At 58.8% G+C, this 115,343-nt stretch carries 77 protein-coding genes, 8 pseudogenes and 1 riboswitch (1 of these 86 only partly in view); of the genes and pseudogenes, 47 read left to right on the forward strand and 38 right to left on the reverse strand.

The window, feature by feature from the left end; all coding sequences use genetic code 11:
• Positions 1-1,522: pseudogene (locus Q2M23_RS11355) on the reverse strand (hypothetical protein); the annotation flags it as partial.
• An 823-nt stretch (positions 1,523-2,345) separates the two neighbouring features.
• On the opposite strand from Q2M23_RS11355, the pseudogene Q2M23_RS43985 reads away from it, so the two are divergent.
• From Q2M23_RS43985 to Q2M23_RS11405, 11 genes and pseudogenes are all read left to right on the forward strand, one after another.
• Positions 2,346-2,489: pseudogene (locus Q2M23_RS43985) on the forward strand (IS5/IS1182 family transposase); the annotation flags it as partial.
• A gap of 3 nt (positions 2,490-2,492) precedes the next feature.
• Positions 2,493-3,600, forward strand: a pseudogene (locus tag Q2M23_RS11360) (IS110 family transposase).
• Positions 3,601-3,795: 195 nt separating this feature from the next.
• Positions 3,796-4,284 (forward strand): annotated as a pseudogene (locus tag Q2M23_RS11365) (IS5/IS1182 family transposase); the annotation flags it as partial.
• A gap of 828 nt (positions 4,285-5,112) precedes the next feature.
• A complete protein-coding gene (amoC, locus tag Q2M23_RS11370) occupies positions 5,113-5,889 on the forward strand; it encodes a bacterial ammonia monooxygenase, subunit AmoC (RefSeq protein WP_316395596.1) in 777 nt (258 codons plus the stop codon).
• Between the two features lie 129 nt (positions 5,890-6,018).
• Positions 6,019-6,867 carry a methane monooxygenase/ammonia monooxygenase subunit A gene (locus Q2M23_RS11375; protein ID WP_316395597.1) on the forward strand — a complete coding sequence of 283 codons (849 nt, stop codon included), beginning with the start codon at positions 6,019-6,021 and terminating at the stop codon, positions 6,865-6,867.
• A 25-nt stretch (positions 6,868-6,892) separates the two neighbouring features.
• Entirely contained in the window at positions 6,893-8,140 is a 1,248-nt protein-coding gene (amoB, locus tag Q2M23_RS11380) for a bacterial ammonia monooxygenase, subunit AmoB (protein WP_316395598.1), read from the forward strand.
• Between the two features lie 146 nt (positions 8,141-8,286).
• Positions 8,287-8,802, forward strand: a complete 516-nt coding sequence (locus Q2M23_RS11385; RefSeq protein WP_316395599.1) for a hypothetical protein — start codon at positions 8,287-8,289, stop codon at positions 8,800-8,802.
• The gene (locus tag Q2M23_RS11390) at positions 8,799-9,158 is read left to right on the forward strand and encodes a copper resistance protein CopC (RefSeq protein ID WP_316395600.1); all 360 of its coding nucleotides are present in this window, start codon (positions 8,799-8,801) and stop codon (positions 9,156-9,158) included. Before Q2M23_RS11385 ends, Q2M23_RS11390 begins: the two co-directional genes overlap by 4 nt.
• On the forward strand, positions 9,158-11,092 hold the full coding sequence (locus Q2M23_RS11395) for a CopD family protein (protein ID WP_316395601.1): 1,935 nt from the start codon (positions 9,158-9,160) through the stop codon (positions 11,090-11,092). Before Q2M23_RS11390 ends, Q2M23_RS11395 begins: the two co-directional genes overlap by 1 nt.
• Positions 11,082-11,252, forward strand: a complete 171-nt coding sequence (locus Q2M23_RS11400) for a hypothetical protein (RefSeq protein WP_316395602.1) — start codon at positions 11,082-11,084, stop codon at positions 11,250-11,252. The genes Q2M23_RS11395 and Q2M23_RS11400 overlap by 11 nt, the downstream gene beginning before the upstream one ends.
• Before the next feature lie 297 nt (positions 11,253-11,549).
• A complete protein-coding gene (locus tag Q2M23_RS11405; RefSeq protein ID WP_316395603.1) occupies positions 11,550-12,062 on the forward strand; it encodes a copper chaperone PCu(A)C in 513 nt (170 codons plus the stop codon).
• 137 nt (positions 12,063-12,199) lie between these two features.
• Here Q2M23_RS11405 and Q2M23_RS11410 read toward each other — a convergent pair.
• A pseudogene (locus tag Q2M23_RS11410) lies at positions 12,200-12,427 on the reverse strand (IS256 family transposase); the annotation flags it as partial.
• A 262-nt stretch (positions 12,428-12,689) separates the two neighbouring features.
• Between Q2M23_RS11410 and Q2M23_RS11415 the strand changes: the two are divergent.
• Positions 12,690-13,907, forward strand: a pseudogene (locus Q2M23_RS11415) (IS110 family transposase).
• 307 nt (positions 13,908-14,214) lie between these two features.
• Here the strand turns inward: Q2M23_RS11415 and Q2M23_RS11420 are convergent.
• Positions 14,215-15,271, reverse strand: a pseudogene (locus Q2M23_RS11420) (IS256 family transposase); the annotation flags it as partial.
• Between the two features lie 63 nt (positions 15,272-15,334).
• On the reverse strand, positions 15,335-15,571 hold the full coding sequence (locus Q2M23_RS11425; protein ID WP_316395604.1) for a hypothetical protein: 237 nt from the start codon (positions 15,569-15,571) through the stop codon (positions 15,335-15,337).
• A 580-nt stretch (positions 15,572-16,151) separates the two neighbouring features.
• On the opposite strand from Q2M23_RS11425, the gene Q2M23_RS11430 reads away from it, so the two are divergent.
• Both Q2M23_RS11430 and Q2M23_RS11435 read left to right on the forward strand, forming a co-directional pair.
• The gene (locus Q2M23_RS11430) at positions 16,152-16,994 is read left to right on the forward strand and encodes an electron transfer flavoprotein subunit beta/FixA family protein (protein ID WP_316395605.1); all 843 of its coding nucleotides are present in this window, start codon (positions 16,152-16,154) and stop codon (positions 16,992-16,994) included.
• 665 nt (positions 16,995-17,659) lie between these two features.
• On the forward strand, positions 17,660-19,351 hold the full coding sequence (locus Q2M23_RS11435; protein ID WP_316395607.1) for a hypothetical protein: 1,692 nt from the start codon (positions 17,660-17,662) through the stop codon (positions 19,349-19,351).
• A 290-nt stretch (positions 19,352-19,641) separates the two neighbouring features.
• On the opposite strand, the gene Q2M23_RS11440 is transcribed toward Q2M23_RS11435, so the two are convergent.
• Together Q2M23_RS11440 and Q2M23_RS11445 are read right to left on the reverse strand one after the other, a co-directional pair.
• Positions 19,642-20,958, reverse strand: a complete 1,317-nt coding sequence (locus Q2M23_RS11440; RefSeq protein WP_316395609.1) for a DUF3422 domain-containing protein — start codon at positions 20,956-20,958, stop codon at positions 19,642-19,644.
• Between the two features lie 697 nt (positions 20,959-21,655).
• Positions 21,656-22,999 (reverse strand): MFS transporter, encoded by a 1,344-nt coding sequence (locus Q2M23_RS11445; protein ID WP_316395683.1) that lies wholly within the window; start codon positions 22,997-22,999, stop codon positions 21,656-21,658.
• 1,010 nt (positions 23,000-24,009) lie between these two features.
• On the opposite strand from Q2M23_RS11445, the gene Q2M23_RS11450 reads away from it, so the two are divergent.
• From Q2M23_RS11450 to eutB, 4 genes and pseudogenes are all read left to right on the forward strand, one after another.
• Entirely contained in the window at positions 24,010-25,089 is a 1,080-nt protein-coding gene (locus tag Q2M23_RS11450; RefSeq protein ID WP_316395610.1) for a GFA family protein, read from the forward strand.
• A 6-nt stretch (positions 25,090-25,095) separates the two neighbouring features.
• Complete coding sequence (locus Q2M23_RS11455; RefSeq protein ID WP_316395611.1) at positions 25,096-25,773, forward strand: 2OG-Fe(II) oxygenase; 678 nt, start codon at positions 25,096-25,098, stop codon at positions 25,771-25,773.
• 1,110 nt (positions 25,774-26,883) lie between these two features.
• Entirely contained in the window at positions 26,884-27,672 is a 789-nt protein-coding gene (hisN, locus tag Q2M23_RS11460) for a histidinol-phosphatase (protein ID WP_069278731.1), read from the forward strand.
• A gap of 9 nt (positions 27,673-27,681) precedes the next feature.
• Positions 27,682-28,000, forward strand: a pseudogene (gene eutB, locus Q2M23_RS11465) (ethanolamine ammonia-lyase subunit EutB); the annotation flags it as partial.
• Positions 28,001-28,166: 166 nt separating this feature from the next.
• On the opposite strand, the gene Q2M23_RS11470 reads toward eutB, so the two are convergent.
• The 7 genes from Q2M23_RS11470 to Q2M23_RS11500 form a co-directional block, all read right to left on the reverse strand.
• Positions 28,167-29,465: a hypothetical protein gene (locus Q2M23_RS11470; RefSeq protein ID WP_316395612.1), complete on the reverse strand. Its 1,299-nt coding sequence runs from the start codon at positions 29,463-29,465 to the stop codon at positions 28,167-28,169.
• A gap of 298 nt (positions 29,466-29,763) precedes the next feature.
• Positions 29,764-30,027 (reverse strand): hypothetical protein, encoded by a 264-nt coding sequence (locus Q2M23_RS11475; protein ID WP_316395613.1) that lies wholly within the window; start codon positions 30,025-30,027, stop codon positions 29,764-29,766.
• A 69-nt stretch (positions 30,028-30,096) separates the two neighbouring features.
• A complete protein-coding gene (locus Q2M23_RS11480; protein WP_316395614.1) occupies positions 30,097-30,303 on the reverse strand; it encodes a hypothetical protein in 207 nt (68 codons plus the stop codon).
• A 647-nt stretch (positions 30,304-30,950) separates the two neighbouring features.
• The gene (locus Q2M23_RS11485; RefSeq protein ID WP_316395615.1) at positions 30,951-32,075 is read right to left on the reverse strand and encodes a M20 family metallopeptidase; all 1,125 of its coding nucleotides are present in this window, start codon (positions 32,073-32,075) and stop codon (positions 30,951-30,953) included.
• Positions 32,076-32,707: 632 nt separating this feature from the next.
• Complete coding sequence (locus Q2M23_RS11490; RefSeq protein ID WP_057016764.1) at positions 32,708-32,893, reverse strand: hypothetical protein; 186 nt, start codon at positions 32,891-32,893, stop codon at positions 32,708-32,710.
• A gap of 254 nt (positions 32,894-33,147) precedes the next feature.
• On the reverse strand, positions 33,148-34,158 hold the full coding sequence (gene trpD, locus Q2M23_RS11495) for an anthranilate phosphoribosyltransferase (protein ID WP_316395616.1): 1,011 nt from the start codon (positions 34,156-34,158) through the stop codon (positions 33,148-33,150).
• Positions 34,159-34,661: 503 nt separating this feature from the next.
• On the reverse strand, positions 34,662-34,961 hold the full coding sequence (locus Q2M23_RS11500; RefSeq protein WP_316395617.1) for a hypothetical protein: 300 nt from the start codon (positions 34,959-34,961) through the stop codon (positions 34,662-34,664).
• A 2,582-nt stretch (positions 34,962-37,543) separates the two neighbouring features.
• On the opposite strand from Q2M23_RS11500, the gene Q2M23_RS11505 reads away from it, so the two are divergent.
• From Q2M23_RS11505 to Q2M23_RS11560, 12 genes are all read left to right on the forward strand, one after another.
• Positions 37,544-37,714: a hypothetical protein gene (locus Q2M23_RS11505; RefSeq protein WP_176937243.1), complete on the forward strand. Its 171-nt coding sequence runs from the start codon at positions 37,544-37,546 to the stop codon at positions 37,712-37,714.
• 1,019 nt (positions 37,715-38,733) lie between these two features.
• On the forward strand, positions 38,734-39,423 hold the full coding sequence (locus Q2M23_RS11510; protein ID WP_316395684.1) for a YopT-type cysteine protease domain-containing protein: 690 nt from the start codon (positions 38,734-38,736) through the stop codon (positions 39,421-39,423).
• A gap of 345 nt (positions 39,424-39,768) precedes the next feature.
• Complete coding sequence (locus Q2M23_RS11515; RefSeq protein WP_316395618.1) at positions 39,769-40,434, forward strand: hypothetical protein; 666 nt, start codon at positions 39,769-39,771, stop codon at positions 40,432-40,434.
• Positions 40,435-40,831: 397 nt separating this feature from the next.
• On the forward strand, positions 40,832-48,367 hold the full coding sequence (locus Q2M23_RS11520) for a shikimate kinase (RefSeq protein WP_316395620.1): 7,536 nt from the start codon (positions 40,832-40,834) through the stop codon (positions 48,365-48,367).
• 93 nt (positions 48,368-48,460) lie between these two features.
• Positions 48,461-48,742 (forward strand): hypothetical protein, encoded by a 282-nt coding sequence (locus Q2M23_RS11525; protein ID WP_092090053.1) that lies wholly within the window; start codon positions 48,461-48,463, stop codon positions 48,740-48,742.
• 1,630 nt (positions 48,743-50,372) lie between these two features.
• On the forward strand, positions 50,373-52,034 hold the full coding sequence (locus Q2M23_RS11530) for a class I tRNA ligase family protein (protein WP_316395621.1): 1,662 nt from the start codon (positions 50,373-50,375) through the stop codon (positions 52,032-52,034).
• Positions 52,031-53,245: an MFS transporter gene (locus Q2M23_RS11535; RefSeq protein ID WP_316395622.1), complete on the forward strand. Its 1,215-nt coding sequence runs from the start codon at positions 52,031-52,033 to the stop codon at positions 53,243-53,245. Before Q2M23_RS11530 ends, Q2M23_RS11535 begins: the two co-directional genes overlap by 4 nt.
• 25 nt (positions 53,246-53,270) lie before the next feature.
• Entirely contained in the window at positions 53,271-54,581 is a 1,311-nt protein-coding gene (locus Q2M23_RS11540; protein ID WP_316395623.1) for a lysine N(6)-hydroxylase/L-ornithine N(5)-oxygenase family protein, read from the forward strand.
• A gap of 56 nt (positions 54,582-54,637) precedes the next feature.
• Positions 54,638-54,970, forward strand: coding sequence for a cupin domain-containing protein (locus Q2M23_RS11545; protein WP_092090057.1), 333 nt, complete (start codon positions 54,638-54,640; stop codon positions 54,968-54,970).
• The gene (locus tag Q2M23_RS11550) at positions 54,967-56,037 is read left to right on the forward strand and encodes an FAD-dependent oxidoreductase (RefSeq protein WP_316395624.1); all 1,071 of its coding nucleotides are present in this window, start codon (positions 54,967-54,969) and stop codon (positions 56,035-56,037) included. Before Q2M23_RS11545 ends, Q2M23_RS11550 begins: the two co-directional genes overlap by 4 nt.
• Positions 56,038-56,066: 29 nt before the next feature.
• On the forward strand, positions 56,067-57,239 hold the full coding sequence (gene alr, locus Q2M23_RS11555; protein WP_316395625.1) for an alanine racemase: 1,173 nt from the start codon (positions 56,067-56,069) through the stop codon (positions 57,237-57,239).
• A complete protein-coding gene (locus Q2M23_RS11560) occupies positions 57,236-57,979 on the forward strand; it encodes a hypothetical protein (RefSeq protein WP_316395626.1) in 744 nt (247 codons plus the stop codon). The genes alr and Q2M23_RS11560 overlap by 4 nt, the downstream gene beginning before the upstream one ends.
• Positions 57,980-59,827: 1,848 nt before the next feature.
• Here the strand turns inward: Q2M23_RS11560 and groL are convergent.
• Together groL and groES are read right to left on the reverse strand one after the other, a co-directional pair.
• A complete protein-coding gene (gene groL, locus Q2M23_RS11565) occupies positions 59,828-61,468 on the reverse strand; it encodes a chaperonin GroEL (protein ID WP_316395627.1) in 1,641 nt (546 codons plus the stop codon).
• An 82-nt stretch (positions 61,469-61,550) separates the two neighbouring features.
• Complete coding sequence (groES, locus tag Q2M23_RS11570) at positions 61,551-61,865, reverse strand: co-chaperone GroES (protein ID WP_092090272.1); 315 nt, start codon at positions 61,863-61,865, stop codon at positions 61,551-61,553.
• A gap of 570 nt (positions 61,866-62,435) precedes the next feature.
• Between groES and Q2M23_RS11575 the strand changes: the two genes are divergently transcribed.
• Entirely contained in the window at positions 62,436-63,101 is a 666-nt protein-coding gene (locus Q2M23_RS11575) for an FkbM family methyltransferase (protein ID WP_316395628.1), read from the forward strand.
• Positions 63,102-63,601: 500 nt separating this feature from the next.
• On the opposite strand, the gene Q2M23_RS11580 is transcribed toward Q2M23_RS11575, so the two are convergent.
• From Q2M23_RS11580 to Q2M23_RS11630, 11 genes are all read right to left on the reverse strand, one after another.
• Positions 63,602-63,763: a hypothetical protein gene (locus tag Q2M23_RS11580; protein WP_316395629.1), complete on the reverse strand. Its 162-nt coding sequence runs from the start codon at positions 63,761-63,763 to the stop codon at positions 63,602-63,604.
• 395 nt (positions 63,764-64,158) lie between these two features.
• Positions 64,159-65,520: a condensation domain-containing protein gene (locus Q2M23_RS11585; protein WP_316395630.1), complete on the reverse strand. Its 1,362-nt coding sequence runs from the start codon at positions 65,518-65,520 to the stop codon at positions 64,159-64,161.
• Between the two features lie 17 nt (positions 65,521-65,537).
• Positions 65,538-66,785, reverse strand: coding sequence for an MFS transporter (locus Q2M23_RS11590; protein WP_316395631.1), 1,248 nt, complete (start codon positions 66,783-66,785; stop codon positions 65,538-65,540).
• Positions 66,782-67,723 (reverse strand): sulfotransferase, encoded by a 942-nt coding sequence (locus Q2M23_RS11595; protein ID WP_316395632.1) that lies wholly within the window; start codon positions 67,721-67,723, stop codon positions 66,782-66,784. The genes Q2M23_RS11590 and Q2M23_RS11595 overlap by 4 nt, the downstream gene beginning before the upstream one ends.
• 29 nt (positions 67,724-67,752) lie before the next feature.
• Positions 67,753-69,063: an aminotransferase class III-fold pyridoxal phosphate-dependent enzyme gene (locus tag Q2M23_RS11600; protein WP_057018733.1), complete on the reverse strand. Its 1,311-nt coding sequence runs from the start codon at positions 69,061-69,063 to the stop codon at positions 67,753-67,755.
• 28 nt (positions 69,064-69,091) lie between these two features.
• Complete coding sequence (locus Q2M23_RS11605; protein WP_316395633.1) at positions 69,092-69,913, reverse strand: GMC family oxidoreductase; 822 nt, start codon at positions 69,911-69,913, stop codon at positions 69,092-69,094.
• A complete protein-coding gene (locus Q2M23_RS11610) occupies positions 69,862-70,605 on the reverse strand; it encodes an FAD-dependent oxidoreductase (RefSeq protein ID WP_316395634.1) in 744 nt (247 codons plus the stop codon). Before Q2M23_RS11610 ends, Q2M23_RS11605 begins: the two co-directional genes overlap by 52 nt.
• Before the next feature lie 2,412 nt (positions 70,606-73,017).
• Entirely contained in the window at positions 73,018-73,254 is a 237-nt protein-coding gene (locus Q2M23_RS11615; RefSeq protein ID WP_092090277.1) for a hypothetical protein, read from the reverse strand.
• Between the two features lie 56 nt (positions 73,255-73,310).
• A complete protein-coding gene (locus tag Q2M23_RS11620) occupies positions 73,311-74,429 on the reverse strand; it encodes a branched-chain amino acid ABC transporter substrate-binding protein (RefSeq protein WP_057018735.1) in 1,119 nt (372 codons plus the stop codon).
• Positions 74,430-75,639: 1,210 nt separating this feature from the next.
• Complete coding sequence (locus Q2M23_RS11625; protein ID WP_316395635.1) at positions 75,640-77,355, reverse strand: MFS transporter; 1,716 nt, start codon at positions 77,353-77,355, stop codon at positions 75,640-75,642.
• Positions 77,356-79,309: 1,954 nt separating this feature from the next.
• On the reverse strand, positions 79,310-79,594 hold the full coding sequence (locus Q2M23_RS11630; protein WP_316395636.1) for a hypothetical protein: 285 nt from the start codon (positions 79,592-79,594) through the stop codon (positions 79,310-79,312).
• 1,001 nt (positions 79,595-80,595) lie between these two features.
• Between Q2M23_RS11630 and Q2M23_RS11635 the strand changes: the two genes are divergently transcribed.
• On the forward strand, positions 80,596-81,750 hold the full coding sequence (locus Q2M23_RS11635) for an 8-amino-7-oxononanoate synthase (protein ID WP_316395637.1): 1,155 nt from the start codon (positions 80,596-80,598) through the stop codon (positions 81,748-81,750).
• An 835-nt stretch (positions 81,751-82,585) separates the two neighbouring features.
• Here Q2M23_RS11635 and Q2M23_RS11640 read toward each other — a convergent pair.
• The 4 genes from Q2M23_RS11640 to Q2M23_RS11655 all read right to left on the reverse strand — a co-directional run bounded on the left by Q2M23_RS11640 (position 82,586) and on the right by Q2M23_RS11655 (position 85,651).
• Positions 82,586-83,335 carry a carbonic anhydrase gene (locus Q2M23_RS11640; protein ID WP_316395638.1) on the reverse strand — a complete coding sequence of 250 codons (750 nt, stop codon included), beginning with the start codon at positions 83,333-83,335 and terminating at the stop codon, positions 82,586-82,588.
• A gap of 10 nt (positions 83,336-83,345) precedes the next feature.
• On the reverse strand, positions 83,346-84,071 hold the full coding sequence (locus Q2M23_RS11645) for a thermonuclease family protein (RefSeq protein ID WP_057018743.1): 726 nt from the start codon (positions 84,069-84,071) through the stop codon (positions 83,346-83,348).
• Between the two features lie 937 nt (positions 84,072-85,008).
• Positions 85,009-85,278 carry a type II toxin-antitoxin system VapC family toxin gene (locus tag Q2M23_RS11650; protein WP_316395639.1) on the reverse strand — a complete coding sequence of 90 codons (270 nt, stop codon included), beginning with the start codon at positions 85,276-85,278 and terminating at the stop codon, positions 85,009-85,011.
• A 133-nt stretch (positions 85,279-85,411) separates the two neighbouring features.
• Positions 85,412-85,651 (reverse strand): type II toxin-antitoxin system VapB family antitoxin, encoded by a 240-nt coding sequence (locus Q2M23_RS11655; protein WP_316395640.1) that lies wholly within the window; start codon positions 85,649-85,651, stop codon positions 85,412-85,414.
• Positions 85,652-86,013: 362 nt separating this feature from the next.
• Here Q2M23_RS11655 and Q2M23_RS11660 point away from each other — a divergent pair, with 362 nt between their 5' ends.
• The 5 genes from Q2M23_RS11660 (at position 86,014) to Q2M23_RS11680 (ending at position 93,616) form a co-directional block, all read left to right on the forward strand.
• Complete coding sequence (locus Q2M23_RS11660; protein WP_069276046.1) at positions 86,014-87,540, forward strand: Wadjet anti-phage system protein JetA family protein; 1,527 nt, start codon at positions 86,014-86,016, stop codon at positions 87,538-87,540.
• Positions 87,533-88,171 carry a DUF4194 domain-containing protein gene (locus tag Q2M23_RS11665; RefSeq protein ID WP_316395641.1) on the forward strand — a complete coding sequence of 213 codons (639 nt, stop codon included), beginning with the start codon at positions 87,533-87,535 and terminating at the stop codon, positions 88,169-88,171. The genes Q2M23_RS11660 and Q2M23_RS11665 overlap by 8 nt, the downstream gene beginning before the upstream one ends.
• Positions 88,168-91,605: an SbcC/MukB-like Walker B domain-containing protein gene (locus Q2M23_RS11670; protein WP_316395642.1), complete on the forward strand. Its 3,438-nt coding sequence runs from the start codon at positions 88,168-88,170 to the stop codon at positions 91,603-91,605. The genes Q2M23_RS11665 and Q2M23_RS11670 overlap by 4 nt, the downstream gene beginning before the upstream one ends.
• 2 nt (positions 91,606-91,607) lie before the next feature.
• Positions 91,608-92,786, forward strand: coding sequence for a Wadjet anti-phage system protein JetD domain-containing protein (locus Q2M23_RS11675; protein ID WP_069276044.1), 1,179 nt, complete (start codon positions 91,608-91,610; stop codon positions 92,784-92,786).
• Between the two features lie 482 nt (positions 92,787-93,268).
• Positions 93,269-93,616, forward strand: a complete 348-nt coding sequence (locus tag Q2M23_RS11680) for a hypothetical protein (protein WP_316395643.1) — start codon at positions 93,269-93,271, stop codon at positions 93,614-93,616.
• Between the two features lie 529 nt (positions 93,617-94,145).
• Here the strand turns inward: Q2M23_RS11680 and Q2M23_RS11685 are convergent.
• Both Q2M23_RS11685 and Q2M23_RS11690 read right to left on the reverse strand, forming a co-directional pair.
• Complete coding sequence (locus Q2M23_RS11685; RefSeq protein ID WP_316395644.1) at positions 94,146-94,985, reverse strand: nodulate formation efficiency C protein; 840 nt, start codon at positions 94,983-94,985, stop codon at positions 94,146-94,148.
• A 342-nt stretch (positions 94,986-95,327) separates the two neighbouring features.
• Positions 95,328-95,960: a hypothetical protein gene (locus Q2M23_RS11690; RefSeq protein ID WP_316395645.1), complete on the reverse strand. Its 633-nt coding sequence runs from the start codon at positions 95,958-95,960 to the stop codon at positions 95,328-95,330.
• A gap of 374 nt (positions 95,961-96,334) precedes the next feature.
• A riboswitch (cobalamin riboswitch) is annotated at positions 96,335-96,535 on the forward strand.
• A gap of 101 nt (positions 96,536-96,636) precedes the next feature.
• Between Q2M23_RS11690 and metE the strand changes: the two genes are divergently transcribed.
• The gene (gene metE, locus Q2M23_RS11695) at positions 96,637-98,982 is read left to right on the forward strand and encodes a 5-methyltetrahydropteroyltriglutamate--homocysteine S-methyltransferase (RefSeq protein WP_316395646.1); all 2,346 of its coding nucleotides are present in this window, start codon (positions 96,637-96,639) and stop codon (positions 98,980-98,982) included.
• A gap of 701 nt (positions 98,983-99,683) precedes the next feature.
• Here the strand turns inward: metE and hemN are convergent.
• The 6 genes from hemN to Q2M23_RS11725 form a co-directional block, all read right to left on the reverse strand.
• Positions 99,684-101,036 carry an oxygen-independent coproporphyrinogen III oxidase gene (gene hemN / locus Q2M23_RS11700; RefSeq protein WP_316395647.1) on the reverse strand — a complete coding sequence of 451 codons (1,353 nt, stop codon included), beginning with the start codon at positions 101,034-101,036 and terminating at the stop codon, positions 99,684-99,686.
• Positions 101,037-101,616: 580 nt separating this feature from the next.
• A complete protein-coding gene (locus tag Q2M23_RS11705) occupies positions 101,617-102,243 on the reverse strand; it encodes a hemerythrin domain-containing protein (protein ID WP_316395648.1) in 627 nt (208 codons plus the stop codon).
• Positions 102,244-102,388: 145 nt separating this feature from the next.
• The gene (locus Q2M23_RS11710; RefSeq protein WP_316395649.1) at positions 102,389-103,072 is read right to left on the reverse strand and encodes a helix-turn-helix domain-containing protein; all 684 of its coding nucleotides are present in this window, start codon (positions 103,070-103,072) and stop codon (positions 102,389-102,391) included.
• A gap of 438 nt (positions 103,073-103,510) precedes the next feature.
• On the reverse strand, positions 103,511-104,344 hold the full coding sequence (locus tag Q2M23_RS11715; RefSeq protein WP_316395650.1) for a universal stress protein: 834 nt from the start codon (positions 104,342-104,344) through the stop codon (positions 103,511-103,513).
• A gap of 652 nt (positions 104,345-104,996) precedes the next feature.
• A complete protein-coding gene (gene fixJ, locus Q2M23_RS11720) occupies positions 104,997-105,602 on the reverse strand; it encodes a response regulator FixJ (protein WP_316395651.1) in 606 nt (201 codons plus the stop codon).
• A complete protein-coding gene (locus Q2M23_RS11725) occupies positions 105,599-107,029 on the reverse strand; it encodes a PAS domain S-box protein (RefSeq protein ID WP_316395652.1) in 1,431 nt (476 codons plus the stop codon). The genes fixJ and Q2M23_RS11725 overlap by 4 nt, the downstream gene beginning before the upstream one ends.
• 1,497 nt (positions 107,030-108,526) lie before the next feature.
• Here Q2M23_RS11725 and Q2M23_RS11730 point away from each other — a divergent pair.
• The 9 genes from Q2M23_RS11730 to Q2M23_RS11770 form a co-directional block, all read left to right on the forward strand.
• Positions 108,527-108,754: a hypothetical protein gene (locus Q2M23_RS11730; RefSeq protein ID WP_082653909.1), complete on the forward strand. Its 228-nt coding sequence runs from the start codon at positions 108,527-108,529 to the stop codon at positions 108,752-108,754.
• Between the two features lie 413 nt (positions 108,755-109,167).
• Positions 109,168-109,500, forward strand: coding sequence for a hypothetical protein (locus tag Q2M23_RS11735; protein ID WP_316395653.1), 333 nt, complete (start codon positions 109,168-109,170; stop codon positions 109,498-109,500).
• Positions 109,501-109,604: 104 nt separating this feature from the next.
• Complete coding sequence (ccoN, locus tag Q2M23_RS11740; protein WP_410469717.1) at positions 109,605-111,221, forward strand: cytochrome-c oxidase, cbb3-type subunit I; 1,617 nt, start codon at positions 109,605-109,607, stop codon at positions 111,219-111,221.
• An 8-nt stretch (positions 111,222-111,229) separates the two neighbouring features.
• Positions 111,230-111,964, forward strand: coding sequence for a cytochrome-c oxidase, cbb3-type subunit II (gene ccoO, locus Q2M23_RS11745; RefSeq protein WP_316395655.1), 735 nt, complete (start codon positions 111,230-111,232; stop codon positions 111,962-111,964).
• 11 nt (positions 111,965-111,975) lie between these two features.
• On the forward strand, positions 111,976-112,140 hold the full coding sequence (locus Q2M23_RS11750) for a cbb3-type cytochrome c oxidase subunit 3 (RefSeq protein WP_057018760.1): 165 nt from the start codon (positions 111,976-111,978) through the stop codon (positions 112,138-112,140).
• Between the two features lie 6 nt (positions 112,141-112,146).
• A complete protein-coding gene (gene ccoP / locus Q2M23_RS11755) occupies positions 112,147-113,025 on the forward strand; it encodes a cytochrome-c oxidase, cbb3-type subunit III (protein WP_316395656.1) in 879 nt (292 codons plus the stop codon).
• A 76-nt stretch (positions 113,026-113,101) separates the two neighbouring features.
• The gene (gene ccoG / locus Q2M23_RS11760) at positions 113,102-114,571 is read left to right on the forward strand and encodes a cytochrome c oxidase accessory protein CcoG (protein ID WP_410469713.1); all 1,470 of its coding nucleotides are present in this window, start codon (positions 113,102-113,104) and stop codon (positions 114,569-114,571) included.
• A 22-nt stretch (positions 114,572-114,593) separates the two neighbouring features.
• Entirely contained in the window at positions 114,594-115,094 is a 501-nt protein-coding gene (locus tag Q2M23_RS11765; protein WP_316395658.1) for a FixH family protein, read from the forward strand.
• Between the two features lie 13 nt (positions 115,095-115,107).
• Positions 115,108-115,343, forward strand: partial view of a heavy metal translocating P-type ATPase gene (locus tag Q2M23_RS11770; RefSeq protein ID WP_316395659.1) — the 5' end (the start) only. 1,951 nt of this gene lie beyond the right edge of the window; 236 of the gene's 2,187 nt are visible here — the first part of the coding sequence; it begins with the start codon at positions 115,108-115,110; its stop codon lies beyond the right edge, outside the window.

Below are 115,343 nucleotides of genomic sequence, written 5' to 3' on the forward strand. Positions count from 1 at the left end.
TGTACGGCAGATCAACGAAAGACTGAAGACCGCGGAAGGTGTCTGCCGACTGAGCTGGCGCGTCCGATGGTCCGGTGAAGAGCGGCGGTCTGGCGGCAGCCCCGCCCACCGGCGCTGACTGAGCATCGTCGCGCATCTGCTGCGGCGTGTACGGCAGATCAACGAAAGACTGAAGACCGCGGAAGGTGTCTGCCGACTGAGCTGGCGCGTCCGATGGTCCGGTGAAGAGCGGCGGTCTGGCGGCAGCCCCGCCCACCGGCGCTGACTGAGCATCGTCTCTCACTTCCTGCGAGGTGTACGGCAGGTCAACGAAAGAGTCGAGACCTCGGTAGATCGCCGACGACCCATCTGGTACCGCTTCCGGCGTCGGCCACTCAAAATCGTACGGCAGGTGCGGCGACCACGTTGAGCTCGACTCGTCACGCCGCGGCTTTCCACCCGCCTGCTCAGGGGAGACGCCCAGCGCAGCGTTCGCTTCGAGGAGCCATAGGTAGCTCCGAAGACGATCGAAGCCCATGTCATCGTTTCGACTGGCTTTTTTAAAGTCCGTGTGATCGTCGTTCAACGACTTTTGCTGCTCACTGGTGCCGGTGAGCCGGCTCACTATGCTCCCTCGCCCATTCCTTTGGAGCCAAGCACCGAATCTTCGTTGGTTGCCGGCCAGATTTTGAACAACTTTTCTCCGGCTAGTATCCTCGGGTTTGAGCAGGCTCAGCTCTGCCTCTTCCAGGCTATCAATGATGCGGGCGTCATCGGGATAAAGATGCAATGTGGGCGACGGGACAGCATGACCGCGGGGTTTCCGAGACGCACCCGCTCCGGAAACGTGCTCGGCATCGCCGACCTTGCTTAACGCGAACAATAGATGCTCGTCCTTCGGGAACAACTGCTGAGCAAATTCAATGCGCGCAGCGTGGTCTAGCCCGGATATCGAGTAGCCCGCAAGTTTAAGCGCGTTAGAAAATCTGCGAAGACTACGATCATGACGAGCAGCGCTGCCCGACGTCATGCCGCTGGCATTAAGCCGCTCTGAGAGGGGCGCGTCTTCCACTGAGGGGATCGTGCGCGGCCGCCCGCCAGAAGCTACATAGCTCGGATCATGATACGAACGAAGGATATTCAACCCCTTCTTCATGTCTTCGTCCTTTGGGAAGTAAGTCTTGACGTGACGAACCAAGGACTCGTGGTCCCCCAGAACAATCGTTTGGCGATGAGCGCCAAGATGATTTCCAAGTCGGCGAAGCGCCTGAGTATAGCGCTTAATCGTCTTCAGGTTTGGCTTTTTCTGATCCGCATATTGGGCAATCGCCTTGTCGATAATGTCCCGATGTTCTGCAGAGAGATGGGGATGGTGGTTGCGGCCGCCACCAGAGACAGGACCCGGATCGGGTGGGCGCGCCTCGGCCAAGTGCTGCTCAAAGCCCGCTTGCCCGGCATGGCCGCCCTGGTGCTCTTCCAAGACGGCGTGCTGCACCTGGGACCAAGCTGTTACATTGGATGGATCGGAATTGTACGGGTCCACGCTAGCCTCACGTCCAAGAAATCAATTGAGCTGATCCTATCTGGATAGGCTTTCCAGAAGCTGACGAGGCCGCCGCTTGTGGAACAAGGCATCGCCACATCCGCAAAATGAAACTGCCCCCGCGGCTCTCAATCGTCGCAGGCTTCATGGGTTTCAAGACCTACTTTCATCGCGGCCAATGAAGCTTCCGGCGACATGGGAGCCGAGGACTCGTCATTGCTCTGGTTGCAAAGCGGCATACGGCGGCGCCGCAGGTGCACGCATGGGTGCCAAGCCACAGTTGATCCGGATCGTTCTCGCAAATCCGCGACGAGCCTTCCGCGATTCGCTCCTCCTTCATTCGCTCTCTCATCGGCTATTCACGGAGAGGGTAATCCTCGTGACGACGAAGGGCGCATTGCCTCCCTAAAAATGTTACCGGACAACTTCCCTGCCGTGCCGTATCTCGAAGCCGGTTATCCTCGCATGAATTAGATTTAGACGTTCATTGGCAAGCGGATAAAAATTGCACAGCGCATCGATCGGGGCGAGATAAGGAAAGTGCAGGGATTGAGCGAAGACAAGAAAGCGAAAGAGGATTGGCACGCGGCTGAGCGATTGTTGGAGCGCGCGCGGCCCTCCGAGGTCCTGAATCCCATGAATTAGTCGCCCGTGAACAAGCCTGTAAGCGATTGAGCGGGAGTCTGTTTTTGGGATTTGACGGCGTTTGAGATTGCAGGGATTTGAGGCTTGATGGCCGCAAACCTTGCAAATTCGCTTTGTGGATTCCTCCTCGCTGTGAACCGTGCTTCTGTGGTGCACCGGAGGGACGATGCGGACGACGCTGGAGGAGGCGTTCGCCCTCCCGCTTGGCCGGGCCACGCAGATCCGCTCGCAGCAGCAGCGCCAGCGCGGCTTCAAGCTTTATTCTTTCCATGCCCCGGAGGTGGAGTGCATCGGCAAGGGCAACGCCGCCGCACCTTACGAGTTAATGGCATGGACCAGGCCCGCTCACAGGGGCAACGTAGAGCCCCGCCAAGAGAGGAGCGCGAGCCATGTCCCCCATACGAACATTGTCACGATCGGTATCGACCTGGGCAAGAACACATTCCATGTGGTGGGATTTGATGCCACGGGCGCAATTATCCTACGCAAGAAGCAATCGAGAAATCAGCTTGAGCAGTCGCTGGCGAATGTTCCGGCCTGCCTGATCGGAATGGAGGCTGTGCAGGAGCGCACCACCTGGGGCGCAAGCTGGAGAAAATAGGCCATCAAGTACGGCTCTTGCCGGCACAGTATGTGAAGCCATATCTCAAAGGCCACAAGAATGACTTCCGTGATGCCGAAGCCATTGCCGAGGCCGTTCAGCGCCCGACCATGCGCTTTGTCCCGTTGAAATCGGCCGAACAACTGGATTTGCAGGCGCTGCACAGAGTTCGCAGTCGATTGGTGACGCAAAGAACCGCGGTCATCAATCAAATCCGAGGCGTTTTGCTTGAGCGAGGGCTGCCGGTCCGGCAAGGAGCGGCAGCGCTCCGATTGGCACTTCCTCAGATTCTCTCAGCGCCAAAGGATAACTTATCACCTCGAGTGATCCAGCTCATTCAAGACTTGGCCGAGGACTGGCGCTATCTCGACCGACGGGTCGCGTCAATGACGAAAGAAATCGACGAACTCGCTGATCGAGATCCACACTGTCGCCGCTTAATGAGGGCGCCCGGCGTCGGGCCGATCATCTCAAGCGCGATGGTCGCCGCCATCGGAACCGGTGATGCCTTCCATAAGGGCCGGGACTTTGCCGCATGGCTTGGTCTGGTACCGAAGCAAATCTCGACCGGTGATCGAACCATCCTCGGGCGCATATCGAGGCGCGCTAATCGGTACCTGCGGACGCTGTTCATTCAAGGTGCCAGAGCCGTACTTCTGCAGCGTCAGAGTTGGCCGCGGCATGGCTTCGGAGCCTGGTTGGAGGCAGCGTCCAAGCGGCTCCACTCTAATGTCTTGGTTGTTGCCCTGGCGCAAAACTCGCGCGCATGGCCTGGAGCATGCTCACAAAGGGCCGTAACTACGACGCCAGCCTCTTGGGCCGCAGCGCATGAGAAACAGGGCCGGAAAGGAAGATCCAAGGTCCGATCGCAAGGCACAATAACCCGCCGAGGTTTATTGAGGACAGAAGTGGGCGGATATCCATGATGGCTCGGGGCAACAGCCCCAAAGTGAAGCCGGATAGATTGGCGCAAACCGCTTCATCCCTTTGTCGATTCCTCTTGCAACGCGGGCGTGGTCCATAGATCGGCGTGAAGGTCTCCATCGTTACCAACAATCGCCGCGCCCCCGGTGGCCTGTTCGTGCTGCATGCCAGGTCGCTGCCCGACAACCCTTACGACGGTCACACGTTGCGGGACGTTATGGACCGCACCGAGACACTCACCGGCTGTGCGATCGAGCGGGCCTATGTCGACAAGGGCTACCGCGGCCACGACGCGCAAAATCCCCGTCGCGTCTTCATCTCCGGCCAGAAGCGCGGTGTCTTCGGCGCCATCAAGCGTGAGCTGCGCCGCCGCTCGGCCATTGAGCCCATCATCGGACACCTCAAAGCCGAAGGACACCTCGGCCGGTGCTACCCCGAGGGCCGCGCCGGCGATGCCGCCAACGTCGTCCCCTCCGCCGTCGGACACAACCTCCGTCGCATCCTCGCCTGGTTCAGAGAACTTTTGCGCCTATCGTTGGTCTCGCTCTGGCGCACGCTCAACTGTCCAGCTCAGCTCAATCCGGCTTCTTAACGGTCGACTTTGTAAACGTCGCAGGGTTCGAGCTTAAGTTCTTCGAACGTTCGCTGCTCCTCAAAGGTCAGCGCGACGTCCAACACCAACCGCTACCATCTAAGCGGATGGAACATACTCTGGTGTGCTCTGGAACTACCTGACTTGGTAGCTGCCCAAGCCACGTAGCCGGTGTTAAGTAGGCTTGAGCGAGGGGGCCGATCGAACTCCGTGGATGCTGTGCAGAGCCTCCAGTTCGGTCCGAGGTCGTCCGCTTGTCCTTCACGCTCTCTAAGGCGGTCGGGGCAGCTTGGCAGATGGAATGGATATGCAACAGCGGAGCCCGCTCCCGAATGGTGATCTATCGGCCGGCCATTTTCGGAACACCGCTTACGAGCTCAATAAGAGCAGTTCCTATTTCGATGCAGCTCACGCTGCCGGCCTCATGGTCGAGGGACGTTCCACGACAGGCCGGCCTTTGTCTTGGGCGCCAGTCCACTGTTCGACTTCGAAGGCAACTCCGAATCGTTAAGGCGAGCATCCTCGGCGCGTCCGCACGGTAGGATGAATATTCCTGGAGCGCACTGATGCCGACTGGGATATGCACTCATTGTCGGCCAGCGTATCCAGAAAAATGCTTCAACGTCGGTGCATTGGTGCGACGGCTTGGCAACTTCGTCCACCAAGATGGTGGTGCCGCCCGAACGCGCGGCTTCATCAGGCGCGGGCCCGGATCGCCGCACGGCATCGAAGTGCTGGTCTCTCCTGAGCAGCTACCCGTCTTGGAATCCAAAACCAATCAAACAAAACCTCCGTATCGAGGTACTGGGACAAAATTGAGGGGAAATAATGTCTGACGCTGCGTTAGATCGCACACCGAATGTCACGGGCACCAAGACCCTTAGCATAAACTACGGATTGTTCGCGTTCGCGATCGTTGCGCTGACGATCCTCTACATCTGCGCGCGGCTGTATCAGCAGGCTTTCGGTTTCTCCATGGGGCTCGATGCGAGTTCACCAGAATTTGGCGAATACTGGATGACGCTCTTCAAGATCGAATTACCGGTCTTGTATGGCGCGGGCGCGCTGTGCTGGACCTATCTCTTCCTGACGCGTGACAAGAACATTGAGGCCATCACGCCAGAGGTCGAGTTGCGCAGTTACTTTTATCTGACCATGTGGCTCGTCCTGTACAGCTTCTGCATATTCTGGACAGGCAGCTTCTTCGCCGATGGAGATGGAGTCTGGCATCAGACGACCCTCAGAGACACGCCGTTTACTCCCAGTCACATAATTCTGTTCTATGCGACCATTCCAATCTATCTTTTCTTTGGCGTAGGCAGCTTTGTTTACGCAATGACCCGCATTCCGGCCTTCTGCAGGGGGATCTCGCTCATGCATGTCTTCGCCGTAGTGGGGCCTTTTCTCATTTTGCCGAATCTCGGTTTCAACGAATGGGGGCATGCTTACTGGCTCACTGAGGAGATCTTCTCGCATCCGCTGCATTGGGGTTTCGTAGTTCTTGGATGGTGCGCACTCGCGCTGGCGGGCGTCCTGATGCAGATCGTCGGACGATTTAGAGAACTCGTTCCAATTGTATTCAAGCAGGATGCAGCGAGCGCGTGACGGACCCACGTTCGCTACACGCCGGAAAAAACGCGGTGCGGGAAGCCGTGCGACAATAGTACAAGCCAACAGCCATTCCCGGACAGCGATCGCAGTCCGGGAACAGCAGGTAAACCCTGGGAGAGAGGAGTGACCTCAATTACCGACATCGATGCAGTGGCGATTCCGAAAAGGAAAGCTGGCCCCAAGGGTGAGACGGTCATTTGTGTCTCCGGTCTAACTCCCAAGGCAGCAAGATACTCCCGCATATTCGACTTCTTGGTCGTGGCGGCGGTGGTGCCCCTCTTTGCGGGAGCATTCCATCTGCACGTGATGCTCACGGTCGGTGATTGGGATATGTATGTCGACTGGAAAGACCGGCAATATTGGCCCCTGGTCACGCCCATCTCCATGATCATGTTTCCTGCTGCTCTGCAGGCGATCTTCTGGGTCAACTTCCGTTTGCCCATCGGCGCGACGCTGGGCGCGACAGTGTTGCTGATCACCACGTGGCTCGGACGTTACGCGAATTGGTGGATATGGACAGGCTTCCCGTTCACGGAAGGCGTGCCGTCACAGGTGATCGCGGGCGCATTGTTGATGGATATGGCGTTAATCGTCCTTCGCAATAGCCTGTTCACATCCATCTTCGCGGGCTTTGCGTTTGGATTCGTATTCTGGCCATCGAATTATTCCGCTTTGGCTCCGTTCTATCTCCCAGTCGAGCACCAAGGAATGGTCGCATCGTTGGCCGACATGATCGGTTACACATTTCCGCGTTCGAACATGCCTGAGTATCTGCGTATCATCGAGCGCGGTACGCTCCGGACTTTCGGTAGCTCGGTTAGTTGGGTGTCGGCGGCGTTCGCGGGCTTCATCTGCATATTCATGCACCAACTTTGGTGGCAGCTTGGGCGTTTTGCGTCCCAGACGACGTTCCTCAAGAACGGCGATGTCGTCAAATCCTTCATGGGTATGAAAAGCAGGCCAGCGTCCTAAGGGAATAGGCACAGGGAACACGGGTATGTTTGCGAAACTTATAAAACTCGCTGCCGGTTGGGTTGTCGTTTTCACTACCGGAGTGTCTAGCGCAGCCGCTCATGGCGAACGTGCTCAGGAGCCATACTTGAGGACCAGGACGGTACAATTCTACGATGTCCACTTTTCCAAAACTAACGTGAAGGTGAACGAGCGGTTCGAGCTAACGGGAAAATTCAGGCTGATGGAGGACTGGCCGGACGCAGTTACTCCACCGGATATTGTTTTCGTATCGAGCGTATCGCCGGGGCCAACAATTGCCAGGGTGGAAACATACCTCAACGGTGAGCCAGCGAGGCAGTCTTTCGCTAAGCTGGAACTTGGCCACGACTACGATTTTCGAATGGTTCTTGAGGGGCGTACACCGGGCAGCAGTCACATCCATCCCTCGATCTCGATCAAGGGATCTGGCCCTCTGGTGGGACCAGGGCAGTGGATAAACATCTCGGGTGATGCGCATTCGTTCGCGTTTCCGATCAAGACTATGACTGGTCTGCAGATCGACGACTTGCAGACGTTCGGGCTGACGAACGCGATCGGATGGCATGTGGCCTGGCTGGCCGTGGCTGCGGCTTGGTTGTTGTTCTGGTTGGTTCGTCCACTGCTTTTGCCTCGATGGCTTGTTCTGCAGAAGGGCAGGGAGGATTTGTTGGTTTCGTTGAGGGACACGGGGGTCGGGATTATAGTGGCGGCGATCGTTCTCGTCATGGTCTTCGGCGGCTATGTCCGGGCCAATCAGGAATATCCGTATAATGTACCGCTCCAGAGCGGGTTGAATAAGGTCGCGCCGCGCCCGGCAAGCCCTGCTAACGCAGAGGTCAAGGTCATATCGGCCACCTATGACGTGCCGGGCCGTTCGATGAGGTTAGCGACCAGGATAACGAACAAAGGGTCAGAACCTCTTTCAATCGGCGAGCTTACGACCGCAAACATCCGCTTCCTCAATCAGGGGCTCCCAGCGGCAGTAGCCAATGTAGATCCGACCTACCCAAGCGATCTCGTCGCACGCACAGGGCTTCAGCTCAGTAGTGATACGCCGATAAATCCCGGTGAGACGAGAGAGGTGCTCGTCGAGGCAACGGACGCCGTGTGGGAATTGGAGCGCCTTGTCAGCTTCCTCACCGACGTCGACTCCAAGTTCGGCGGGTTGTTGCTCCTCTACACTCCGAATGGGAAACGCGTCATAGCGGAGATGGGCGGACCAATCGTGCCCGTATTCACCGAACTCAAGTAAACTTGGGTGCGCGAATGTCGCGACGAGGTCAGTGGCGGACGACCGCGAGCGGAAGAGGGGCGTTCCCGGCCGTCCTTGTGATGGCACTCGGCGCTTTCGTTGTTCTTGCCGCCGTCCACGAAGGTCATGCGCACGGAGCGGTGTCCATGGAAGCTGACCAATGCAAGCTGAAAGTGGACAGCTACTTCATGCATTTTACTGGCTATCAGCCGCAGAGCTCGAGAGCCGAATTTTGTGAGGACATACCGGAGGTCGGGCGAACGATCATTGTTCTCGATTTCGTCGACGAGTCCCTTCGAGACATCCCGGTAAGCGTGAACCTGGCTAGAGATGACGGCATACAAAGGATGGAAATGACGAACACGCCATCCAGTATCCTCTACATTCCACCAAGGAAGTATCCGAACGGAACGATCAAGATCGACGTCAATTTCGAGAAAGCCGGCAGATACGTCGGCATGGTGGCGATCGAGGATCGCGGGCAAAGCGTGGCGAACTTTCCATTCGACGTGGGGCGAGGCTGGAGTCTGATACGTCTTCTGGCGTGGTGCCTGGTCATCGTGTCAGGTGCCGTGGGAGCGTTTCTGTGGGCACGGCGACGATACTCGATCGGGCGGGAGCTATCCTCGCGAACCACAGGTAAAGGAGAGTTGTTTCGATGAAAAGGTTCGTTCTCGTCATGATGGCCGCGCTGATCGGAATGCCAAGCGCGGTACTCGCTCATGCGCATCTCATTCGATCGACGCCGCAAGACGGCAGCGAAATTTCGGCTTCGATCGACGCGATGGTCCTGTACTTCACTGAAGCGCTCGAACAGCGGCTCATCAATGTCGCCCTGTCTCGCGATGATAAAGCCGTATCAGGGCTTTCGCAGCCCGTGCTAAGCGGCAATCGTCGAACCGTGAATGTTTCGTTGCCTCATCTATCTGCCGGGCTCCATACCGTCAGTTGGAGCGTCGTCTCGATTGATGGGCATCGCACGGAAGGCAAGTTTAAATTTCTCTACCGAGGACCTTGATGGAAACGGTCCTCTCACTTGCGCGAGGGACTTCTTTCGCCTCCACGGCAGCTTTCGGCGGATTCTGCTGGGGTTTGGAACTGTGGCGCGAGGGTCTTGAAAGCGGCACTCGGTCGCGCTTCACGACGATGGCTTCCATCGCTGCGTCCATAGGACTCGTCCCCGGCCTCTTGTATTTGACGGTTCGGATCGGCGCCGTCCTTGGCAAGCCGGTCTTGGCTGTCAGCTTCAGCGACGTGCTCTTCATCATTGTGGACACGCGGTTCGGGAGAGCTCAGGTCGCGGCGCTCGGGTTTGTGCTAGTCGGAGTTGCGAGCTTGCGACTTCTTCACAAGCCAGGTCTTGCCGCGAGTTTCAGCGGACTATCGCTGCTGGTGGGATTGTTCTCGAGCCACTCGGCGGCCGGCGGCACTATAGCAGACCTCGCGATCAATATGATCCATGTTGCCGCGGCGGCGCTCTGGTTCGGAGGACTGTCAACCCTCGTTGTCGCGATGGCTCGCCAGGCAGCGGAGAGGCCCGAAAGCAAATCTAGGCTCCTGAGCGGCTTTTCGACGGTCGCGCTGCCGCTCATGTTGCTCCTGGTCGCAACCGGAGTAGCTCTAGCAATCGAAAACGTGGGGACTTGGCCGGGTTTGATGGCGACCGAATATGGCTGGCTCCTGACGGGAAAGTTCGCCTGCATCGGCCCGGTCCTGATCTGCGCGGCGTTCATCAGACAAAGGCTATTGCCGTTGCTAAAGGCCGAAGGGGCAACTCAGCCACTCGCGATGGTCTTGAAGATCGAGCTAGCCTTCGCATTTCTTGTCACGCTACTTGCGGGCTGCCTGTCCCAGGCCATTCCATCGAGACACGTCGAGATAGTCTGGCCGCTTTCGTTCCGTCTGGATCCAGCCGTCGCTTGGGGGAGGGTACCGGGAAGTAACGTTCTGGCCATTGGCGGCTGCATTGCTCTGTTGATTGGGAGTATTGCCGCATTTGAGCTCGGTCGTATGGGAAGATGGCGGCGGGCGACGATCGCGGCTGTTGCTGGACTTGGCGTCGCAGGGGCTGTCGCGCTGCCCGGGTTATCAGTGCCCGCGTATCCTTCGACCTACTCAAAGGTTCCGGTACCGTATGACGCCGAAGCGATTGCCCGGGGACAGGACGTATTCGCTGCTAACTGCGTAGCTTGCCACGGCCTGAGGGGTAGAGGAGACGGCCCGTTGGCAAAAGATTTGAAGCCGCCGCCCGCCGATCTCACTGCTCCGCACACGAGAGACCATACGATGGGAGACATGTACTGGTGGGTGAGCCATGGCTTCCCATCCTCGGCGATGCCGAGCTTTGCCAAAAGTCTGTCGGACTTGGACAGGTGGCGAGTGGTCGAGTACGTAATGGCTCTATCGCTTGGCTATGAAGCAAGAGTTCTTGGTCCCGAAATATCGGCGGGGCAGCCGTGGCTTCACGCGATCGACTTTCCGACGTGCCGCGGCGTTGGCCCGAGAGAGAAGTTGAAAGATAGCAGCGATGGGCGCTCAAAACTTGTGCCGATCTTCCGAGATGGCATCCGAACGCAGCGCCTAGATCAGTTGACGCAACACGCGCGCGCCATCGAGCAAGCAGGCGGAATGATCGTCGCGGTGATGCCGTCTCACTCCGAGGAGTTCCCATCTCCAAGTGAGTCAGGAAATCCCTGCATCGTGTTCGACATGGACCATCGCATTGCCGCTGCGTGGAATCTCTATCGGCGCACAATGGCGAACCCCGACTTCGATGACAACGAGTCGCCTCCAGCGATAATCGAGTTTCTTGTCGACCGATTCGGATTCGTGCGCGCACGCTGGCGTTCGGATGAGACGGAGGGATTGGCATCGCCTTCGCAACTGGTCGACGCAATTACGCAGCTCCAAGCCGAACCGGAGATCAACAAGAGAGGCGTTCATGACCATTAGCGTCCGGGCCGCTCTTGCCCTCATTGCTGTCTGGCTCCCGCTGATCGCACTCGCGATCAATGCTCTGGCCGAGCGCAGTGCCCCCCGCGAGTTTCAATCGATCATTTGTCGCGGCGACAGGTCTGGTGCCAGCAAGATCGCAGGCCGGGACGAGCCATGATCATAGTAGCGAGCAGATTCTGCGTCGACAAGCAGGCGGTAGCTCTTTTGGGGCACTCGGATGGGGGATCAGTGTCAGAAGAAGAGCATCTCACCTCGCCGTCCCGTATCAGCCCCCGAGTGATCGTCGCTAGCGCTGCCGGCATTCAGCCGAATGATCCTGATCCAGCCCGGTTGAGCCCACCTCCAAAAGCGGCAATTGCGGGAAACGTTCGCTGACCACCTTTCCCGCGAACATAAAGTGGTAAGCGCTAGAACGCGGATTACAGAGGAGGCCATGATGCCTTGGAAACCCACGATGTTGATGGCGAGTGCAAGGGCATTGCTTTCGCCGATTGCCGGCGTTGCCGTCCTGGCTTTTTTTAACAGTACCGCCGTCAGCCATGAGTTGGAGGTCGGAACACTACTGATCCAGCATCCCTGGGTGGCTGCAAAGGATACGACCAATACCGCGACGACGGCTTATGTGATCGAAATTCAGAACAGGGGCACAGGGCCAGATCGGTTGCTCGGGGCGTCGCTTTCGGGCGAGAAGGGGATCTTGCAGGAAGCCGATGCAGGCGTACGGCCAGCCAAGTTCGCCACCCATGAGCATGGCTTCCAAATAGAACCTGGTGGTTTCGTCCGTCTTCAACCCGGTAGCGCGCGGATCCTGTTTGAAGGACTTCACGGCGCACTAAAGGAAGGAGAGATGGTCAAAGGGACGTTGGAATTCGAAAAGGCCGGCACCATAGAAATCGAATTCACGATCGAGCCGGCGGGCTTGGCTGAAGAGGATGATACGCCAATCCATCATCACACTCACCACTAAGGTGCCAGGAGGAGGCCGAAGCATGGACGCCGTCTGAGGCAGGGTGGGAGATCGAGCCATGAGCGCGAGAGGCATTTGGGAACGCCTCAGATCTGGAACATTCAGGAGCTATGCCTGAATCTGGGTGACGGAGCCGATCAGGCGGCGTGGCTTTGCTGGGTCGGAATGACCTCGACGCCGTCGGCGAATCTGACACCGGCGATGATCTTCGGCAACTGATTTGTTCCTTTCAATCGGCGCCAGGTTTTGGACGCAGCATCGATGAGCTTGAACACCATCAGCTTCGCGGTCTGCGACGACAGCGATCCTTTGGTCCGAACCGTCCGGTGCCGCACCGTCGCGAACACGCTTTCGATCGGATTGGTAACCGGTATGAGATGTCTCGGTGCCAACGTTCCGCTGCGGTGTTCGACATCGTGGCGTATGGTGCGACCATCGGGACAGAGGCACCGGGAGCACGAAGTGCGGGCAGGCCGATGCACACGATGAGCCGAGAGCTCGAGTTAGTAGCTGGCCGCCTCTGCGACTCGCCCGGTTGCGCCGCGAGCGCGAATCCGTAGTTGTCGTGTCGCCCGCAGCTCCCGTGGTTGTCCGGCAGAGGAGGTGCGAATGCGACGGGTAATTGGCATTAATGTCCACCGAACCTTCGGGGAGGTGGTATTTTGGGAGAACGGCAGGCTCCGACATGCGGGCCGCATTGATATGACGCGGACTGCGCTGGAGGGATTTGGCAAGACCCTGCTGGCCGGTGATGAGGTGGTGCTCGAAGCGACCGGCAACAGCATGGCGGTGTCGCGAGTGCTGGCGCCATTCGTGGCGCGGGTGATTATCGCCAATCCGTTGCAGGTGAAGGCGATCGCCCAGGCTCACGTCAAGACCGACAAGATCGATGCCGGCACGCTCGCCAGTTTGCAGGCGGCGGGATACCTGCCGCAGATCTGGACGCCTGACCCGGAGACCGAGCGCAAGCGTAGGCTGGTGGCGCGGCGCTAGCAGGTCGTGCGGCACCGTACGCGGCTCAAGAACGAGGTGCATTCGATCCTGCACGCGCACTTGATCCCGAAGTGCCCGCATGCCGATCTTTTCAACGCCCGCGGCCGGGCATGGTTGGCCGCTCAACAGTTGCCGGATGATGAGCGCGCGGCCATCGATCGGCACGTCCGTGAGCTTGACCGGCTGGCGGAAGACCTGGCCCTGCTCGACCGCGAGATCGCGCGGGACGCAATCGAGGATTCCGCGGTGAACAGATTGATGACGATCACCGGCGTGAATCTGGCGGTCGCCGCCGGAATCGTGGCGGCGATCGGCGACATCAGCCGGTTCAACAGCCCGCAGAAGCTGGTGAGCTATTTCGGGCTGAACCCGCGGGTGCGGCAGTCCGGGCTGGGAGCCGCCCACCACGGCCGTATCAGCAAGATCGGCCGCAGTCATGCGCGCGCCATGCTGGTCGAGGCGGCCTGGGCAGCGGCCAAGGCGCCCGGTCCACTGCATGCCTTTTTCGTGTGCATCCGCGCCCGACGCGGCCATCAGATCGCCGCGGTGGCCGTGGCTCGGAAGCTCACTGTGCTCTGCTGGCATTTGCTGACAAAGGGCGAGGATTACCTGTGGGCGCGCCCGGCGCTGGTCGCCAATAAGACCCGCGCGATGCAACTTCAAGCCGGACATCCACAACAGAAAGGGAGCCGCCGTGGACCAGCCTGTGCCTACAACATCAAGGCGCTGCGCGACCGCGAGATGTTGATTGCCGCCCAGGCGGAGCAAAGCTACGAACGATTCGTGTCGCAATGGAAGCCGCGGCACCCAAAAACCGGCGCGCGGGCGCCTCAGTTCGGCAGGACAAAATAGGCAGTCCGGTGACGCTTGCAGCCGACGCGTCACGCTTCGCCACGAGGTCGCCCGCGCCCAACAACCATAATCGCGGCTGACGGCAAGTTCTAGGCAGGAATGCAGTCCCGTTCCACTGCCAGTGTGCCGCCGTGCTCGGGCCGGTCAAGGCCAAGCCTTGCGGTGGCCGCAGATGCGGCCAGCCTTGACCGCCCCTGCGCGCGGCGGCTGCGAGATCGGTGGCCGGGACGGAAGAATGGCCCGCAGCGCAGCCGAACAAAAGAATGGACTTACAGCGATCTCCGCAGTCGTCGTCTCGGCCATGAAGAAATCGCTTGTCCATCTCATCCGTGGTTCGCAAGTGGATCCAGTGCTCCGCAGGGAAGTCATAGAACGCCAGCAGATCGTCGCGATCCTTGGCCAGGCAATCAACTGCGCGCGCATATTTTGCACCGTATTTCTCGGCGAAGGCTTCGAGTGCAAGCTCCGCGGCAGCTCGGCTCGGCGCCATTGAGATGTCCTGCAAAGCCTTCTTCATGCCGCTCTGCACGGAGCTCGGAACCTTGTTGAGCACGTTGACGGTCTTGTGCTGCCAGCAGCGCTGCCGCCGCGTGCCGGGGAAGACTTCGTCCAGCGCCTTCCAGAAGCCGAGTGCGCCGTCGCCGACCGCCAGTTCTGGCGCGACCTGCAGTCCGCGCCGGCGAATGTCGATCAGAAGCTCGCGCCAGCTCTGGGCGCTCTCGCGCACGCCGACCTGGAAGCCGATCAGCTCCTTCTTGCCCTCGGGCGTCGCGCCGATCAAAACCAGCATGCATTCGCTGTGGTCCTCCATCCGGGCCTACAGGAGGACGCCGTCGGCCCAGACGTAGACATAGCGCCGCGCCGACAGATCGCGGTTCTGCCAGCGCTCGTACTCGCCCTGCCATTGCGCCTTCAGGCCTGAGATCACCGATGGCGACAGGTTCGGCGCATCCTTGCCGAGCAGCGCCGAGAGCGCTTCCTGGAAATCGCCGGATGCCGCGCAAATAGAGGATCGGCAGCAGGGCATCCAGGCTCTTCGTCCGCCGCGCCCACAGCGGCAGGATCGCCGAGGTGAAGCGGATCCGATCAGCTCCAGCCGCACCGCGGTCTCTGACCTTGGGCCGGGCGACCTCGATCGCGCCGATCCCCGTGGCAATCTTAGGCGCAGGGCCAAAGCCGTGCCGCACTACCCTGGCACGGCCATCCGGCAGCTTCAGCTCCGCCGTCGTCTCCAGAAATGCCTGCAGCTCGATCTCGACGGCCCGGGCGAGCAGCTCACGGGCTCCGTTCCGCAGAAGTTCTGTAAGTGGATCGTCAACCGCAGACGGCTGACGAAAGGGCAGGATGTTGGTAGTCTCGTTCATGGTGTATCGCTCTCCTTGAGAGGTTCTGGCAGGCTCGACACCCGCCTCGATACGCCGCCTCTCTCAACCCGTCATCACCCACTTTCTCGCATAGCTCGTCCCAATATCGATGTCGGTCGCTGCGGGTGAGAGTGCAAGAATCTCAGAAATCCGTCCGCCACTCAAACCTAGAACGAGACAAAAAAGCCTAACCTCAATCAGCGCCAGCATCGCTGGCTTAGTAAAGCGAAGACGGTCGGCAGCATTGAGGTACTTGCGGCTGCCGGTGGATCCGAAGAGGGGCATCGCAGAAATGCTCACGCATAATGACCTCGCCTGAAACAATATGGCCGATAGTGTTTCAGCACGAGTAGTCCCCTAAAATCTGCGAACAAACCTGCAATCGCCAGAAAACTCGCGTTAAAATCTGCGGTTTCAACTAGCAAATTTCAGGAGTCTTTTGGAGGCTCTCCTCAGACCAGCCAGTCGATGACTGCAAATGCTGGTCGACATATTGAGCGCCACCAGCCCCGACCTCTTTGCAGTCATGTTTGGCTCCAGGATCCATCTTGAGCGCGGCAGTATCAGAACGATGTGGGAATCGAGCCGGCCGAGCTCCAGGACGGGGGGAGCAGTTACTTGCGTCGCAATTCTGCCGGCGCCTGACGGGCGGAGGTGATCTCGCAAGCCGATCTTGGCATCACTCACCCGGCATTCGCAGCGGGATGGCGTTGTCGCAGCTCCGACGCGCGTCGGTATTCTTTCATCTGGAGGAGCGAGCTGGAGGGGCTACATTGCAGCATGTAAATATACGTAACTCCTGGAGAAATCCAAAAAACAAGCGCGATGGTACAACATTTGCTGTTTCGTTCGCTGCTGTCGAACTTTTTGGAGCAACTCCATGCACATTGTCGTCTGCATCAAACAAGTCCCGGATTCTGCGCAGATCCGCGTGCACCCCGTGACCAATACGATCATGCGCCAGGGCGTGCCTACCATCATCAACCCCTATGACCTGTTCGCGCTCGAGGCCGCGCTGGAGTTGCGCGATCGTTTCGGTGGGGAGATAACCGTGCTGACAATGGGGCCGCCATCGGCCGAAGACTCTTTGCGAAAAGCGCTGACCTTTGGCGCGGATCGTGCCGTTCTGCTGACCGATCGCTGCTTTGCGGGCTCCGACACCCTAGCCACAACGTATGCACTGGCAACAGCGATTCGAAAGATTGGTAAGGAATACGGGCCGCCGAACCTCATCTTTACCGGTAAACAGACCATCGACGGCGATACCGCGCAGGTCGGCCCCGGCATTGCAAAGCGACTGGGCGTGCTGCAGCTAACCTACGTCGCCAAGGTCAGATCCTTGGATATCGCAGCGCGTACGATTGAAGCGGAACGGCGCTCCGAAGGTGGTGTTCAGGTGCTGCATACCAGGCTGCCCTGTCTCGTCACCATGCTGGAGGCTACCAACCAGATTCGGCGCGGCGCAATGGCGGATGCGCTGCGGGCTGCGCGTGCGCCGATTGTGAAATGGAGCGCGCATGATGCCGGCGTCGAGGACGTCTCCAAATGCGGTCTCAAGGGCTCGCCGACCGTCGTGAAGCGAGTGTTCGCGCCCTCTGCGCGCGCCGAGAAAGCGGCGCTGGTGGAGGCCGCCGAGCAACCCGCGCAGGCATTGATTGATGCAATCTTCAAGCATCAACCGAAACTCGAGGCCGATCTTGCCGCATTAGTCCGCGATGCCTGATCTTGAGAGTCCTGGCGAGAAAAATCCCGAACGCGTCAACGCCTGGCACCACTCGTCACTCCGACGTGCAAGGTGGCATGCAGAGCTTGGCGCTGATGATTCAGGCGAGATTGGCGCAATCCTCGCACCGGCGCCCTCATTGCGAGGTATGGCTCCGAGGTGACGAAACCGGGCGGGTCCCACGCTGGTCGTCATCTGGTCCGCCACGCTCGGCGGCTTATGCTGCTCGCGGTGGCTGTCGAGACGAGCGGCTGCAATTTACTGCCGATCCAAAAACGAAAGCGGACCCTGCCGGGCCACCTGCTGTCTTAACTGAGAATGACGCAACCTGCCCGGTGCTGCCCGCTCTGCCAGAAGGTGCCCGCTGAGCTCGCGTTCGGTATCCGCCGCGACCTCGTCACGGCAATTTTGGATCATCCGCTTGGCATTCGCCATCGCGGCCGCCTCCGTCAATCGGGTCTTGCCGAGCTGTCCAGGCGAGTTGCGTCACTTTGAGGCGGGCCTCACGCCGGTCATCAAGCGGATCGCGCGAAAACCAGACGCACATAAAGGAATGTGTTTTTAAGCTCCTCGTCAGAGGCTTCGGGCCCGTCAGCTTTTCATCAGCAGTCACGGGTAGCAGGTAATCTCCGTTTCTTGAGTTTCCTAAAACAAATGAGGCCGCCATGGACCCGAGCAACTGCGACCCATTCTCTTCGGATCCGCGAAGTTCCCATCTGTTGGGGAGACAGCAGGCAGCTCAGGGGGCGCAACCGAACGAAGCTGCGCAAACCGATTTTGAACAGCGACTGGGTGAGGCGGCCGAAGCCGCCGTCCCTGGAGATACCCAACGGCCCACCTATCCTCAGCTATCGAAGGAAGACGAGAGCCTAATAGAGGCGGTTGAAACAGATGCTGTGCGCAGGAATCTGCAGGAGCAAACGGCTCGAAACTATGCCTTTTCCCTACGAAAACTTGGGAATGATCTTGTCTCCCGAGGCAAGACCATTTCCGGTCTCGATCAGACTTCCCTGGTTGACCACGCTTGGTTGTACTTTCCCGCCGACGAGCAAATGCGCCATGCCTTGGGGGCGCTTCACAAATACCGCGAGCCTGGGGTGGCCGATGGAGATCGACATTATGTTCCCCCTGCGGAAGACAGGAGTCTGATCGACGGCGCAGTTCAGGCAGCTGCGGCACGCCGGGGATGGGCACCGCTCACCGCGGAGAAGTATGATCGTGTTCTTCGCAGGCTGGCGAAATCGCTCGAGTCGCAGGGGCAAACGATGGCCGCGCTCGATCACAACGCGCTGCTAGCCCACGCCAAAGGGATGTTCCGTAATGACAATGAGATGGACGCCGCATTGCTGGTGCTTCGCGAGCATCGTGAGCCTGGTATCTTGGCTGCACGCCGACCTCGTGAAGATCATGCTCCCGCCGTCGAAGACAAATGCCTCATTGTGGCTGCGGCTCGTACCAGCGCGCGCCCCAAGAAGGCCATCGACGTCTACGTCAAAAATCTTCTCAGGTTTGCTGGAGCGCTCAACGCAGATAGCCAACGAATGACCAATTTGGAATATCCGGAGCTGGTCAAACTTGCAAAAGAGCGGTTTCCCGGAAACGGTAGCATTGTCAGCGGGCTGGGCATGGTTCGTGATTACCGCAACGCGGAGCGCGCTTCCGGTAGGGCCGCCCCTTGGCATGCGGAGGACGATCTGGCCGTCGCGTCACTAGACTTAAGTTTCGACCCGGAGGAGCTTTCGCGGCTACTGGAAGATCAACCGGTCCCCTCGCTGCCACTCCACAACTCAGCCGGGCTTCGGGATGCCTCGGATGATCCGGATCAGTTACGGGCTGAAAGCTTGAACACGGCAACGCTTCGGGAGATGCTCGTTTCATCTGTCGGATCCCCATCGCACAGTGTGAATCAGCCAGGTCCAGCCGTTCCGCCGCCGGTGCAAATTGTCGATCCGGTGGAGATTTGGCCGAGTATCGGTCAAGCCGGCTTCTCGCCAGTGGAAAGTTTCGACACGGCGAAGCTTTTGGAGATATTTGCTTCACCCAGACATTCGCCAACCGACAGCGTTAATCAACCAGATCCTTCGCCGCTGTGGGGCGTGGGCGGCTCGAGCTCCGGCGCACCATATGACGCGGTGCGCTCGGTGCCCGGGGTCCCCGATGCAGAGCTGGATCTCCCAACGGGCTGGCAGCACGACGACCAATGGGCGCCGCCAGACCTCAAAGAAGGAATGCGTTTGCATGACGTGCTGCCGAGCGCTTCACAGCCGGAGACGAATTTGACAATTTCGGGTGTGAACTACACGGCCATGCTGGGACCACCTGGCCTGGAGAACGAGATTTTTCTTCGCCGAACCTGAGCGGTCTCGCCTGCCGATCCGGAAATGTCGCCTACAGCCAGTCTTAGCGATGCAATTTAGCGGCACCCCGTCGGTCCATCACTGCCCTGGGAGAGGGGATAATCTGTCATGCTACCGGTCGTATCGCGGGCGGACTGATAGCTTGCGGAAGACGGCAGCAGCATCTTCGATCCTACCGCAGCAATTGGCAAAAGTCGGATTTGCGCACTGTTGACGGTACGAGGGAGCGCGTCCGGCGGCCAGGGGATTAACGTCGCTAAGGTTCTCCCGTTAATAGCTGAAAGGGGTGCCTACTCACGCATGGCGGACGGCTCGTCGCGGTGCTTGAGATGTCTCTTGCGAGTATTGTAGCTGACCAGCCAGATCACACCGACGGCGATCGGCACGCACCCTGCGGTTAGATAAGAGGGCTCTACATGAAGTCCGACATCATGCGCTCCCTTGGCAAGGTAGCCAAACAGGCTGACCACATAATATCCTATCGCCGCGACTGATAAACCCTCTACCGTGCACTGCAGCCGAAGCTGCTGCCCAGCGCGTTCATTGATAGCATGCAGCAGGTCCCGATTCTGGCGTTCGATTTCGACGTCAACGCGGGTTCGCAACAGATCAGCGGCACGCGCCAGCTTGACCGACAGGGTTGCCTCGCGATCCGCAGTCGTCTCGCAAGTTCGCATCGCAGGTGCCACCCGGCGCGCGAGGAACGACGACCAGGTCGGATAGTCCGCGATCTCGCTGCCTTCGATGATAGATAAACGGGATTGGACCAATTCGTAATAAGCTCGGCTAGCGCCGAACCGAAACAGGCTTCCGGTCGCACCTCGCTCAAACGAGGCGGCCAACGAGGTCAGTTCGGCAAGTAGATGGTTGTTGAGTTTCAATCCCTCCGCGCCCTGCATTTCTTCGAGTACCTCGCCAAGACGTCTATCGATGCGATCGACGAATGGACCGAGCTCAAGAGCTGTCGATAGACCGAGCAGCGCCAGCGGACGATATGTCTCGACTTCAAGCAGCCGCTGCACCAACGCGCCGAGATTGTGCGGCGTCAAGCCGAGGTCGCAGACAAGAATCCTGGTGAAACCATTTTGGTCAACGCGAAAATCAGAAGCCATGACACTTTCTCCGCCCTTTATGCGGGCCATAGCCAGGCTGCTCTTGTCGAAAAGTTGTTCGGCCCGTGTCAATGGGCAGGCGTCTTGCTCTACGTCCAACTTGATTGCGACCAGCAATTGTCCTTCCTGCCGCAACGCTCGCATCAGGGAGTGAACCGCGCCCGGGGCGCCCTCCGCTTGGCGATCAGCCGGACTGTTGACTATCCACGTGAAGGTGGCGAACTCGGCATGCTGTTCCCAACGAAGCGTCACAGGTCCGATATCAATCTGGTGATGTTTCGCTGAGGCCTGCGGTGAGGGAAGGTCGCGATCCCGACAAAATGCGACGAAGCCGCGGCGATCGCTTGCCGCCGCATCGCCCTTCGCAAGAAACGCGTAGTGGATCACCTTGAATGGTGGAATAAGCTGCATAAACGGACGCGCATGCACTTCGCTGAGCACGGCGTCGCGCTGCGGATGCAGCTTGAAAGTGTGAGGATCCAGTCGATCGAGCACGTGTAAGTACCTCATTTCAGAAACTGCATTTGCGCAGGCCCGCGATGTGGCGTGGTGGGTCAGCTCGAAGTCGCACCGATTCGCGCAAGCGGCGCCAAATGTCGTTGGTTGCCAGCAGACCCCGCACAAGTATCGCTTGGTATCGATGTGTTGCCGCACGCGTCGTGGAGCGTAGACTTGCCTCCAGGAATAGCGCCGGCGGCACGACCGACGTTCGCACGGTTCTTATTCTTCCGTTCGCGTGACTTCGCCAATCGCTATCGTCGGCTCCCACCGTCGATGAATGGATCAATAGCGCAATCATGACTCTCATCCTGGCGCCGCTCATCTCGTCTCGCAATTGGACGCGATGCAGGATCTGGGCCAGCACGAAACGAGCGAAAAGCTGTGCTTTTGGCAGCGATACGACCCGTTGAAAACTGTCAGAGAAAGATGTCGGACATGAAACGCGGCGACATTCAGCCGTGCCGTCCTCACGTAGGAGGTTTGCGAGAATTCGCCTCCGCGCTTTGGCCGGGAAATGCTGATAGGACGATCGGCCGCTGCCGACTGACGGCTGCGAATCCCTCTTCAGCGGTCAAGCATTCCGCGGCAATAACACTACACGCGCCGTAAGGTGACTGCCAGGCGTCGTGGCAGAGCCCGGCATGAGTTTGTCATAAACGAAGACCGGCAGTCAGCGACTGAGAGCAACACGCTAGCGCGATGCGGCCTGCACGCCTAAAGCGCTGTCGGGCGGTTCGGGGCGCAAAGGCTGCACGGCTCTCGATGGCTTGGAAGTTCCTCGATAGATCGTGAGTGCAGCGATCACGCTGAGTGCGGCTGCAAACATCAGCCAGAATCCGGGCGAAGCCTTGTCATGAGTTCGTTCAATGAGCCAAGTCGAGGCAAGTGGAGTGAAAGTACCAAACAGGGCGGCCGCGAGTGCGAAGGCCAGGGAGAAGCAGGTTGTGCGCACATGCGCAGGTACGATCTCAACCAGAGCGCCCAGCATAGTTCCGCTGTAGGTGCCAAAGTAGAAAGAGAACATCATCGCCACTGCCAACATTTTGCCGAAAGTGGGAGCGCTCACCAGCCAATTCAAAGCCGGATAGGCCGTCATCAAGGCAAGGCTAGCAATGGCGAGCAGAACTGGCTTACGGCCAATACGGTCGGAGAGGGCGCCGCCAATTGGATTCCAGATGAAGTTGGTCACGGCGACCAGGAGTGTCACCAAGAGCGCATCCTGGGTGGACAGCTTCAAGACGGTCTTGCCGAACGTGGGCGTGTAGACGGTAACGAAATAGAAGGTCGCCGTGCTCAGCATGGCCATCATCATCCCGAGGACGACGGTGCGCCAATTCGCAAGCGCAGAGGCAATGACCTCGCCTGCTGCGGGATGCTTTTTCATCGCCAGAAACTCAGGAGTTTCCTCCAGCGTTCGACGAAGGAAGAAGATGAGCGGGATGATAAGACAGCCGAGAAAGAAAGGAATTCGCCAACCCCAGGAGGCCACGGCCTCCACCGGCATCGATTCGTTCAGCAGGTAACCCGCGATCGCCGCGACAAAGATCGCGACCTGCTGGCTGGACGACTGGAACGAAGTGTAGAAACCACGATTGCCTGGGGTTGCGATCTCTGCCAGATAGACTGAAACACCGCCGACCTCGACGCCGGCGGAAAAGCCCTGGAGCAGCCGTCCGGCTAGAACGATAATGGGAGCGGCAATCCCGATTGTCGCATGGCTCGGACAGAAGGCGATAATCACGGTGCCGACTGCCATGATCGACAAGGTAATGATCAGGCCTTGGCGACGGCCAATCCTGTCAATATAGGCGCCCAGCATAATCGCGCCCACCGGACGCATTAAGGCGCCCAGCCAGAACACGCCAAACGTGTTAAGCAACGAGGCGGTTTCGCTCTCTGCGGGAAAAAAAGCGTTCCCAATGGCGGTGGCATAAAAGCCAAATAGGAAAAAGTCGAACTGCTCGAGGAAATTGCCGCTGGTCGCACGGAGGATCGCGTTAAGACGCGATTTGACAGAGGCGTGCTGAACGAACATTTGTGACACCGCGAGTTTCCTTCCCAGTCGAAGGCCGGTCGCGGCAAACCCTACGCCGGCCCAATTGCTATCAGGCCGTGACTTTGTCGTTCAAGACATTAGCGACCGACCGGAAGGCGCCTTATCTTTCGGGCATATTTTCGGCGGTCGCCACATCGGTGCATATTTTTTTAGGCTGGGTTGGCGGGAGCACGAGTGCTCCTGCGCATCAATGGCCGCAAGCTAACCTGACTTGAGATGAAGTTCAGCAAACAGCCGTGACGCCCGGCGGTTCATTTGGTCGGGTAGGAGACGGTCCTCAAGCAGTCTTTCTCGGTCTATTAGCCATGCCCCGTGGATTGGAAGCGTATCCGTTTTCGTTGTCCGTTTTCTGACCGCCGTGCAGGGTCCTGTCAGCTTCAAGACATTTGCAACGAGGAGTCTCGCGAGGGTTCTCTCAACGTGCTCCGGAACTTATGGAGCAGTGTCGGATTGGCACAGCAATTGCTGCAAGCGTGCAAGAACACAGGATGGCGAAGGAATGCACGCAGAACGAGCCGAAGCCGGCGGCAATCTCTTTGGTTTTGAGGACCACGCGCCAGGCGGCCGCCGTATTTCACCACGACTCTGCGAGCGATGAGTGGCGCGCGGGTTACTCCAGCATCGGATTGCTTGTGGATCGGAAGTCAGCGCGGCGCCGCTTCGACTGGGCGGCGCTTTTCTTCGATACACTCATGAACGGGCCAAGCCCATCAGGCAAACGCCGATACTGCGAAGATTGCGGGGGCGCCACGATTTGATGCGGCCAAAAACGTCGAACCAGCGAACTATTTGATCTCGCTGCCGCTAACCCTTGGCCCTCGCTCGAATGATCGTTCTCTCCTCATAACAGGGTCCAAATGAGGTCTTCTCAAGCATCTCAATTCAAACAAGATCAGCCCTCGCAGATATTTTGTGAGCACTTGACTGAGCAAGCACGACTTCGGTTTGGCCCGCATCCGTTCACTGCGGAGATGTCCGAAGGACAGGTTGTGAGCCTGCTGCCTGAATACCTGGCGATGTCACAGGCGTTCCCGTACCTGCAGGCGGGCTCGCAAAAGAACCTCATATTCGACGTAATGCATCGCAATCGGGACGTTACCAGGGATATTGAGCTGACCAGCGTGGTCGCAAACTTCATCTGTTGGGATGAGACCGGCGGTTATGGCCGACTTCTCCAGGGCGGTAAGGCGGCGTTACCTGAAATTCTGGCTACCGAAAGCTTCCACTCGAACCTGCTTAGAAAAGATGCGTCGCGATTACTCGGCCGAGCAATACAGCCTAACTATAGCGCCACGACGAAGCGCTACCTGCATTGCCTCTATGATGGGTTGTCATCGAAAGATCCCCTAATCCGTTGCGCCCACATGGTCGCTTTTGAGCTACATGCTGCGGAAATGATCCAGGCACTGTGGTCCACTTTGACCAGGATCTTTGATGTGCAGGCCGGCGATCTCGAATACTTCCGGAGCCATGTCGGCGGTGACGATCCCGCAGAGAAATATCACGGAGAGATGACAAGCCGGCTCGTCCGCGAGCTCGTCCCGGTCGACCGTCGTGTTCGCTTCATGGGCGAGTTCGATCAAGCCTATCGGCTCAACGTGCAGTGGTGCCGCGACCTACTTCGAATTCCCCCATCTGAGGGAGATGGCCGAGCGGAGATCGAGCATCACGGCCGTTGTCATTGTGGTTCCGTCAAGTTCCGCGTCCGGGCGCCGCGAGAGGTCTCGGTAGTTCGATGCAATTGTTCAATCTGTAGAATGTCTGGATTTCTGCACTTGCTCGTGGCTGGTGACAAGCTCAGCGTAGAGCGCGGCGAAGAATCCCTCACTACCTACCAGTTCAACAAGAATATCGCCCGGCACACGTTTTGTCGGTTTTGCGGCGTAAAGCCATTCTATAGGCCGCGATCGAACCCTTCTGGATTCAGTGTCAATGTTCGATGTTTAGATAGAAAATCCATCGAAATCACAAGAATAGACGACTTCGGTGGCGAGCAATGGGAGCAAGCGCTCAGCTCAATGCATGAAGGCAGCTTGGAATACCGTCTTGAAGATCACACCTTGGAGTGACCACGAATGCCGCGCGCAGCGAATGAAAAGCCCCGCCTGCTTTCAGAGGAACATCTGACGAAATATCGCATAGAGCTGTTGGTGAAGGGCACGGTGGTGATCGGTCCGCAGACTTTGTTCACCCAAGATGACCTGGCAAGGATCGATCAGCTGCAGACTGAGATTCCGGAGGAAGAAGTGCGGGAAGGCGATGCCGGCGACTCGCACAATGTCTTCGTAAAACGCGTGCGGGTAGACCCGCCGGGTCGCCCTCCCAGCAACGCGAATGGTGCAGCCCCGGGGCAGATTATCGAACTCCTCGAAAGAAAAGACCGCAGCTTCGCACTGAAAAAAATATTGGGAGCATCATCAGATTTTGTCATTCGCCGATGCCAAATGCATCGGATGCCTCCTGGTTCTTTTGTTGGCATCCATTTGGATGCTGCGAGCGACCCCGATTTCGAGTACTCCGTGATTGTGCAACTCGCGAAGAACTTCGAAGGGGGGGAGTTCGTGGTATATCCAAGCGCCTACGAACAGCAGGTATTCCGACCGCCATTTGGAGCCGTGCTGGTCACAACGTGTAAGCTCCGCCACGAGGTGAAACCTGTGCATACTGGTGAGCGCCGATCCCTGGTCTACTTCTGTTCAAAACGCGATGGCGTAAACCGAAGGACCATCGAAAGCACTTCTGGTGGTCTATGAGCCGGATTGGCCGAATGGCTTGACGACGGGCGAACCGCCGAGAGGATCGGTTGCGGACCGAGACCATATTTGCGGTGCGCCTCATGCTGACAACGCCTGACACCCTTCGTCGATAATGGCAACGTCAAACCCCGAATTGACGTGGCTTGGCCTAGCAATCACGGGGCGCCGAGTGTGGAAGGAAAGCACCTTCTCGGCACAGTCGGACATACAGCCGTACGAACAGGACGGCACGACTTGGTCTGCACCGTCGGCGGGACGGCGTGGCGTTCGGGACCGGAAACCGCTCGCGGCGGCTGCTTCAGGAGACACAGGGGGGCGCTTCGGTAACATTGTCATCTGAGGCAATATGGCGGGCAGTTTTCCATGGCACGCGACAGCCGCTACTGAGGACGTGTGTTCGACGTACCCATCCGATGCGGATAACTCCGGACGTGATTGCAACAGCCTCATTGCGGAGGCTGAAATCGCAAAAAGCCAACCGAGGTTGGCGAAGTCGCCCTTATTGTTGACGGCCAGCCCTTCAGTCTTGAACTCGCAGCCGCTGCCGTAACCTAACGGCGGCAAGGTTCACTAAGTCACGACGATTGGTGGAGGGGCTTGGACAGAGACTGGCTGCGCGGCTGGAAAACCCTCACAAGTTGGACGCTTGCGGCGCATCTCGTTTTAAGTTGATTGTGGTGGATCACGCCCGCGAAAGGTCCGGAATCCGCGGAATTGATCGCGGCCGTCAGCTTTTGGTCAGGGGGCCTGGGTTAGTCAGGCGCGAAGAGTGCCTGGGGAATCCCGCGGGGTCCCATCACCGATCATGCTCGGTCAGGTGATGTTTCTTGGAGGATGATCACGTGTGCGGGTGAGATAGCCGCCGAGCATGGCGATCTGCAAAGGCACACGCCGCATCGATGCGGTTGAGGTTTTCAATTCCTGCAGGCGTAAGAGCAGTCCCATCGTCCACGAGGCGCTCGGACATCAAGTGGAGCACAGGTACGATGTTGCAGACCGGATCTCGAAGCTGGATTTCGATTTCTGCAAAAAAAGCATTTGGAAACACAGGCGGACGCACTCTCTCATCCGCGATCCGCGATGGCCGTCGTTCATGAAGGCGCTGTAATGGCCCAATATGCCGTCACGGCAGACGATGCCGATTTCTATCTGTCATTCGCCGCCGAGCTCGCCGATTCGGTCAGGCCCATCGTGCTGTCCTATTTCCGCACGCCGTTGGATGTCGCCGCCAAGTCCGATGCGAGCCCGGTGACGATCGCCGATCGAGCGGTCGAGTTGCGTCTCAGGGAAAGGATCGAGGCGCGCTTTCCGGAGCATGGCATCATCGGCGAGGAGATCGGAGCCAAGCCTGGCGGCGCGTTCACCTGGATCGTCGACCCGATCGACGGCACCAGGAGCTTTATCAGCGGCTTTCCCTTGTTCGGCACGCTGATCGCGTTGACCCATCAGCAGCAGCCGTTCTGCGGCCTGATCGACGTTCCCTTTACCGGCGAGCGGTGGGTGGCGAAGCCCGGTGTGGCGCGGTTCGGCGATGGATTGGCGCGGACCAGCGCATGCGAGAGCGTCGCCGACGCGCGCTTCTACACTACATCGCCTGACATGTTCCGCAACGGCGAGATGGGGCCATTCGAGCGGCTGTCGCGAGCTGCGCGGATGCGCCGTTTCGGCGGCGATTGCTACATCTATGGCCTGCTTGCGTCGGGACACTGTGACATCGTTCTCGAAACAGGGCTTCAGCCATATGACTACATGGCGCTGGTGCCGATCGTGCAGGGCGCCGGCGGCTGCATCACCGATTGGGAGGGATGCCCGCTCTCGATTCGTTCGGAAGGGCGCGTCCTGGCGACCGCAACGCCGCGGCTTCATGCCGAAGCGCTCGCCTTGATCCAGGGATAACCAACGATCATGCCCTACAGGACAACCATCGGAGGGACAGTCGTTGGCGTTGCCGACCTCAGGGATCTGATGGCCAAGGTGACGCCCGAGCGGTCGGACGATCAGCTCGCCGGCATCGGCGCTGACGTTTCGGTCGAGCGGCTTGCGGCCAAATGGCGCTCACCGATCTGCCGCTCAAGGCCTTCCTGGCCGAGGAACTGATTCCGGCCGATACTGACGGCGCGTTCTCGAAGACCATGCGGCTGCAGGATCTGATGTTGGTCGCGTCGATGCGGAAGTGGTCACAACATTCCGCTCGACGATCGCGCTTGAGGGACGGCTTTCGACGTGCACGCGACGATGCCGTATTCGCGGAAATTATCCGCGATGGCATCTCTCTAGACTGCAAACTCCGTGCGCCATGAACGAAATTGTGCATCGATTGCCACCAGTCTTAGCGAGTGGCTACACGAGCGAGTTCGCAATCGACGCAAGAGGGTACGTTGAGATCTCGTTCAATTCATTGTCAATAGTCGGTGCTGTAGCTCGCGTGATGCGGCCCGATCGCGCGCAATTGCGAGGCATTCGACCGTGCCTGCATCCTCATCAGCAGCAAGCGGGATCACACCATCCTTGCGCTTGCGGTCGAACAGAAAGCGTTCCTTGACGAAACGGTCTTGTGCCGCTTGAAGAGAGCGTGATCGAACATTTCTGACGGATGAAATAACGTAGAATCCAGAGTAGTCGAAACCCAGCAGCCGAACGGCAATGTTGTGTAACACCGAGCCTCCACCCCACCGCCCGTTCGCCTCATTAAATAGCAGCCGCCCATCGCTCGTGAAAATGGCATCGATGTTGATCATTCCGCGGTATCCTAGGCCTCGCGCGAGCTCCGCAAATCGGTAGGCGTGCGTCTGGGCGGCCAGCCATTGTTCGTTTCTCAAATCGCTTGGCAGCTCAAGTCCCGTCCAAATGAGAGACCTTTCGGATTGGTCGCTGCTTCGACGCAGACGAATGCTTCCACTGTTGATGAAGGCGATCGAACCGTCCTCCTCGATTTCGTATTCGAGATAGAAGGGAGACCGAGCCAAGTGGTACGATTCCACGACCAGTGTCTTGCACGATGCTGTGGTCATCTCAGACCAAAGTGCTTCTGGATTAAACGACGGCCAAGAAATCTGCCTGGTATCTCGTGCCCCAGGTAATGGACCGCTGTCGTGACCGGTCAGGATAACATTTCCGACCCCGCCGGCTCCATTGTCCAACTTGACGATTACGTTGCCGGTCTCAGACCTCAGCGAGGTAATCGCCCGCAATAGATCGTCTGAGTTCGTGGCTACGCACCCGCTTGGCAACGGAAGTCCGACACTTGTAGCCAATTGACGGAAGTGGCTCTTGCGGTTCAATAGATCAGGCCCCCGCTGCAGAGCGAAGTCGCTCCCGCTCTGTGGAATACGCAGCAGTGCCGCCAAGCGCGCGACGCCTTCACTAGGATAGCAGGGATATATTCTCCAGGACGATTTCTTCCGAAGGTGGCCGTTGATTCTCTCAACAACAATATTTGACAGCAGCGTGCAATCATCAAGAACGCTGGCTGTACCGCCGCATTCAGGCACAAGAAGCGAAAGGCTCGAGGCATCGAAATCGAGCGTCGCGCCAATGAAGGACAACAAGTCCGGCCGGATGGCGACCGGTGAGATTATAAGGTCGCCCTCCTGTGCAAACCATGCTGAGCGTGAAGCCGAGTTGGCGGTAAAGGAGATTTGAGCTGCTGTCAGACCGTCCCCCGACATTTGTGACGTACCGGCATTCATGATTAGGATCCGAGGCAACGCCGATCTCCCGAGCATTTGATACGATCAGTAGACACCGCGATACGAAGAACGATGAACTCGATACGGCGCGTTGCGCAGAGGCGGTGAGCGTAAGGCGGCTTTGCGCCGCATTCCGTTGAACCAATGTGCCGCGATCCTAATGATTGTCTGCTTAAATGTTTCAATTGAACCGAAGCTCGGCATTGCGTCGAGCAGGTCTCGATCGCGTCATTCCGGGCTGACTGACCCTGGCTATTAGCGCGCGGCCTCTGCAGAACAGCGGGGGTCTTAATGGCTGTCATGGGTTACGAGCAATCGATACTGGTTTAGGTATGTCGCGCACTTGATCAGTCACCCCGTGCCGATCGACGGCAGTCGCGTGCATCTGTCCGTAATGATAGGCGCACCACGATGACTGCTTCTTGCCTGGTCTTTGATAGACTGGCTCGCCGCACATGTATGCCGATCTCGGATCGTCATCTTTGAAGCCGACAATGGCCCGGCATTGGCCTTCAATATGGTCAACTAGCAGGACCTGCTTGGCGCCGTCAGGCTCTTTCAACTTGCTGCTCCAGAATACCAGGCAATCTCTTCCGAAGTCGCAGCGGTCAGACCGAACGACGCTTGCAGCTCAAATCTCTTGAAAATCCTTGCCGCCGCATGGGCTGTCGTGCGTGCGGACGCCGTGCCAGCGCGGGAAGCTGGCGTGGATGGAGCGAAAAGCTGCTTCTTGACTGCTTTTGGTACTGTGGCCGGCCGTCAGTTTTGAGGTTTGGGAGGCAACGGTCCCCTGCAAAAAGTCGGCAGCGAGGTTTAGGTTGATCGCCTCTGATTTCACGAGTCCTCAGATTGGGCAGCCTAAGACAGCCCGTTAGTACCGCTTCTGGAATGCCGGGCCATCTGCGACTGCCTGCGAGACGTCGCAACACGATCAGGCCTCGCTGCACAGCTGTCTCAGCCGCTTGGCTCTTTGAGACGGGGATCATGATCAACCACTGTGACTTGGTTCTCATCAAGCCAGACATTCGCAATCCTTCACAATCCCGACGGCAGAAGAGACCTCGTGCCAGTTTCGAGATCGTACAACTTAACGTTACGTCTGATTCAAGCCCTTTTGCTTGCCAGTATTAGTCCGCCAATACTCTGAGGTTGGTGCGGAATGCTACGGCCTCGAGCGTATTCTGCACCGCGATCTGCGTCAGAAAGTCGCCGCATATGTTCGCAGCCGATGAGTGCCCTTGCAGGATCCATGCTTTCGCGATCCAAGGCTCCCGTCAGCGCCGCAACGGATTTCGGTCTGACCGTTGCACTATCATTGGATGATTCAGTCGCATCCGTCCCGCGCCGGCGAGACGATGCCGATTTCCGGCGGAAGTGTATGATAACGTGCGCCTGATAGTAGGGCAGCTTATTCTCCCGCGCCGTTCGAGCGAACCGCGCGAATGGGTCTTTGTCCGTAGGCGTCGCAATTCCCGCCGGTCGAGATCATTGAAGCGTCTGATAGAGGCGATAGAGGAGCCGGGCACGCGGCTCAATCGACGAGATGTAAAGCTGCTCGTAATGCGTGTGGGCACCCTTGCCGTCGACACCCAGGCCATCCAGGGTCGCAGTATGGGCCGCGGTGAAATTGCCGTCCGAGCCGCCGCCGCTAAAGACGTCGTGCAGCTTGAAGCCGAGCTCGGTGGCGATTTCCTTGGCGTGCTGATAAAGCGCCGCGCCGGCGCTGCTCTTCTCATAGGGCGGGCGGTTCAACTCGCCCGTGATCTTCACCGTGACGCCCTTGGTGCGCGACTTAATGCCGAGGATCGTCGGTACCAACTTGTGGGCGTCAGCTAGGGTTGGCACCCGCATGTCGACTTCCGCATAAGCGTCCTCGGGGATTACGTTCGGCCTGGCGCCGCCGCGGACCACACCGACGTTGACTGTGATCCCGCGCTGAAGATCGTTCATCGTCTCAAGAGCCTGGATCACATTGCCGAGTTCGCGGATTGCGCTGCAGCCATCTTCGGGACGCGCGCCGGCGTGGGCCGGCGTGCCTCTGATAAAGACGTCGAAGCGGGCGATGCCCTTGCGGCCCGTGACGATCTTGCCGCCGTCGCGCGCGGGCTCGGTCACGAGCACATATTTGGCCTTGCGGCCTTCTGCCTCGATTAACGCCCGCGAAGTCGGGCTGCCGATCTCTTCGTCGGATACGTAGATGTGGGTGATGCCCAGCGGCGGGCGAACATCATCGGCGCAAATCTGCCGAAATGCATGGTAAGCGAGATATGCGCCGCCCTTCATGTCGTAAATACCGGGTCCAAATGCCTTATCGCCCTCGACCTTGAACGGCAGGCGCTTTATGAATCCCATCGGGTGAACGGTGTCGAGATGACTCAGCACCAGGATGCCTGGCACGCCCTGGCCCCAGGACGAGCGCGCGATCAAATGATCGCCTCGATCGTCACGTCCCGCAACGCGCTCAACGGAAGCCGACAAGTCGCGATAGCCCTCCGCCACGAGATCAGCAAGTTTGTTGACCTGATCTGGCCGCTCCGTCGGAGATTCGATCTCGACCCAGCGGCGGATGCCGTCGAGTATCATCGCTGCTTCGAACGGGTTGCTGGACATTATCTGATGCCTTCCAATGCGACGTACATCACTTGTTCCACTCAATTGCGCCAGGATCCAGCGTGAACGCCCGTCAGGGCGCAGCCGTATGAAGTTGGATGTCCCTCTGGGCTTGATCTTGCCGCAGCTGATGATGCTACGCGGCTCCCCATAACGGAGCTACCAGAGCTGGTAGGTGTTGAAGCAATAGTTGATCTTGAGGGATTGTCGTGGGCTGGCGCTTTTGGGGCGAATAGTGGCTGTTGCTATTTTCGATACTTGCGAAAATTGCATTTCCATAGCGTCAATCCGCGTGCTTGCGGGCGCGTTCGACATTGATGCACGATGTCGGAATTGTGCGTCCGAAGCGAACACACATGGAGATCCGCTACTGCTCAACAGCGTCAGCCACCAGGGTGATGCGCAGGACGGTATCGCGCGGGGCGTAGCCATAGCAGGCGGAAATGAGAGCTGCCGCCACCTGTCTTGGAGGGGCGACCAACGAGAAAACGCGCCGATCTGTCCGGCAAAGAGCCTGCCCATCGCTCATGAATCGGCGAGGCGATTGCGGCCGGATGTTCCCGCGAGCCCATGCGGATGATCCGGTTGTCGGCGCCGTGCTGATGCTCTTCGCCTCTGGTCGCAGCCTGATGCTAATGTGTTTTTAAGAGGACACGCTTCTTTGCATCAAGAAGATGCTCGTCGAGCGTAGCGTGTAGCGCGCCCCGCAGCTCCGACGGAATTGAACTATCTGTGTCGATCAGTTCCCGAAATTTTCGAATGATGTGTTCGATCAGTGCTATGGAGCCGAGCGCTTCCATGTCCTGCGGGGCCGTCATCGATTATCTCCTTTGAGGCGCAGCGCGCACTTTGATGCGGCCCGAACGCAACGACGTGTTGCAGCTGGCTCCCTCGCCAAAGCGGAAGGGTACCTCTCACGCCATGATACTTGACGGGAATTGCGATAATTAGGCGGGTAGGCGCCGCATGCTCTTCGAACCGCGCGGAAGGGACGCACGTTAGCGGTTGCGATCTCTGACGTTTGTGCATGTCGTCCTTGGTCGGAGGATTGGAACATCGACAGACTCAGCGGTCACGCGTTGGAAACCGCAATCAGGTGCTTAAGTCGAGCGGCTGCTGCGCCGCGATCAAGCGATTCTCGCCCAATCGCTACGCCTTCCTGCAGCGTCGAAGCCCGGCCGGCCACGATCAATGCAGCCGCAGCCGTAAAAAGTGAGGCGTCGCGAATTCGACCTGGTGCGCCATCGAGTATGCTTTGCAGCGCGAGGTTGTCGGGATCGCCGCTATCTGGTGCCTTGCTAAGGCCGCGAGGGAATCCGACCTCCTCCGGCCTCACTTCGAAGGTGCGGACTGTACCCGCCTCAAGCGCGGAAACAAAGGTCGGCTCGGCGAGGGTTATGTCATCGAGTCCACCGGAACCATGAACCACCCACACCGACTCGACGCCAAGATTTTTCAACACGTACGCCAGAGGCTGTACCCATTCACGAGAGCAGACCCCAACAACCTGACGCTTAAGCCTGGCCGGATTCGACAGAGGGCCAATGAGGTTGAAGATAGTGTGGGTGCCAAGCGCGGTTCGGATCTGGGCTACGCGCTGCATTGCCGGATAGCGGGCCGATGCAAACGTGAAGCCGATGCCGGCATCGCGCACGCAACGCATAACGGCGTCAGGCTCAAGATCGATCTTCACGCCGATGCGCGCGAGGACGTCTGCAGTATTGCCCGAACCTAGAGACGCAGCGCAGTTGGTATGCTTTGCGACAGCAACGCCCGCTCCCGCGACGATGAAGGAGGCGCAGGTCCACACGTTGACCGCACACAAAGAGGTGTCGTTCGTGCTGGCGATATAAATGGGGTCGCATCCTGCCTCGACGGACGGCATTCTCTTCCGCATTGCGGAGGCCGCGCCGGTGATTTCTTCGACTGTTTCGCCGCGGACCCTCAAGCCCATCAGTAAGCCGCCGATCTGCGAGGGGCTTGCGCGACCCGACATCACACCGTCGAATGCGAACGCGGACTCCTCTCGACTCAGAGTGGCGCCGCTAGCAACTTTGCCAATAATCGATTTGAGCGCTTCCATCGAACTTTACACGATTCCTGTCCAGACCTCAGGCGCTCGCGCTCGACCGGGACTTTCGTTGAGGAGGCATGTCATCGGTGGTGGCGGCTTTGCGGCAGCGGCACGTTCGCGAGGAACAGACGCCTCATTGAATGAAACGAGCAGTGAAGCTGTGGGTCACTCGGCGACGCTACAACCTGACGCTACGTGAGGGTCAAGTTCTCGATTCGGCGTCGTATCAACGCGAAATCGTCGGCCGACGAACTCAATACGCGTCCAAGAATGCGGCCGTCTAAACACGAACCGAGGATCAAACGCGTACCTCGACTTAGCATAGGTTTCTATCGTTTGAGCTATAGCAACGCGGAGAGCGATTGCTCGGGCGAAACGCCGCTGCCCCCGTCAACCGCGAGCGCAAGTGCCACTCACGATCGGCCGCGCTCATTTGCTCTCAGATTGCTGGGGTGGCCTGGAGCTCCCGTTCGACCGGTGTGCTAACGGAACTGCCGCTCAGTTATCAATCCTCACTTCGAATCGCTGCTTTTGGTGCCGCTGTCGCGACCTGACACCACATATCGACACTGCCGGCTGAGGCTCGCTTGCTTTGATCTGAGGCATGAAATGATGGCGACGCGATCCGGTATGTGGTTGCTGCAATGGCGGAACACGTCCTCCATGCAAGCCTCTTTCTCCTTTTCAGTCGGCGCTTGATCGCGCGCATGCACGGGATCGGGAATTGCGGCTGTCAATATGGCAGCAAGAGCGATCGCGCCGTAGGTAGCGTTGAGGAGCGAGGCCAAAGCGATCCGTTGGCTTTCAGTCATGATATCCTTTCAAGTCGGTGAGGCTGCGATTGTCGTCCTTGCATCAGGCGAAGGAGACCTTTTAACCGGGGAGAACGCGCCGGGTGAGCAATCATCGCTGTCAGGAAGCGGCTAGATTGTCGAAGACGGTCCCAATTGTCGAGGATCGTACAATCTGACGCAGCGTGCGGTTCAAGCCTCTTAGTGGGCGCCAGCTAAAGATGTTCTGGATGATCTACACCGACGCTACGAGAGAGCGTCTCGGCTGGAAGATGGCAGGTCGTATCACTGAACGAGGGATTTGCGTGAGGCCGGGACGGCGTGAGTGTCAGCGCATAACCAGAGATGCTGCTGTCGATTGTGCCGTGGCCGTGCGCCTCGGTCTTACGTAATTGTACGGAGTTCTAGCGTCGCATTTCCTTGATCTGCGGATTGCATGCTCACCACCATGAATCCGAAAAGCAAACTCTACGAACCCGATCACTGGCGGGGCCGAGCTGAAGCAACGCGAAAGAAAGCGGAGGCACTCGCTTACGGAAGACCCAGAGATAGGCTTCTTAAGATCGCGATGGAATACGACAAGCTCGCTCGGCGGGCCCAAGACTGGCAAGCGCGCCGAACCGCCGACGATAGTTGGCCCGACTAAGAGTTGTGAGGACTCACTTCGCTTCGACGACCGGTCCCGCCGATCGGCTCGCAATTCATTATGAGGGCGATGATGCTCAGCGCCGGGCAATGCCGGTTGCTGGCTTGTATGCAGTGTGCGCAGATCTGCACAGCGTGGGTCGGGATCTCGGGGGGAGACGAGGTGGCTGTGTGGGATCTGCTAATCGCGACACAGTGGACACCGATCGCCCGATTCCTGTTGCCATTCGTGTGCGTGGTTTCGCAGAGCACTTGTCCGCCCGCAGTTGTGGATCTGGTCGGTAATAGCCGACGTCACTCCAGGCAGGATACTGATGGACTCGTGGCAGGATGTTGATGGGCTCATCGGTTTCGCCGATCCCGATATGTCATCCTCTTGCGTCTGCTATTACGTTTGCGTCGGAAGGGCCCGACGGGGTGCGAGGTAGTTGCGCTAAGTGTCGCCCTGGAGCTTGCCTAAAAACGGAGTTCAACTGTCAAACTGACGGCGCGTCTGTTCCATCCCCCGCACGATTGGATCAGTGCGGGCCCAAAAAGGCTTCGAGAAGCGCATGTGCGCCACCTTGTTCATCGTGACTGTCGCCAGTGCATCGCGTCCGTTCGCTCAAAGGAACGCTGTGGTGATCCAGTAGATACCGGCCCAGAGCAGCGCATTTAAGAGCAGCCCGACCAGCGGCCACAGGTTCCACCGCCTTTGCGCTTGCAAAGAGCCGAAATCAGCGACGTATTGCCTCATCATGGGTTGCTTTGGTGTGCGCCAATGCATCATTCACCACACGACGCGCTGGCACGCGAAGAATCGCGTTTCTTTAGAAGTCTCGTGTCATTCATGAGTTCGCGGTGTTCTTTCAAGGATCGAGAATCGAGAAGCTGTTTGCCGCGTGACAGGCATCCGGCTTGGTGATTTGGATCGCGCTTCGTCAGCTCAGGCGGGGCGTTACGAATCAAGACCTACGTCGCGTTGTGAATTGGCCCTGGATACAACGCGTCTTGTTGATTTCGTGTCTCGTCACCAGAGCAATCAGTATGCCATGACCGGAGAGGTGTTGCGCCCTCCTTTGAGACAGAAAAAATGACGTCCGTCGGCTCCGGTGCAAGGGATTAGCTGCCTGTAGTAGAGTTTGCGACATCGATGCCTGAAATCAAACATTAGCCGGTAGAGTGAATGCGCCACCAGCGCTATACTGGCGACAGTGCGTTAGGAGTTGCATCTCTTGATAGTCTGAAGGAGCGGCGATGGTCGACGTTGAGAGTCGATGAGATGGACTAGTCATCTTCCCTGACCGCTACCTTACGAAGAAGCGCTCGAAATAACTCGATGGTATTAGCCCCAACATTTCCGGTGGCCGGCCGTCCTTACTCTAATGCGAGCTCGGCCGATTTAGCGCTCATACGGCTCGAGCATCGTCACATAGATGACGCATTGGCACTGTTTCAAACCCGGCGAGAAGCGGATGCTGCTATCTATCGGGTACAACATGGCAGTACGGACCGAGGCGCCGCCCTCGAATTGTCACGCGCTGGCCACGTGGTTTGCGAGCCGTAATGAGATGAACAAGCAAGCATCAGAGGCGATCATAAAGAGCTGCCAGGATGACAATCGATTCATCGGCCACGAGTTGATGGGCCGCTATCGGCCCGCTTCATATGTTCGAGCAGATCGTCCGATGATCCGAGCGGGAAGGCCAATGAGCGATTGTTTTGAGGTGTCAGAGGCCCAAAGGCAGATGTGCCGTTGCTAAGGCCGGCTCTGTTCGGCGGTGGGCGCGAGAGGCTCGACTTCGTGACGGAGTTGTTCGGCGGGCTCGCCCATCGGGTTACGATGAGCTTGGAAATCCATCTGTAGGCTGTGTCGCATGGAGCGGAGCGTGCAGGGCCCGTATTCAGCGTCCGTGAGAGCATTCATCTGGTTCTCAAAAGATATGAGCATCCGAAAACCGATAGTAGGGGAGCAAGTAATGATGAACATCTGCGGCTTTCTCAGCAGATGGTTCGCTGAAGAGTGGTTCTGGAATGCTGCGCTGAGGACTGAGCTGGCGCCAGTTCATCAGCTTCCGGACAATGTCATCTATGTGGACTTCAAGGCGATCCGGGAAGCAAAGGAGGGGGCGTGCGAGCGCAGATTATAGAGAAGCTGGAGGCCGGCCGGGTAAAATACGGCCGGTTCGCCAGTGTGCCTGGATCGGGCCCTCATGGCCTGTTTCTTGTGCAGGGGCCTTGCGGGTGTGAGCTCAAAATCAGTGGATTAGTTCGTCCTAGCTGGGAGCACGTCGCTGTCTCGACGCCGCGGCGTTGTCCAAACTGGGAGGAGATGTGCTTCGTAAAGGACCTATTTTGGAACGAAGAAGAATGCGTGATGCAATTGCATCCGCCGCATTCGCAATATGTCAATAACAGTCGGTATTGTCTGCATCTGTGGAAACCAATCCATCGGGACATCCCGATGCCGCCAGCAAGCTTTGTGGGTATCGTCGGGTTAGAGCCATCCGAAGCGGCAATATTGTTCTCACGAATGAGCGCAACGGCATGACGAGGACAACGATTTCCTGAAGAAAAGATCCGAGCCGGTGCCGCAGGGTTGGTTCTGCACCGCCGGAAGGCAGGGGGCCGCGGACATGTCGGGGCTTTCCGCCAGTCGCAAGTGCGGAAGTCTTGCCTCTGATATCCGCACACCAGGCGGGAGGTGCTCTATAAAGTGGACGCAAGAGATGTTTCATGTGCTGGAGCAGCCCGTGCCATTGCGGGCGGGATGATGATTGTTTTCAGCGGGGGCAACCACTCCGGCCAGAACTGCGTGCTTGTCGGCCGCTGCCCTGCGTCTGAAATCGGAAACGGCGGTTGAAGCGTGGGCTCGCGAATAGTCGGGCTCGAGTGCGACGCTCTTCCAAAGCTTATCAGTTCGTCAGCTCGTCGACAGCTTGCAGCAATATCATTCGTAGGCAGGGCGTGAGCTCCCCGCACTCGCTTTAGACTAAACGTACGCTGAAGAGACAGGCGAACCATCATGTATAATCGAGTTGGTGGCCAATCGATACGCTCTGATCAGGCCGACGAATCAAATCAGTCCGCTGACACTGGCAGCTTTGCGCAAGCGCTTACCGAGTGCGTGCAACGAGAGAGCTTGCCGCCTGAGGAGTTGTCTGACCGAATGGGACTCTGCTGCAGCAGGCCTCATACCTCAGACGCAAACGTTTACAGCCCGGGCTCCTCGAGCCCCAGCACGTCCTCTCTGTCCTCAGATTCCAATCTGTCCTCTCCGGGGGGGCCGATTCGTCCCCTGTTTCAATACAGGACGGCTGAATTGCCCGGGGCCAATGTCAACGGCATCTGCGTCGGTTTGGCAGCGGAGTGGCTCCGCAATCAGCACAGCAGCCCTGCATCCCGAATGGGCGCGCTGCGCCCGGGCGCTGAAAACCATGCCTCGGCGGCGGTGCGGCAGCGGCGGTATGAAGATATCAAGACTGAGTTGCGAAACGACAGGGCGGGAGGTTCTCACAACCTTCAGGCAAAAAGTACAATGCTGCGCGAGGCGGGTTTGGAGCCAGCTGACGAACAGACGCGATATAGGTTTGGCTCATCTTCGCGTATTGCCCAGATAGTGAACGAAGTCACCGCCGACCCGTCGATTTATTTACTCGGCTTACGGTTCGCCGCAGGTGGCGCACACACTATGGCAACGTCCACGTCGAATGGAATGACGACGCTCTTTGATCCCAATTATGGTGAGTTTACCGTTCGGTCGGACCAAATGGGTGAGCTGTTCAAAAGCCTCGCCGACCGCTACAGCAACCTGAACGGACATGATATATCGACGGTCGTCACACAAAGGATGACCTGAGCATCGGGCTTTCAATCGGCCGTTCCGACCGTGCCCGTGTCCTTCCCGGTTTTCGCGGAACCGAGCCGAATCGAGAGCGGCCGCGCCCCGTTGAAGTGGGGGGCGCACTGATAGCTGCGTCCTCCTTTAGCATGCGACAATTTGCTGTAATGGAGCTCATGGCGGCCCCGAAGATGAAGGCACGTTGATATAGCGGCCGCCCGACATCGATAGGTAGCCCATCCAGCCGTTTGCTTCGCCGCGAGATATCGGACGTCGGATACTACTAATGTTCCTGGTTGCTATGCTGACACTCCGGCACGTTTGGGAGGAACTGTCAGGCACCACGGCCTCTGGTGTGAAAGCGTGTTCGGCTTCGAGAAATCACAAACGGCCTGGACTTCGTTTCGGGAAGCGCGCATCTGCGGCATCACCTTTGCCGTGATCCACAATTGCAGCGTGCGTTTGGCTTGCCCCCTCGTCGGCTTTTCGAAAGCCAAGCCTCTTAGCATAGGCTCTCGTCTCTCGATTGATGCGGCCTATGACTGGACTGGTGGCAGTAAAAGCCGGGCGGATCTGCAAGAGATTATGTTCTCAAAACAGAAGGAGAGCTGTATGGATTTTAACCAGATCGACGGCGGTGGATCCCCAGGGTCTCCAGCAGCGTTCACCTGGACACAAGAGGATCAGGATCTATTCAGTCGGATCATCAATGAGCCCGGGCCATCCTCGTCCGCCGTGCCCGAGGAGACGGCGTACGATGTTTCATTCGCCGTTCCCGAGAAGTTTGCCCACGGCTCTCAATCCGCTCCCGGCCGAATGGTCGAGAGACTGGGCCGCTTGGGTCTCCTGCCTGACACCGACGATGCCGGCCAGGGTGACAGTTCGAGGCCGAGGCACAAAATCGTGGCCGCCAAAACCGATGTCACCAAGCCGACTATCAGCGGCGAGTCCGCTGTGAATGGCGCCCGGAACCTAGGCCGGACGATCCTGACCGACCGAATCCACCGATTGACGCCGTCGAAGCCCTGACACGCTCGTCTGCTGAAACAACCTATGGCGCGGACACGGTTGATGCCCGTTCGTCGAAGACCACCAGCCGGTTATGGCCAGCCTAATGGCGTCGCGCATGCGCAAGTCAAACCGCCTATGACCACTCTCATCCGGCTTAACCAATCCAATGAAACTACTCCGATGAATCCCGAGTCGGCTGTACGCTAATCAGATTTCCGTCAGGTCCAGGGCATATCTTCCGCGCTAGAGCGCACAATCGTACAAAACTGACTCGCACGTCAGGTTAGTGGCGAGTGACGTCCTGTCAACGCGGCCAAGGGGCTCCGCTCTGAAGCAAAAGTCGTTGAGGCCGACGCCGCAGGCCTCTATGCCACCGTCGGAATCGGCGCATTCTAGCTCGCATGGGAGATTGATTTTGACGAGAGCCGACTGGAGAGCGAAGGAAGCCGGCGGATCAGAGGTGGACTGGTCCAGCCCTGAAGCAGATCTTGGCGGCGGAAACGATCGCTCGAAGTTCAGTTCTGTCTTGCAGGGCTTGCGCTCTGAAAATCAGGACCTGACTGCGGGCTCGGCCCGAACGCCGACTTCGGCCAGCGATGCCCGACGCCGCACGTCAACCGATCCTTCCGTGAATACGCATGTCGACGAGCCAGCTTTGCGGTATTTGGCGCATCGCGGCGCGCCAAATTGGGAAGAAAGTGCGTCGCGTTCCGGTGCCGAGAGCCGTCGTGCCGAACAGCCCAGGAGTTCACGAGGTGCCTCTTCCTCGCACGGGCAATCTATATCGGACCTGGAGGCAGCGCCAAAGCGGCGGCGCCTGGATTATGTCGCCCCGCAGGGCAGGCAAGCCGCGATTTCAGAACAGCAATGTAACGCCGCTCTGGACGCCATTTATTTCGCTCGCGACATTGCCCAATTCTCACGTGCAGTGGTGGAAAACGACAAGCGGCTGCAGCGGGTCGACAAGAAGATCCATGCGGCCTTTATGCAAAAGGCTGCCGCCCAGTTCAGAAGCCAATTTGTTACCCACTTCGAGGACGATATCCGCCGCAGGGAATCCTTCGGCCACGCCACGGCATGCAACGCTGTGACTCGCGAGGCTGGCGGTCAGGAAGGCCTTGAAGCTTGCAAGGCGGTGGCATCTCGGGTGTCGCAGCTTTCCAATACGTTAATGCGCGAACTCAAGCCCGCTGCTCTTGCGCTGTTCGCGACATCATTCGGTCGGCAACAGCAGTCGAAGACATGCCGCAATGGAGTCATCAGAATCGCCGAGTTTTGTCGCGATGAACCCAAGGTACTTGCCGGGGCGAATAGCCAAAATCTCTCGCTGTTGGTGAACGGTTTCAGCAAGTGGACGCAGGAGGCGGGAACTCGTGAGGGCACGGAAGCTATCGCTCGCGTGGTCCGTCGTGCCGGCCGCAACAGCGAGCTCTCTGATTTTGAGCAGAAACATTTGGCGATGCTTGTGAACGGGTTCAGCAAATGGCCGGACGCGCCAGACTGTCGCGACGGCACGTTTGCGATCGCGTCTGAGGTTCTTCGCCGCCGTGAGTTCACTTTGTCCGGCTTTGAGCCGCAGACACTGGCGAATCTGGTAAGCGGCTTTAGCAAGTGGCCGGACGAGGCGGACCCGCGCGAGGCCACATTGGCGATCGCGAGTGAGGTGCTCCGCCGCGACCGCCGTGCTCGGCTCTCGGAATTCAATCACCAGAATCTGGCTAACCTGGTGAACGGCTTCAGCAAATGGCCGGACGCGCGGGACTGTCGTGACGCTACGCTTGCAATCGCGGGAGAGGTCCTTCGCCGCGACGAGCTCTTCCATTTTAAACCGCAGGAACTGGCAAATCTGGTGAACGGTTTCATCAAGTGGTCGGACGCGCGGGACTCGTTCGATGCGACGTTTGCGATCGCGGGCGAGGTCCTGCGCCGCGGCGCCCGGCATTTTGAGAGCCAGCACTTGGCGATGCTTGTGAACGGCTTCAGCAAATGGCCGGACGCGCGTGACTGTCGTGACGCTACGCTTGCGATCGCGGGTGAGGTCCTTCGCCGCGACCGTTATGCCTCGCTCTCTAAACTCACTCACCAGCAAGTGGCCAACCTGGTGAACGGCTTTAGCAAGTGGCCGGACGAGGCGGATACGCGCGACGCCACGTTTGCGATCGCGGGCGAGGTCCTTCGCCGCGACCGCCATGTCCGGCTCTCTGAATTCACCTACCAGGAACTGGCTAACCTGGTGAACGGGCTCAGCAAGTGGGCGGATGCGCCGGACTGTCGCGGCGCAACGGTTGCGATCGCGGGTGAGGTCCTTCGCCGCAGCGCCCGGCTCTCTCAGTTTATTCCGCAGGAGCTGGGGAACCTGGTGAATGGCTTCGGCAAGTGGCCGGACGCGCCGGAATGTCGCGAGGCGACGTTTGCGATCGCGGGTGAGCTGCTTCGCCGTGCCGAACTCGCCCATTTTTCCCACCAGCACCTCGCTAATCTGGTAAACGGTTTCAGCAAGTGGCCGGACGCGCGGGACTGCCGCGAGGCCACGTCTGCGATCGCACATGAGGTCCTTCGCCGCGGCACCCAGCTCTCTCATTTTACTCCGCAGGAGCTGGCGAACCTGGTGAACGGCTTCAGCAAGTGGCCTGACGCGCCGGACTGTGGCGACGCTACGGTTGCGATCGCGGGTGAGGTCGTTCACCGCGGCGCGCGCGGTGAGTTCGCACTCTCTGGTTTCAATCGTCGGGACTTTGCGCACCTGGTGAACGGCTTCAGCAAATGGCCGAATGCGCCGGCCTGCCGCGGCGCCACGTTTGCGATCGCGGGTGAGATCCTTCGTCGCGGTGCCCGGCATTTTAGCGACCAGCACTTGGCGATGCTTGTGAACGGCTTCAGCAAATGGCCGGACGCGCCGGACTGTCCCGAGGCCACGTTTGCGATCGCGCGTGAGGTCCTTCGCGCCGAACTCTTCGATTTTGCCCCGCAGGCACTGGCAAACCTAGTGAACGGGTTCAGCAAGTGGCCGGACGCGCCGGACTGTCGCGGCGCGACCTGTGCGATCGCGCATGAGGTCCTTCGCCGCGCCGAACTCTCTGATTTTACCCCCCAGGGATTGACGAACCTGGTGAACGGCTTCAGCAAGTGGCCGGAGGCGCCGGACTGTCGCAAGGCTGCGTTTGCCATTGCGGGTGAGGTCCTCCGCCGCGGCGCGCGCGATGAGTTTGCACTCTCTGATTTCAATCGTCAGGACTTTGCGAACCTGGTGAACGGCTTCAGCAAATGGCCGGAGAGTGAGGATTGTCTCAAAGCAACAATGGCAATCGCCCAGGAAACCCGTCAGCATCAGCTCTCCAATTTCCCTCCGCAGGCAGTGGCGAACCTTCTGAACGGCTTCAGCAAGTGGCCTGAGGAGCCGATATGCTGTCAGTCCACCATGGACATCGCGCGCGAATTGGGAGCTGGAGCGCAGCGATTTAGTGTGTTCACCACGCCTCAGCTGGCGATGCTCGCCAACGCTCTGTCCCGAACGATCATGAGGGCGGAGGAGAGTGGGGAGATTACGGATGCTGCTCTGCCGAAGGATCGGTTGCACAAGCTCGCCCACTACCTGCACTATGATAATGATCGCCTGTTGAAGGCTGAGGTTCTGAGCATCACGAACATTTTCAAGGCGCCGGGTAAGGCTGGCCTATTCGATGATCTCGGTTTGCTCGCGCCGACAGGCTTGAGTCGGCTCTCTGAATTGCGTTCAGCTCCTGGTTTTTCCGCCGAGAACAACCTTGAAACTATGGGTAATCTGAGTGCTGCTCTGCTGCCGCTCGCGCGCAGCCTAGAGAAGCCACTGCGCTGGCACCGCAGGCAGGCCCTCAACGTGCTCAACGACCTTCAGCCCGTGCTCGAGCAAAAGATCAAGGCGCATCTGAACGCGGGCGATGCGGAGCGGAGCCGTGGGCCCCTTGCGAGCCGGAGCCCCGCTTTATCGATCTATCAGACGCTCAAGGCCCGTGCGGCGCTGGAGCGATTGTTCAGGTCACCCTATGTCGAGGGCAACGGGGCAAATTTACGGGCCAGGCAGAAAGAGCTGCAGCGCGGCACGAGAGAGATCCTGGCAAGCGCTCGCGACCTGATTCAAGGTGATCTGTCCAGCATGAGCTGGAATCTGATTGCGCAGATCGAGGCTGACAGTCCAGTGGACGCGCTGGACTTGTTCATGGAGCAGGATGCGGCGGCGATCCAGGCGCAACATCCTCCGTCGGCGTTCGACGTGCATCAGGTATTGCGAGCCATGGACCACGCCCCGAGGTCTCCGCAGGGTGAGGCGGGACTGATGCAGCTGCCGGTCGTGGACATGCATGGGGGGCCGTTGGCCATGGAGCCGGAGACGCGGTACTCGATTTTCCATCGCCTGACTTCGGGGGTCCTGCCCGTCGTCGCGGTACAACTGCCGGCACCCCCGAGCGCATTCATGCTAGCGCGTACGGTAAATGTAAACGGTATCCCATACCGGATGGACCTGTTCGGCGGCAGCAGGTTAAAGCCGCCACGATTGACTGTGTCTCAAGTTGCGACCCGCACTCGAGACGAGCAAGCAAAGCCTTCGGGGGGGAAGCTGCTGGCGATTCCCTATGCCGAAACCGCGCCGGGTACAGCATTCGAGCAGCTGTCGCGCGCGTGGGCCCCTTTCAAAGAGGCCTATTATTATAATCAGCGCAGAGGCTTTGCGGCGCCTCCGGCGATCAAAGGTCTGTCACCCCACGACTCCGCGCTGGAAGGCGCCTTCAAACTGGCGCTGCTGCCGGACCGCCCTGCCAACGTGGGGCATCCCTTCCAGCTGAGGGGGCCGGACGGACCCATTGCATTGCGACCGCACGACGGCTGCGGCTTCATCCGAGGCTCGCTGGCCAAGCTTATGCCAGCTGTTCGCCGCGCCGGCGAGCAGGAAGGTCCTGACCGCGTGCATGCCTTTGCCGAGGGAACGAGAGCGTCCTTGCCAGCGATGGCCTTGCAACATTATCCGCGCAGCGAGCAAGTAGCGGATGAGGCCCGGCAGAAGGCGATGAGCTGGCTTGAGAGTCGGGTAAAGCAAGAACTGACGTCGGAGGAGCTGTTTCGGGTCGTAACAGCCGCGAACATCAATGGTCCGGGCGCCATCGCCATCCCATCCGGTGATGGCTGTCTGCATGTGCCGAGGCTCAAGAGCGAAACATTGACCGGTGGTGGCGTGCTGATCGGGCGATCGCCCTACGACCAACCCAACCTCCGCCCGTTCGCCCTCGATCGGGTCAGGTCAGCTGCGGATGGGGACCCGACTGCGGCGTTTCTCGATCAGTGCGTGACGATACAATACAGCTTCAACGTTGCCCACAAGTCGGGGGAGGAGCTGGCAGTCGATGATCCGACTTTCTTTGCCAAGGGGCTTCTGATCGTGGTGCCTGATGAAATGTGGCCGGCCGACTTCGCCGATCGTGGCTTGGTGATGTCCGCCGAGGACGTCAAGTGCCATTCGAGCTGGATCAAGGGCAAGGACCGCGTAACCGCGGACAGCGCGCTCGATTGTATCGGGATCCTGCAGGCCACTGAGATCTTCGCTCCGGGGTCCCTGGTTGCCATCCCGCCTGATGAGCAGAAAAAACTCGACGGCGACTTCGATGGCGATACGGCCATTATCATTGCCGACCGGCCGCAGCTTTACGAGCATGTCAGGCAATTCGACCAAGAGGAGCAAGCTCGCGGCCTCCGCTCGCTCAAGCCGCCAAAGTCCCATACCCCGGCGATTGAGGACGGTCGCTATAATTTCGGTCGCGCCAGCCAGATTCTCGCCGCCACGCGGAACGTTCTGGAAACCTATACCGGCCTGCAGCGAGGTTTTCTGGCTCAATCACATGAAGCCCGACAGTGGTTTGCCGAACGTGCCATATTCGGCACGTACGAAGGCATTGACCGAGAGCTCAAGCGAGACATCCGCGCCCTCCTGGAGCAGGAACAGGTTAGTGCTCACGACGTCCGGGACAAGCTCGAGAAGGCGCGGCACGATATCGAGCTGGCACACCATCCCATCGCGCGCGAGACGGCCGAGTTGCTTCTCACCGAACTCGAGGCGTGGGCGGCTGGTCTCGACCAGCAAGTCCCGCCCGAACTCCTGCCCGAAACAGCCGCTACTGCGAATGAAAGACAGCTCGCAATGAGCCAAGAGCTTTGCGAGCTGTTTCCGCCGCTTGCCGAGACCTATCCGGCAACGGCTCACCCACGGGACCGCGTCCAGCTTCTGGTCGATCGTTACCCTACGCGCATCGACCCCCGACCGGATGGTTACATGCCGCACGACCTCGTGCAAAGTGCAAAAAACCTGCTGAGCATCGGCATCAAAGTCGGAACTGACGCTTACAAATCCGACACTGGCGCTTACGCCTTTATGATCAAGAGCAGGCAGCTTCAGCGCCTGTTGCAACAGACACCCGGGTTGAAGTCGGCTCCATACACCAAGAGCTTGGCGGCTACCCTCAACCAAGGTCGTTTCGATGTCGATGCAGCCCTGGAGGATCTCAAGGACAATCCGACGCTGGCGGCTTCGATCATGCAAGCCTCGATCAAGCTCGCTGCCGAGCGGGGGATTCTGCGCGAACCGTCGGATCTAACGCTTGCTACCGAAGATGTCGCCACCACAATCACGTTGACTCGCGAGGAGGCGGCACAGCGCGCCCAAATGGAGGTTTCCCGCGCTCAAGCCGAAGAGAAGGACATCACCCGGACGGCAAAGGCGGTTGCCGAAGCCCTTAAGGTGGCCGGCATCGAGGTGAAGATGCCCCATTTGGCTAAGCGTCTTAGATCGCCAAGCTCAATGACAGACGAGCTCACCGGACTCCAGGCCAGCTCTGAGACCGGCGTCCAGCTTTTCAACAACGCTGTACGCCACGTCTTCGAATTCTCTGACAGGGATTTTACACGTGCCTTCAAGAAAGCCATTCTAGCGTTCGAGGAGAGCGGGTATAGCGAGGTCAGCACGACTAACTGGTTCAGGACGCGATCGCGGACCTTCGCTGGCATCAAGACAGTGTTCGGCACGCCTGGCGGTTACCGTTTTGAGCTCGAGTTTCACACGGCAGACAGCTACAAGGCCAAGCTCGACAATCATGAGACGTACAAGGAGCTGCAGAAGCTCAGACGGCTACAGCGAGGGAGCGAAGAGCCCCCGGATGAGTCTATAGCCGAGCAGCTCCTGGAGCGCGTGCGAGGGGCGTGCAACAGGGTTGTCATCCCCGAGGGTGCCGCAGAGATCCCCCATTGGGAAGCCGAAGCCGGCAATCGCGTTGGCGCTCGCCCTGCTCGTGTGTCGAACGTGACCCGGCCGACACGCGCAGCGCGGTCGGCACGCGCTACAGAGATTGTTGGCGCCCTCGACAACCGCCCGATCGTGCTCGTTGGCATGATGGGGGCCGGGAAATCCACTGTGGGACCTGCACTCGCAAAGCAGCTGGGGCTGACGTTCGTCGACTCCGATAAAGAGATCGAGGCGAAGACTGGCAAGTCCATAACCAGGATTTTCGCGGAGGACGGCGAGGCGCATTTCAGGGATCTCGAGGCGAACGAGATCTGCCGTCTGCTCGATCGGGGGCCGCTGGTGCTCGCAACCGGTGGCGGAGCCTTCATGTCCGAAGAAGTCCGCCGTCGTGTCGGCGAGAAGGCGGTCTCGATCTGGCTTAATACCAACGAGGACGTGATCAGGCGCAACCTGCGACACGACACCAACCGTCCGAAAATACAAACCGCGGACCGGGACGAGATGATCACAAAGCTGATGGAGCAGCGCAATCCTGTGTATAAGCTCGCCAATCTCACGATTGCCCCACAGGACCGGCGCGAACTCAAGAGCGCGGATGCTTGTCTTAGCGAGCTGCACGGCTATCTTTGCGCCGGTGGCGGGCTAGACGCCGGGCAATCTGGCTCGGTTATGGAGGAGATGCCATGATCCACGTCACTATAGACTGCTACGGCTCCCGTCAGACAATCCATCGCAGTGCTGGATCTGTGCTCGATTTCCGTCGACACCGTTCGACTTGTGATGTCAAACGTTTCAAATCGGGGTTTGTACCCGGGAGCCCTGGCCGATGCCGGCTTCGTTGACGGCGCCACGGATTTGCCAGCTGACGATATCGCGGCCGACTACGCTCTGCTGCACGAGCAGTTGCGAGGCATGATCAGTTTCCTGCGGCGCAGACGCGGCTGGTTGAGCCCAAGCAAAGTCATCTGCTGGCAGCGAAATGACCTTCAGGAAACCTCAAGGGCGATTTCTACGACCGGAATGGCGACGACACGGCCAGCTTTAGTTTCTGTCATTGAATGACGACGGTCCAGCTGACAATGCCCATTGGTCTCCACTCCTGCTGGATCGCCACGCGCCGGAACAGGTGGTTGCTTATGACTACTATTCCGCCGGATCGCGCAACAGCACCGCTGCGGAACAGCTCGCAGAGACTGCGCGCCGGCTGCAGCCAGCTCGCATAACCCAGCAGCGAAATGGCTCCGATTGTGGCGTGTTTGTGGTGGATGCTAAGGTGGCCTTGGTTGGACGATTCGCACAAGGAGAGCGGCCTGGGCCCGTGTGCATCTCGCCCACCTCGTCGCCGATCGGCCGGCACCGCAGCACCGATTGATGGTTGGGGCGAACGGCTCTGGCATGTCCCTGAATGTCTGAACAAGTCCGGCTTGGCGGCGTTTGACGCGGTAGACTGGGAGAGCCGAGCCCACAAACGGAAGGCTGAGGGATTTACATTTTGGCGCAAGCATAACCAGCGTTGCCGACATAACTACTGCATTCGCGGGTGGACGGCGGCGATCACGATCAGGTTGACATTGCGCGCGCCCATCTGTTTGTTGCTCCGTAGGCAGGGCTGGGCAGTTGTGACCAGCTGCCGATGTGATGCCAACTATCTTAGCTTTCGGGCGATGCGCATCGAGAGGTTGATCTCGGAAAAGACCTGCTGAATCGGATTACGGCAACAGCATCCACTTTCTTGGTGCGGAGGACAGCAACGCTAAGCCCAACATCAGTGTCGGGTGTCGACGCGGGCGATTGTAGATCAATCGTCTCCGACCGGACGTCCTCCCGTCGCTCGCCGACAACGACCGTGCTGCCGGTCCTGATCAAGTTAATTGAGCATTCCCGGTTCAATAGTGCGAGGCTTGGATGAACGGCCCTGGGAGTATGTCGATGAGATCATCGACGATTGTCAGGGCACGTATGCGCGCCAATCGCCTCATCAAGCGTACGCGCGAAATGCATCCTAGATAAAGGAGATACCGCAATGGTATCGCCTTGTCGCTCCCTCTCTCGAGGTTTGCCTGAGTAGCGCCCTATCCTCGCTCTCGCCAGCGTTCTGCGGCCTTAAACGCGAGTGCATATGGCCTGATTGAGAAAATCGCGCAACGCGCAATCCCCGACGGCACCACGCGCTCAAAATAGACGTCGAGCGCCAATCAAATGGGCCTCAGGCTACGCTCACATCCGGAACCCAAACAAGTGCGCCTATAGGGCGCCGAGCAGTTCGATCCCAACGTCGTCGACCGGAGGGCGCTTGAGGCCGCCGTCAACGCATTGTCGGAAATATGGAAGCCGCGCCGGCGATTCGTGACGAATGTCGGAAAGCTGACGTACTCAGGCCCTGAGAAAGCGCGCAGAACAGCGACTTCAGTTGGCGCGCCGCTTGCTTCGTTCACGGCGTCAGCAGGAGATTACCTATGTTGCTAGCTGTGGTGGAGCGACACGTCGAGTATCCAGCGAAAGAGCGTCGTCTGCACTGAAATCTCGAACAGAACGATGCAGGTCTTCGCCGTCTGAAGCCCAGTTCGAAATACGCAGCCCGATCGCGTCCACGAGCCCGCAAGCCGCGTGCGCCTTGGTGTTTCCAGAGGCAATGTCGGGGCACTTAATTGGACGCTCCAGATATCTGTTCATATAAGTCACTCGTGCGGATATGAGAAGAAGCCCGACGATCTCACGGATAAACGTAGCGAATGCGCGTCCCGTCGATGTGTACGTATCTCCCGTCAACTTGACAGCCAATGGCAGAGCACATCTGGGCCATGCCGCGGGGCCGTATCTCAGAATGGATATTGTGCAGAAGCACCTCAAGAGAGCGGGCCATCATGTCCGTTCGGGACTGACGACCGACGGTTTCGAGAATCATGTCCTTGTTCGAGCGGCCCGTGAGAACGTCGATCCGTCCGACTTAGCCCACGCTTTCCATACGAAAATCGTCGAGGATCTCGCCTCGGTAGGTATCGTTTTCGATCATTTCGATGATCCGGCGTATGGCAGGAATCTGCGGCGCTTTTCGAAAGTCGGCAACGCGCTCATGGGCGCCTTATCTGCAGCGGGCTCGCTACATTTCTCCGCGGTCCACTTACCAATGGACGATGCGGGTTCTGCCGCCACACCACGAGAAGAGCGGTTCTGCATCGGAGGCTGGTTCGGTGCCACCTGTCCGGTTTGCCTGGCCGCAGCAGGTAGCTTCTTCTGCGAACGGTGTGGACATCATTTCGAGCCCGAGGAAGCGTTGAATCCGTTATCGAGGCGCGGGCGGATTGTCGAGTGGCCGGAGAATATTTCCGCGTTCCTTTCAATTCCGGAAAAGGAACTGCTTCTACGAGCTTGGGACGATACTGCCATCGAAGCCGGCTTTCTGGAGATAGGACATCGATATGTCGCGCGCAAAGGACAGCAAATGCGGCTGACCGTGCCGGGACTCCACGGGTTGGCCTGGAAGTCGCGGCATTTCGACACCCAGCAGATATTGTTTAGCTACTCCTCGTTACTCTACGCTCACTCTCTCTATTGCGGGCAAAAGGACACGGAGGACGCGGGCAAGCCAAGTCCTTTTGCGCGCGAGTCCGATGCGTTCCTCATCGGCGGTACTGGTATCGATAACACCATTCCGATGCTTGTCGGAGTTACTGGATGCGCGTTAGGCCAGAACTCGTTTCGCTCGTTCGATCGAATTTTCTTTAATCACTTCCTTCGGCTGAACGGATCGAAGTTCTCGACCAGTCGCGGGCACGTGATCTGGGCAGGTGACATCGCTAGAATTCCAAATATATCCGTCGATGTACTTAGAGTGTACCTGTCCGAAGTCTGCCCGGAAGAAGCTGAAACCGATTTGGTGCCAGAACAACTGGTCCATCGTTACAATGCAGTTCTCGATAGGATATCTGCGGCCATCGACCGCTGCACGGAATCCATAAACGCGATGCCGGCTCTCGCTGGATGTCACGTCGATGGCGCGATGATGGCCACGCTGGATGGGCTCTACGAGAAACAGTGCGCCGCGCTTTCGCTCGATCATCTACGCGTATCACAAGCGTCGAGGCCGGTTATCGATTGGGTCGATCATCTTGATGGCGCGCTGGACCATCACTGCGCCTACACTTGGCTTATGGGATTCAGCATACTGGCTTGGCCGCTGATGCCCAAGATAGCAGGAGCCTTGTGGCACTGGCTCGGTCATGGCGCACATCCCGTCGCTGCACGTGCATCGACGCCTTCATTCCAACGATGCGGAACCGCACCGCAGATCGGTGGGCGCAGGCTGGCGGTTGCGGATATTGAACGATGCCTTCCGGGGAAGATTGCAGCATGACACGCGCCGCAAACATCGCTCCTGCGGACAAACTGCCCAGTGCAGTCCCGTTGCAAGTTTCCATCCCATTCATGCTTGGCAGTATCAGCCTGGCCACATCCTATGGCTCAAGCTTCTTCCTCGTGGATGCCCTGAGGTCCATTGGGCAGAGCGCCACGACCGCTGGAGCCGTCATTTCGACCGGTACGATCGCGACAATACTGTGTTCGCTCCTCGTCGGCCGGATCGCAGATTCAGTGGGCTTGACGCGAACTATCAGCGCGGCCGCGGTGATGATGACGATCGCGATGGCATGTTTCGCGTCCGCGTCAACTTCGACGCTTTTCGCTTACGCAGGCGGATTTTTTCTCGGCGTTGGGTGGTCTGGCTTTTATATGCTGGCGCCGCTTGAAGTCCTGAGACACGTGCGGTCTGAGGCTCGGATCAAGTATCTTACCCTGCTTTCAGGGTCTCAAATGCTGGGTATCGGACTTGCTGCTCCTCTCGCGCGCGCCGTCGCGGAGACTGCAGGATCCTATATTGCAGTTTATGCCCTGTTCGCCGCCGCATGTCTTGTCGCCGCGACCTTTTTCGAGCTTGCGGGCAGGGGCGCCCACGCTTCTCAACCGAGGATGCCGAATGTAGGTCTCACCCTGCAAGGCGTGATGGAGATCTTCAGATCGAGCACGCGCTATCCGATCATCATGATCGGCGTGGGGGGATGCGTTTTCGCCGGTCTTTTCACGTTCCAAACGCTTTACGCCGCGTCGCGGGCGCAATCTGCCGACACGTTCTTTCTTGTCTTCACGCTGACAGCCGTCTTCATGCGATTTGCGGTGGCACCGATTATTGGAAAAGTCCGCATTGAACGCGCGGTCGCGGTGCTCTTCATGTGCACCATTGCGGGACTGTTGATCCTTTTCGTCAATGTAGACAGTACAGCGATCTACATCATCGGAACAATGGTGTTCGCGCTGGGATACGGTCTAAGCTATTCGACGCTGAACAGCATGGCCGTCGATCTTGCCGACCGGGATGGGACCCCACTGGCCATTGCGTCTCAGGTATTCACGCTCTCCTACTTCGTCGGCTTGTTCGGATTTCCGAGCATCGCCGGACAAATCGTGAAGGCCAGCAGCTTCGATCATCTTCTGATGAGCATGATGATGCTTGTCGTCGCCAATGCCGTAATTCTTACGACACAGGTGTTCTCGGCCGGCCGGGCGCACTGACCAGCTTCTTGCGGAGAATCACGGGATGCCCAAGCAAAGCGATAACCATGACGTAGTCGCGATCGGCGCGGGTCCGGCTAATCTGAGCTTGGCAGCGCTCGCAACTCCAATTCCGGAAGTTTCCTTGAACATCCTCGAGAGTTCGGAGACGCTCAGGTGGCATCCCGGCCTACTCATAGGAGGCTCGGTCATGCAAACTAGCCCGCTGAAAGACCTAGTCACGCCCGCGGATCCAACGAGCGCATACAGCTTCCTCGCCTATTTGCATGATAAAAGGCGTCTTTATCAAGCTATCGTGCGGGGACTGACGTCTGTCAGCCGCAGTGAATTTGAAGACTATTTGCGCTGGGCGGCGGCGAAGCTGCCAAACATTCGATTTGGCGTGCACGTTACCGCAGTCGAATTGCGCGGCGAGCTCTTCAATATCACAACGAGTTGCCGCAATTACCAAACCAGTACGATTGTGGTTGGTGTTGGCAGGGTACCGTCTGTCCCCGAGTGGGGCCGTAATGCACCGCCAAATGAGGTGTTTCACGGTAGTGCCCTTCTCCTGCAGCGGCGTGAGCTTTCCGGCAAGCGCGTTGTGGTCGTAGGCGGCGGCCAAAGCGGGGCCGAAATATTTCTTCACCTGCTTGGTGGTGCGTGCGGTCCGTTGGGAACTCTGACGTGGGTGACATGCCGCGCAAACATATTCGCCCTCGAAGACAGTCCTTTCGTCAATGAATGGTTCTTTCCGCAACATGGTGATTGGTTCTTTGACAAGAGTGCGGCGGCCCGAAAGGAAAGTCTTGAGCGACAGATATTGGCCAGCGACGGCGTCAATGGCTCGACGCTGCGCGCTATCTACAATGCACTGTACGATCGCGAAGTTCATAAGCGGTCCTATCCAGAGCATGTAGAAATACGCGTGGCCACGACGGCTGAGGACTTGCTCGGCGTCTCTCCCTTTCGCTTGCGCTTGCGCCACCAGGAGACGGGCGCTTGTTCACAGCTTGTCGCAGACATTGTCGTCCTAGCGACAGGCTATCGCACCGAAATCCCTTCGTTTCTAAAGCCGATCGCAGGTCGGCTCACGGTCTTGGATGCCCCAGGTGGCTCCCAAGAGATCATGGTCGACAAGCAGTTCTCGGCGCGCTTTGACGGTCCCAGAAAGTGTCGTTTGTACGTCCAGAACGGCGCACGCTTTCAGCATGGCATCGCCGATACAAATCTGAGCCTGGTTCCTTGGCGTGCTTCGCTGATCCTCAATTCGATCATCGGCCGCGTAGCTTACGACTGCGGCCCTGCAACCGGTGCCCTCAGGTGGGATGGCGTTGATCCCGAGGCCTCCTGCTGACCGGCGAACAGGTCTGCGCCATGTCAGGACCGGCCGATAGTCGTTCGGAGTATACGATGAAGAATGCACAGTTGATGACCCTGGGTGAAATGACGGTCTATAGTCCCGGTGTAGTCTTGCAGCCCGTCCAAGATTCCGAGACCGCTTGTCCCGTCGAACTCATCGAATTCCGACTGGATCCGTTCGCGGTGTCGGCGCCTCATTCCCATCCGTCCTGCGAGATCTGGCGCATCACGAGCGGCCATGGGCGGGTGATAACGGATGACGGAGAGTTGGCTATCAAGGCCGGCGATCTGGTGTTTTTGCAGCCAGATCGAACCCACTATCTTGAAAATCGTGGTGGCGAAGTTCTGAGCGCTTTGTCCATCGCCTGGGAGCGGGCCCGATGACCGACAGCATTCATGACCTCGCGGTCATTGGAGCCGGGGTCATGGGCCTGAGTGCCGCCTTCATTGCAGCGCGTAGTAATCCTCGGGACAGAATCGTCATCTTCGAACGAGAGACCGTAGGGGCAGGTGCCAGCGGGTTTGCTCCAGGAATCCAGATTAACATCGGCCGTAATGAAAAGGAAAGAAGCCTGTTCATTCGCGGTTCGAAGATTTGGCGAGAGCTCTATCCCGATGGGCGGTGGCCCGATGGTCGGAACTGTGACGTGTTCTGGTTGACGCGTCATCCGGGAGAACTCGCTCAGATGAATTGCGTGGGCGATACCACCCCATCAACATCCTTCGCGCTCACAGGGAGGCTTTCCTCGCTGCCGCGGTTTTTGGTTCCCGACGATATGGCCGTGATGCTGGATCGGGGGTCTTACTGCCCGGTCCGTTCCATTCTTCAGGATCTGGCCCAAAGGCTCAAAGCCGGGGGAATTTCGATATGCGAGGGCACATCTATCGAACGGATATGGCAGGGGCCAAGCCGTATCCTTCTTCAGGCCTCTGATGATACCGAACGCTCGGCAAAGCGAGCCATTCTGGCAATCGGTCCATGGCTTCAAGGATCACCGTTGCGCGCGCATCTCGCGGACGAGCCGCGATTGCGAGTAAAAAAGATCGTCGCGCTTCACTTGGCGGCGCGTCCTACCGCGAACTGTCCAATGATCGCCCTGTTCGATGACTACGCGTTCCTCATTCCCATGATCGAGGAGGGGTATTGGCTGTTCAGCTTCACATCGCAAGAATGGGATGTGAGGCCTGACGCCGGCGGGCTGCAGGTCAGTTCGGACGATCTGGCGCGAGCCACCGCAATCCTGGCAAAATGGTTTTCCCCTGACATGCCTGCGGTGGCATCAGCGCGTGTGTTTTGCGATTGCTATTCAGACGATGGTGTCCCGTTCTCTCGTCCGGCTCAAGATGTCGCCGGACTGTATGTCATTGGCGGCGGAGCGGGTAACGGGTTTCGCTTCGGACCGGCGTGTGCGGAAGAGGCAATAGGATCCCTGTATTCTCACCATCGATAGGTTTCCGGCGTGCCGTGATGAGAAGACAAATGCCAGATACGATTGGTATGGAAGCCGATCCCCAGCATGATCTTGCAGCTGCTGGCCGCGAGACGTCGAGATCGACCATGATCGTCGATCTCAGCGCCATTGAAGCCAATTATCGCAAGTGCCAGGCGCTTGCGCCTCGCAGCGCTTGCGGCGCCGTTGTCAAGGCCGATGCCTACGGTCTTGGCGCGGCACGGATCGCGCCCTTTCTGGCTTCGCTCGGCTGCGCGCACTTTTTCGTAGCCGATGTGGAGGAAGGCATTGCCCTGCGCGATGAGGTGCCATCGTTCGCAAAGATCTATATGCTCCACGGCGCTATGCCAGGCATGGAACTGGCGGCCGAGCAGCACAATTTGCTGCCAATTCTCAACAGCAGGGAGCAATTGGAGGCTTGGCTTCGGCATTGCCGGCTTCGGAATCGCGCGCTGCCAGCAGGAATTCATGTCGACACGGGCCTGTCTCGGTTGGGCTTTTCCATTGATGAGCTGGACACGATCGCCGGGAATGGAAGCGGGTTATCGGAAATGCGTGTCGTGCTGTTCATGAGCCAGCTCGCTTGTGCAGAGTGGCGAAACGAGGTCTGCCTCGAACAACTAAATCGGTTTCGCAGACTTGCCCATTTGTTCCCGAATGCGATTCTTTCTTTATCGAATTCGGCGGGACTGCTCGCCGGATATGAATTTCACTTTGATCTCATAAGAGCGGGCGGGGGAATCTTCGGCTTCTCGACGTCCGATGATCCCGATTTCAAACCAAAGCAAGTCGTCCGTCTACGAACGAAAATCATCCAATCCCGTGTAGTCGAGCGCGGAGAAGCCATTGGCTATTTCAGGTCCTACACCGTGAAGAAGCGGATGCGGATCGCGGCGGCCGCTATTGGTTATGCCGATGGATTTCCGCGTACGCTCGGCAATCGAGGGCACGTCTTCATATGTGGGAGTCGCGTCCCTATCGTCGGGTTCGTTTCGATGGATGTTATTACCATTGATGTAACTGACCTGGACGAGAATTGGACACGGCCAGGTACGGTGGTGGACCTCATTTGCCCGGAGCAAACCGTGGGAGATATGGCGTCATCCGCGAAAATGCTGAGCGATGAATTGACCACAGGCATCGGACGGCGATGCCGCAGACTTTACGTCTCATCCGAACGAAATGATATGAGGTACCGGTGAACTCCTCCACTCGCCGATCCCAGCAAGTCAATCGAGCGATTTATCTAGGCGATGAAGGCATACGTCTCATGCGTCCGACCTATTTCACCGCCGAGGTGCGTCGATTCCACCGCCGCGAGAAACTGTTCTACCTCGATCTTCTGGATGCGACCCGATACGAGTTGATCATAGAAGTAGGTTGTAGCGGCTATCGCCTTATCGGCATCAAAAACGACGACAACGATTATCTTGGCATCGATATAAGTCCACCTCGTGTGCGCCGGTTAAAGAGCAGGAGAGGAGCAGTGATCCGTTGTGAGGCCGGAAAGTTCTTCAAAAAAACACGGCTGGTCGATGAGATAATGCGCCGATATGAGGAAAGGGTGCTTTGCATACTGCCATTTAATTTTCTTGGTACGATGGATGCGCCGATCGACTTTCTGACGCTGGTCTGTAAAACGCCATTTGATCTAGCTTTGTCGCTCTTTTCGACGAGCGAGACGGCAACGTTGGCTCGCCGCGAATACTATGATCTTTGCGGCATTGCCGTTCGGGAGGTAGTGCGCACGGATGACTATGTTCGGTTAGATTGCTCGAACGGGTTCCAGGCGTTCGCTTTCGATCCGGTCTTCCTCGTGAACCATATATCGGCGTATGGCTTCCGCTTGAACGACATACAACATTTTGATGTCTGTAACTTCCTCCATTTCAAAAAGAGTCATCAGGAAATAGCTGGTCAAGATACCGAACACAGATGTTAGATCGTCGACGTCAGGCGGCAAGCAAGCAACAAGGAATGCTACCGTCATTTGCCGGCCCAGGGAGGCAACGACGAGCATACGGCCGTGCCAAACCGAGAGCTGAGGCTCGCGACGATCGAGACGGTGTCGCACCGCGGAGTGTTCCTTCGGCTTCGCTCCACTTCTTACGATGAGGCTGAAATCGTACTGCGCAGCCTTCGGCGTGCCGAAAGCAAAGCCCTTGTGCACTTTCTCGAGACTGTGTCGTCCAAGTCACCAAAGAGTCTGAGCTTCGGCCTATGTTCAGCCGGAGAGAGGACTTCCATGTACGACGTCTACCTGAACGAACGGAACGACCTTCTCGTCGTTCCTCGAGGCAGTTGCATTCCAATCGATCTCAACAGGAACTGGCGGAAGAAACGTGTCGTTCGCTCGGTCAGCGAGCAAATCCGCGAAGATGTCCGAATCCATGGCTACCATCGGCGAAAGCTCCCGCTAAGTCGCTCAATGAAAGCCTTGGCTGACACGTCGGCTTGATCTACATACTACGAGTGATGATCTGCAAATAAGTTGCGAACGGCCGTAAATTCGCGGCGTTTCATTGGCGGGCCGAGAGTGCCGACGCTCCCTTCGCGAGCGACCGCCTTCCAGTGATCCGGACGAGGTCGTCAGCGCTTGCGACAACCCAAACGATCGCACCTGCCTACAGATGATAGCGAGCGGCTTTATGGGGCTATTTCCCGCTTTCGCAGAGAGAATGCGACCAATAGCATGCTCGTCCAAACCGATGTTACGCGAAGATCCTGCTGGATTTTGAAAGCGGGAACCGGTGAGCAAACAAAAGGGCAGGATCGTGATACCCATCAGGTCGGGACGTTGACGCTTCTTGGCTGAGATTCACACGCGTCATTTCCGGAACCCAAATTCATTCCGATGATGCGAGCGCAGCGCGGGGTTATTTTCATTTCGTGATTTCGACGACCAGCGGCTCGGCGGGCTTAGCTTGAACCCCTCGGTGGGGCCGCTTCTTTACGTGATCTTATTGGTGCGTTGTGACTAATCAGGGCGCTACCAGAGAACTTTGTCGGCGCTATTTCTCCAAAGCTCGATCAACGGATCGATCGTCCACACCTGAAGGAAGTTCGAGTAACGACCGCTCTCGTGACGCTTCCGTTACTTAGCCAGCGGTGTCCTCCGCAGCGACTTCCTATCGCCTGAGCCGAACTTATTCCTGGCCACCGCTAGATGCCCCTGCTTTCCCAAGAAGGATCTCGGCACGACGCCACAACTGTCCTGGTCAGATAGCTGCGACAATGCCAAGCACCCTGTTCGGAAGAAACGTTGTCCATCCGAGTGTCGAGGTCCGCGGCTTGGCTGGCGCAACGCTATAGTAAATGTACATCGCTCGTGGCTTCGTCCAGAGCGTTCTCGGCTCTGCTCCCTGACACACACCAGATCCTTGGATCGATCTGGACCGTTGGCTTCGAATTGAGAGGTCGCGAAATCCGCGATCGGAGGACATGTTCTCATGGAACGGCATCAATAGTCAGTGGTTGATCGGCAAAAGGCATTCCGGCACGAGGTGGGACACAATCAGCGTACTTTCCGTAGCATACCTGACGTGTTCATCCGCCGCTATGCTGAGGCCCATTCACTCTGCTCAAGGCCGAGCGGCGCCCGAAGACGTCAGGCTAGCTAACTTAGGCGCTGATATGAATGGCTCGATGGTTTCGCCGTCGGGTTTTTCTGGGCTAGCCGCCGAACCAGCTTCCGGCTGGCAATAGCCCCCCGCGGGTGCAGGCCTGCCCGAAGTCGAAAAACCCTGGCATTGCTGCCAGGGTTCCATCGGTCGATCCTCTGAGAGGCCGATCAGAAGTCCATGCCGCCCATGCCGCCGCCCGGAGGCATGGCGGGACCGGGCGCGATCTTCTTCGGCAGCTCGGCAACCATCGCTTCCGTGGTGATCAAGAGCGCCGCCACGGAGGAGGCGTTCTGGACCGCGATGCGCACGACCTTGGTCGGGTCGATAATGCCCTTGGAGACAAGGTTGCTGTACTCGCCAGTCTGCGCGTCGAAGCCGTAAGAGTACTGATCCTGCTCTAGGACTTTACCGACCACGACCGAGCCATCTTCACCGGCGTTGATCGCGATCTGCCGAGCCGGCCAAGATAGCGCCTTGCGCACGATCTCGACGCCGGTCTTCTGGTCGTCGTTCTTGGTGCGCAGGCCCTTGAGCTGCTCGGAGGCACGGAGCAGGGCGACGCCGCCGCCCGGGAGAATGCCTTCCTCGACAGCCGCGCGGGTCGCGTGCATCGCGTCATCAACGCGATCCTTGCGCTCCTTCACCTCGACCTCGGTCGCGCCGCCGACGCGGATCACCGCGACGCCGCCTGCGAGCTTGGCGAGACGCTCCTGCAGCTTCTCACGGTCGTAGTCCGAGGTGGTTTCCTCGATCTGCGCCTTGATCTGGGCAACGCGGGCGTCGATGTCGGCCTTCTTGCCGGCGCCGTTGACGATCGTGGTGTTCTCCTTGTCGATCATCACCTTCTTGGCGCGACCGAGCATGTTGAGCGTGACGTTCTCAAGCTTGATGCCGAGGTCTTCCGAGATGGCCTGGCCGCCGGTCAGGATCGCGACGTCCTGCAGCATGGCCTTGCGGCGATCGCCGAAGCCCGGAGCCTTGACGGCCGCGACCTTCAGGCCGCCACGCAGGCGGTTGACGACGAGGGTGGCGAGCGCTTCGCCTTCGACGTCTTCAGCGACGATTACCAATGGCTTACCGGTCTGCACCACGGCCTCGAGCAGCGGCAGCAGCTCGTTCAGCGAGGAGAGCTTCTTCTCGTTGATGAGGATGTAGGCGTCGTCCATCTCGACGCGCATCTTGTCGGCGTTGGTGACGAAGTAGGGCGAGATGTAGCCGCGGTCGAACTGCATGCCCTCGACGACGTCGAGCTCGGTCTCGAGCGACTTGGCTTCCTCGACCGTGATCACGCCCTCGTTGCCGACCTTCTTCATGGCGTCGGCGAGGAACTTGCCGATCTCGGCATCGCCGTTGGCCGAAATGGTGCCGACCTGGGCGATCTCCTCGTTCGAGGTGACCTTCTTCGAGTTCTTCTGGAGGTCGGCCACGACGGCTTCGACCGCGAGGTCGATACCGCGCTTCAGATCCATCGGGTTCATGCCGGCGGCCACCGACTTGGCGCCTTCGCGCACGATGGCAGCCGCAAGCACGGTCGCCGTGGTGGTGCCGTCGCCGGCCGCGTCCGCCGCCTTGGCCGCAACCTCGCGCACCATCTGGGCGCCCATATTCTCGAACTTTTCCTCGAGCTCCACTTCCTTGGCGACGGCGACGCCGTCTTTGGTGATGCGGGGAGCGCCGAACGACTTCTCAAGCACCACGTTGCGGCCCTTCGGACCGAGGGTGACCTGCACGGCATTGGCGAGGATGTCGACACCGCGCAACATGCGGTCTCGCGCTTCTACGCCGAACTTAACTTCCTTGGCTGACATAATCGAATTCCTCAGTGTAATTCCTCATCCTGCGGTACGCCCGGCAAGGCGCTCGTCAGGGCTGAGCGGTGGGAGCGCTGGACTAGGCGGCTTTCTTCTTGGAAAACACATCGGTGAGAACGCCCATGATATCGCTCTCCTTCATGATTAACAGCTCCTGACCGTCGACCTTGACCTCGGTGCCTGACCACTTTCCGAACAGCACGCGATCGCCGACCTCCACGTCGATCGGAATCAGCTTACCGGCCTCGTCACGGCCGCCTGGACCAACCGCTACGACTTCGCCCTGCGAGGGCTTTTCCTTGGCTGTGTCGGGAATGATGATGCCGCCAGCTGTCTTCTCTTCAGCGTCGATGCGCTTGACCACGACGCGGTCGTGAAGCGGACGGAAATTCATGCAAGCCTCCTGAGCATTTGAACGAGTAGAGATGGGCACATTGTGAACAGCCCAATTACTGCAAGAGCCAGGCCAGAGCTGAGCGGAGTAATCCGCCTGCAGTTCTGCTGAATCGCGCACTTGGCCGGCGCGTTCATTCGTCCGGAAGCAAACGCCCTCATGTACACAGCTCGCCAAGCTGTTACGAATCTGACATTGCGTTTCGTCAAAGCTCGAGTTTACTGCCAGCGCATTGGCCAAATCGTGCACGCTGGCGCAGCAAGGTCTGGCCATTCACGAGAACCCGGAGGACGATCGACGGATGGACGGCAATCGAGCGCGGACAGTCTCTTTCCGTAGCTTTTCCACGGATCTTCGTTGTCAGCCCGCAGACCAAATCTGCTCATACGAATTCGGCTGGGAGCAACTATGCGGCCGGCCTGGTTGGTGTCGACGGCATTTCATTCAATAGCGCTGACTGATCAAGGGAATTGGACCGGCATATGGATTATATACGTTGATATACGTTGTGCCGAAGCGTCTGGCGTGTGATTGCGGATTTGAAGACGAATTCAACCGATCTCCGCGCCAATGGAAAAACAACCTGTGTCATCGTCTGTAGAAGTACATCAGCACATCATCTCACTTCTTCAGAAGCCGAATCCGGTCATCTTGGATATCGGTTGCAATGACGGAACCGATACGCAGCATTTTCTTACCCTGTGCCCAAACGCTCAGCTTTACTGCTTTGAGCCGGACCCTCGGGCGATCGCGCGCTTCAAAAAGAAGTTGGGTCCTTCCCTCGCGAAGGTGAAGCTGCTTGAAATCGCGATCAGTGATCGAAACGGGACGATCGATTTCCATCCAAGCAATGCGGATGGAGATGCAAAAGAATGGGATCTCTCCGGCTCAATACGCCGGCCGAAAAACCATCTTACCGAGTATGATTGGGTTCGGTTCGATCGGCCGTTCTCGGTTGAAACCCGACGGCTGGACGATTGGTGCAGCGACGCCAAGGTGAATACGGTCGATTTCATCTGGATGGATGTCCAAGGCGCGGAGGCCGACGTCATCGCTGGCGGCATGCAGACCTTGAGCAACACGCGATTCATCTACACGGAATATAGCGACAGAGAGCTCTACGAAGGGCAGCTGTCGATGCAAGCCATTCTTGATCTATTACCGTCATTCGAAGTGGCGGCCCATTATCCCCGGGCTGTGGAAGGTGATATACTGCTCAGGAATACGCGCTTTTAGCGCCTGCCACCTATCCGCCCCTCATTCACCTCTGGAAGGCTTGCTGCGTATTCTCTCCAGCGTGCCGCTGCACGACGGCCGATTACCAAGCAAAACGATGCGGTGGTCCGGATAGGTGCGCTCTGAACATTTCTTTCACATCTCCGGTCGCCATGCAGTCTTGGCTACGCTCGCATAGGTAGGATCTCTCGACGGTCTTTGTGATGGTCTGACAATCATTTATTCAGCGAGCTCGCCACGGTCAGCGACCGCGAGGCCAGCAGCTCGAGCCTTCTCAGATGCATGAACCAGCACTGCCAGCCGACGCTCGAAGCGCTTAATCGTCTGAACTGCTGCTGCGTGCTCTGGCCCTCTAGGAAGCCGATCCACTGCCTTGAATAAATGCCAGAGCAATTGCATCAGTTCTCGTAGATCCTTAAGACTCGCCACTTCGATTGCGCGCATAGTGCTGTTGTTGTGCCGATGAGAAAGCATGCTGAAGCATTCCTGTTCAGCCCAAGTCAATCGCCCAGCGAGGTGAGTATAGCGAGCTGGTCGTCTTCGTCAGCTGCAGCTTGTATTCTGCGTTGCTGGTAGAAAGCATCGTCGATGAGAACCTCTGCGTCATCACTTTGCGAATACAACTGCATTAGCACATGAGACCAAAAAAACATCCGATCCATGCGGGAAGCCAATCCATTCATTGAACGAAGACTTGCAACGACCGTGCCATCGCTAAACTCAATTCAGAAAAGCACGAAATGGGGATGCTAGCTCGCAGTTGATCGGCGTTGTAAACCCGACATGCAGGTCGGCACTGTGCCTGTTGCTGTCAGGAATGAGAATTGTCTGGCTTGGGCTGGCGACTCATCTTGATCGCTCGCGCCACCCGTGAGAAAGTCGTCCAAACCAAAAACATAGAGCGGATAGGGCGTATGCTTGCGTCTGCCTCCCTGGAGGTGTCGCTCTAGGCAGGGTTTGATCGAATCTCCTAGATTTGACCTCGCTTCTGATCACCCAAGCACGGATAATCTGATTGTAGCGCGGGCGGTTCTTGGTCGACTTTCAGCCACCTTCGTCAGTCGATGGAGAGTTGCGGTGGTGGATGAGCGCGGCCGATCAGATGGGCCTGTGCAGCCACTTCAGCAAGATAGTGATCCATCGCGCTTCGCGCGGCGGCTGTACCAGGGTGGCGGAAATTCGCGGAAATCCCGTCCTGCCAGCGACTGACCCATAGGTACGTCTCGCAAGCATCAGAGCTGCGGCTGATCAGAAATCTCGTCCGCCAGTCGGGCCAGCAGTCCGACCCAGGCACCGTCCGATTGTCCATGTAGGATACCATGAAACGGTCGCGCAGTGTGGTGCCGAGCAGCTCCATCGCCTTCGAAAACGGCACTTGAGCTGTTTTCTTGGCGCGCTTGAGCTCGAGCCGGGCGGCGTGCAGGATTTCAGGCAACGTATCGGCCACCCGGAAGCTCACCGGACTCATCCCGACATACCATCCAACCGAACGCATCGAGCGCAGATCGTACCGGGTGTGAAAGGGCGCAACGGCGTGGAATTGTCGTTGGTTCGCCAGTGTCTTTCCTGCCAGCGCCAGACAGGCGAAAATTCCCGTCGCCGTGTTTCCGCCCTGAGCCCTACAGCCGCGATCGAATTCGGATGCCCCAGCCGCATCGAGCAGCCACATTTGTCCGCTGCGCTGCAAGGAACCCTCCGGCACATCGAATGTTAGCGGAAAGTCGGGTAATTGACCGCCGTTGGCCGCGATCAGCTCGCGCCAGTGGCCGATAGCGGGATGGTCATCGGTTAGGGTGGTCACCCGCTCTCGTTCGGCCTCGGCGTGATCCAGATAGCTGTGCGCCGCTGCCAGCTGGGGGGCCATTCCATGGATCGCGGCTGTGTACAATTCGCGGATCTCATACGGTACCAAGGCCATCGAGTAGGCATCGCTAACAGAGTGGTCGCAGGCGAGCAGGAGGCTCGTGGATGTCGGCCGGCTGATCGTCACAAAGACATACGCCGGCCAGCGCAGCGCGGTGGTCTCCGCGTCAAACAGCTTTTCCAGGAGCTGAGCAAAATCGTCGCCATCGACGCGGTCACCCACTACGGTTTTCTCAAGCGCCACCGCGCCCGGATCAATCGTTGTGCGATGAATTGCCGACCCATCCTTGGTCAAGCGGCTGCGTAATACCTCGTGCCGGTTGACCCAGCCGAGGATCGCTTTGCTTAGCGCGGCGGCGTTGAACTCGCCAGGCAAGTCGAATGCTGCGCCAAGCCAACCCGGTCGGCCATCGTCCGCAGAGCGAAGATGTTCCTCTTGAACATAGGACGGGCGGCGCGGGTCAGGCCGCCAGCTGATAGGGTCGGGGACTTTCACTCGCCACACCACGAGCCGGCCTGGCCGCCGATCAAGATCGCCGAACTCTTTGATGTCCATCAGCGGGTCCCTCGCAGTCACCGACGCAAGCTGCGCGTGTGGCGCAGCGGCGACCGCAAAATCCACACTATCGAGGCCGTGCCAAGCACGCTGCTCGCGAGCAATGTGGTACGCAGGCTCGTTGCAGCAGCGGCCGCGCCGCCAGTCAGCGCACCCAATGAGGCCAGTCCCCACACCACGCTGCGGATACTCGCATTGACCCGGCCCTGTAAGTGCTGCGGCACCAACACATATCGAATGGGAACCTGCTGCACGTTGTAAATCCCTTGGCCGATCCACAGAATGAATTGGGAAAGTGCCACGCATGCAACTGCGGCCCACAAGGGTTGGGTGAGCAGGGTCGTCAAGCTCATTCCTCCGGCGCTCACCGCCAAACCGATCATTAAAATTGGGCCGAGGCCAATTGCCCGGCCCGCCCGCGGTGAGATAGCCGCGCCGATCACTCCACCAAGCGCGCCGATGCCGAGCACCATGCCGACGACCCGGCTGTCGAGCCCGAGATCCTTGGTCAGATGCAGCAGAAAGACCGCAGAATACGCGTTGTGCCAAAAGATGAATGTGCCGCTGGCCAACGTGACTGCCCTCAAAATCGGATTGCCGAACACGCTCGCCAGCCCCTCTGCCACTTGTCCGAGCACCGCGCTCGATGCGGCCTCTGAGCACCGAGCGCGACGCATCGGCACCAGCGACAGCAACGCGGCGGCAAGCAGAAACGAAACCGAGTCCGCCAGTATCGCGGTCGGGGCGGAGAATTCGTTGACGAGCCAACCGGCCAGGAACGGACCTGCCGCCATCGCGCCCGCTTGGCTGAGCTCCAATGAGCTCTGCGCCCGAACCAGCTCTGAGCGGTCGATGACGGTGGGTATGCACGCCAGATAAGCTACGTCAGCGATCACTGCGGCGATCCCAACCAGCATGCTTGTCATGTACAACTGAACCAGTCCAAGATGTCCAAGGCTGGCGAACAAGGGAATCGTGGCCAGCGTCGCCGCCATCACCAGATTGGCGGTCAAAAGGATCCGCCGATGCGGGAGGCGGTCCACAATGACCCCGGCCAACAGACTCACCACCAGGTACGGCGCCCGACCGCAGGCCAAGAGCAATCCCGTTTGCGTCGGGCCAGCGTCCAGCCAGGTGATTGCGGTTAGCGGCAGCGCTAGCATGGTTACATTGGAGCCCAGCAGCGAAATAGTTTGGCCGACGAGCAGCGCAAGATAGCTTCGTCGCAGTCCGCGCAGCGGGACGAACCGGCGCGGGCGGCTCACGCGTCACCAGACAGGCTGCGAACCGACAAATATCCCAGTCGGCTCAGCTCACTTTCGGCGATCTGCTCGAACTCCTCGATCTGGGCTCGCGTCAGATCTTGGACGTAACGACCGATCCTGCCTTGGTGCAGCGGCTTGCCCGCAGCCTCGGCCGCCGGATGGCCGTGCGGTTGCTCGAACAATACGTGCTCGTATTCAGCGTGACGTAGCACGGCCTCATCCCAAGGCAGGCCGAGGTGATCCAGCATTCGGGCCAGAGTGGGACGGGGACTGCTTACAAGATCCTCGTAACGCACCTCGAGATAACGACCAGGCGGCGCAATTCGATGCGGCTGGGATACCACCTCGAGCCAACCGCGCGCGGCGTCGGCAACCGTTCGATATCCCCAATCAGGAACGGTATTCAGATGAGAGGCGGCAACGTCGCGGCCGTCCCGCACGATATGAACGAAATGTGCGCGCGGCCACAGCCGGGCGAAGTCGTCGGTTCGGGCGATCTTACGCTGTAGTTTCAAGCCCCAGCGCTGGGCCCCACTACGTGCTCGGCGCAACTCGCCGATCTCGTTGATAAGGCGGCATCGGGCGGCGAACGAAACAATATCGTCGCCCGTCTCGGCCATCACCTTGCTGACCAATTCACGGACATCATCGAAGTCGAGGCCGAATCGGCGGCACTGGACCACAAAATGCACCCCGTCATACCAGAACGGGTCGACAGTGTTTTTGGTCATGCCCGCGACCCGGAAATCGCCGGGCGCGAGCAGGTCGATCGCGCGCAAGATGTGCGGACCGAGATTGAGTGGTTCGAGGAAGTCTATCTCCGGCCCGACTACCAAATCCAGATGCGAATCCAGCACGATGCTCAGCAATGTGGTGCCCGAGCGGTTCTCGCCGCCGAGCAGCACCGGGGATGTGGAAAATGGATTGGGCTGCGGCATGGCCGTGTTCTCCGTTGGAAAATGCGTGCTCATCCGCAGCCGGGTGCGGTGAACCAGCGCCGAACCGCCCCCGGAGTGGCCACGAAATGGTCCCTGGCGAACCGTACAGCGGCTGCGACTGGATCCGGGTCGCTGCCGATGTTTTCCATGCGGGACAGCGCCGCCGGCAGAGCCTCTCCAGCAGCTTCGATGGCCGCCTGCACATCGGCGCCGGATAGCGCCGCCGACGGCATGAAGCGGCCGCCGTACTGCATAAGAAAGCCCCGCGCCCACATCTCCTGGAAAAAGGCGTGGCCAAGTTCAGCGTTGGCAAATACGACATCGAACATAGTCGGCCAGGCGAATGCCCATGCTGCGACCTGTTGTCTGGCGAAGACCTCGTTAAGCCCCTTGATCAGTTGATCGCCAACCTCGCGCATCCGAGCCAGCAAGGTCCCGTCGCGCAGCGCGTGCAGGGTGCTTAGTGCGGCCGCGAATGGGGTAACCTCGCGCTGGTAAGTGTTGCCCATGTATGTCTTCTCCGCGGCGGCGAGTACGTCCGCGCGCCCCGCGACTGCGGACAGCGCCATTCCATTGGCCAATCCCTTGCTTAGCGTGATCAGATCGGGCGTGATGCCGACCGCCATATGGTAGCCGCCAATGCCGTAGCGGAATCCGGTCATCACCTCGTCAAGTATGAGCAAGGCGCCGTGCCGATGCACCAGCCTTTGTAATTCCTGATGGTATTCGGGCGGGAAGAAGTTGACTTCCGGAGTGATGATCACCGCGGCGACGCGCTGGACACTTGCCAGCTCGTCGAGCAAGTCTAGATTGTAGCGGAAATCCACGCTGTCTCGATCCCGATTGGGTAGCCCCATTTCGGGCCGGTCCTGCAACTGCCAGTCGTGCCAGCCATGATATCCGCTGGTAAGCACATGGTTCAGACCTGTGAATGAGCGGGCAAGGCGGACGGCGGCGGTGGTCGCACAGGATCCCGTGCGGAAGAACATTGAACGTTCCGCGACGGGGAAGATCTCCGCCAACCGCTCGGCCAATTCGACCCGGTGCACGGACAGGGGGCCGGGCAATATGCCGCCGGTACGGCGCATCTCGGCGGCTGCGTGCTCCACGACCGGCTCGTATCCGGCTCCGAGCGGCGCAGCACCACTACAGGAGGTGAAATCAACATATTGCCTTCCATTGATGTCCCATGCATGCGCACCCGAGGCGCGCGTCAATACGACCGGAAAACGCCTATTGAGATCCCACTTCTCCGACGCGGTGACGCGCAACGCGCGGCGTAGTGCTGATCCGTGCGCGTCGGTCACGGCCGTAGTAGCAATCGGGGTGGCGATGGACATGAGCCGTCTCCGTTAGATAATCATGCCCTTAGGCGAGCTGCGTGACTATTCTTCGAGCGATCCGTAACGCGTTCGCCTGAATGGTGAATGTCGGATTGACGCCTCCGGAATAGGGAAAGAAGCCGCCATCCGCGACATAGACATTGTCGATGTCATGCACCCGGCCCCAGCGGTCGACCACGGATTGGGTCGGATCGACACCGGCACGGCAGCCGCCATGCAGATGTCCGCTGCCGAACTGATAATTGGAATCCTGATAATCGACTTGTTTCACACCGGCCTCCGTCAGCAAGTTCGACGCACGTCGGCACAAATAGCCTAATCGGCGTTTGTCCAGCGGATGGGTCCAGTAATCGAGAATGATCTTCGGCAAACCCAGCCGATCCAGGCTGGTGGCAAGTCGGACCGCATTGTTGCGCATGGGTTGGTCGGCCGCCAGGAAATGCAGCCGTAGTGTTATCTTTCCGTCGCGGTCCGTGCGCTCAACCCGACTCGCTTCGTAGATCATTCCGCCGAGCCCCGAAGGAGCATCCTCGTCCAGGTAGTGATCGGAGATCGCAACGGTGGAGAATGGGCCACCGGCCGGGCGCGCGGGCATTGCATCTATTGCGGTGCTACCGGACACGTAGCCGCTGATTTTAAACGAGATGCCACTGCCGACCATGCCGGAGGCGTTGCCGATGCCGTTGGGCGCCGCCCGCTGAGCCGACCTTAGCAGTAGGGCGGCAGACTGCACTGCGTTGCCGGCGAGTACCACGCAGCGTGCGCGGATCCGAGCGCGTTGTCGCCTGAGAGTATCTAGCCATTCCACGGAATCCGCGCGGCTGACGTTAGCCAGATCGATGCGCACAGCTTGCTGCCGAGTGCAACTGTCAGCGCGCCGGGCGGCAGGGCGACATCTGTGAACGGCGAGCGTGCGTCGGCCCGCGCGCCGGTAGGACACAGATGCTCGTTGCAAGTTCCGTTGCAATGGCAGGCTGGCCGGCCGCGATAGGGTACGGAGTTGATAGCCAATGGGGTGGGAAAAGGTAGCTGGCCTAGGCGTCCGCCGGCATCGGCGATCAACCGCCCCTTCGCGCTGTAGTCATGCGGGGGCAGAACGGGAGGATCGCTCGGTGGTTCGAACGGGTCTGCCCCGGCTAGGCGGGCCACTCCTATGCGCCGTTCTAGCTCCTCGTAAAACGGGCGTAGTTCGGCGTAGTTGATCGGCCAGGTAGGGTCAAGCGCGTCTCCGGCCACGGGCGCTCGCGCGTCAAAATCGATGGTCCGATAGCGGAAGGCTATTCCGGCGTACAAAGTCATTCCGCCGCCGAGCGCGCACACGGTCCAGGGACGTCCAAACGGCGTCAACGTACCTGCCGCAGACTTCACCAGCGCGGTATCCATACCATCTTGGACGCTCGCCAGCGAGGCGTCGGGAGGAAGCGCCCGACCTTCCTCGAGGAGGAGCACTCGCAAACCGTGCTGCGCGATCTCGTATGCAACGGTCGAGCCGCTGGCACCACTCCCGATCACGCATACATCAACGATATCGGCCCTCATAATCCCACCTTTGGCAACAAATATCGACGATGCGCAATCAAAGCCCCATTCATCAGCGACCGGCTGCCTGAGACAGCTGTCATAGCCAACGATGAACGCGCGGCATTTGCACGATTACCCAAGACTATCCGGTGTGGTTTCGTTCAGCTGATCAACTGCTGCGTATCATTGCGAAAATCGTACAATGTGACGCTACGTACGATTCAAGGCCATCCAAGTCGCAACCGCATGAATATGACTAATGGCTCTTCAGAAGCCGCGACACCTTCGAATAGAACTATGGGATCAGGCAGTTGTCCAAATCCAGCTAACCTTCCTGATGTGGGTGAGAAAACGTGTTTGCACGATGAGCGGGTGCTCGCGAGCTTTTTGATTATGCGTCGTCAAAAGGCCGTGCGGCTCGCATTTTGCAGTCCGCCAAGGCTATTGATCTCCCGAATTCTTCGCAACTCATCAGGCGCCGGCTAGCAGGAACACCAAAGCCGCACATCATGCGGCAAAAAAAGCCCGGCCTCATTTTGAGAGCCGGGCGGAAGTTAGTCTGGGCGAACGAGACTCGTCGCGCCAGCTCCCGTCGACAGAGGGAGGGCTGCCGACGGTTATTTGCGGCAAAGCATTCACCGCAAATTCCAAACACGAAAGGATCGATGTCGAAAAGTCTGGCGTAGTTTCCCTTTTTACCAAGGCGATATTCGCCCGCGATCATCTGTCATCGTCGCTCATTCAATCGGCATGATTTCGAAGATCCTCCTAAAGTAGCGTCGACCGTGTCATTGTCTCGCCTCTGCCGGATTAGCCCCGCCAGTTTGCCCGGGACCCTTCGCGTCCTGCTTTGAAATGCTACAACGTGACGCTAGGTGCGAATCAAGTCGCTTGAGCTGCGGCGTGCACCATGAAAATCCAAGCTCCCGATCTCTTACATGCAGCTAAGTAATCCAAGATCCGCAAGGTGCGGGGTCGTATCTGCTTAGGTGAATGGGCTTGTACACGTGAACATTTGAGCGATTTCGCCCGCACGACTTGTCGTACCCTCCGCGGAGATCACTACAGCGACGAAGTTCTGTGACGACGACGCCGCGCAGGCGCGCAATGAGCTTTTGGTGCGGCAAGCAATACCCATTCTATCGCCCGGGTGCGCGACCTATTGACACCTATTTCACCAGTTGCGTGGCTCGCGACCATTCTGCACGGTTCCTTTTGATGACGGCGCAATCCCGTCAGCGCACAGCCCCAGTCGCCCAAAGCGAAAGATGTCAATGTTCAGGAGCGCTTTGCTGACGTTGGCTCGGCTGACATTTTCCGTATCGCAAACCAACTCAATTCCCACTATGGGGTTGGCGCAATCGCGCGGCGTAGTCGGTGCGCCATTCTTCTCAATTGTGAGTGCGAGTGAATGGTCCCCGCTCAACCCAGGAGGGCGCGGACATCTTGCGAGATAAAACTGCGTGCGTGATGCGGACCGCCGCCGCACTGAGGAGCCTTCGAAAACTATGGAATATGACTGCGAAAGGTTCCGACGGAGCGGCAATCGAAGCGGCCCAAGATAGAGCGTGGTTTCTAGGTTGGTGAGCCGCGGATCAGCCGGGCAATTGAAGATCTCCTCGCGCAAGCCCGGACTCGAAGAGGAACAAAGCTTTATTGCGTGCCGTCATGCCAGGCGAGATTTTGTGCGATTCGCTCAGATCTGTAGCCGCAATGGCACACTGGGCCGAGGTAGCGAGATCTTTGGATCGCTGCGTACAGTGTTTACTCGCGTAAAAATACGGACTTTCTAGTACAGTTCGGGCGTGGGATGTGCTTGAGCCGTCGTTCGTGACTACCTGCTCGGATTGAGGTCCAACATGAGTCATGCGGCTAGGGACCGCCATGAAGCATTGAAAGTGACAGAAGAAGAATGTGAGTTGGCGCGGTGCAGGCAGGAAATAGCCCGTCTCAAAGATCTAGTTGTGCAGCTTTCTCAACTGGTCTTGCGGCACGTCGCGGAAAATACCGAGGACCGAAAGCCACAGTGCAGGTGAGCCGCTTGGGCGTATGAGATAAATGACAGGGGATCGCAGTTAGACTTTCCGTTGTCATCGGCAGCGCGGCGTCCCCCGGGGGGAGGGGGAGCGGCCCCGCCCTTGATTTCCATGGGGCGGGGCCGCAATTGCCAGTCGAACATCTTCGTGGAACGATGGGTGCCTGAGCTAACGCGCGTCGCGCGGTCCGATAGTCGAAACTCTCCATAAGCCGAAACCGATGACTGCAGTCCGGCGAAGGGATCCCTCATCGTGCCCGCCGCTAAAACGTCTGCGTTGGGCCAAGTTATCGGTTCCCATTGAGTCCAGGCCCGTGAGCGTGACGCTTACGTTGAACCCGTGGCAGGCTAGTCGACCGGGAATAGGATTGAAACTGCGCATGTGCGTGCCCGCTTTAGACCGATGGCGGTCTATGGACACCAAGCTGCTCGATGACGCGCTTTGATATCTCTGCTGGATCGCCAACCCCGCTTGCGCCAAGCTCGATGACCTTCTTGGCGATGATTTCTGCGATAGGGTCGTCTCGATCAACCAAGCAGAGCGAGCGCAGGGCCCGTGCATAGGCTGAGCTCAGACATTCAATTTCTTCCGGCCGTAGCTTGCTGCCTTGGAGCAGTCGATCGATCGACATTGATCACCGTCCTGCCTCCTGAGGGCGCTAACTTTGATGTCTTGCACTAAGATGGGTCAGAACGCGGTCGGGTTAGTCTCGCTATAGCCGCCTTTGTCGTCCCACCTATAAACGACATAGTCGAGCTGCTTGATGTCACCCTTGGCGTCGTATTCCAGTGTGCCGATCACAGTGTCCCAAGAGCCCGCTTTGATCGTGTCCATCACCTTCTTTGGGTTGATGGTGCCGACTTTGGTTGCGGCTTGCATCCAGACCTGCACCGCAGCGTAAGTATAGAGCGTGTAGCCTTCGGGGTCGATATTCTTGGCCTTGAATTTATTGACGATCGCAGCTGCTGTCGACTTCTTGCGTGGATCTGGTCCGAAGGTGAAGAGCGTACCTGCTCCAGCTGCGCCGGTGATAGAGGCAAATTCCTTGTCAGCCAACGCGTCACCCGACATGAGTACGGTCTTCAGGCCCTGATCGCGCATCTGGCGCAGGATAAGGCCCGCTTCCTGGTGATAGCCGCCGACATAGACGAGGTCGATACTGTCGCGCTTCAATCGCGAGACAATCGCATTGAAATCCTTGTCGCCCTTGTTATAGGACTCGTACATCTTCTCAGCGATGCCCGCCTTGTTGAGTGCCTTCTTCGTCTCGTCGGCGAGTCCCTTACCATAAGTGGTCTTGTCATTCAGAATCGCGATGTTCTTGCCGCTGAAGTGCTTCGTGATGTACCGGGCGGCAACCTGCCCCTGCTGGTCGTCGCGGCCGCAGACGCGCGCCACGTTCCATAGCTTGCGCTCGGTGAATAGCGGGTTGGTCGAAGCCGGCGTGATCTGCAGCACACCGCCATCCGCATAGGCTTCCGAGGCCGGGATCGATGACGAGGAGCAAAAGTGCCCAGCAACGAACGGGATCTTAGCGGCAGCGACCTTTTCCGCTACCGATCGCGCCTGTTTGGGATCGCAGGCATCGTCCTCGATGTCGAGGGTGAGCTTCTTGCCGAGTACGCCGCCTGAAGCATTGATCTGCTCTACCGCCATCTCGGCGCCGTTCTTCATTTGCCGCCCGAAGGCAGACTCGCCCCCGGTTATTGGTCCGGCGACGGCGATGGTGATTTCCTCAGCCAACGCTGCGGTGAACATTGCAATCGATGCTCCAAGTGCAAAGCCGATCAGCTTGAGTGATTTCATGGGGTGGTCCTCACAGGGTGAACGCAACGGCGAGTAAGCTCGAGCAGAGCAAGGCGACCCCCGCGGCGGTTAGTGCCAGGAAGCAACGAGAGATAAAGTCATGATCGCGCATCAAACAGTTCGATTGCACCGCCACGAGGGCGCAGGAGCCCATCTTGACTTGATGAGACCAGGTTCGGGAGCTGTCGGCAGACAGTCCATCGCTCAGAAACAGTACATGACGATGTCGTTCCAGCAGCGGAACGGGCCGGCTCGCATGCGAATAGGCAACGATAACGCAAACTTCTCCGTCCCGTCTCATCTTCGCAGCGCGTCCGATCCCATACCGCCCACTATTTCAATGACGGCGTTGTCTTGCTGGACACTAACTGAACCGAGCGTTTATGAAAGGAATAGATCAATCCGGAACGTACAGAGCTTGTCGCGTCTGAAGCGCCGCCTCTTAGACCAAGCGGTCGGTCGAGCCGAAAGCAGAGACGATCGTTCAGGTCGTGCGCGAACATTGTCCCTTGGAGGCATACAAACACTTCATGCTCCGACGGCGTGATCGCCTCGATAGCGCGCGCAAGGCAACCAGCACGGTCTCAAATGAAAGCAAAGACGAGCAGGCTCGAGCAGAGTAGCGCGAAGCTGGTTGCGGTCAGCGCGAGGAGGCTACCGGAGACAAGGTCATGATTGCCCATGAATCACCCTCGAATGTCATCTAAGAAGAGATCGGAGCGGCAGCTCGTCACTTTGAGCTTCGCAAGCAAATTATGCGGCTTTTGGTTGTGCCATTTCTGCGTTGTCCGGGTGACGCTGCATTTTTGCGGCGTCATTCGGCCTTACTTTGTTGAAGTTCGGCACAAGAAGAGCGGAAGGGTTTCGGAATGTCCAGAAATGCGCCTTGGGCAAAGCTGACGCTCCTAACCCAAGAAAGTGTGTGTCTGCCGGACCAGCTCGATGACGCGGCCAAAGTGCTTGAGATGTACGGCTGGCCGACTACGAAGCCACCGAAGTTGCAGTAAGCGTGAGTTTTGAAAAAGAGTGTACAAAAGCCCGAACCTTTCGTCGCTTTCGCCGGAAATCTCCCCACGATTGTCGCTTTCTCGGTCCGACGCTCTCGCCGATTTTCGCGAGAGCAATGTACAGAGCGTCCATGTTGGGTACCGTTTTTTCGTGTGATGCGTGTCGATTGCTGTCGTCCGGCCCAACCAACCCGCAAGCTGGCTCACTTGATGGGGCGAAGTGGCCGGCTACGGAGTGCCTTTGGCGGGTTTGCGATCTCCGCTCCCATTTCGCCGGCCGCGCACTCGGTCGTGTCGTCGTTCGAGCGTACCGAGCCGAACGGCCTTTCCAGCATGCGACGGACCCGTACCGGCGCAGGGCCGACGTGGAAGTGAATGGCCCGCTGCTCTAATGTGCGTTCCGACCGCGTCGAGCGGTTCCGCGAACGCAAGTAGTCGAGCCAGGTCGGGCAGTGATAGCGCTCGGTCCACAATTCCGGATCGGCGATATCCCGCGCGATCGACCAGCCGTAGGCGCCGTTGCGCTGGCGAGACAATTGCACGTCTTGCATCACATTATGAAACGCTCTCGCATTCTCCTGTGCGACTCGGTAATCGATCTCGACGACGAGCGGGCCGCTGCGTCCGGTCAAGGCGAGTCGCACCTCGGGATCGGCGAGCGGCTCAGGCTCCTCACCCCGCGCGCCGATGCGGGGCATGGGCAGCCAATGGCCGACGAGTGGTGAGGCGAGCATCAGGGCGGCCGACACCAGCAGCGCGGTTTCGACCCCGGCCGCGTCGGTCAGACGGCCCCAACCCCAGCTGCCGACGGCAATCCCGCCTGAGCTCGCTGCCTGATAAGCTGCAAGCGAGCGTCCGGCCACCCAGCGCGGCGCCGACAACTGCACTCCAATGTTGAATACCGCCCACACCATCATCCACACGGCTCCCGCCAGGACGAGTGCCGCTGCGGTCAACACCGGTTCGCGGCTGAGCCCAACCGCAGCCATCGCCGCGCCCATGGACAACGCACAGGCGCGGACCGCCGCCTCGCCGCTCAACCGCCGGCGCAGTTCGGTGATATTCAATGCGCCGACCACCGCACCCAGACCAAAAGCGCCAAGCAGGATGCCGTAGGTCTGGGCGTCGCCATGCAAGAGATCGCGTGCTACCAGCGGCATTAGAGCGGTGATTGCACCGCCAACGATGCCGGTCACCAGACTGCGGGCCAGCACAATCTTGATCGACGGTGAATTGCTTATATAGCGTATGCCAGACACCATCGCCCGGCTGAATCTTTCAGGCGGTAGGCGCGCGGGCGCGCTCATACGTTTCCAGAGCAACAACGCGATAATCAGCGGCAGATAGAGCAACGTGTTCAGTGCGAATGCCGCCACTGCACCCGCAGTTGCCACCACGACCCCGCCGATTGCCGGACCTACGCTCCGCGCAATGTTGTAGCTGATGCCGTTCAGCGCGATGGCCGCAGGCAGCTGTGCTTCCAGCGGAACTTGTTCACTAACCGACGATTGCCAGGCCGGCCCCATCAGCGCCATACCACTGCCGACAACGAGGCATAGCATCAGCAAGAGGTTTGGCGTGGCCAAGCCAAGCCAGGCGACTAACGTCAATCCGGTCGCCCCGGCGAGCGCCAATCCAAGGGAGGCCAGGGCCACGATACGGCGGTCATACATATCCGCGATCGCCCCGGCTGGCATCGATATCAGCATCACTGGCAGTAAGAGTGCAGTCTGCACCAACGCGACCTTGTCAGCCGACGACGTCATCTGCGTCATGGCCCAGGCGGCACCAACGCCTTGAATCAGGATACCGACATTAGACAAGAGGCTCGCAAGCCAGATGCGCCTGAAGGTCGCGTGCCGCAGCGGCGCCGTGATGCCGTCGGTACTATGCGTCTGGGCTTTGAGTGAATCGGTCATATCAACTCATGATGATCTACCATGATTTGATCTTGGTAGGGATCACAAGGATGTTCCTGTCGCGATATCGCCTTCAGATCCTGACGTGGCTGTGAAATGAGATGCTTCGATCGAGTTTGATTGAAAGTGATCGACTGCTTCCGTCGCCTTGCGCCTCATAGCAAAGGCAGCGCCGCACAAAGCCGGAATGGTCTCCAGCACCGGCGTGATATCTGCAATCTCCAATCGCAGTAGAATCGCCTTTCCAATCGTGCCGCAGTGGACGCTAACGATCGGATGATCTAAAGGCTGCCTCAGACCTATTCGCGCCAGCGCACTGCTTGCGTGCTGTTATTGATTGGGTGGGCTGGCTGGCAGCTGCAAACTTTGTACGAATCGGACAAATGCGCGAGATCTCTAAGCGCGAAACGATTTGCATCGCAGAAGCTGAACGACCGAAACTCGATCTCGCCGAACTTCTCAATGCCTCCACACAGCTGCACAGTGATTATTATCGCTTGCCAGGTGGTTTCGCGTCAGTGTGGAGCATTGGAGGCCATCGGTAGGAGTATCGGGTTCTGGATCGAGCCTCTATGCGCGTATTTCGCGCAGTACGTGGGACAGACGTCCAACCGCAGCGCCGCTGTGGACTTGGTTTGGGAGCGGTTACGCGCTGCAAAGCAGACGTGTGTATTGTTCCTGTAGCCAGCTCAAGCACATTCGGTTCAAGTCTACTCGAACGCGCGGGCGTTCTGATTCTCCTCTTCAGCCTGTTTTGTGTGAAGAGTGTCAGGATAGGCCGCCGACTTCGCTAAACTTTCGCGTGGTGCGACATCGCCCGACGCCCTGGCGAAGGCGTTTGTTGATCTATTCAAGGGGCAGAGGATAGGCAGTGAAAGCCCGCCGGAGCGGGGCCATTTGTCATGCGATGCATAAGGCGCGGTGCGTAAATTATGTGCATGATCGATCATCGTGCATCTGCGTGATGCAGGGCATTCGGGCAGCAACATACGATTCGTGCCGCATCCCGCGATCCGACGTTTGTCGTCTTCTGCAGAGCTTCTCTTACTTGCCGGCCGTCTCTTTGAGCCGACCAATGATCGTTCTGGGGCCCGGCCGGCGTGCAGTATCACCGGCCCCAATTTCATCGCAGCGCCGACGAGCACGTATGCCATTCAACCGTCGGTTCGCTGGAAGAATATTGTCGCCGCCCTCACAGGAGGCGCGAACGATGATCGCGTCGGCGCCGCACACCGGCTGCAGCGCGCGACCGGAGGTTTTGCCGATGAGGGGGCGCGTTATTGCCGCTTGCCGGCACACCGCTGGTTGCGTGCTCCTCACGCCTCTTCATGTTGTTTGTGGATGCCGATGCACATCCTCTCGCAACGCCGGCATCGGCGGCGCTTGTTGCGGCCTAACGCGCTGTTCTCGGCAGCACGCCTTTCCGCATCCTCAGATGGGACTGAAGATGGCTTCGGCCGCGTCCTGCACCGGCTGCCCCGCTGCGCTGGACCAGTGGTCGGATTGTCGTAGTTCACTCCCAAGCCTCATCAAGCTGCACTGCAGCCAGAGTCTTTCCTGCTTCTCGTGCCTGCTACGCCGAAACAGTGTTTCGGCATATGCGCGCATGCGGAATCGGTAAAGCAGTCGGTAGAAATGACAGGCCATGTGCTGCTCCTGGTCCATTTCGCCAACGAGGCGCTTTTGATCGCATCATTATCTTTCACTAAGCGCGGTGTTTGAATGCAATTTGGTCTCAGGTGACGCTTGATAGCGGCCTTGCAGCGTCGATTTTGGTGGATTTCATCCCGCGGATAGCGGTTCACGACATAAAGCCGCAGTCAGCAAATTCGATCTCCGCCATGGAGATCCATACTTGAGCTAGAGTTAGAAGCGATGGACAAGCAGGAATGTGACGAAGATCAAGTCGATATCGTGCCGCACCTGGTGTCATTTTTACGATCAAGTCGCCGTCTCAGTTGCCCAGAGAACTCGTGCAAGCCACGATAAAAGCATCCAGCAGGCTTTGAAGACTTTCGACCGCTACCAACAACCTATCCGATTCTTCGCGTTCTGTTGTGCCGAGTGCATAGGAGTCGCGTAGGCGCCTGCCGTGGTTCACCCTTTCGCGGCCGTTCGCGGCTCGCTTTTCGGCAAACTCTAGCTGCGCGGGGTCATGACCGAGCTTGTCCAACTCGCCGAGCAACAACTTCGTGACCGCCTGTCGCTCATGGTGGGTGAGATCAGTGCTGTAGAGCACGCTGAGATAGCGATAATGTTGGCACGCGCGACGTACCCGTACATGTCGCCGGTCTCCTATGTCCAGGACGGACCTTACGTAAGGGATTTATTGTACCGCCCAGTGGCATGGAGCACTATAATTGTTACTACTTGAGCCATCGCGGAACGGCTCGACTATTCGCGTCCGATGACCATGACGCGGACGGTTCAGGACTACTCTTGTGGTCCACTTTGAGCACGTCCACGGTGATAGCAATGCGCATTCGTCCGTTTCGTACAAAGCTTGCACCCGTTTTATGGACTACCCACATCCGGCAACGGCGCCAGCGCGTTTTGCCAGTACCAAGTCGCGTGTGGTTTGGTCCACGATGAATTTTGCTACTCGCATATCACTTTGTGCGCGGCTGCCGCGACGCGCGCCGAGGAGATCGGTGATTTGGCGCGCCGAAGTTGGGGTATCGTCTCGCGAGCCCCGGGGTCCGCAGCGTGCCCTTATGATACGATGCGATCACACTCGCCGAGCGAACGCGCGTTCGTCCGCTGTGTACGAAGTTTGCGCACGCCTGAGGATGCGCGATCTGTCAACATAGCTACGCGAGGGTGGGATGGTTCGCATCGTACCTGGTTCACTCTCTCGGCGGGCGTTCGGGGAGGGCCTTTTAGGTGCGGACAATTGGGGCGCAGATGTCTCCGCGTGACGCATGTCGAGGATCGCGTCGGAATGCTCGTCCTGCTTGCTCATTCACGTTATGGGACGAAGTCAAGGGCGTGCGATTGATGGCGCCGCTGAGCGATCCTGGTGCCTTGGTCGCGACGGTTAGAAGCGAGAGGCAGCCGAGCATGAGGCTTGTTCGCCGAACGGCGGGTCCTATTACCGATGGACTGGAGGCGCCCTGCCTCTTCGGTCGGTGCGCTTAGATTGGCTTGCAGATCCGTCGCACCCTGCTGACACAATCCGAGATCTGTGCCACGAAGGCTCGATCGATGGCGCCCTGCTGCAGGCGTTAGGATAATTGATCAATGAATACGCCGCTTAATGGTTATGTAGCAGCCCTAGAAGCCTTGAAAGAAGACGATCGGCTGCGCGGCTTCAAGCCGCGCACAGGGACCGATTTTGCTTCAAACGATTATCTGGCGCTGGCGAGCGCGCCTCGTATGAAGAAAGCCCTGTGCACCGCGCTCGATGCCGGCACGCCGATCGGAGCTGGTGGGTCACGGCTCCTGCGCGGTAATTGTGAGGAGCACGAAGCTCTTGAAGCGGAGGCGGCGCGGTTCTTCCGAACGCAGACGGCGCTGTTCTTCGGCGGCGGTTACATCGCAAATTTTGCTGTTCTAACGACGTTGCCGCAGCAGGGCGATTTGCTTGTTCTCGATTCGCTCGTACATGCCAGCATTCATGAAGGCGCACGAGCGGGCCGAGCCGAGTTCCGGATAAGCACTCATAATGACCTCCAGTCGATCGAAGACACGATTGGCGACTGGCGCGCCAGGGGCGGCAAGGGGCGCGTCTGGATCGTGGTGGAGAGCCTCTATAGTATGGACGGAGACTTCGCGCCGCTTAAAGATCTGGTCGCAATCGCCGAGCGCTACGAGGCGTTCCTGGTTGTGGACGAGGCTCATGCCACAGGTGTTTACGGCGAGCAGGGACGGGGGCTCACCGCGCCCTATGAGGGGCGCGAAAATCTTTTGGTAATCCACACCTGCGGCAAGGCGCTGGGCGCGGCGGGCGCGCTTGTCACGGCTTCCGGCGTATTGCGCGACTTCATGGTCAATCGGTGCCGTCCATTCATTTTCGCCACCGCGCCATCCCCCCTAATGGCCGTCGCGGTGCGAGAGGCGATCTTCATCCTGCAGGAGGAGCCTGAGCGGCAACGACGTCTAATCGATCTGGTCAACTTTACACATCGGCAGCTCGTTGTGTGCGGTCGCGCGAGTTCTTCGAACTCACAGATTATTCCTTATGTTGTGGGCGACAACGCTCGCACGATGCGGCTCGCCTCTGCACTCCAGGCGCGCGGCTTTGATATCCGTGGGATACGGCCGCCAACGGTGCCTGTGGGAACGGCACGGTTGCGGATCTCGCTGACACTTAACGTCGGGCAGGATGATGTATCCGACATGATCGATGCGTTGGTCGAAGAGACCTGGGGCGTGCAATGCGGCCGCGCAAGATGATTATATCGGCAAAACGGTCTTCAAAAGTCCGCGCCGACGCACGCAGATGCTCCTTTTTGAAGGGAGCACTTCGGAAAGCAAATTGACAAGGCTCAGCTACGCAGCGCTACCAGCGCTCTTTGGGTGGCATTCTCAAGGCGTCCATCGATCCTTGGGTGCCAGGCTCGAGGCGTGTCAGCGAAGGCTCAGAGGACTGTTCTGCGTTCTACCGGTAATCGCAACTGTCGCGCGAAAAAGTTCCGGTTTGTTGCGGATCCAAGGTATGGTCTTTAAAGCGGATCCAGCGATGCTTCGTTTCCAAGACTGGCACTCGCTTCGTTGGTTGATGCAGGAGAGACCGTCCGATGCCGTCGCGAGCAACAGTGTTCCTTACATCAGCCGGATGGGCAGCCGTCGCGGTCGTAATTCTGCTGTATGTGATCTTCAGCCCCAGCTGAGCCGGGGACCCTCAACGGGCCGATCTGATTCGATGCCATGACGGATGATCCGGCGAGGCTGTTTTGAGGGTTGTCCCCTCGCCGAGAGTAGCGCTTAGATCCCAACATCCGTTGCCGCGCATCTGCGGCTTCAGTCAACTGCGTTGGCCATGGCGTTAACGGAAGGCATGGAAATGTCGGTCACGACAGGAAATTTCGTTGGTGCTGGCTGCGCGTTGCCAACATAAGTAGGTAGAGTATGAGGAGGATAAAGAGCTCGCGCATACAAAAGGATATTCCGAAATTGTATGTCAATTGTGGAGCGGATCACATCCGGTGCATTTATCGATGGACGAGCGAATTTCGCGGACTCAACCGAAGCCGCGTTAGGCATTCAAACGGCTGCGAAGATGCCAGGGTCAGTTCAGCAGATCGACCTTGCCGGTGTGGAGCCGGTACAGACCCCCGACTACCTTTAGTCTGTTCTGCTCAACTGCCGCGTTCAGAACCGGGCCTGCCGATTTAAGTTTATCGACGTTATCGACTACGTTCTGCCGGATGGCATTGGCGAACGCATCACCGGTTTGCTGGCGGGATTCCCGTACCGCAGGCGCAAGCGCCGCGACGAGCGATGGAATATGTCCCGGCGCCGGCTTGTCGTCGTTGAGCGACTTGATCGTGGCGTCTATCGCGCCGCAACGATCGTGCCCGAGTACCAAGATCAATGGCGTGTTCAGCACAGCGACCGCGTATTCCATACTGGCGAGGGTGTCATCGTTGGCAAAATTACCGGCGAGTCGGCAGACAAACAGGTCACCAAGTCCGCTGTCGAAGGCAAGTTCAGGCGCTATGCGAGAATCGGCGCAGCTCAGAACCGCCGCATATGGATTTTGTCCATCGACTAAAGCCTGACGCTCGCGCTTGAAATCGCCGCCTCGTGATGTGCCCTGGACAAACCGGTCATTACCTTCGACTAGCCGCCTCAGCGCAGCATCCGGCGTGAGCATATTATCCGGCTTGGGTGGCCTTTTTGCTTCCTTCGCGTCAACTATGTTGTCGCCAAGCCGCATGCCAACCGCCGAAAACGCCAACAGCGACAGCAAAAGTGACCGGCGCGAAGGCTTTATCGTGAGCGCGCAAGATATATTCGGGGAATGGTCGGCATGCATGTGTGTCGCCTTATCGCGCGGCTTTACGCCATCCCGTGGCTTCAGCCTCCGCTTCGCTGCAGAGCCAGCGTTCACCCTGCTTCTTCGTCATGTCGATTTGTCCGTAACCGAATTGCCCGGGCAAGTGATAGATGCGCTCGCCGTTGCCGCCCACAGTGCCTTTTATCAGACACTCGGGTGAGGGCGGGTCCGATGCCAAAGCGGGTCCGAGCAGGAGCTCCTGGGCATCGGTCGGTACCGAGCTCGCGCCAATGATGATCGTTCCATTGTTGCGGTGACGCCAGTCCCAAGGCGTGATGAACGCCCCCGACCATAGGCCAGCATAGGCATGGCTCGCCACAACCTCATAGACGGCGTAGATATGGATATTTCGACCCCATGATAGTGCCCAACCCGAGCGTACCATCCACGCGTTCACGTCCTCGCCTGCGATGAAGCAGCTCCCGAGTGACCTGCCGTACTCATCTCGCCCGGTGGTATGACAATCCCACGTTCGTCCGTTCGAATGCTTGATAAGCTCATCGCGAGCAGCGATGCCGCAAGCCCATTTCTGACCGTGGGCGTCGAGGCAAATCTGATCCGTCTCCGGCGCGTCGATGCCCGAGAGCCGAATTTTAGTTTGCTCGATCTCAATCGTATTGCCGTCGACGATGCGCGGAGGGCCGCTGAGTTTCGCTGCGCAAGCCGGAGATGTGATGACAACGAGCAATGCAGCCATCGTTGCGCGGTGTTTCATCCCGACGGCCTTTCTCTCTTGGTCCAGCCGTTCAGCACCACGTGCAATCCGGCGTCGCTACATTCGCCTGCTCGATCGCACCATGTCTGTTATTTGGCCTGTGTTGCATCGTTCGGCGTTGGTTGGTGAAAGCTTGGTTGTGATTTCCAACCTACGCCCTGACGTGACGTGAGGTTCAAGCGATTTCTTCCAGGATAAGTGTTGCGGTATGCCGGCCTCGACCGTCTCTCTCAGTAGGGCGCGCACCGCACAGTGCTTGACCCCAGCAAGAAAATCATCGGCGGAGCGTTGAACTTGCCCGGTGTCGGTGTAGTCGAAAAGCCAACCGAGGTGCTCCCGGAAAGCGAAGGCCATCAAAGCAAATGAACCTGGCTACAGCGCGTTAGCGGTCACCCTCTTTGCAGCGCACGATCTATCGACTTAGATCCGCTCGACGTGCCAGATATCCGAGAGCGACCGTTAGTGATCGAGGGAGCGGGGGCTCATGGTGGCGCTGAATCGCGGTACACTTACGTTGACATCTTCGAGCGGTAGCGGCTTCCCGTCGTACTCTGCGCGAGCACGCTGCTTTGTACCATCAATCCCTCGCTGCCCTCGATAGAGGCTCTGCGCAAGCGCCAGATCGGCATTGTTGGGTTGCATTCATTGGCGAGAACCCCCGCAACTGAGAGTGCGATTTGTGACATCCGGCGGGTGAGTTGGCTCGGAGGATACTCTTGGCTTTCTCCGCTCACGACCAGCACGTTGCAGTCAGCGTTTAAAGTCTCATTCATCCCCGATGATTTCAAGCCATGATGCCAAGCGAGAAGCGTCCATCTGGCATCTGTTCACGCAACATGCGCTTCAAGATGAAGATCGCGCTTGGCGATGGTGCTCATCTCCACACCGCGGATGGTCGCCATATCATCGATGCAATCTTACAGACGTTGCCAATAGCTTATCGCTTGCGGACCAGCTCGAGATCGGTTCGCGGAAAGTTGTCACCCTTGTGCAGCAGTGGCGCGCGATAGGTCTTGGCGCAGGCATAGGCGAAACAGTCGCCAAGATTGAGCTGGGCCGGATGTCGCCCCTTTCCGAACCGATCGAATGCCATAGCGGCGGTCGATATCATGCCGTCGGCAATCGCGCACACGCGGATGGATGCGGCGTCGAGAAATTCCCGCACTGCGGCCTCCGCTTCCGGCGCACCCCATGCGTTGACGCGCATGAGAGCACCACCGTTTCATATACCGCGATGGGTGAGGTGAACGGCGCCTTGGCGTCGGCAATTGCCATGACGAGCTCAGCCGCGTCCGGTTCGCGCAGCAAGATCGCGACCAGGGCTGAGGCATCGATCATCATCAGACATCACCGGACAGATCGTCGAAAAACGCCTTGTCGGCGGTCAGACCGGTTTTGGGAGCGCTGGCGATGCGATCAAGCAGCGGTTGCAGCCGGTCCCAGGGCGGCGTCTTTAGGCGCTCACGCTGAATTTCATGTTCGCGAGCCTCGCGAACGCAATCGAGGATCGGCTTGCCTTTGAGTGCGGCGAGTTCGCGAATGATTCGGTCGGTCTCGCGGTCCTTAATGTTGTAGGCCATGGGTACCTCTGTTCGGGTATATAGGTATCCATGCTTAGGTACCTGAGCAGGGGCGTATTTCCAGACTCGGGTCAAGTATTTGGACGTTATAAAGTGATGGCGGCAGGGACGAGCCGCCAAGTAGCAGGTCCTCGAACTCAGCCGGGTCTTCGAAAGTCCCGGCATTGGAACGAGGCGGATACGTGAACTCCGGTGAAGCTCTCGACAGTACGTTCTCAGGACGTTATATTCGAACATAAACAGAACGACCGCCCACCGCCAGTTGTACCCTCCGGTCCTTTGCATCAAAATTTCAATAGGATTTTCAATATATTAGCTTGTTCCGATCTGGCTCGGGCATGTTCGATTGATGGAGCTTCTGATTGGCATTGTTTCGCCATTTGCACGACGACGCGTTCCTGGCCTTTTCGCGGGACCACAAACATCTCTACGCGGCATGTCTGCTGGATCTTCATGAGCGCTTCTTCTCGGGCGCGCCCGCTTTCCCTGCGCCGCAGCAGGTCATTCACGCGATCTACGACGTCATGCGGGCCAACCCCGCCTTGTGGGACGACGGCGACGATTTCGGCGCGCTGCCTGAAATGATCTCAGCGCGGCGCCGCCGCATCCGCAAGGTCGACGTCGCACTCACATCCGAGAAGGGAGACAAGGCGCTCGGCCTGGCGCGCCAACTTTACACGCGGCTCGTCGCATGGGGATGGCTCGAGGAGGAGGAGTACGGACTTCGGGTGACCGTGGACATGGCCATGGGACCCCTGCTCGTGATCCAGCGTCTGGCGAGCCTCAATAAGGACCTCTCCCAGCGATTCGGCGGCTTGATCGTGCAAATCCGCCTTAATCTGGAAGCCGTTGAAAAGCTCACACCCGAGATTACCGACCGCAAGCAACGCGAGGCCGCACTCGCCGTCCGCGAGGCGCGTAATCAGGCCGATCAATTCACCAAGAGCCTGCGGGCCATTTTGGCTGACCTCAAGCGTATCCGACGGACGGTCATGGAATCGAAGACCGTGGGCACCCGGCTGGAAGCCTTTTTCGAGGAGTTCGTCGACCAGCTGCTGCTGAAGGATTTCGAGTCCATCCTCACCGTCAACCATCCGTACCGCTTTCGCGACGCGATCGTGGATCTTGCTCGCAGAATTTCCTACACGTCCGAGACGATGCAGGTGCTCGCCGAGGAATACGCCGCAGCAAGCATGGCGTCCGATCTCGAAGAGGGGCGGATGGCTGCGGCTGACGATTTGTTGGCCATCGAAAGCATCTTCGAGCAGATCGGCGAGATGTTCGATCGGATCGAGACCTTCCGCAGACAACTCGAGGCACGTGTTCGAAATACCATCAAGTACGCCGAGCGTGGAGCACAGGGACTCGTCGGGCGCGCCGGCGACCTGGTGCGGCGGCTCGACGCTCTGCTCCGCAAGGGCAGGCACGACGAGGCAACCGTCGAATGGAACATTGAGCCACTGCGGTCGCCCTGGTCTGAACACCATCAGGCGCCGGCTAGACAGCCGCGCCGCCCTGTCGAGGCAAGAGAACTCGCCGGGCCGCCGTCGGATCCGCTCTACGAACTGCGGAAGCAGCTTCGCCTGGAGTACATCGCTCGCATCGCGCCGCGCCCCGAGGACGTCAAAAGATTCCTCGAGGGGCAGGTTCCTCCGTTCGCGACCAAGGAGGCGCGCTTCATGCAGATCGGCACCGTTGACGATTTCCTCGCCTTCGACTGCGCCCGACGTTATGCGCTAACCGGCGACGTGCCGGCGCAGATCGCGGCTGGGTTCGATCTGGAGCCAAGCCCCGACACGCCTCCGCACGATAGCGAGTGGCTCAGGTGCGCGAACTTCGTGGTCAGACGATCGGGTACGACGGCGAAAGGCAGAGCAGTCCATGCTTAGCGAATTTGACAACATCGAGCGCTCCGCCGGCGCGGAGAAAGCGGCCGATCTTCGGAAGGCGTTGCATTTCTTGCTGCGACGACAATTCGTGTTCGCCGGGGACCCTCGCACCGGGACGGTCTACAACACGATGATGGATGGCCGCTTCCGCGACGTGGTCGACCGCTTCTTCGACAGTTGCGGTTATCGCGTCCATCGCGATCCGGAGGCGCAGTGGGCAGGGATCGTCGCGATGGACGAGGACGTGCCGCTGCCCCGGATGAAGCTCGACGAAACCATCGTTATGCTCGTGCTGGCCGCGTACTGGCAGCAGGAAGTGAACGTCGGGGCCGTCGAGGACCGAGCCGTGGTCGTCGCGACGCTGAACGACCTCTTCGATCGGTACCGGGAGATGGCGCAGCATAGTGGGGGCGGCGCCATCTCCGCAGCCCGCTTCCGCGACATTCTGCGTGAGGCCGCCCAGCGTAGTCTTGTCGAGATCGGTGACTTCGACGACGAACAGCAGGACTGGGAGGTCAGGATCCGGCCGATGATCAAGCTGATCAGCGGCGGTGATGCGCTCCAAAGGCTCGAGCGCTACGTCAAAAGCGAGGAAGCCCGCTTTCCGCAGGTCGCGGGAGATGACGCATGATGCAACTGCGCCACCTGACTATGGTGAACTGGCACCTATTCGATGTTGCCGACATCGAAGTGACCGGTCACGTGGGCGTGCTGGGTGAGAACCGCTCCGGCAAATCGACGATCCTCGATATGGCGCAGGTCGTCCTCACCGGCGGCAACCGACGCTTCCTGCGCCTGAACGCGGTCGCCGGCGACGGCGGAAGATCGCGCGGCGGCTCGAAGCGCAGCGTCGTCGACTACTGCCTCGGCACGCTCGGCGAGGATCAGCGCCGGCGCGACGAGGCGCGCACCTACATCGCGCTCGGTTTTGAAGACACGGACGGATCGCGGCCTTCCGTCACCATCGGCATGGCGCTCGAAGCTCGGAAGTCCGACAGTAGAGAGACCGTGCTCGCGCTGTTCATCGCGGTCGGCGCGGTGCTCACGTCCAATGACTTCATCGAACAGCGTGGAAAGGCACTATTTCCAGCGCAATGGGAGGACGCGCGCGCCCGGATCATCTCCGCCGTCGGCGAAGGTAATTTCGTCAATCACCGCGATCGGGCGAGCGATTATGTCCGCGAGTATATGCGCCATCTCCTGCCGCACTCGCCGTATGGCGAACAGAACGCCAACGCGCTGCAGAAATCGATCGTCAACGCCATGACGCTCGACCACAACCAGACAGCCACGCAGTTCGTGCGGAACTACATCCTTGAGGACAGCCCGATCGGTATCAAGGAACTGCGCGAGTCGATCCAGACCTACCGCAACATTAGCGACACGATCCGGAAGATGCGCCTCAAGCTGGAGGCACTGAAGGAACTGAAGGCGATTCTGACGGCGCTGGAAGAGGCACTGGAGACCAAGTTCCGCGAGCAGTGGATTGGCAAGCGCGCGGAGTGGCTTGCCGCCCGCGCCATCAACCGTGACTTCAGGGTGAGGCTCCGGCTCGCGAACGCGCAGCGCGATGCCGCGGGCGGCGAACTGAAATTCTTGAATGAAGACATCAGAGCGATCGACGATGAGCTGCAACGGCTTACCGAGGCCATCGCCGAACACGACGCCAAGACTGGCAGGAAGTCGCTGCAGCAGACCGCCGCGGTGGCGGAGCAGTCCGCGCAACGTGCTGCAGCTGATTTCAAGGCGCGCATCGACACCATCCGGCGCCTGCAACCGTTGTGTGCCATGGGCGGGCGCGGCTTCGACGATTTCATTCCGGCCGTAGACCGGCTGCTTGCCGCTGTAGGTGCCGCCTCGGTTGGGGCCGTTTCCGACGAACTGGTTGCGGCCGAAAACGCCCTGACAATCTTGGGAGGGCAACGACTCGCGAAGATCGACGAAGCGCGTCAGGAGGTCATCGCAAAAGCCTCGCAGTTACGTACCCAGCGGGATGACTTGATGGAGCGGGTCCGGCAGCACGCCTCGGGAGGGGCGCGCGCGCACCTCGAGCCGGACACCGAGCGCTTATGTCTCCGGCTTCGCCAAAAAGGCATGGCGCCGCGTGTCTTGTGCGAACTGATCGAGGTCGCCGAGCCGGGTTGGACGGGTGCCGCTGAGGCGCTTCTGGGCCGCGATCGCGATGCGGTGTTCGTCGACAGGCCGCATATCGACGATGCGACCGCGATCTTCAAGGAAGGGCGGCGCGAGTTCCGGCGCACGTCCCTGGTGAGCCTCAACAAGCTGGAGCAATTCAGGGCCAAGCCGGAGCCAGGAACGTTTCCTTCGATCTTCCGCACGGAGGATCCGGACGCGCTGTCGTTTATCATGCGCCGGTACGGCTCCGTGCGCCTTGCGGACACCCTGGACCAGTTCAACAGGCCGGGCCGCGCCATCATGAAGGACGGCCTCTACGACGATGGCCTGGTCCGCACCCATCGATCAATCGAGCCTTCGCAGCACAAGATCGGCAAGGCTGCCCAGGCGAACGCGTTGCGTGCGCTGCACGAGCAGGCGGACGAGTTGGAAGTATCGCTACGCCAGGCCGCGAAGGAAGCCGAGATCGCTGACGAAGCGTTCATGGCGCTGAAAGCCCTATGCGACGCGCCCGCGGGCGATCTGAAGACCTGCGCGGCGGCCTTCGCCGCAGTGCAGGCTAAGATGGCAGATGCTCAAGCGAAGCTCGCGGCTCTCGACGACGCCGGCGACGGCGGTCTTCGCCAGAAAAAACGTGCCCAGCAGCAACTGAAGGACCGAAGGATCGCCGAGCGCGAGACTCAGCAGACTGCCTTCAACAAACACGACGGCGACGTCCGGGCGGCGAAGAGTAGGCTCGGCGACGGCGAAAACGTACCCGGCTCCGAACTCAATCTGAAGATCGCTTGGTCGCTTTTCGTCAAGAATCTGCCCCTCTACTCTGCGTCAAAAGGCCGGCCGGTATATCGGGCTCGCCTTGATGCCCGCGCTCACAAGAACGAGGCCGACCGGCATCGCAGCATGGCTGAGAAGGCCGTCAAGGACGCCGACGCGGCGAACGACGAGCGCGGTCGGATCGAACGGCAGGTGCGCGAGTTCCTGGACGGCTATTTCGACGATTTCGGCGTCAGCTCCCAGATCGGCATCGAGAGCGAGCCTCTTCAGGAGGTCAAGCCCTGGATGGCGCAATTGATCGAGGAGATCGAGTCCAACGAATTGCGGCAGTACGAACGTCAGGCGCGTGACGCGGCCGAGAAAGCGTCCATGTTACTGCGCGGTGAGTTCATTAATGCGCTCTCGGCTCGGATCGGCAAGATGGAGCGTGAGCTCCAGTCGCTGAACCGCAGCCTCTACGCGCACCCCTTCCACAACGAACGATACTCCTTTCACCGTACCCAGGTGGTGGAATTTCAGCCGATCCTGAAGATCATCGAGATCGGCAAGACCTCTCCCGAGGCGCTCGACATGCTCTTTCGCGGAGACGTATCGGATGACTTCCCCCACAAGGACACGATCCTGGCACTCGAAGCGCTGCTCGAAGATCCCGATAAGGACTTCACCCAGTTCGAGGATTACAGAAATTTCTACACCTTCGAGATCCACATGGAAGACGTCGGTACCGGCCGCTCGACCCGTTGGGAGCAGCGCCGTGGCACCGGATCGGGTGCTGAACAGCAGGTTCCAATTTACGTCGCCATCGGCGCCTCGCTTGCGGCCGTCTACGGCAGTGCCGAGCGTCGCGCCGGCAAGCCGGCAGGCTTCGCGCTTGCGATGTTCGACGAAGTCTTTTCGAAAATGGACGGCAAGAACCAGCGCCAGATGATGAGCTTCTACAAGAATCTCGGCCTGCAGTTCGTGATTGCCGCGCCTTTCGAGAAGCGGGTCGCGGTGCTAGAGCATATGGACACCATCGTGGAGGTCGATCGCATCGGCGAGCAGTCGAGGGCAACGGTCGTCTCGTTGAAGGAAAAGGCCAAGCGCGAACTGCGTGCGATCGATCCGGACCTGATGTCCGCCGACGACCTTGCCGCACGTCTGGCCGCCGAGTAGCCATGGTGCGTCGTTTCAGTGAGGCGAACGGACTACTGAACGATCTGCTGGATCGCTACGAAGGTGGGACCGCCAACCCCATCGCACATCCCGACTATGACGCATTTCCCAACGTGGTGGCTGCTGACGTCTTCCTGAGGCAGATCGCGCGGGCCGAGGCGGTCGGCGCCGTTAGTCTCGCAAGGGGACGCGGAACCAGGCGGGATCAGATTGTGCACGTCAGACTTCAAGCCGCGGACGCGCTCTACCACTATCTCGGACGCGTTCCGGCCGCTCAGATCGCCCAAGAGGCTGGTAGGCGCCTCTGTGCGGACATCGCGCTGGATTGGCGCTTGGTGGAAGCGGCTGCCGCGATAGCGGAAACTTGGGGGCGAGCCAAGAGCTGGCACGGGTTCGCCTCATCCGATGTGGACAAGCTCCGCGACGCCTTCGCCCTCGCCCAAGCAATTCTGGAGAATAGGCATTTGGATGTCGATTATCGGACCTTCTCGCGAAGAACAGTCGGCGATAGCAAAGCCCTCGAACGCGTCGAAGGCGCGGTCGTCCGACTTCTTGGTGGAATCCTCGAGCTCCCGCCCGGAGCGCGGCCCCGCGAGGCGCTGCGGACGATAGGATTGGAGCGCTTCGCGCCGCCGCTTCTCATCGCCGGAAGGATCGATCTCGATGGCGCCGATTTGTCCCAGATTTCTCCACGCTATCTAGGCATCCCGCCCAAGGAGGCGGATCGCATCCGATTCCGGCGGCCACCAGCCTACCTTCTTACCATCGAAAATTTCGCGAGCTTCAACAGACATGTCGCCGAGGCCGATCCAGATCGAGAGGGAGCGACGATGTACGTGGGTGGATACCCCTCTCTCGCCACCCAGCAGGCGCTGCGCACGATTACGCAAATGGTGTCTGGAAACACGCCGATCTTCCACTGGTCAGACATTGATCCGGATGGGACGTGGATATTCCACACGATCGAGCGCGCAGTCGGACGTCCGATTCGACCCCACCTCATGAGTGTCGAAATCGCCGAAAGATCGGGGCAGGTGCCACTGAGGAAGGCCGCTCCCGCGCGGTGTCCACCAGACTCCGGTATTGCGGTGCTCGCGGCCTATTTAGCAGGAGACGGAGCAAAGACGCTTGAGCAAGAGGAGCTCAATCCCGTCTTACCGGATCCTACCGCTCCGCCGTGAGCGTCGGTAAAAACCAAGAGCGGTCGGTATCATGGAATCGAGCACTGTCAATTCCTCCTGCAAGGTGTTCGAAAGTGGGATACTCTCTGTGATCGGTGACGACCTTGGCGATCTTCGAGCGCATAACCACACGGCCACGCTCACCGACTGCGTGGCGGCCGTCGAACAAGAAATAAGATGGCCCCGTCGCCTTGGTGCCGCGAAATATTTCGCCGGCGCTCGTCCGTGATTATGTTCGCTATCATTTCTCAACAGCTTGCGACGTCTGGCGATCCACCAACTGTGTTCTGCTCAACCTCCACCGGTATTGTGGGCACCGTCACGACCTGTTCGGTCGCGGACGGGATCTTGCTGAATTGCTTGTGCGCAACGGTCTTGCGTTGAATTGGCCCGAATATTCGGAAGGGCAAATACCACGAAGCTCAGCACGAGGTGCGCGTGGCCCAGGGTAGCTGGGAGGGCAGCTATGTCGAGCCGATGGCTTGATCGTGCATGTGCCGCCTGGACGAATTCCCATCCCAGGTGCCAGCCAGTGCGAGGCATCAATCTCCGACATGCGTCATCGCACGCAGGCAGCTTACTCTGGTGCGGTTTGGGCGATTCATTACGCATCGTTCTCAAGCACCTCGCTGCACAATGGGAACGAAATGGTTGCAGCCAGCCGTGAATTGCCGGTCTCTTGTTACGGGCTTGAAGTGGACGGCCGACTCGAAGCCGAATTTACAACGAGAGACGGCGCCCGGCCGGGTAGGGAAGAATTAAAGAAGCGCTTTCCCATGCTTCAGATCAGGATTTATGACGCGCAGACGAATGCGCCCGAGGAAATCTAGATCCTCCGTCTCAATTCTACGGTCCATCCATTGCGCATGGCTGCGGAGCTCCTCGCCGGGGGTACTCGGGAAAGGCGCCCGCCGCCATCAAGAATGCCGGCGTTCACTGCCCCGTTCCCGGGTACCCATTTAACCGGTCTCGTCGCTGCACTCGGTCCCGCGTGCCGCCTTCGGCGTCGCTATGCTCACGCTCCTGCGGGTGCCATTTTCCGTTGAAGCGATGCGCTGCGCGCACGCCTGCTGGGCGAAGTCCGCTGCAGAATGGGATTTCGAGCTGGCCTCGTCGCAGATTGGCGTCCGCGCACTGCGCGTGTGCGGGGAAGGCTAAATCGGTTCTCGTAAGCTGGCACGTGGTCGTCCGATCATAGCATCGATTTTCTCGTCCAATGGGCCGCGAGCAACAGTGCTGTGTGTGCCTTTTCCTGTGACAAGCTGCGAGAGAGGCTGCCGGTCTGTCGCAAAGACAGAACAGCACACGTCAACGTTTCCGAGCGTGTGTGCTTTGGCCGCTACTCAGAGGCGCTCAGCGTCAAGGAGCTGCGCCGCGATCTTGCTCCGTGCGATCATTGGCCGAGGCCTTTCGCGCCCTCTCTATTGTTTCTCGTTCATTTGGCTCTATGCGATCGAACCAAGAGCCTGGAGGAAAGGCTGCGATACGCTTGGCAAAAAAAGATTGAGGCTCCCAATCTTGTCCTTCGCTTTTCTCGAAAGCGATGACGCCGTTGCGAGTAAAATAATGGGGCCCCGGGATCTTGCAGTTCACCAAAAGCAGAACGCGCCAAAGATCACCCTTTTTCGTCGGCTTGTCATTCGGTTTCGCCACGTAATCCACTGCAACGGGCTCAATGATATGGCACCGGCCGTGCCGCAGAAGATCGCCGAGCTTGCCTTGTGCGGTCGTTACGAAGTTGAAGTTAACAGGATCGTGCAGAAAGCGGAGATTTGCGTCCCTTTCGCCATCGGTGACCTCACTGGCGATCAACGAGAGCGCAAAGGCGCGCCAACCCAATTCAATCGGCTTGGCATATGGCGACGCAAGTCTGATCGTTCCGTCGGTCGCGATCTTCCAAGTGATTGCGTACTGTTCGTCTGATTTGTTGTCTTGGTGCCTGGTCCACGAAAAGTACACATACTCTGTTCGGTCAATTCCTTCAGCGACTCCCCATGACCGAGGGACGAAGTGAGCCACCTTCGAGACCTTGGAGATGATTTGTTCTATAGTCTCGCCGTCTTGCGCTCGCCACGTTGACTTGACCCTTTCGACAAGCGCGCTGTCGTTGGCGCGAACGTTGCTGTTTGTCGCTGCCAGCCCGGCCAGGCAGATCAGCGATCGACCGAGACAGAACCAAAGCACGCGCGTTCCAGACATTCTCTTCATTGCTGCCGGCCCATCTGGTTCTCATCCACGCGTCAATTCCAAAGCGGACAATCTTCGACGTGCTCTACGAGATCGCTAGAAGTTAGCGGCAACGTGACGCGAGCACCTGCTGATGTCCCGCGCTGCAGGCGCTGTCCCTCGATGTCACGCGCCGCTAACTTCAGTGGTCAGCCAAAGCTTCAACTTGCAATGCTGGACCAGCCCAGGAGGAGAAGCCTGGGCAAGCGAGGACTTGCATTCTTCGTGCCAGGCAATAGCAGGCAGTTCGCACCAGATTTGTGCCGCCTTTGTCGACTTCCCGACCTGCGCACCTTATTTATGTTGCCATTAAGCCTATTCGCAGCGACTTTCGTGGCTCATTCCTGTCACGCACTGGATCTCCGAGCAGCGCAGTTTTGAAAGCCTCGCTGCCAGAAGCCAGACGACAATTGAGTGCAGGTTTGCCGCCATCGAACCGGTGTGGTCCGGGGTCGTTGCCGCTGCTGCCAAGGTCGAGAGTGCCTCAGCCGGTTGTGCTAGGCGCTTTATGGCCGACAACGAGGCGAAGCCGCCCATCAGCGGCGAGCGATTAGGAATTGGCGCTCGCAAGTTCAAAAGTAAGGCAGACGATGGGACGAGGCCTTCGCCGCTCGCGTGATGGCCCGCTTCGTGACCGGCGTCTATCAGTTCGTCGCCGTAGTCAACATTGGAGGAGCTGCGCTTCCATGCAGTCGTATCGACCGGGCAAGAAGGCCAAGCCTCGGGTTGAGCTAGCTTCGGCTTGAACTGCTCAAAACGTTCGAGAGCATCTGTCTGACGGCCGGGTTCATAAGTGGCCTTGCTATCCAGCCGAACAGGCCGACCGCAAAGACGGCAGCAGCAAAGACGGTGAGGGCACTCCAAACAGCCATTTTCATTGCGAGCTACTCTTTTCGTTGGTGATTCACTATGCTTGCTTTTCGCAGTATCGCCAAAAAACGTCCGCATGGCGCCTACCAGGATTGGTCGTAGATCAACATGCTCGCTGAGTATGCCGGCGGATTTAGCGTATAGCGCGCCTATTCACACTGGTTGTTGGTGGAGAAAGGGGGACGTAGCGAAGGGTGCTCGATGAATGTTCGAAAGCTGGATCGCGTGAAGAGCGTCCTGCCTCGGCACCGTGACCTTCATCGCCCAGGCCGCATTCGTCTCTTCCATGATCTGACGCGCGGTCCGACGCCAACGCGCCTCGCAGATGGTCACCCCGATATTTGTGATTGGAGAGTGCCTTCAACGTCCCGATCAAGAGTGGCCGTGCATCGTCAACACGTAGGAGACGTCGCAGCATCAATTTGAGAGGTTGACGGCGGAGTTGTCTTGCCGATAATCCAAGTCGTCGAGGTTCTCCGGTTCCTGTTTGATCCGGAGCTAAGAGGGAAGCCGGTGATGCCGGCGCTGCCCCCGCAACTGTGAGCGGCGAGCCGCTGTCCAACAGAGTCACTGAAGCCTGCGCGGCTTCGGGAAGGCCGGACAGTGGCGATGACCCGCGAGCCAGGAGACCTGCCCCGACAATATGTTCGTCCACGGGCGGGGTGTCCCGGTGGTGCGCCAAGCAGCCGTCGCTCGCGCGACGTCTCCTGCCTGCGTCCGCCATGGCCTTTGCCCCCAACATGGGGTTAACGCTATGTCTCTTCTCTCGCTTCCGGTTGCCACGCTCGGAACGCCGCGCATCGGTCCAAGACGCGAGCTTAAACTCGCGCTCGAAAGCTATTGGGCCGGAAGAATCAGCGAACAGCAGTTGCTCGAGGACGCAGCCGGCCTACGTGCGGCGAACTGGGCGCGCCAGAAATCCCTCGGTGTCACCATCATTCCGTCGAACGATTTTTCGCTATACGATCAGGTGCTCGACACCAGTGTCATGGTCGGCGCCATCCCGGAAGTCTATGCCTCGAAAGCCGAGCCTGCTTCTCTCAAGACGTATTTCGCCATGGCACGCGGTTCACAAAGCGGCAGTCAGGATGCGAGTTGCGGTCACGGACCTCGCGGCTATGGCGCACCCGCGCAGGAGATGACCAAGTGGTTCGATACCAACTACCACTACATGGTTCCGGAATTTCATCGGGGACAGACTTTCAGGCTCTCCTCTCGCAAGCCTATCGAGGAGTATGAGGAAGCCAAGGCCCTTGGCTTTCAGACTCGCCCTGTCCTGATCGGCCCGGTCACTTTCTTGAAGCTAGGCAAGAGTGCGGATCCCGCGTTCCAGCCACTGTCACTCCTGGATGACCTGCTACCTGTCTATATCGAGGTTCTGCAGGAATTGGCCAAACGCGGAGCAAATTGGGTTCAGTTTGACGAGCCCTGCATGGTCCTTGATCTGGATGAGGGGCCAAAAAAATCTTTGCTGCATGCCTATGGCCGGCTCGCCAAGGAAGGGCCGGCCATCAAGATCATGGTTGCCAGCTATTTCGGCCACCTTGGCGACAATCTTCACACCGCCTTGCGCCTACCTATTGCCGGCCTGCATGTCGATCTGGTTCGGGCGCCGGAGTTATTGGATCAGATCATTGCTGCCGGGCGAAGTGAACTCGTCATGTCACTCGGCGTGATAGACGGTCGCAATGTGTGGCGGACGAATTTGTCGGCGCTGCGCCAGCGGCTCGATCCCGCCATTGCGAAGCTCGGCAAGGATCGCGTACAGATCGCCCCATCCTGTTCGCTGCTTCACGTGCCGGTCGATGTTGAACTCGAAACGGAGCTTGCTTCCGATGTCAAGAGTTGGCTTGCGTTCTCGGTTCAGAAGATTCGCGAGCTTGCGACCTTGGCACGGGCACTCGCAGGCGATCAAGATGTCGCCGACGCTCTTGCGGAATCGGAGCGCGTTACCACCCGCCGCGGAACTTCCCCGAAGATCCGTGACGCCAATGTCGCCGTCCGGATCAGTGCGATCAATCAGACCATGCGACGGCGCGTCAGCCCATTTGCCAGCCGTGCCGAGATCCAACGCAAGCGCTTCAAACTGCCGGCGTTTCCGACCACGACGATCGGATCGTTTCCGCAGACCGCAGAGGTGCGTAATGCCCGCGCGGCGCACGCGAGAGGCTCGATGAGCGACGGGCAATACGACAAGTTTCTCAAGGAGGAGACTGCGCGTGCTGTCCGTTGGCAGGAGGACATTGGCCTGGACGTGCTCGTGCACGGCGAGTTCGAGCGCAATGACATGGTGCAGTACTTCGGCGAGCAACTCTCCGGCTTCGCATTTACCAAAAACGGCTGGGTACAATCCTATGGCTCGCGCTGCGTTCGGCCACCGATCCTGTTTGGCGACGTCTCGCGGCCGAAGCCGATCACCGTGGACTGGTGGCGCTACGCGCAATCACTAACCAACAAGCCGATGAAGGCGATGTTGACCGGACCGGTAACGATTTTGAACTGGTCGTTTGTTCGCGATGATATTCCCAGAAGCGAGGCCTGCCGCCAACTTGCGCTCGCGATCCGAGACGAAGTCAGGGATCTCGAGAATGCGGGTGCGACCATGATCCAGATCGACGAAGCAGCGCTGCGCGAGGGGTTGCCACCGCGTCGATCGGAGTGGGCGGCCTATCTCGACTGGGCTGGGGATTGCTTCCGCATCTGCTCATCGGGCGTCGCCGATCAAACCCAGATTCATACCCATATGTGCTACTCGGAATTCAACGACATCATCGATGCGATTGCTGCAATGGACGCCGATGTCATCTCGATCGAGACCTCGCGCTCGAAGATGGAATTGCTCGACGCGTTTCGGAACTACAAATATCCAAATCAAATCGGGCCGGGCGTGTACGACATCCATTCTCCACGCGTGCCCGAGACCAGCGAGATGACGGGACTCATGGCGTTGGCTCGCAAGCGGCTGCAGGACTCGCAGCTCTGGGTCAATCCGGACTGTGGCCTGAAGACGCGGAAATGGGAGGAGGTTCGCCCAGCACTGGTCAACATGGTCGCTGCCGCCCGCGAGCTGCGCGCTGGATCCGCTCCCGTCGACCGTTGAGCCTTGGCCTGTTGTCTCTCGTCGAGAAAGCCGATCGCTTGTGGGACTTTGCGCACTCGGTGATCGTGAGGGGACTTGGGGAACGAAAAAAGCCCGGCCGCCTTTAGCGGCCGGGCGAAGTGTGTCCGGGAGGAGCGACGCTGCTATGCATCGCACCGACGTCCATCGGCGGAGGGAGGACAGCCGATGGTTCGATCACGGCGAGGACATCCGCCGAAAATCTGACTACAGTTAAAACACAAGCTCAGCGGAGCTCAATTATGCCGCGGTATGCCGCCGATATTGCCTGGGATAGAAAATCTACACTAAGGTTTGTCGTCGATGAGCATCTTCGCAACGTGTTGCCGAGTTGAGCGATGGGCGGTAGTCGGGCGGTCATGGGGCCGGCCAAAAGCGCACGTTGGTAGGCGTTTCTGCCGGAAACGATAAGCTAGATCAACGCGACTATACGAAACTGCCGACGGAAAAAGCATGATCTGACCAATCCAATGAGCGGACTTGCTATTGATGCAGGCCCTGCTTACGCCAGCTTGGTCCGCGGGTTCCAAGCTTTGTTTGAATCTTTGTACAACTTGGCAGACGGGGCGAACGGGATGCCGATCGGCGTGCTCTTCAGCGGTGTGATTGGTCGTCATCCAAAAGCATAGCCCAGTTGCGGGGATACTGAGCTCGGATCTGAAACGCTGGGTTTCGCTTAGTCGCTAGACCGCCTGACTATGTGTAGCGCCGGACCTAAGGAGGTGAGCGTCGAAGACTGATGCGACGCACCGGGCCAGGAACTCTGCGCCCCGGGCTACAGTGAGCCGGTCATCATCAATCGCCACGACGCCATCGGCGATAAGGCTGCCGAGGCGAGAATGATCGACAACGGCTAATCTAGGATCCCGGCCGTAACGACGGGATATCTCGGAAAGATCAACCGCAAAGTCGCACATGATTCGCTCGATGATTTCGGCGTGGAAGCGATCGTCATCGGTCAGTAAATAGCCCTTTGCGATGGCGAGCCGATCCTGGGAGATGCGAGCAAGGTAGTCCTTGGTCGAGACCGCGTTTGCGGCAAACCCCTGTTGCATACGGCCGATGGCGCTGGCGCCCAGACCAATCAGGACGTCAGCGCAATCGTCAGTATAGCCCTGGAAGTTGCGCCTCAGCCCGCCTTCCTGCCTCGCTAGGGCGAGATTGTCGTTCGGCAAGGCGAAGTGATCGACGCCTACGCGAACGTATCCAGCATCAACCAAAGCTCCCGCGATGGTTTCGGCCTGGAGGTGGCGCGTGACGCTGTCGGGTAGGCTGGACGCATCGATCTTGCGTTGATGTTTCTTGAACGAAGGAATGTGCGCGTAGCCAAAGGCCGAAAACCGGTCCGGATGAAGCTCGAGGCACTTGGCGACGGTGTCGAGGCACGAAGCGACGGTCTGCAGGGGCAGGCCATAGAGCAAGTCGAAATTGATCCGGCCGACGCCGGCGCGGCGTAACCGATCGACCGAGGTCGCGGTCTGTCCGAAGCTCTGCAGACGATTGATGCCGTGCTGAACAACTGGATCGAAGCTCTGGATACCAAGGCTCGCCCGGTTGACCCCGCAAAAGCCCAGCGCCTCGGCCATCGGCTCGCTCAACGTGCGTGGATCGATCTCTACGGCGATCTCGGCATCGGGCAGGACAGCGAAGGAATGGCGCAACGAACCGACGAGATCAGCAAATGTTTCAGGCGTCATGATCGTCGGGGTACCGCCCCCGAAGTGGATATGAGAGATCGGTTGTCGTCGACCAACGGTTTCTGCAACGAGGTAAGCTTCAGTCCGCAGTCCCGCTGCATAGATCGCGATCGGCTCCTGGCGTTTCGTGACAGACGTGTGGCAGCCACAATACCAGCACATCTTTCGACAAAACGGCACGTGAACGTAGATCGAGGCGGATTGCTGGGCGTCCAACGACTTGAGCCACGTTTGGTAGTCGGATTCGCAAACCGATGCTGAGAAATGGGGGGCCGTCGGATAGCTGGTGTAGCGTGGCAGCCGGTGCTGCCCGTAGGAGTCTGCCAAGTCCGGTCGCATTCGGATGCCTTTCTTCCTCCTTGGGTCAGATTACCGGACACGCAGCAGATAAGCTTTGCGCTGGCTCAAATATCGCGTCGGACCGTCGTGGCCATCCTGCCGAAATTGGTAGGGCATGCCCGTGGCGTATGCATCGCACTTTGGGACGCAATGAGGCGCTCGCCCGGCCGCAATGAGCAGCATCCTATCCGCGCGTGCCTCCGTAGTTCGTTGGGACCCAATCCGGCCAGCGAACCAAGCCGCAATCGGTTAAGCTCATTCCCTGTGCCGGCCGGAGCGCTCGACGAGCGGCCGCAACCATCCATTCCGATCGGTCGGTGTGGGGTTCGTTTGGCGCGTGATCAGCGTGGCGTAGGCCAAGCCATATTGCCACCACCCTACCGACGCAGAGGTCATGGAACCTGCCGGACCCGGAGTGTATGGATTTCGGCCATGCCATTTGCAATCGGGTGACTGAAGGAAAGCGATCACGGATTTCGTCCTGGCCGTGCGCAGCGTATGCGCGCCGGGAAGATTATCATCTTCATTTCAACAGGACGATCATGACGTCCACTTCCCATCGTGAAACGTCGGCGATCAACTACGGTCCATCGGCTTTGGCGCCATCTGGCGGCTTGCCGGCCATTGCGGACGAAAAAGCGACCGAGCTCCGTTCGGCTTCAGCTTCTTGCTCCAATTCTAGAATATGCGCTCTTAGCGCATCGGATGTCGCTTCCGCTGTCTTGCTGAATAACGGATCCCCGTCATTGGTGCGGGCGGATGCGATTTCGGTCCAATCCTCAGCCGATAGAGCCTTAACGGCGGCGGGGAAGAAATCTCGTTCCTCCCACATCATGTGGTGCCGCTCCCGCAATATAAAGTCGCGTACGATGTTGCTGACGTCTTGCCGAACGAGTTCACGATCCGCGAGGATACCATCGATAGCTTGAGCGAAGTGGTGCAGACGGTCGATGACTTCCCGGTGTTCGTGCGCGAGATCGCCGACGATTGCAGCCGCGTCCGGGTCGCGAGTTCTAAGCTTGGAGAAAATCAGGTCTTCCTGAGGATGATGGTACACCTCCGGGTAAACCTCGAAGTAGCTGATAATCGCGCGAATTACCTCATAGTCTGGACGGATCCCATGCTCAAAAATCTCCAATTCGCGTTGGAGGGCGACCAGAAGCAGGTCAATGTTGCGATGCTCTCGAAGCAAAAAATCGATGATCATTGCGGTGCTCCACGGAGGAACAATGTAAATAGCGATCCTGCATCCATCTAGATCGCCCAAGCAGAGGTTCGGGCGTCCGTCGTGCGCTGCGATTTGTCGGACGTTCGATGCTCAGAGTTTGCGTATTTCCCAGCGCCTCTCGAGCTTACCCCAGATCCTGCGCAAAGCGGCTGGGCAGTTTGTCGCTCCGTAGCTCGATTCGGCGCAAAGTCGGCAGCGCGATCACGCCATTCTGCTCAAGTTGAGTGAGCGTGCGTGAAACTGTTTCGATGGTCAAACCAAGGTAATCGGCAACATCCTGCCGCGACATGGGCAGTTCGATCGCAGCGTTCTTCGTCGCGCGGCGTGACATATCGAGCAGGAATGACACGACGCGCTCTTCAGCGCTGCTGATCAGGAGCATCAGATGTTCCTGAAAGCGGCGGAGTTCAAGCGCCATCGCATCCCAGAGCTGCCGTGTGAGCTCGCTCTCGTGGCTGGCGCGATCGATGAGGGCACTGCGCTTCACCGTCAAAAGGTGCGTTTCACAGACCGCCTCCGCCGAAGAGATATGGCTGTCTCCTGCCTCAAAGCCGAAGATGTCACCGGGCAAATAAAACGCGCCAATCTGACGACGTCCATCCACCATAATCCTGTAGCTTCTCACAGCACCCGATACCACCTGATATAGGTATTCCGCTGCTTCGTCCTCGCCATAGATCTCGCTGTTGCGGGCGAACCGCATCGGGGTCGCAACCATACCAAACGGTCCATAGGTACGAGGCTGGCCACGCAAGACGCTGCTCGGATGATGGCTGATCTCGTGAATACTCGCGGCCTGTACGTACATGGCGGACTCGATCTTCGAAACGTCGATAGGACGCAGATTGGCCGCTTCCAACGAAGTAGAAAATTTGGATGTTTCCCCTAAGTAGAACCCACTAAGTATTTATACGTAAGAATACGTGCGGCGCAGCCCTTTGCTTGATCAAATACGGCTCAAAGTCGACCGGGCTGCGTTTGGATTGGGGAGCTGCATGCCGGCTTACCGGTGTTCAGCTTGAGCTCGGACATCGTCGGGTAGAGCGGTGACCAGATTGTCCACGCTCCTCGAGACCGGTAGCGTAGGTGCAATATTCGAAAATGGCGGCGCAGGCTCAGCGGCTCCGCCTCGCGAGCGACGGCGGGTGCACGAAAGCCAAACAGCCGGCGCTCCTGTTCTTCAGATCGGCGGTCGGCCGGTGCCTCCCTCAGCCGATGAGGCATGTCGCGTCGAAAATTCTTGCCTTCAGTGTGACATCAAGACCGGGACGGAGTTTTCACGAAGCAGGTCTGCTGAAAGGCCCCCGCGCAGCCTTTCGCGCAGCCGACAGCGGCCGTATCCGCCCATCACCAGCAGGTCGAGGCTTTCGTCCGCGACAAGCGACAAGAGCGCGCGGTGCGCCGACTTGGATGCCGGAAGCGACACGATCTTTGCAGGAAGCCCTGACCGTGCAAAATACTGTTCCAAGTGCTCGGTGGAACTTTCTGCCGGGATCTTGTGGGCAGAAGTGATCGCGATGATGGTCAGCGCGTCGGCTTCGCGCAGCAGTGGCATCGCGTCGTGCAACGCGCGGGCCGCAGGGCGGCTGCCGTCCCAGCATATCCCGACCCGTCTGGCCGAAAGAGCGCCGTGGAAGACGCTTGGCAGATACAGAACTGGCTTGCCGGCCTGAGACAGGATCTCCTTGGGAATAACGTTGTCATAGCTGTCGTAGCCGCTCTGGGGCTGCGTAACGATCGTCATGTCGTGCACGCGCGCGCTGGCGCAGATGCTTCGACGCGCCTCCGCTGGAACCGCACTGAGGGCGCGGCTCGCATAGGAAATGCCGGCGCTCCTCGCCCGCAGATCAAAGATACGAAGCGCCGCTTCGGCTCGCTCCAGCGCATGCGCCTGCTCGATTTCAAAGACCGAAGTAACGGCCGCCCCGCCGAGTGCAGCGAGCGGAATAATGGTCCTCTCGTAACCGATTGCCATAGCGTCAAGGTGCGCGCCCGTGATCTGTGCGAAAGAAATCGAACCGTTCACCGTAGCCCGTACCGGGAGCTCCGTGGGAAGATGGACCAATATATTCCCGAACATTGCGGTTCTCCGGACGTGAAAGGATTGCTGCCCATCGGAGTATAAATCTGACCGCGCGTTTGATCTGCTTCATGCACGGTCGTTGATTTGTCGAGGCAGGATCAAATCGGCGACGGACAGTTCGTGCAGGTCCGATGCCAAGTAGAACCAGCATGGCATGTGTTGCATCAGTCATGTCAACCATGAATCCTGCACGATTCGTGCAGAGCGATTTTTGCTGCACAGATGAGGGGGATTGAGGTGGCCGGAGATCGTGGATGTGTCCATTGCCGCCATTCCCCGCTCGACATTCATGTGTCGAAAACGGATGCAGCGACAGGAGCGCCCAGCCAGTAACGGAATCTGATGCGCGGCTGGTTGGCTGCGGTCGAGCCGGTTGCGCCAATGCTTCAACTGCTGCTGGAAAGTCGATCAGCGACATGCGAGGACAGATCGTCGCAGACGGGGGCGGACGCCAGCGCGACGTGCGCGTGCACCTTTCGCCGGGCCCGCCTTGATTTTCGTCATTGCCGGTCTGTGGTCCTGGCCTGTGCGCAAGTCGTTGCCGGGCAATGCGCTCCGCGCCCACGCGATTGTGGATCATTTATCGACAAATTCGTCTAAGATCTGCCGCACCAACGCTCGTCGCTTATAGCGCGTGCTCGCGACCCCGCTAGAGTCCGGCGGCAATGGCGATCCGCATCAACTCGGACATGCTGCGTACACTGGTCTTGGCCATGAGGTTGGCGCGGTAAACCTCGACCGTTCGCGGGCTGATGCCAAGATCGTGCGCGATTACCTTGTTGATCTTGCCGGCCAATAGTCCCCGCAGGACGTCACGCTCGCGCGAAGTGAGGTCCGCCAGGCGGGCTTCCGCCTCCAGTTTCGCTGCGTCATCGGCTGGCTTCATAGGCCGCGCTTCCAAAGCGGCGTTGATGGCGCGCAACAGTACCTCGTCCTCGAACGGCTTCTCGATGAAATCGACCGCACCCGCCTTCATCGCTTCAACCGCCAGCGATACGTCACCATGACCGGTTATCAGGACGACGGGACAGTCGATCCGATCGGCCTTCAGCTTGCGCATCAGTTCAAGGCCGCTCATGCCTGGCATGCGGATATCCGATACGACGCAGTCGACTGGACCGCTCGCGATGTCATTGAGAAACTCGGCCGCCGTCTCGTGGGTTGCAACCCAGAAACCACTAATATCAAGCAGAAAGGCCAAAGAATCCCGCATCGCGTCGTCGTCGTCGATCACTAGAATGCGCCGCGCAGTCATGCTTCTTCACCGACCTCCGCAAATGGCAGCGTGAACTGAAAGATCGTGCCTCCGCCAGGATTCGCTTCCGCGACGATGTGACCGCCATGGGATTCGACGATTGTCCGGCAGATTGATAGTCCAACACCCATGCCGTGCTCCTTTGTTGTGACAAAGGGCTGGAACATGCGGTCGGCAACATCAGGGCTGATGCCGGAACCCGTATCGGCGACGGTGAATCTGGCGAGACCGTCGACCTTGCTAACTCCGACGGTCAATTCGCGACGCGGACAGGAAGCCATCGCCTCGATTGCATTGCGTATCAGGTTCAGCGCGACTTGCTGGATCTGGATCTTGTCTACGATCATTGACGGCAGATCGCGATCGCTGCGCATCGTTACCCGCACGCCTTGCTCCTTGGCGCCGAGCAGGGCCAGCGCCACAGCCTCTTCAAGAAGCGTGAGCGGATTTTCCACAGAATGCTGCGTCTCGCCTTTGGCAACAAATTCCCGCAGGCGCTTGATGATATCGCCGGCGCGCAGAGCCTGTTGGACAGCGTTTTCGAGTGCATCACCGATGCGACTGGCGTTTGGCTTGTCTGCCGCCAGCAGAACTTTTGCGCCGCGCATGTAATTCGTGATGGCGGAGAGCGGCTGGTTGATTTCATGGGCGATGGACGATGCCATCTCACCCATGGCGGTCAACCGAGACACGTGGACGAGTTCAGACTGCAACTCCTGGAGCCTGCGTTCCTGCGCCCGCCGTTCGGTCAGGTCTCGGATGAAGCCGGTGAAGAAGCGTTCGCCGCGCACTTTGGCCTCGCCGACGGCAAGCTCCATCGGAAAGGTCGAGCCGTCGCTCCGCTCGCCGACCACAATGCGCCCGACGCCAATGATGCGCTGCTCGCCGGTGGTCAGATAACGTTCAATGTAGCGGTCGTGCTCGGATCGGTAGGGCTGCGGCATCAACTTGGATACATTCCTTCCAACCACGTCGTCCGGCATCCAGCCGAATAAACGCACAGCCGCGGCGCTGAACGAGCGAATGATGCCCTTCTCGTCAATCACGATCATGGCTTCCGGTACGGTGTCCAGGATCGATTGCAGATGGGCCTGCCGATACCGCGCCTGCACCGATTCCTGCCGCAGCCGGTCGCCCATGAAGCCAAGCATGGGACCAAGTACCGCGAAGGCTGCAATATCGATCGTGTTCGCGGAAACGGTGATGAGGCCTTTCCCAAGCACTGCGACGCTGACGACAAGGCAGAGCAGGGTAGCGAAGCTCGCCGGTCCACGCCCGCCGGCGAAAGCGGCAAAAACGATCGCCGGAAGGTAGATGATCGTAAATGAGCGATCCTCGAGATACGGATTTAACGCTGCGCGGAGCACGAGGGCGAGCGCGGCGGCTGCCACCGCAGTGCCATAACGATACCAGATGTGGTCGGACATATCTGCCGGTAGACCCTCTCATTCAATCGAACCTACATCGTTTGGCCGCAGGAGACCACCGAAGGCAGACGCGTGCCGATTTACGGCCGATATATTGTGCAGGAAGGCGCGATCGTTATTTGAGCCAAATGCGCCAATGCGTGGGCTGCACAGCGACGTGCTCCCCGCTCGTCGCTCTGATCCAGCCGCCGAAGATCCGGCGGCAGGGGAAGACCAGCCGATGAATGGTATTACCCTCGATCACGCCAATCTCCAGGTCCCGATCAAAGGGCGCCGTCTCGATCCGCTCCCAGGTCACGTTGCTATTACACCCTGGACGGTGTTCATCGCTGCCGACTGACAAATTCAATCACCTTCCAGACAGTCCGAGCGCCATCGCTTGTCCAGCCGCGGGAACAGCTGCAGCCCAATATCGCACACGCCGCGTGCGGTCTCGATTGCGGAGATCGTCGCCTCGGTGCTCTTGGCAGAGGCATCGCTTGACGTTCTCGCAAATATCGGGATTGACGGCTGCGAGGCGGTTTTCCGCCTTTGCTCAAACTGATCCGGACCATCCTGCAATTGTGCCCGCCGCAGGACAAAGTTTGCCGAGGCCTGTCATGTCGAACATCCATTGTTGGCGAGTCGTCTCCTGGCCATGGCATTAATTGGAGGGGGCGCGGATGGCTAGCTGCGCTCGGCTCCGAGCATCGAGCCGGTCCGCGGGTCGATAAAGTGGACACCATCGCAAGCGATGCAGGTGATCTGGTGCAGGTCGTTGGCGGGCTCGGCTGCGTCGACGGGCAGCAGTCCTCGAACCCGGTCGCCTGTATTTGGGCACGACACGATCATGGGGCGCCAAGTCGGTCTGTGAGCCATGTGTCTGACCTATGACTGGGATAATGTTTTTATCGACAGCTCGCCGTTGAAGTATTGATCCAAGTCAAAAAAAGCACGATGCGCGTCTGGAACGACCGACGGCGGCGCGGCCGCCGCGAGTGGTCAGGATGGGCAAGCATGTTCCATCGCGGGTGACTCGCTAGGCCGCGCTTCAGTCCCGACAAACCTGACCGCAGCCGAGTTGATAGAAATCAAAATGCAGGACGCGCATTCATGCGAATGTTGAAGTACACCCCACGCTCACCGCACTGTGACAACGTTTGTCAGTAAAGATGTGAGAGGCGGGAAGGAGATGTTAAATTGATTGCTCGCCTCGCATTGTCGGTGGCCTTGCCGGCGCTGATCGCAGCCATCGGCTTTGGTGCGGAAGCCCTGAACCTTGGCCTTTTCGAAACCTTGGCTGCGGTAAGTCTGATCATCGGCTTTGCCGTTGCGGCGGCAGGGTGGGCTGTCAGGAGCGAGACAGGGGCCGTTTCGCTTTCTTGCTTGCGATCACGGGGGCGCAGGTCTGGCTGTGGCCAATAATTTGGGATGCTGCTTGAGGCAAATCAAATACTCTCCTGGCACGAATGGCAGAATAGGCAAGGATGAGTAAACCCACCTAAAAAGAGGGTAGTCATGCCTTCATTTAACGTTCGCTTCATTAAGACCGTTTGCGACGATACGGGCCACGAGCATCGTGCGTGTCAGGCGGCGTTCAAGGTCGATGCTGCATCGCTGAGTGCTGCTGCGCTCCAGGCGGAGACCGACTTCTGCAAGCAAAAGGGTGTCCGCGATTGGACCATTTTCGCCGATGCAATGGAGCTTCGAGCCCCGCCTGCATTGCCTCCTTCATGGGGCGGCTAGCCTGAACTCGGCTAGCGCCGATGTTCCATCCGCGAGTTCAAGCGTGCTCTTGTAAAACGTCGCTCCGAGCGTCGACAAGCTTGCGATGTTGTTGCCAAGGTAGCAGGCGTCCTGTTGCCCGGGACAGCAATGCGAATGACCTTGCCGCAACTCTTGCCGGCCCGTCGCTCAGCCAGCTGGATGCGCTGCTCCGCAGAGCATCGTCCCGGGTAGGCGATCCGGACGAATGATTTGCTCCGACGTTGATCAAATTTGATGCAGGTCAAAAACAAATCGGCCTCCGGCAGCTATGGCTGCTTCGAGGGATATGACACATGGTCAGCCAACCTGCACATATCGGTGGTCCTTGGCGGTTTAAGAGCTTGCTTGGCCGGTTACGAGCGAGTCTGTCTCGGAAGTCCGAGCTGGCTTACTTGAGCCCGCAGGACGTCGATGCGATCGCGCGTGAGCTTAATCTGTCAACGTCCGCGTTTCGAACCCTGGCGCAGAGTCCGAACTCTTCCGAACTCTTGCGCAAGCGCCTCGCGCTTGCTGGCTTTTCCGAACATGCGCTTGCCGCCTGCCATGGTGACGTGTTGCGCGATCTGCAGCGGGTGTGCGGCCTATGTCCGGCCAAAGGGCGTTGCGCCGCCGACCTCCAAGCAGGTATGCATCGAAATCCGCTGAAAGACTGCCCCAACGAACATACCCTGCGCGCGCTCGGTCGTGAGGTCGATGACGGCCGCCCGCACCGCTTTCGCGATTAATGAGCCCGATCGCTTAGCTCGCCGGAAATGATCTCCCCAAGCATCCCGCGTTCAAGGAAGGCCTAGCCATGACAAGCCCATCCTCCACCTCGAAATCCACGACGATGGGTGAAGCAGGCCTGATGTCGGCATTCGCAGTTTCTGCATTCGTTTTCTATATCGCCGGGGCGATGGGGCACGATTCTGCTTTTACGTTCCACGCATTGCTGGCTTCTGCCGCCAGTCTGATCGCTGCAGCCGTCATCCTCAACCGATACTATGAACGGCCGGCGCAACTCCCGCCGGCCCAGATCAATGGCCGACCGAACTATAATCTTGGTCCGATCAAATTCGCCTCGGTACTCGCGATGTTCTGGGGCATTGCGGGCTTTTCCATTGGTCTGCTGATCGCCTCGCAGCTTGCCTGGCCTGCACTGAATTTTGATCTGGCTTGGACGAGCTTCGGCCGGCTGCGCCCGCTGCACACATCGGCTGTCATATTTGCGTTCGGCGGAAACGTGCTCATTGCGACCTCATTCTACGTCGTGCAGAAGACCTGCCGTACCCGCCTGGCTGGTGATCTTGCGCCATGGTTTGTGGTCGTAGGCTATAATTTCTTCATTCTGATCGCGGGCACTGGGTATCTGTTCGGTGTCACGCAGTCGAAGGAATATGCCGAGCCGGAGTGGTACGCCGATCTTTGGCTCACCATCGTCTGGATCACCTATCTCATTGTGTTCCTGGCGACACTGTTGAAACGGAAAGAGCCGCATATCTTCGTCGCCAACTGGTTCTATCTCGCCTTTATTGTCACCATTGCAGTGCTCCACCTCGGCAACAATCCCGCATTGCCGGTGTCGGTGTTCGGTTCGAAATCCTACATCGCCTGGGGCGGCGTGCAGGATGCCATGTTTCAGTGGTGGTACGGCCATAACGCGGTTGGGTTCTTCCTGACCGCCGGCTTCCTCGCGATCATGTACTACTTCATTCCAAAAAGAGCCGAGCGACCGGTCTATTCTTATCGTCTGTCGATCATCCACTTCTGGGCACTGATCTTCCTCTATATCTGGGCTGGTCCGCACCATCTACACTACACGGCGCTGCCGGACTGGACGCAGACCCTTGGCATGACGTTCTCGATCATGCTGTGGATGCCCTCCTGGGGCGGCATGATCAACGGCCTGATGACGCTTTCGGGCGCTTGGGACAAGCTGCGCACCGACCCGGTGCTCCGTATGCTCGTGGTCTCCGTTGCCTTTTACGGCATGGCGACGTTTGAAGGTCCCACAATGGCGATCAAGGTCGTCAATTCGCTCAGTCATTACACGGATTGGACGGTCGGCCACGTGCATTCGGGCGCGCTGGGCTGGGTCGGCTTCGTATCATTCGGCGCGCTGTATTGTCTGATTCCCTGGCTTTGGAATCGTGAGCTGTATAGCCTCAAGCTCGTCAACTGGCACTTCTGGATCGCCACGATCGGGATCGTGCTCTACATCTCCGCGATGTGGGTGTCCGGAATCCTGCAGGGGCTGATGTGGCGCGCTTACACCTCGCTTGGTTTCCTCGAGTACTCGTTCATCGAGTCGGTCGAGGCCATGCATCCTTTTTACATCATCCGTGCCGCGGGGGGCGCACTGTTCCTGATCGGCGCGCTGATCATGGCCGCCAATCTCTGGATGACGGTGAATGCACAGGAAGCCGGTCAAATCCAGGACGCTCAAGCGCTCCAGGCCGCAGAATAGGTCATCGCATGTCGCTCTGGAACCGACACAAGATATTTGAGAAGAACTCGATCATCCTGATCGCAGGTATCCTTGCCGTGATAGCGGTCGGTGGCCTGGTCGAGATCACGCCGTTGTTCTACCTCAAGAGCACGATCGAGGCGGTGGACGGTGTGCGGCCTTATACGCCGCTCGAGCTTGCCGGCCGCAACATCTACGTACGTGAGGGGTGCTATCTCTGTCACTCGCAGATGATCCGGCCGCTACGCGATGAGGTCGAGCGCTACGGACATTACTCGCTGGCCGCTGAGAGCATGTATGACCACCCGTTTCAATGGGGCTCGAAGCGGACCGGCCCGGACCTCGCGCGTGTTGGCGGGAAATATTCCGATGAATGGCACGTCACGCATTTGAACAATCCGCGCGCCATCGTGCCGCAATCGGTGATGCCAGGCTATCCGTCTCTGGCGAACACGGAGATCGACCTGGCCGACATCGTCGCACATCTGCGCACCAATCGGGCGGTCGGTGTCCCCTATACCGAGGACCAGATCAAGAACGCTGCCGGCGACCTGAAGACGCAGCTCGATCCTGACAGCCCGAACGTCGCATCGTTCCAAAAGCGCTATCCGAGGGCGGCTGTGCGCAATTTCGACGGCGGGACCGGCAATCCGAGCGAACTCGATGCGCTCGTCGCCTACCTGCAAATGCTCGGCACATTGATCGATTTCAAGCTCTACGACGAAAAAGCCAATCTGCGCTGAAGGATCCTTGGATGAAAGCCATTATTTCCATCGAGAGCCTGGCTTCAAGCTTCGTCGTGACGCTCTGGACGCCGTTGTTCGTCGGCATCTTCGTAGCCATCGTCGTTTACGCGCTGTGGCCCCGCAACAAGAGGCGTTTTGATTCTGCAGCGCGCATGCCGCTGCGCCGGGACTGACAGATCATGACCGAGCATAACGACATCGATATCGATCACATCTCTGGCCGCTCCACGACGGGGCACGAATGGGATGGTATAAGGGAACTCAACACACCGCTGCCGCGCTGGTGGATTCTGAGCTTCTACGCCACGATCCTTTGGGCCATGGGTTACTGGGTCGTTTATCCGGCCTGGCCGCTGCTCTCAAGCTACACGACCGGCGTGTTTGACTATTCGACCCGCGCCAGCGTCGTCAATGACCTTGCCGGTCTTGAGAAGCTGCGCGGCGAGAAGATGGCCATGCTCGGCAAGGCGTCTCTGACCGAGATCGAGAAGGATCCGATCCTGCTGGCATTGGCCCGTGGGCGCGGCAAGACGGTGTTCGCGGACAATTGCGCGCCCTGCCATGGCAGCGGCGGCGCGGGTGCCAAGGGGTATCCGAACCTCAATGACGATGACTGGTTGTGGGGCGGGTCGCTCGACCAGATCCTGCAGACCATCCAGTTCGGCGCACGTTCCGGACATGCGAAGGCGCATGAGGGACAAATGCTAGCCTTCGGCCGCGACGGCATCCTCACGAAAACCGAGATTGTCACCGTAGCGAACTACGTGCGATCGCTGTCGGGCTTGACCACGGCAGCCGATTTCGATGCTGCGGCCGGCACAAGGATCTTTGCCGAGAATTGCGCGGTCTGTCATGGCGAGAACGCCAAGGGCAATCAGGCACTCGGCGCGCCGAATCTGACTGACCGCATTTGGCTGTACGGCTCGGATGAGGAGACGCTGGTCGAGACCATCAGCTATGGCCGCGCTGGCATCATGCCGGCTTGGAGCCGGCGGCTCGATCCCGTCACCGTCAAGGCACTTGCCGTCTATGTGCATTCGCTCGGCGGCGGACAATAGGCGAGGTGCGCCGCAATACCTGCGGCGCCGTTGGCCCGGATCAACGTGAGTCACCCGCGTCCGATGTAAGGTCGTCATGAAACCTGCCGTGAACAAGACCGTTTCGCGCGATGACCCGGTAATCGACGAGGATGGACCACTCTATGTAGCCCGTAGGAAGGTCTATCCGCAGAGCGTCCGCGGTACTTTCCGCACCATCAAATGGCGGCTGATGGTGGTGTGTCTGGGCATCTACTATCTGCTGCCATTCGTGCGTTGGCATCGTGGCCTTGGCGCTCCCGACCAGGCGGTGTTGCTCGATTTCTCGAACCGGCGGTTCTACTTCTTCTTCATCGAGCTCTGGCCGCAGGAGCTTTACTACTTCACCGGCTTGCTCGTGCTCGCCGCCATTGCACTGTTCCTGATGAACGCGCTGGGCGGTCGGATTTGGTGTGGTTATCTCTGTCCGCAAACGGTCTGGACCGACCTGTTCCATGCGGTCGAGCGCCGGCTCGAGGGTGACCGTCGCGAGCGGCTGAAGGCCGCCGCACGCCCTATGACGATGGGGCGCGCGGCGAAGCGCGTGCTGAAGCACGCGATCTGGTTGATGATCGCTTGGTGGACCGGCGGCGCCTGGGTGCTCTACTTCGCCGACGCGCCGACCTTGGTGCGCGATCTGGCAACGTTCCAGGCGCCAGCAATTGCCTATATCTGGATCGGGATCCTGACCGCTTCGACATATCTGCTGGCTGGCTACATGCGCGAGCAGGTTTGCGTTTACATGTGTCCTTGGCCGCGCATCCAGGCCGCGCTCACCGATGAATGGGCCCTCAATGTCACCTACAAATACGATCGCGGCGAGCAGCGCTGCTCATTGAAGAAATCATTCGATCTGCGCGCGCGCGGCGAAAGGGCCGGAGACTGCATCGATTGCAATCAATGCGCGGCGGTCTGCCCGACCGGAATCGACATCCGCAATGGCGCCCAGCTGGGCTGCATCCAGTGCGGGCTGTGCGTCGACGCCTGCGATGCCGTCATGAGGAAGATCGGGCGCAGCACGGGCTTGATCGGTTATGACAACGACATCAATATTCAGCGTCGGATGGACGGCAAGCCGGAACTATTCAAGCCGGTACGCCCGCGCACGCTCGTCTATGCTTCATTGATCGTGGTCGTCTGCGCCGTGATGCTTTATGGGCTATCGTCGAGAACTCTGCTCGATCTCAGCATCCTACACGACCGTAATCCCGTGGCGGTCAAGCTCAGCGACGGTTCGGTTCGCAACGGCTATACGGTGCGCTTGCTCAACAAGCGCGACGTCGATCGCGTGATCGCGATCGACGTCGATGGCCCAACCGAAACGTCCGTCCACGTCGTCGGCGCCGATTCCGTGACCGTGGATCGACCGATGATCGTCTTGGCTCGCGATACTACGACAGAACTGCGTGTGCTCCTGACGGCGCCGGTTGACGACAAGTCAGGACACTCGATGCCGGTGAGGTTTCGGGTCACCGATATTGGCCTTGGCGAGGTCGCTTCCGCAATGGATCATTTCGTTCTCCCCTAGCGAGCACTGACCGGATCTGACCATGACCGCATCAATTCGCGTCGCGCGGCCCATCACCGGACGCTTCGTCCTGATTGCCCTTCTCACCTTCTTTTCGGTCGTGATTGGCGCCAATATGCTAATGATGCGCTTTGCCATCACGACCTTGCCGGGGACAGAGGTTGACAGCGCCTATAGCGCCAGCCTCACCTATGAGCGTGAGATCATCGCGGCACGACAGCAGAACGAGCGACGTTGGCAGGTTCAGGTACATATCCACCGGCGGTCAGACGGTGAAGCCGTGCTTGCGATTGAGGCGCGCGACCGCGCAGGCGCGCCTGTCGCTGGAGTGAATTTCATGGCCCGGCTCGAGCGCCCGGTCGACCGCCGGGCCGATCGGGCGATTGATGTCTCGCAGGCCGATGTTGGAACTTTCCGGGGCAGCGCCTCGGGCGTCGCCGTCGGGCAGTGGGATCTCGTGATCGAAGGCGACGCCGGTGGCCGCCGCATGTTTGTATCGAAAAACCGCGTCGTCTTGAACTGAGAGTACATGCCCCATGCAGAAAGACATCGATTTTTCTCACTTTCTGAAAAGGGCGGGCGCGGACCTCGTCCAACTCGACCTCGCGGTAGAGGGCATCAGCTGCGCGGGCTGCATGGGCAAGATCGAGCGCAATTTGTCGAGCATTCCGGATGTGACCTCGGCACGCGTGAACCTTACCGAAAACCGGCTGGTGATCGAATGGAAGGCTGGAGCGCTCGATCCAGCGCTATTTGTCAAGCGGCTCGCCGA

It is taken from the genome of Bradyrhizobium sp. 33ap4 (assembly GCF_032654765.1).
Lineage (GTDB): Bacteria > Pseudomonadota > Alphaproteobacteria > Rhizobiales > Xanthobacteraceae > Bradyrhizobium > Bradyrhizobium australafricanum.

Coding starts and splice junctions, on each gene's coding strand:
- amoC (WP_316395596.1), top strand. CDS start 5,113: ATGTCTGACGCTGCGTTAGATCGCACACCGAATGTCACGGGCACCAAG.
- amoB (WP_316395598.1), top strand. CDS start 6,893: ATGTTTGCGAAACTTATAAAACTCGCTGCCGGTTGGGTTGTCGTTTTC.
- Q2M23_RS11385 (WP_316395599.1), top strand. CDS start 8,287: ATGGAAGCTGACCAATGCAAGCTGAAAGTGGACAGCTACTTCATGCAT.
- Q2M23_RS11390 (WP_316395600.1), top strand. CDS start 8,799: ATGAAAAGGTTCGTTCTCGTCATGATGGCCGCGCTGATCGGAATGCCA.
- Q2M23_RS11395 (WP_316395601.1), top strand. CDS start 9,158: ATGGAAACGGTCCTCTCACTTGCGCGAGGGACTTCTTTCGCCTCCACG.
- Q2M23_RS11400 (WP_316395602.1), top strand. CDS start 11,082: ATGACCATTAGCGTCCGGGCCGCTCTTGCCCTCATTGCTGTCTGGCTC.
- Q2M23_RS11405 (WP_316395603.1), top strand. CDS start 11,550: ATGTTGATGGCGAGTGCAAGGGCATTGCTTTCGCCGATTGCCGGCGTT.
- Q2M23_RS11430 (WP_316395605.1), top strand. CDS start 16,152: ATGCACATTGTCGTCTGCATCAAACAAGTCCCGGATTCTGCGCAGATC.
- Q2M23_RS11435 (WP_316395607.1), top strand. CDS start 17,660: ATGGACCCGAGCAACTGCGACCCATTCTCTTCGGATCCGCGAAGTTCC.
- Q2M23_RS11445 (WP_316395683.1), bottom strand. CDS start 22,999: ATGTTCGTTCAGCACGCCTCTGTCAAATCGCGTCTTAACGCGATCCTC.
- Q2M23_RS11455 (WP_316395611.1), top strand. CDS start 25,096: ATGCCGCGCGCAGCGAATGAAAAGCCCCGCCTGCTTTCAGAGGAACAT.
- hisN (WP_069278731.1), top strand. CDS start 26,884: ATGGCCCAATATGCCGTCACGGCAGACGATGCCGATTTCTATCTGTCA.
- Q2M23_RS11470 (WP_316395612.1), bottom strand. CDS start 29,465: ATGAATGCCGGTACGTCACAAATGTCGGGGGACGGTCTGACAGCAGCT.
- Q2M23_RS11485 (WP_316395615.1), bottom strand. CDS start 32,075: ATGTCCAGCAACCCGTTCGAAGCAGCGATGATACTCGACGGCATCCGC.
- Q2M23_RS11490 (WP_057016764.1), bottom strand. CDS start 32,893: ATGACGGCCCCGCAGGACATGGAAGCGCTCGGCTCCATAGCACTGATC.
- trpD (WP_316395616.1), bottom strand. CDS start 34,158: ATGGAAGCGCTCAAATCGATTATTGGCAAAGTTGCTAGCGGCGCCACT.
- Q2M23_RS11500 (WP_316395617.1), bottom strand. CDS start 34,961: ATGACTGAAAGCCAACGGATCGCTTTGGCCTCGCTCCTCAACGCTACC.
- Q2M23_RS11505 (WP_176937243.1), top strand. CDS start 37,544: ATGATGAACATCTGCGGCTTTCTCAGCAGATGGTTCGCTGAAGAGTGG.
- Q2M23_RS11510 (WP_316395684.1), top strand. CDS start 38,734: ATGGGACTCTGCTGCAGCAGGCCTCATACCTCAGACGCAAACGTTTAC.
- Q2M23_RS11525 (WP_092090053.1), top strand. CDS start 48,461: ATGTCAAACGTTTCAAATCGGGGTTTGTACCCGGGAGCCCTGGCCGAT.
- Q2M23_RS11530 (WP_316395621.1), top strand. CDS start 50,373: ATGAGAAGAAGCCCGACGATCTCACGGATAAACGTAGCGAATGCGCGT.
- Q2M23_RS11535 (WP_316395622.1), top strand. CDS start 52,031: ATGACACGCGCCGCAAACATCGCTCCTGCGGACAAACTGCCCAGTGCA.
- Q2M23_RS11540 (WP_316395623.1), top strand. CDS start 53,271: ATGCCCAAGCAAAGCGATAACCATGACGTAGTCGCGATCGGCGCGGGT.
- Q2M23_RS11545 (WP_092090057.1), top strand. CDS start 54,638: ATGAAGAATGCACAGTTGATGACCCTGGGTGAAATGACGGTCTATAGT.
- Q2M23_RS11550 (WP_316395624.1), top strand. CDS start 54,967: ATGACCGACAGCATTCATGACCTCGCGGTCATTGGAGCCGGGGTCATG.
- alr (WP_316395625.1), top strand. CDS start 56,067: ATGCCAGATACGATTGGTATGGAAGCCGATCCCCAGCATGATCTTGCA.
- groL (WP_316395627.1), bottom strand. CDS start 61,468: ATGTCAGCCAAGGAAGTTAAGTTCGGCGTAGAAGCGCGAGACCGCATG.
- groES (WP_092090272.1), bottom strand. CDS start 61,865: ATGAATTTCCGTCCGCTTCACGACCGCGTCGTGGTCAAGCGCATCGAC.
- Q2M23_RS11575 (WP_316395628.1), top strand. CDS start 62,436: ATGGAAAAACAACCTGTGTCATCGTCTGTAGAAGTACATCAGCACATC.
- Q2M23_RS11580 (WP_316395629.1), bottom strand. CDS start 63,763: ATGGATCGGATGTTTTTTTGGTCTCATGTGCTAATGCAGTTGTATTCG.
- Q2M23_RS11585 (WP_316395630.1), bottom strand. CDS start 65,520: ATGGACATCAAAGAGTTCGGCGATCTTGATCGGCGGCCAGGCCGGCTC.
- Q2M23_RS11595 (WP_316395632.1), bottom strand. CDS start 67,723: ATGCCGCAGCCCAATCCATTTTCCACATCCCCGGTGCTGCTCGGCGGC.
- Q2M23_RS11600 (WP_057018733.1), bottom strand. CDS start 69,063: ATGTCCATCGCCACCCCGATTGCTACTACGGCCGTGACCGACGCGCAC.
- Q2M23_RS11610 (WP_316395634.1), bottom strand. CDS start 70,605: ATGAGGGCCGATATCGTTGATGTATGCGTGATCGGGAGTGGTGCCAGC.
- Q2M23_RS11615 (WP_092090277.1), bottom strand. CDS start 73,254: ATGTCGATCGATCGACTGCTCCAAGGCAGCAAGCTACGGCCGGAAGAA.
- Q2M23_RS11620 (WP_057018735.1), bottom strand. CDS start 74,429: ATGAAATCACTCAAGCTGATCGGCTTTGCACTTGGAGCATCGATTGCA.
- Q2M23_RS11625 (WP_316395635.1), bottom strand. CDS start 77,355: ATGACCGATTCACTCAAAGCCCAGACGCATAGTACCGACGGCATCACG.
- Q2M23_RS11635 (WP_316395637.1), top strand. CDS start 80,596: ATGAATACGCCGCTTAATGGTTATGTAGCAGCCCTAGAAGCCTTGAAA.
- Q2M23_RS11640 (WP_316395638.1), bottom strand. CDS start 83,335: ATGCATGCCGACCATTCCCCGAATATATCTTGCGCGCTCACGATAAAG.
- Q2M23_RS11645 (WP_057018743.1), bottom strand. CDS start 84,071: ATGAAACACCGCGCAACGATGGCTGCATTGCTCGTTGTCATCACATCT.
- Q2M23_RS11650 (WP_316395639.1), bottom strand. CDS start 85,278: ATGCGCGTCAACGCATGGGGTGCGCCGGAAGCGGAGGCCGCAGTGCGG.
- Q2M23_RS11655 (WP_316395640.1), bottom strand. CDS start 85,651: ATGGCCTACAACATTAAGGACCGCGAGACCGACCGAATCATTCGCGAA.
- Q2M23_RS11665 (WP_316395641.1), top strand. CDS start 87,533: ATGCTTAGCGAATTTGACAACATCGAGCGCTCCGCCGGCGCGGAGAAA.
- Q2M23_RS11670 (WP_316395642.1), top strand. CDS start 88,168: ATGATGCAACTGCGCCACCTGACTATGGTGAACTGGCACCTATTCGAT.
- Q2M23_RS11675 (WP_069276044.1), top strand. CDS start 91,608: ATGGTGCGTCGTTTCAGTGAGGCGAACGGACTACTGAACGATCTGCTG.
- Q2M23_RS11685 (WP_316395644.1), bottom strand. CDS start 94,985: ATGTCTGGAACGCGCGTGCTTTGGTTCTGTCTCGGTCGATCGCTGATC.
- Q2M23_RS11690 (WP_316395645.1), bottom strand. CDS start 95,960: ATGCGGACGTTTTTTGGCGATACTGCGAAAAGCAAGCATAGTGAATCA.
- metE (WP_316395646.1), top strand. CDS start 96,637: ATGTCTCTTCTCTCGCTTCCGGTTGCCACGCTCGGAACGCCGCGCATC.
- hemN (WP_316395647.1), bottom strand. CDS start 101,036: ATGCGACCGGACTTGGCAGACTCCTACGGGCAGCACCGGCTGCCACGC.
- Q2M23_RS11705 (WP_316395648.1), bottom strand. CDS start 102,243: ATGATCATCGATTTTTTGCTTCGAGAGCATCGCAACATTGACCTGCTT.
- Q2M23_RS11710 (WP_316395649.1), bottom strand. CDS start 103,072: ATGTACGTACAGGCCGCGAGTATTCACGAGATCAGCCATCATCCGAGC.
- Q2M23_RS11715 (WP_316395650.1), bottom strand. CDS start 104,344: ATGTTCGGGAATATATTGGTCCATCTTCCCACGGAGCTCCCGGTACGG.
- fixJ (WP_316395651.1), bottom strand. CDS start 105,602: ATGACTGCGCGGCGCATTCTAGTGATCGACGACGACGACGCGATGCGG.
- Q2M23_RS11725 (WP_316395652.1), bottom strand. CDS start 107,029: ATGTCCGACCACATCTGGTATCGTTATGGCACTGCGGTGGCAGCCGCC.
- Q2M23_RS11730 (WP_082653909.1), top strand. CDS start 108,527: ATGCCTTCATTTAACGTTCGCTTCATTAAGACCGTTTGCGACGATACG.
- ccoN (WP_410469717.1), top strand. CDS start 109,605: ATGGGTGAAGCAGGCCTGATGTCGGCATTCGCAGTTTCTGCATTCGTT.
- ccoO (WP_316395655.1), top strand. CDS start 111,230: ATGTCGCTCTGGAACCGACACAAGATATTTGAGAAGAACTCGATCATC.
- Q2M23_RS11750 (WP_057018760.1), top strand. CDS start 111,976: ATGAAAGCCATTATTTCCATCGAGAGCCTGGCTTCAAGCTTCGTCGTG.
- ccoP (WP_316395656.1), top strand. CDS start 112,147: ATGACCGAGCATAACGACATCGATATCGATCACATCTCTGGCCGCTCC.
- ccoG (WP_410469713.1), top strand. CDS start 113,102: ATGAAACCTGCCGTGAACAAGACCGTTTCGCGCGATGACCCGGTAATC.
- Q2M23_RS11765 (WP_316395658.1), top strand. CDS start 114,594: ATGACCGCATCAATTCGCGTCGCGCGGCCCATCACCGGACGCTTCGTC.